The sequence below is a fragment of the Brachybacterium subflavum genome, assembly GCF_009299795.1.
Lineage (GTDB): Bacteria > Actinomycetota > Actinomycetes > Actinomycetales > Dermabacteraceae > Brachybacterium > Brachybacterium subflavum.
The window spans coordinates 1-115,343 of the sequence record NZ_VIGP01000005.1 but is presented as its reverse complement, the minus strand read 5'-3'; the positions used below and the strand labels follow the sequence as shown (position 1 = coordinate 115,343).

At 72.6% G+C, this 115,343-nt stretch carries 91 protein-coding genes, 1 tRNA gene and 1 pseudogene; 48 read left to right on the top strand and 45 right to left on the bottom strand.

The window, feature by feature from the left end:
- Positions 1-108: 108 nt before the first annotated feature.
- Positions 109-1,458 (top strand): multidrug effflux MFS transporter, encoded by a 1,350-nt coding sequence (locus tag FHG10_RS12850; protein WP_227488239.1) that lies wholly within the window; start codon positions 109-111, stop codon positions 1,456-1,458.
- A gap of 300 nt (positions 1,459-1,758) precedes the next feature.
- A complete protein-coding gene (locus FHG10_RS12845) occupies positions 1,759-2,364 on the top strand; it encodes a manganese efflux pump MntP (RefSeq protein WP_152353746.1) in 606 nt (201 codons plus the stop codon).
- Here the strand turns inward: FHG10_RS12845 and FHG10_RS12840 are convergent, their stop codons facing one another.
- A complete protein-coding gene (locus FHG10_RS12840; RefSeq protein ID WP_152353745.1) occupies positions 2,365-3,147 on the bottom strand; it encodes an ABC transporter ATP-binding protein in 783 nt (260 codons plus the stop codon).
- A 228-nt stretch (positions 3,148-3,375) separates the two neighbouring features.
- Between FHG10_RS12840 and FHG10_RS12835 the strand changes: the two genes are divergently transcribed.
- The 6 genes from FHG10_RS12835 (at position 3,376) to FHG10_RS12810 (ending at position 10,209) form a co-directional block, all read left to right on the top strand.
- Entirely contained in the window at positions 3,376-4,392 is a 1,017-nt protein-coding gene (locus FHG10_RS12835) for an Ldh family oxidoreductase (RefSeq protein ID WP_152353744.1), read from the top strand.
- Positions 4,392-5,462, top strand: coding sequence for a proline racemase family protein (locus tag FHG10_RS12830; RefSeq protein ID WP_152353743.1), 1,071 nt, complete (start codon positions 4,392-4,394; stop codon positions 5,460-5,462). The genes FHG10_RS12835 and FHG10_RS12830 overlap by 1 nt, the downstream gene beginning before the upstream one ends.
- 49 nt (positions 5,463-5,511) lie before the next feature.
- Positions 5,512-6,096, top strand: a complete 585-nt coding sequence (locus tag FHG10_RS12825; RefSeq protein WP_193636304.1) for an AAA family ATPase — start codon at positions 5,512-5,514, stop codon at positions 6,094-6,096.
- A gap of 94 nt (positions 6,097-6,190) precedes the next feature.
- A complete protein-coding gene (locus tag FHG10_RS12820) occupies positions 6,191-7,660 on the top strand; it encodes an amidohydrolase family protein (RefSeq protein WP_152353741.1) in 1,470 nt (489 codons plus the stop codon).
- 192 nt (positions 7,661-7,852) lie between these two features.
- The gene (locus tag FHG10_RS12815) at positions 7,853-8,881 is read left to right on the top strand and encodes a phosphodiester glycosidase family protein (protein ID WP_152353740.1); all 1,029 of its coding nucleotides are present in this window, start codon (positions 7,853-7,855) and stop codon (positions 8,879-8,881) included.
- 197 nt (positions 8,882-9,078) lie between these two features.
- Complete coding sequence (locus FHG10_RS12810; protein WP_152353739.1) at positions 9,079-10,209, top strand: bifunctional glycosyltransferase family 2/GtrA family protein; 1,131 nt, start codon at positions 9,079-9,081, stop codon at positions 10,207-10,209.
- 430 nt (positions 10,210-10,639) lie between these two features.
- Here the strand turns inward: FHG10_RS12810 and FHG10_RS12805 are convergent, their stop codons facing one another.
- The 5 genes and pseudogenes from FHG10_RS12805 to FHG10_RS12785 all read right to left on the bottom strand — a co-directional run bounded on the left by FHG10_RS12805 (position 10,640) and on the right by FHG10_RS12785 (position 15,322).
- Entirely contained in the window at positions 10,640-10,882 is a 243-nt protein-coding gene (locus FHG10_RS12805; protein WP_152353738.1) for a hypothetical protein, read from the bottom strand.
- Between the two features lie 176 nt (positions 10,883-11,058).
- Positions 11,059-11,802, bottom strand: coding sequence for a response regulator (locus tag FHG10_RS12800; RefSeq protein ID WP_152353737.1), 744 nt, complete (start codon positions 11,800-11,802; stop codon positions 11,059-11,061).
- The gene (locus tag FHG10_RS12795) at positions 11,799-13,202 is read right to left on the bottom strand and encodes a sensor histidine kinase (protein WP_227488271.1); all 1,404 of its coding nucleotides are present in this window, start codon (positions 13,200-13,202) and stop codon (positions 11,799-11,801) included. The genes FHG10_RS12800 and FHG10_RS12795 overlap by 4 nt, the downstream gene beginning before the upstream one ends.
- A 129-nt stretch (positions 13,203-13,331) precedes the next feature.
- Positions 13,332-13,904: a universal stress protein gene (locus FHG10_RS12790; RefSeq protein WP_152353735.1), complete on the bottom strand. Its 573-nt coding sequence runs from the start codon at positions 13,902-13,904 to the stop codon at positions 13,332-13,334.
- Positions 13,901-15,322 (bottom strand): annotated as a pseudogene (locus tag FHG10_RS12785) (MFS transporter). The gene FHG10_RS12790 and the pseudogene FHG10_RS12785 overlap by 4 nt, the downstream one beginning before the upstream one ends.
- Before the next feature lie 277 nt (positions 15,323-15,599).
- On the opposite strand from FHG10_RS12785, the gene FHG10_RS12780 reads away from it, so the two are divergent.
- Positions 15,600-16,526 (top strand): class II glutamine amidotransferase, encoded by a 927-nt coding sequence (locus FHG10_RS12780; protein WP_152353734.1) that lies wholly within the window; start codon positions 15,600-15,602, stop codon positions 16,524-16,526.
- Positions 16,527-16,542: 16 nt separating this feature from the next.
- A complete protein-coding gene (locus FHG10_RS12775) occupies positions 16,543-17,547 on the top strand; it encodes a CPBP family glutamic-type intramembrane protease (protein WP_152353733.1) in 1,005 nt (334 codons plus the stop codon).
- A 124-nt stretch (positions 17,548-17,671) separates the two neighbouring features.
- Here the strand turns inward: FHG10_RS12775 and FHG10_RS12770 are convergent, their stop codons facing one another.
- Positions 17,672-20,353, bottom strand: coding sequence for a helix-turn-helix transcriptional regulator (locus FHG10_RS12770; RefSeq protein WP_152353732.1), 2,682 nt, complete (start codon positions 20,351-20,353; stop codon positions 17,672-17,674).
- A gap of 609 nt (positions 20,354-20,962) precedes the next feature.
- Between FHG10_RS12770 and FHG10_RS12765 the strand changes: the two genes are divergently transcribed.
- The 6 genes from FHG10_RS12765 (at position 20,963) to manA (ending at position 29,358) form a co-directional block, all read left to right on the top strand.
- Positions 20,963-22,537, top strand: coding sequence for a sugar transferase (locus tag FHG10_RS12765; RefSeq protein WP_227488238.1), 1,575 nt, complete (start codon positions 20,963-20,965; stop codon positions 22,535-22,537).
- Positions 22,538-22,608: 71 nt separating this feature from the next.
- Positions 22,609-23,544: a serine hydrolase domain-containing protein gene (locus FHG10_RS12760; RefSeq protein ID WP_152353731.1), complete on the top strand. Its 936-nt coding sequence runs from the start codon at positions 22,609-22,611 to the stop codon at positions 23,542-23,544.
- A 183-nt stretch (positions 23,545-23,727) separates the two neighbouring features.
- On the top strand, positions 23,728-25,464 hold the full coding sequence (locus FHG10_RS12755) for a pyruvate dehydrogenase (RefSeq protein WP_152353730.1): 1,737 nt from the start codon (positions 23,728-23,730) through the stop codon (positions 25,462-25,464).
- A gap of 472 nt (positions 25,465-25,936) precedes the next feature.
- A complete protein-coding gene (locus FHG10_RS18460; protein ID WP_152353729.1) occupies positions 25,937-26,731 on the top strand; it encodes a transglycosylase family protein in 795 nt (264 codons plus the stop codon).
- 217 nt (positions 26,732-26,948) lie between these two features.
- Positions 26,949-28,121: a hypothetical protein gene (locus FHG10_RS12740; RefSeq protein ID WP_152353728.1), complete on the top strand. Its 1,173-nt coding sequence runs from the start codon at positions 26,949-26,951 to the stop codon at positions 28,119-28,121.
- Between the two features lie 37 nt (positions 28,122-28,158).
- Positions 28,159-29,358, top strand: a complete 1,200-nt coding sequence (gene manA / locus FHG10_RS12735; protein ID WP_319803210.1) for a mannose-6-phosphate isomerase, class I — start codon at positions 28,159-28,161, stop codon at positions 29,356-29,358.
- 34 nt (positions 29,359-29,392) lie between these two features.
- Here the strand turns inward: manA and FHG10_RS12730 are convergent, their stop codons facing one another.
- Complete coding sequence (locus FHG10_RS12730) at positions 29,393-30,466, bottom strand: MauE/DoxX family redox-associated membrane protein (RefSeq protein ID WP_152353727.1); 1,074 nt, start codon at positions 30,464-30,466, stop codon at positions 29,393-29,395.
- 101 nt (positions 30,467-30,567) lie between these two features.
- Here FHG10_RS12730 and FHG10_RS12725 point away from each other — a divergent pair, with 101 nt between their 5' ends.
- Complete coding sequence (locus FHG10_RS12725) at positions 30,568-32,019, top strand: MFS transporter (protein WP_227488237.1); 1,452 nt, start codon at positions 30,568-30,570, stop codon at positions 32,017-32,019.
- 442 nt (positions 32,020-32,461) lie between these two features.
- Here FHG10_RS12725 and FHG10_RS12720 read toward each other — a convergent pair whose 3' ends face one another.
- From FHG10_RS12720 to FHG10_RS12675, 10 genes are all read right to left on the bottom strand, one after another.
- Complete coding sequence (locus tag FHG10_RS12720) at positions 32,462-33,859, bottom strand: GAF domain-containing protein (RefSeq protein WP_193636303.1); 1,398 nt, start codon at positions 33,857-33,859, stop codon at positions 32,462-32,464.
- 195 nt (positions 33,860-34,054) lie between these two features.
- Positions 34,055-35,032, bottom strand: coding sequence for a glycosyltransferase family 2 protein (locus FHG10_RS12715; RefSeq protein WP_152353724.1), 978 nt, complete (start codon positions 35,030-35,032; stop codon positions 34,055-34,057).
- Positions 35,029-36,465, bottom strand: coding sequence for a lipopolysaccharide biosynthesis protein (locus FHG10_RS12710; RefSeq protein WP_152353723.1), 1,437 nt, complete (start codon positions 36,463-36,465; stop codon positions 35,029-35,031). Before FHG10_RS12710 ends, FHG10_RS12715 begins: the two co-directional genes overlap by 4 nt.
- Positions 36,462-37,166: a PIG-L deacetylase family protein gene (locus tag FHG10_RS12705; RefSeq protein ID WP_152353722.1), complete on the bottom strand. Its 705-nt coding sequence runs from the start codon at positions 37,164-37,166 to the stop codon at positions 36,462-36,464. Before FHG10_RS12705 ends, FHG10_RS12710 begins: the two co-directional genes overlap by 4 nt.
- Positions 37,163-38,347 (bottom strand): aminotransferase class I/II-fold pyridoxal phosphate-dependent enzyme, encoded by a 1,185-nt coding sequence (locus FHG10_RS12700; RefSeq protein ID WP_152353721.1) that lies wholly within the window; start codon positions 38,345-38,347, stop codon positions 37,163-37,165. The genes FHG10_RS12705 and FHG10_RS12700 overlap by 4 nt, the downstream gene beginning before the upstream one ends.
- Entirely contained in the window at positions 38,344-40,215 is a 1,872-nt protein-coding gene (locus FHG10_RS12695; RefSeq protein ID WP_152353720.1) for a polysaccharide biosynthesis protein, read from the bottom strand. Before FHG10_RS12695 ends, FHG10_RS12700 begins: the two co-directional genes overlap by 4 nt.
- Positions 40,212-41,402, bottom strand: coding sequence for a Wzz/FepE/Etk N-terminal domain-containing protein (locus FHG10_RS12690; protein WP_152353719.1), 1,191 nt, complete (start codon positions 41,400-41,402; stop codon positions 40,212-40,214). Before FHG10_RS12690 ends, FHG10_RS12695 begins: the two co-directional genes overlap by 4 nt.
- Positions 41,399-42,520 carry a glycosyltransferase gene (locus tag FHG10_RS12685; RefSeq protein WP_152353718.1) on the bottom strand — a complete coding sequence of 374 codons (1,122 nt, stop codon included), beginning with the start codon at positions 42,518-42,520 and terminating at the stop codon, positions 41,399-41,401. Before FHG10_RS12685 ends, FHG10_RS12690 begins: the two co-directional genes overlap by 4 nt.
- Positions 42,517-43,788 carry a hypothetical protein gene (locus FHG10_RS12680; protein WP_152353717.1) on the bottom strand — a complete coding sequence of 424 codons (1,272 nt, stop codon included), beginning with the start codon at positions 43,786-43,788 and terminating at the stop codon, positions 42,517-42,519. Before FHG10_RS12680 ends, FHG10_RS12685 begins: the two co-directional genes overlap by 4 nt.
- Complete coding sequence (locus tag FHG10_RS12675) at positions 43,785-45,044, bottom strand: glycosyltransferase family 4 protein (protein ID WP_152353716.1); 1,260 nt, start codon at positions 45,042-45,044, stop codon at positions 43,785-43,787. The genes FHG10_RS12680 and FHG10_RS12675 overlap by 4 nt, the downstream gene beginning before the upstream one ends.
- Before the next feature lie 283 nt (positions 45,045-45,327).
- Here FHG10_RS12675 and FHG10_RS12670 point away from each other — a divergent pair, with 283 nt between their 5' ends.
- The 4 genes from FHG10_RS12670 (at position 45,328) to metE (ending at position 51,152) form a co-directional block, all read left to right on the top strand.
- Positions 45,328-46,629 carry a protoporphyrinogen/coproporphyrinogen oxidase gene (locus FHG10_RS12670; RefSeq protein ID WP_152353715.1) on the top strand — a complete coding sequence of 434 codons (1,302 nt, stop codon included), beginning with the start codon at positions 45,328-45,330 and terminating at the stop codon, positions 46,627-46,629.
- Entirely contained in the window at positions 46,608-47,696 is a 1,089-nt protein-coding gene (locus FHG10_RS12665; protein ID WP_152353714.1) for a glycoside hydrolase 5 family protein, read from the top strand. The genes FHG10_RS12670 and FHG10_RS12665 overlap by 22 nt, the downstream gene beginning before the upstream one ends.
- A gap of 97 nt (positions 47,697-47,793) precedes the next feature.
- Positions 47,794-48,735: a methylenetetrahydrofolate reductase gene (locus FHG10_RS12660; protein WP_152353713.1), complete on the top strand. Its 942-nt coding sequence runs from the start codon at positions 47,794-47,796 to the stop codon at positions 48,733-48,735.
- Positions 48,732-51,152: a 5-methyltetrahydropteroyltriglutamate--homocysteine S-methyltransferase gene (gene metE, locus FHG10_RS12655; RefSeq protein WP_152353712.1), complete on the top strand. Its 2,421-nt coding sequence runs from the start codon at positions 48,732-48,734 to the stop codon at positions 51,150-51,152. The genes FHG10_RS12660 and metE overlap by 4 nt, the downstream gene beginning before the upstream one ends.
- A 177-nt stretch (positions 51,153-51,329) precedes the next feature.
- Here metE and FHG10_RS12650 read toward each other — a convergent pair whose 3' ends face one another.
- A complete protein-coding gene (locus FHG10_RS12650) occupies positions 51,330-52,718 on the bottom strand; it encodes an MATE family efflux transporter (protein ID WP_319803209.1) in 1,389 nt (462 codons plus the stop codon).
- A 210-nt stretch (positions 52,719-52,928) separates the two neighbouring features.
- On the opposite strand from FHG10_RS12650, the gene FHG10_RS12640 reads away from it, so the two are divergent.
- The gene (locus FHG10_RS12640) at positions 52,929-56,783 is read left to right on the top strand and encodes an efflux RND transporter permease subunit (protein ID WP_152353710.1); all 3,855 of its coding nucleotides are present in this window, start codon (positions 52,929-52,931) and stop codon (positions 56,781-56,783) included.
- A gap of 298 nt (positions 56,784-57,081) precedes the next feature.
- Here FHG10_RS12640 and FHG10_RS12635 read toward each other — a convergent pair whose 3' ends face one another.
- The 3 genes from FHG10_RS12635 to FHG10_RS12625 form a co-directional block, all read right to left on the bottom strand.
- Positions 57,082-58,002 carry an endonuclease domain-containing protein gene (locus tag FHG10_RS12635; RefSeq protein WP_193636302.1) on the bottom strand — a complete coding sequence of 307 codons (921 nt, stop codon included), beginning with the start codon at positions 58,000-58,002 and terminating at the stop codon, positions 57,082-57,084.
- 382 nt (positions 58,003-58,384) lie between these two features.
- Positions 58,385-59,173, bottom strand: coding sequence for a ferritin-like domain-containing protein (locus FHG10_RS12630; protein ID WP_152353709.1), 789 nt, complete (start codon positions 59,171-59,173; stop codon positions 58,385-58,387).
- The gene (locus FHG10_RS12625) at positions 59,157-60,350 is read right to left on the bottom strand and encodes a hypothetical protein (protein WP_152353708.1); all 1,194 of its coding nucleotides are present in this window, start codon (positions 60,348-60,350) and stop codon (positions 59,157-59,159) included. Before FHG10_RS12625 ends, FHG10_RS12630 begins: the two co-directional genes overlap by 17 nt.
- 425 nt (positions 60,351-60,775) lie before the next feature.
- On the opposite strand from FHG10_RS12625, the gene FHG10_RS12620 reads away from it, so the two are divergent.
- Complete coding sequence (locus FHG10_RS12620) at positions 60,776-62,878, top strand: hypothetical protein (RefSeq protein ID WP_152353707.1); 2,103 nt, start codon at positions 60,776-60,778, stop codon at positions 62,876-62,878.
- Positions 62,879-62,924: 46 nt separating this feature from the next.
- On the top strand, positions 62,925-63,431 hold the full coding sequence (locus FHG10_RS12615; protein WP_152353706.1) for a mycothiol transferase: 507 nt from the start codon (positions 62,925-62,927) through the stop codon (positions 63,429-63,431).
- Positions 63,432-63,509: 78 nt separating this feature from the next.
- On the opposite strand, the gene FHG10_RS12610 is transcribed toward FHG10_RS12615, so the two are convergent.
- The 3 genes from FHG10_RS12610 to FHG10_RS12600 form a co-directional block, all read right to left on the bottom strand.
- Complete coding sequence (locus FHG10_RS12610; protein WP_227488236.1) at positions 63,510-65,015, bottom strand: peptide MFS transporter; 1,506 nt, start codon at positions 65,013-65,015, stop codon at positions 63,510-63,512.
- A gap of 59 nt (positions 65,016-65,074) precedes the next feature.
- Positions 65,075-65,986, bottom strand: a complete 912-nt coding sequence (locus tag FHG10_RS12605; protein WP_152353704.1) for an SDR family oxidoreductase — start codon at positions 65,984-65,986, stop codon at positions 65,075-65,077.
- Positions 65,987-66,196: 210 nt separating this feature from the next.
- Positions 66,197-66,649: a DoxX family protein gene (locus tag FHG10_RS12600; protein ID WP_152353703.1), complete on the bottom strand. Its 453-nt coding sequence runs from the start codon at positions 66,647-66,649 to the stop codon at positions 66,197-66,199.
- Between the two features lie 196 nt (positions 66,650-66,845).
- Between FHG10_RS12600 and dnaB the strand changes: the two genes are divergently transcribed.
- Positions 66,846-68,225 (top strand): replicative DNA helicase, encoded by a 1,380-nt coding sequence (dnaB, locus tag FHG10_RS12595; protein ID WP_152353702.1) that lies wholly within the window; start codon positions 66,846-66,848, stop codon positions 68,223-68,225.
- Positions 68,226-68,503: 278 nt separating this feature from the next.
- On the top strand, positions 68,504-69,712 hold the full coding sequence (locus tag FHG10_RS12590; protein ID WP_319803208.1) for an ATP-binding protein: 1,209 nt from the start codon (positions 68,504-68,506) through the stop codon (positions 69,710-69,712).
- Between the two features lie 29 nt (positions 69,713-69,741).
- On the opposite strand, the gene FHG10_RS12585 is transcribed toward FHG10_RS12590, so the two are convergent.
- Together FHG10_RS12585 and FHG10_RS12580 are read right to left on the bottom strand one after the other, a co-directional pair.
- Positions 69,742-70,359 carry a GNAT family N-acetyltransferase gene (locus tag FHG10_RS12585; protein WP_152353700.1) on the bottom strand — a complete coding sequence of 206 codons (618 nt, stop codon included), beginning with the start codon at positions 70,357-70,359 and terminating at the stop codon, positions 69,742-69,744.
- Complete coding sequence (locus FHG10_RS12580) at positions 70,356-71,360, bottom strand: hypothetical protein (protein WP_152353699.1); 1,005 nt, start codon at positions 71,358-71,360, stop codon at positions 70,356-70,358. Before FHG10_RS12580 ends, FHG10_RS12585 begins: the two co-directional genes overlap by 4 nt.
- A 57-nt stretch (positions 71,361-71,417) precedes the next feature.
- On the opposite strand from FHG10_RS12580, the gene FHG10_RS12575 reads away from it, so the two are divergent.
- The 3 genes from FHG10_RS12575 to yczE all read left to right on the top strand — a co-directional run bounded on the left by FHG10_RS12575 (position 71,418) and on the right by yczE (position 74,641).
- The gene (locus FHG10_RS12575) at positions 71,418-72,833 is read left to right on the top strand and encodes an MFS transporter (RefSeq protein ID WP_227488235.1); all 1,416 of its coding nucleotides are present in this window, start codon (positions 71,418-71,420) and stop codon (positions 72,831-72,833) included.
- A 108-nt stretch (positions 72,834-72,941) separates the two neighbouring features.
- Positions 72,942-73,919: an alpha/beta hydrolase gene (locus tag FHG10_RS12570; protein ID WP_227488234.1), complete on the top strand. Its 978-nt coding sequence runs from the start codon at positions 72,942-72,944 to the stop codon at positions 73,917-73,919.
- A 59-nt stretch (positions 73,920-73,978) separates the two neighbouring features.
- The gene (gene yczE / locus FHG10_RS12565; protein ID WP_152353697.1) at positions 73,979-74,641 is read left to right on the top strand and encodes a membrane protein YczE; all 663 of its coding nucleotides are present in this window, start codon (positions 73,979-73,981) and stop codon (positions 74,639-74,641) included.
- On the opposite strand, the gene FHG10_RS12560 is transcribed toward yczE, so the two are convergent.
- Together FHG10_RS12560 and FHG10_RS12555 are read right to left on the bottom strand one after the other, a co-directional pair.
- Positions 74,619-75,155 carry a GNAT family N-acetyltransferase gene (locus FHG10_RS12560; protein WP_152353696.1) on the bottom strand — a complete coding sequence of 179 codons (537 nt, stop codon included), beginning with the start codon at positions 75,153-75,155 and terminating at the stop codon, positions 74,619-74,621. The genes yczE and FHG10_RS12560 overlap by 23 nt on opposite strands.
- Entirely contained in the window at positions 75,152-75,454 is a 303-nt protein-coding gene (locus FHG10_RS12555; protein ID WP_152353695.1) for a hypothetical protein, read from the bottom strand. Before FHG10_RS12555 ends, FHG10_RS12560 begins: the two co-directional genes overlap by 4 nt.
- Before the next feature lie 200 nt (positions 75,455-75,654).
- Here FHG10_RS12555 and FHG10_RS12550 point away from each other — a divergent pair, with 200 nt between their 5' ends.
- A complete protein-coding gene (locus tag FHG10_RS12550; RefSeq protein WP_152353694.1) occupies positions 75,655-76,881 on the top strand; it encodes a serine/threonine-protein kinase in 1,227 nt (408 codons plus the stop codon).
- 15 nt (positions 76,882-76,896) lie between these two features.
- Here FHG10_RS12550 and FHG10_RS12545 read toward each other — a convergent pair whose 3' ends face one another.
- The 5 genes from FHG10_RS12545 to FHG10_RS12525 form a co-directional block, all read right to left on the bottom strand.
- Positions 76,897-78,531 (bottom strand): serine hydrolase domain-containing protein, encoded by a 1,635-nt coding sequence (locus FHG10_RS12545; protein ID WP_152353693.1) that lies wholly within the window; start codon positions 78,529-78,531, stop codon positions 76,897-76,899.
- A 266-nt stretch (positions 78,532-78,797) separates the two neighbouring features.
- Entirely contained in the window at positions 78,798-79,685 is an 888-nt protein-coding gene (locus FHG10_RS12540; protein WP_152353692.1) for an SWIM zinc finger family protein, read from the bottom strand.
- A complete protein-coding gene (locus FHG10_RS12535; RefSeq protein ID WP_152353691.1) occupies positions 79,682-82,981 on the bottom strand; it encodes a DEAD/DEAH box helicase in 3,300 nt (1,099 codons plus the stop codon). Before FHG10_RS12535 ends, FHG10_RS12540 begins: the two co-directional genes overlap by 4 nt.
- A gap of 88 nt (positions 82,982-83,069) precedes the next feature.
- Complete coding sequence (locus FHG10_RS12530; protein ID WP_152353690.1) at positions 83,070-84,824, bottom strand: chromosome partitioning protein; 1,755 nt, start codon at positions 84,822-84,824, stop codon at positions 83,070-83,072.
- 518 nt (positions 84,825-85,342) lie between these two features.
- The gene (locus FHG10_RS12525) at positions 85,343-86,239 is read right to left on the bottom strand and encodes a winged helix-turn-helix domain-containing protein (protein WP_227488233.1); all 897 of its coding nucleotides are present in this window, start codon (positions 86,237-86,239) and stop codon (positions 85,343-85,345) included.
- Between the two features lie 202 nt (positions 86,240-86,441).
- On the opposite strand from FHG10_RS12525, the gene FHG10_RS18030 reads away from it, so the two are divergent.
- Positions 86,442-86,588 carry a hypothetical protein gene (locus tag FHG10_RS18030; RefSeq protein ID WP_193636301.1) on the top strand — a complete coding sequence of 49 codons (147 nt, stop codon included), beginning with the start codon at positions 86,442-86,444 and terminating at the stop codon, positions 86,586-86,588.
- A 36-nt stretch (positions 86,589-86,624) separates the two neighbouring features.
- Here FHG10_RS18030 and upp read toward each other — a convergent pair whose 3' ends face one another.
- On the bottom strand, positions 86,625-87,263 hold the full coding sequence (gene upp / locus FHG10_RS12520; RefSeq protein WP_152353689.1) for a uracil phosphoribosyltransferase: 639 nt from the start codon (positions 87,261-87,263) through the stop codon (positions 86,625-86,627).
- Positions 87,264-87,394: 131 nt separating this feature from the next.
- Between upp and FHG10_RS12515 the strand changes: the two genes are divergently transcribed.
- The 5 genes from FHG10_RS12515 to FHG10_RS12495 all read left to right on the top strand — a co-directional run bounded on the left by FHG10_RS12515 (position 87,395) and on the right by FHG10_RS12495 (position 91,212).
- Positions 87,395-87,940, top strand: a complete 546-nt coding sequence (locus tag FHG10_RS12515) for a dihydrofolate reductase family protein (RefSeq protein WP_152353688.1) — start codon at positions 87,395-87,397, stop codon at positions 87,938-87,940.
- Positions 87,941-88,004: 64 nt separating this feature from the next.
- A complete protein-coding gene (locus FHG10_RS12510) occupies positions 88,005-88,448 on the top strand; it encodes a nucleoside deaminase (protein WP_152353984.1) in 444 nt (147 codons plus the stop codon).
- Between the two features lie 119 nt (positions 88,449-88,567).
- The gene (locus FHG10_RS12505; RefSeq protein WP_152353687.1) at positions 88,568-89,596 is read left to right on the top strand and encodes a methionine ABC transporter ATP-binding protein; all 1,029 of its coding nucleotides are present in this window, start codon (positions 88,568-88,570) and stop codon (positions 89,594-89,596) included.
- Entirely contained in the window at positions 89,593-90,288 is a 696-nt protein-coding gene (locus FHG10_RS12500; RefSeq protein WP_152353686.1) for a methionine ABC transporter permease, read from the top strand. The genes FHG10_RS12505 and FHG10_RS12500 overlap by 4 nt, the downstream gene beginning before the upstream one ends.
- A gap of 72 nt (positions 90,289-90,360) precedes the next feature.
- On the top strand, positions 90,361-91,212 hold the full coding sequence (locus tag FHG10_RS12495) for a MetQ/NlpA family ABC transporter substrate-binding protein (RefSeq protein WP_152353685.1): 852 nt from the start codon (positions 90,361-90,363) through the stop codon (positions 91,210-91,212).
- Between the two features lie 206 nt (positions 91,213-91,418).
- Here the strand turns inward: FHG10_RS12495 and FHG10_RS12490 are convergent, their stop codons facing one another.
- Positions 91,419-93,674, bottom strand: coding sequence for a S9 family peptidase (locus FHG10_RS12490; RefSeq protein ID WP_152353684.1), 2,256 nt, complete (start codon positions 93,672-93,674; stop codon positions 91,419-91,421).
- Between the two features lie 95 nt (positions 93,675-93,769).
- Here FHG10_RS12490 and FHG10_RS12485 point away from each other — a divergent pair.
- Positions 93,770-93,855: transfer RNA gene (locus FHG10_RS12485), tRNA-Ser, on the top strand.
- Positions 93,856-94,175: 320 nt separating this feature from the next.
- Here the strand turns inward: FHG10_RS12485 and FHG10_RS12480 are convergent.
- Positions 94,176-94,724, bottom strand: coding sequence for an NYN domain-containing protein (locus FHG10_RS12480; protein ID WP_152353683.1), 549 nt, complete (start codon positions 94,722-94,724; stop codon positions 94,176-94,178).
- A 172-nt stretch (positions 94,725-94,896) separates the two neighbouring features.
- Here FHG10_RS12480 and ptsP point away from each other — a divergent pair, with 172 nt between their 5' ends.
- Positions 94,897-96,615, top strand: a complete 1,719-nt coding sequence (gene ptsP, locus FHG10_RS12475) for a phosphoenolpyruvate--protein phosphotransferase (protein WP_152353682.1) — start codon at positions 94,897-94,899, stop codon at positions 96,613-96,615.
- A gap of 156 nt (positions 96,616-96,771) precedes the next feature.
- On the opposite strand, the gene FHG10_RS12470 is transcribed toward ptsP, so the two are convergent.
- From FHG10_RS12470 to FHG10_RS12455, 4 genes are all read right to left on the bottom strand, one after another.
- Positions 96,772-97,044 carry an HPr family phosphocarrier protein gene (locus FHG10_RS12470; protein WP_152353681.1) on the bottom strand — a complete coding sequence of 91 codons (273 nt, stop codon included), beginning with the start codon at positions 97,042-97,044 and terminating at the stop codon, positions 96,772-96,774.
- A 170-nt stretch (positions 97,045-97,214) separates the two neighbouring features.
- Entirely contained in the window at positions 97,215-98,366 is a 1,152-nt protein-coding gene (locus tag FHG10_RS12465) for a mannitol-1-phosphate 5-dehydrogenase (RefSeq protein ID WP_152353680.1), read from the bottom strand.
- 6 nt (positions 98,367-98,372) lie between these two features.
- Positions 98,373-100,589 (bottom strand): PTS sugar transporter subunit IIA, encoded by a 2,217-nt coding sequence (locus tag FHG10_RS12460; RefSeq protein WP_152353679.1) that lies wholly within the window; start codon positions 100,587-100,589, stop codon positions 98,373-98,375.
- A gap of 123 nt (positions 100,590-100,712) precedes the next feature.
- Positions 100,713-101,240 (bottom strand): GtrA family protein, encoded by a 528-nt coding sequence (locus FHG10_RS12455; protein ID WP_152353678.1) that lies wholly within the window; start codon positions 101,238-101,240, stop codon positions 100,713-100,715.
- 99 nt (positions 101,241-101,339) lie between these two features.
- On the opposite strand from FHG10_RS12455, the gene FHG10_RS12450 reads away from it, so the two are divergent.
- Entirely contained in the window at positions 101,340-102,143 is an 804-nt protein-coding gene (locus tag FHG10_RS12450) for a hydroxymethylpyrimidine/phosphomethylpyrimidine kinase (protein ID WP_152353677.1), read from the top strand.
- 28 nt (positions 102,144-102,171) lie between these two features.
- On the opposite strand, the gene FHG10_RS12445 is transcribed toward FHG10_RS12450, so the two are convergent.
- Positions 102,172-103,185, bottom strand: coding sequence for a D-cysteine desulfhydrase family protein (locus tag FHG10_RS12445; RefSeq protein WP_152353676.1), 1,014 nt, complete (start codon positions 103,183-103,185; stop codon positions 102,172-102,174).
- Between the two features lie 2 nt (positions 103,186-103,187).
- Positions 103,188-104,540, bottom strand: coding sequence for a dicarboxylate/amino acid:cation symporter (locus FHG10_RS12440; protein ID WP_227488232.1), 1,353 nt, complete (start codon positions 104,538-104,540; stop codon positions 103,188-103,190).
- Between the two features lie 190 nt (positions 104,541-104,730).
- On the opposite strand from FHG10_RS12440, the gene FHG10_RS12435 reads away from it, so the two are divergent.
- The 9 genes from FHG10_RS12435 to FHG10_RS12395 all read left to right on the top strand — a co-directional run bounded on the left by FHG10_RS12435 (position 104,731) and on the right by FHG10_RS12395 (position 112,260).
- A complete protein-coding gene (locus tag FHG10_RS12435; protein ID WP_319803207.1) occupies positions 104,731-105,501 on the top strand; it encodes an amino acid ABC transporter ATP-binding protein in 771 nt (256 codons plus the stop codon).
- 55 nt (positions 105,502-105,556) lie between these two features.
- A complete protein-coding gene (locus FHG10_RS12430; protein ID WP_152353675.1) occupies positions 105,557-106,528 on the top strand; it encodes a glutamate ABC transporter substrate-binding protein in 972 nt (323 codons plus the stop codon).
- A gap of 49 nt (positions 106,529-106,577) precedes the next feature.
- Complete coding sequence (locus FHG10_RS12425) at positions 106,578-107,270, top strand: amino acid ABC transporter permease (protein ID WP_152353674.1); 693 nt, start codon at positions 106,578-106,580, stop codon at positions 107,268-107,270.
- Positions 107,267-108,109, top strand: a complete 843-nt coding sequence (locus FHG10_RS12420) for an amino acid ABC transporter permease (RefSeq protein WP_152353673.1) — start codon at positions 107,267-107,269, stop codon at positions 108,107-108,109. The genes FHG10_RS12425 and FHG10_RS12420 overlap by 4 nt, the downstream gene beginning before the upstream one ends.
- 94 nt (positions 108,110-108,203) lie before the next feature.
- Positions 108,204-109,028 carry an ABC transporter ATP-binding protein gene (locus FHG10_RS12415; protein ID WP_152353672.1) on the top strand — a complete coding sequence of 275 codons (825 nt, stop codon included), beginning with the start codon at positions 108,204-108,206 and terminating at the stop codon, positions 109,026-109,028.
- Positions 109,025-109,675, top strand: coding sequence for an ABC transporter permease (locus tag FHG10_RS12410; RefSeq protein ID WP_152353671.1), 651 nt, complete (start codon positions 109,025-109,027; stop codon positions 109,673-109,675). Before FHG10_RS12415 ends, FHG10_RS12410 begins: the two co-directional genes overlap by 4 nt.
- Positions 109,672-110,337, top strand: coding sequence for an ABC transporter permease (locus FHG10_RS12405; protein WP_152353670.1), 666 nt, complete (start codon positions 109,672-109,674; stop codon positions 110,335-110,337). Before FHG10_RS12410 ends, FHG10_RS12405 begins: the two co-directional genes overlap by 4 nt.
- Before the next feature lie 55 nt (positions 110,338-110,392).
- Entirely contained in the window at positions 110,393-111,379 is a 987-nt protein-coding gene (locus FHG10_RS12400) for an ABC transporter substrate-binding protein (RefSeq protein ID WP_152353669.1), read from the top strand.
- Positions 111,376-112,260, top strand: a complete 885-nt coding sequence (locus FHG10_RS12395; protein ID WP_152353668.1) for an NAD(P)H-binding protein — start codon at positions 111,376-111,378, stop codon at positions 112,258-112,260. The genes FHG10_RS12400 and FHG10_RS12395 overlap by 4 nt, the downstream gene beginning before the upstream one ends.
- Positions 112,261-112,271: 11 nt before the next feature.
- Here the strand turns inward: FHG10_RS12395 and FHG10_RS12390 are convergent, their stop codons facing one another.
- Complete coding sequence (locus FHG10_RS12390; RefSeq protein ID WP_152353667.1) at positions 112,272-113,213, bottom strand: SMP-30/gluconolactonase/LRE family protein; 942 nt, start codon at positions 113,211-113,213, stop codon at positions 112,272-112,274.
- Positions 113,214-113,264: 51 nt separating this feature from the next.
- On the bottom strand, positions 113,265-114,617 hold the full coding sequence (locus tag FHG10_RS12385) for an MFS transporter (RefSeq protein ID WP_152353666.1): 1,353 nt from the start codon (positions 114,615-114,617) through the stop codon (positions 113,265-113,267).
- Between the last annotated feature and the right edge of the window lie 726 nt (positions 114,618-115,343).

Here is a 115,343-nt window from a genome sequence, read left to right as displayed (position 1 = left end):
AATGAATGCATAACAATATTCCTGCGGTGCGTCGGAACGTCCGACGGGCCCACGACGGGCCGGCGATGAGCCGGACGGCCCGTGCGCCGCGAAGGAGGACCGGACCACGTGACGAGCGAAGCGACCCTCGACCCGCCCGCACAGGAGACGCAGAAGGCAGCGAGCACGACGCAGGCCGCGCCCGCGATGACCACTCCCGCGATGACCACGCCCGCGGGCGCGGACTCCCCGCATCCCGCGCGCGCCCGCCCGATCGGCGGCGCGATGCTCGTGACCCTGGCGATCCTCGCGGCCGTGGCGCCCTTCGGGACCGACCTCTACCTCTCCGCGTTCCCCGCCATGACCTCGGACCTCGCGACCACCGCGACCGGCGTGCAGCTCTCGCTGACCGCGTTCCTCGTCGGCGCCGGTCTCGGACAGGTCGTCTTCGGCCCCTGGTCGGACCGTGCCGGGCGCATGCCCCCTCTGCTCATCGGGCTGGTGCTCTTCCTCGGTGCGAGCATCGCCGCGGTCCTCGCCGTGAGCGTGCAGATGCTCGTGGTCGCCCGGCTCCTGCAGGGCCTCGGCGGCGCCGCCGGCATGGTGATCGGCCGCGCCATGATCCTCGACCGCGAGCGCGGCCCCGCCGCCGCCCGCGCCCTGAACGTCATGATGATGATCGGCGGTGTCGCGCCCGTCATCGCCCCGCTCGGCGGCAGCCTGCTCGCCGAGTCGATCGGCTGGCGCGGCCTGCTGGGCATCGTCGCGGCGCTCGGGCTCATCGCCCTGGTCGCGACGCTTCTCTGGGTGCGCGAGACCCTTCCGGCCGAGGTCCGCGCCGAGCACCGACGGGACGCGGACAGCCCGACGGACGGCACGATGGACAGCTCGGCGGACGGGCGCAGCGGCTGGTCGGCGATGCTGACCCGCGGCTACCTCGGGCACGTCGCGGCGTTCGGCTTCGGGATGGCGATCATGATGGCCTACATCTCCGCCTCGCCCTTCGTCTACCAGGACATGATCGGGCTGGGCACCGTGCAGTACGGGCTCGCCTTCGCCCTCAACGCGATCGGCATCATGGCCTCCTCGGCGCTCTCCGCCCGTCTCGCCTCCCGCGTCGGCGTGCGCACCCTGACCGGCGCGGGGCTGGCGATCAGCACCTGCGCGGTGCTGGTGATCCTCGCGCTCACGCTGGCCGGGGCGCCGCCGGCGTGGCTGATGGTGCCGCTGTTCGCGGCGATCGCCCCGCTCGGCCTGGTCTTCGGCAACGCGACCGCGCTCGCGCTCTCGGCGGTCCCGCAGCGGTCGACCGGCTCCGCCTCGGCGCTGCTGGGCATGCTCCAGTTCGTGCTCGCCGGCATCGTCGCGGGACTCGTCGGCCTCGCCGGCGAGGACACCACGCTCCCGCTCGCCCTCACCATGCTCGCCTCCGCGCTCATCGCGCTCAGCGGCTTCGCCGTCGCGGGCGCTCGCCGCTGATCAGCGCGGCCGACCGCTGTGGAGCCTCCCACGGGCGCTTCGTCGGTGTGCCGCGTCTCCCGTAGGCTGACCCCAGAAGGGGAGTAGTTCCCAGCGCGCGTGCGCCGCAGGCCCGTCGGCCCGACCGCCGGCCCCATGGCGCAGCGCCGAGGCGATGTCGACATTCTGGTGCCCCGGCACCCGGCCCGCCGCCCGGCTCCGCGACCGCAGCAGCGGGAGGGCCCGGGTGAACGAGACCTTCGGCATCAGACCATGCCGGAGGACTCCATCCGCCGGCCCGACTCGTGAGGTCCCGACCCCATGACCCTGGCCACCACCGCCACCCTTCTGATCCTGGCCCTGGGCGTCTCCGCCGATGCCTTCGCGGTCGCCCTCGGGCGCGGCCTGCAGATCCGCGGGAAGCTCCTGTTCAACGCGCTCGTCCTCGCCGCCGCGTTCGGCATCGCGCAGGCCGTGATGCCCCTGCTGGGCTGGCTGCTCGGCGCCGCCTTCGGCTCCTACGTCGACAAGGTCGACCACTGGATCGCCTTCGGGCTGCTCGCGATCGTGGGCGGCAAGATGATCTGGGAGGCCTTCCGGCCCGACGGCCCGGCCGAGGAGCTCCCCGAGGACCCCGACCACCCCGACCATCGCGTCATCCCGCGCGAGGTGGCCGTGCTCGCGGTCGCGACCAGCATCGACGCCTTCGCCGTCGGCATCTCGATCGCCTTCTCGAAGCTCTCGATCTGGGCTGCCGTGCCCGTGATCGGCGTGGTGACCTTCGTGCTGTCCTTCGTCGCCGTGTTCCTGGGCCAGAGGATCGGCGCGCGCTTCCGCACGCCCGCCGAGGTCATCGGCGGCGTCATCCTCATCCTCATCGGCCTGCAGATCCTGCTCGAGCACCTCGGGGTGCTCCAGGGCGTCTGATCAGCGGAAGCGCTGCACCGCGAGCGGCGCGCTCGCCGCGAGGTCCCGGATGGCCGAGTGCTCGGTGCTCGCGAGGACCTCGTGCATCGTGCCGCGGGCGAGGATGCGCCCCTGGCCGAGGAAGGCGACGTCTTCGCACAGGCGCTGGAGCAGTTCGAGGTCGTGGGAGGCGATGAGCATGCCCACGCCCAGCTCGTCGGCGCGGGCGCGCAGGCCCGCCGCGATCTCCCCGCGCATGCCCGGGTCCACCGCGGTCAGCGGCTCGTCGAGCACGAGGATGCCGGGGCGGGTGGCGAGCGCCGTCGCGAGCGCGACCCTCTGCAGCTCCCCGCCGGAGAGCGAGCGCAGCGTGCGGCCCTCGAAGTGCGGCTCGAGTCCCACGGTCGCGAGCATCTCCGGCACCGAGACCGCATGGGTGCGGCCGCCCTTGCGCGCCTCCCGGGCGGCGTTCTGCAGGGCCCCGGTGACGCTCGCGCGGGGATCGGTGACGGTCAGCGCGTACTGGGAGACGAAGCGGACGTCGGCCGTGAAGGCCTTGCGATGCGCGCCGCGCAGCTTCGCCGCGTTCCGACCCTCGTACATGACGTGACCGGAGGTCGGCTTCAGGACCCCGCGCAGCACGTCGATGAGCGTCGTCTTCCCCGCGCCCGACGGCCCGAGCAGCCCCGTGGGCGCCTGGCCCGAGCGGATCTCCAGATCGATGCCGTCCAGGACCCTCTGGCCCGGGTAGCCGGCGTGGACGTCGGAGGCGGTGAGCGCGGTGGACGAGGCGGAAGAGGCCATGATCGCTTTCTGTCGGGTCGGGTCGGGTCGGGTCGGGTCGGGTCGGGTCGGGTCGGCTCGGGTCGGGGTGCGGGTGTGATCCCTGCGAGCGGGGCACCGGCCCCTCGGCACTGTAGCGACGGAGCCTGGGGCGGGGTCGGGAGCGCCGCCCGTCGGTCCGTCGCCCACCCCCACCCGCCCGTCGGACGCCCGCGATCCGGGCGCGCCGCTCCGATAGCGTGGACGACCATGACCTCGAGCTCCGCTTCCTCCGGCCCTGCCGCGCCCGCCCCGACCCGTCGCCTCACCCTGGACGAGCTGTCGGATCTCTGCCGTGGGTCGGTGCGCGCGGCCGGCGGCTCCGACGAGGTCGCCGACGCGCTCGCCGCGGCCGTCGTCTCCGCCGAGCGGCGCGGCAAGTCCGCGATCGGCGCGACCCACCTGCCGGACTACCTCGACGGCCTGCGCACCGGGAGGATCGCGCCCGATGCTCGCCCGCGCGTGACCACGGACCGCCGCGCCGTGATCGCGGTCGACGCCGACGGCGGCACCGCCCAGCTCGCCTTCGACGTCGCCGAGGACGACCTCGTCGCCGCCGCCCGCGACTGCGGGGTCGCGGTGCTCTCCGTGCGCGACGCCTTCACCGCCGGGGAGCTCGGCGACTATGCGAGCCGCCTCGCCGGGCACGGGCTGATCGCCGTGACCGGCGCGAACTCGCCCGCGCTGATGGCCGTGCACGGCGCGAGCGAGGAGGTCACCGGCACGAACCCGATCGCCTTCGCCCTCCCGCACCCCGACGGGCCGCGCATGTTCGACCAGGCCACGAGCGAGACCGCCTGGGTGAAGATCCGCGACGCCGCCGACGACGGATCCGCGATCCCCGAGGGCTGGGCGCTCGATCCGGACGGCGAGCCCACGACCGACGCCCGCGCGGCGCTCGCCGGGGCTCTGCTGCCCTTCGGCGGCGTCAAAGGCGGGAACATCGCGCTCATGGTCGAGATGCTCGCGGCCATGTCCGGCGGCTCGTTCTCCCTGGACGCCGCACCCTTCGACTCCGGGGAGACCTCCCCGAGCCTGGGCATGTTCGCGATCGCCATCGACCCGTCTGCCTTCGCGCGCGACTACCCGCAGCGGGCCGAGGAGCACCTGCGCCGACTGCACGAGGAGCACGGCGTGGACTTCGGACGTCGCAAGGACGAGGTCACCGAGGTCGAGCTGCCCCGTGCGCTGATCGACGAGCTCACCGGGACGACGGAGGAGCGCTGATGCGCGCCCGCCGCCTGCTGCCCGTGGTCGACACCCACGTCGCCGGGCTCCCGGTGCGCGTGGTCACCGGGGGAGTGGCCCCGCTGCCCGGGAGGACGATGGAGGAGCGCCGCGCCCACTTGGCCGCCGAGCGCGACGACCTGCGCACCCTGCTCATGTGCGAGCCGCGCGGCAACGGCTGGATGTCGGGCGCGATCCTGCAGCCGCCCACGCGCGAGGACGCCGACTGGGGCGTGCTGTTCATCGAGGTCACCGGCGCGCTGCCGATGTGCGGCGCGGGCACCATCGGCGTCGCGACCGCGCTCGTGGAGACCGGCATGGTCGAGGTCGCCGAGCCCGTCACCCGGATCCGCCTGGACGCCCCGATCGGCCTCATCACGGCCGACGTCGAGGTGCGGGACGGCCGGGCCCGCTCGGTGACCATCGCCAACGTCGCCTCCTTCGCCCATGCCCTCGACCAGCGCATCGACATTCCCGGGTACGGGGAGGTCACGGTCGACATCGGCTTCGGCGGGAACTTCTACGCCGTCCTCGGCGCCGACGCGCTCGGGCTGCGCGTCGCCCGCGAGGCGTCGGACGATCTGATCCGCGCGGGCAGCGCCGTCATGGACGCGGTGAACGCGCAGATCCTGCCCCGCCATCCGGGGACCGGCTACGAGGGCTGCGAGCACACGATCCTCCTGGACCCCGCCTCGGATGCGCGCCGCGCCCGCCACGCGCTCGTGAACCACCCCGGCTGGATGGACCGCTCACCCGGAGGCACCGGCACCAGCGCGCTCATGGCGATCCACCATGCGCGCGGGGAGCTGGGCCTCGAGGAGGACTTCGAGAGCACCTCGCTCCTGGGCACGTCCTTCACCGGCCGCCTGGTCGGGACCACCCGCATCGACGGGATCTCCGGTTCCGACGGGGCCGCCCGCGCCGACGGATCCGCCCGTGCCGATGGAGCCGGACGCGCCGACGGGGCCGAGGCGGTGCTGCCCACGATCACCGGCAGCGCCTGGCTCACCGCGCTCTCGCAGATCGTCCTGGACGCGAGCGACCCGTTCCCCTCCGGCTTCACCCTCTGAGGGACCGACGGGCCATGGCCGGCGAGCCGCCCCACTACGCTCGATGACCATGAGCACCGACCACCCCGTCCACCTCGACCGCCAAGGTCACCCCGAGACCTCCCGCCTCTTCTTCCTCGTCGGCCCGCCCGCTGTCGGGAAGCTGAGCATCGCGCGCGAGCTCGCGCGCCGCTCCGGCGCGATCGTCGTGGACAACCACCTGGTCAACAACGCCGTGTTCGTGCCCATGGGTCTGGCCCGCGGCGGCCGCGACCTCGCCGACACCGACGCGCTGCGGGCACGGGTGCTCGACGTGGTGCTCGAGGCGACGCTCGCGGCGCCGGCCGAGCTCTCCCACGTGTTCACCAACTGGCTTCCCGACGAGCCGGACAACGCCGCCCACGTGCAGCGTCTGCGGGACCTCGCCGCCCAGCGCGGCGCGCGGTTCGTGCCCGTCTGGCTCACCGCGTCGGCCGACGAGCTCGCCGCCCGCGTGGACTCGCCCGAGCGGGCGGAGCGCACCAAGCTCACCGACCCCGGCATCCTGCGCGACGTGCTCGCGATCCCTCAGCTGCCCGCCCCGTCGGACGCGATCGAGGCGGACACCTCGCGGATGAGCATCGCGGAGGCGGCCGAGCGCATCCTCGAGGCATAGGGCGGCGGACTCTGGCCTGGCCTCGTGGCGCGGCCCCGGGGCACGGTCTCGGGGCGCGGCCCCGGAGCACAGCCGCCGGGCATAGCCTCGGGGCATGACCACCGCGAGCTACGTCCCCGCGCCCACCGCCACCGGCTCCGTCGTCCTGGCTGACGTCGCCGTCGTCGACCCCGCGAGCGGTGCGGTCACCGCCCATCAGGACGTGCGCCTGGAGGGGGAGAGGATCGCCGCGGTCGGCGCGCACGACGAGCAGCGGGCGCACGGCGACCAGCAGCACGGCGCGCACGTCGTGGACGGCGCGGGCCTCTTCGTCGTCCCCGCCTTCGTCGATGCGCACGCGCACCCGCTGAACAACCCCGAGGACGTCGACGCGACCTATGCGCTCATGCTGGCCGCGGGCGTCGCCGGCTACCGGCAGATGTCCGGCAGCGACGAGCTGCTGGCCCGCCGCGCCGCGGGCACGCTGCGCTCACCCGAGGGGGCGCCGCGCCTGCTCGCCCTGCCCGGCGACCTGCTCACCCCGATCACCGCGCCCGACGCGAAGGGGGCCGCAGCCTCCGTGCGCCACCAGGCCGAGCGCGGCGCCGACTTCGTCAAGGCCGGCTTCACCAATCGCAGCACGCTGCTCGCCGCGATCGCCGAGGGCGAGAGGGTCGGCCTGGACGTGGTGGGCCATGTGCCCGATGACATCGACGCCCGCGAGGCCTCCGAGGCCGGCATGCACTGCATGGAGCACCTGGGCACCGGCGTCTCGCTGTACGCGGCGTCCTCGCGGCGCGAGCAGCAGGCGCGCAAGGACGCCGGCGGCGTCCCGAGCCTCCCGCGCATCCCCGGGCTCGCCCCGATCGCGAACCGGATCTTCCAGCCCTTCCTCATGAAGCTCGTGGTCAACCCCGCGGCCCGCACCAGCGCCAAGACCGCCGAGAACTACCGGCTCGTGGACCGCAGCTTCGACGCCCAGCGCGCCGAGTCCCTCGCGCAGCTGCTCGCGGCGAACGACACCTGGCAGTGCCCGACGCTGATCCGCGTGCACACCCAGCAGTTCCCCGGCACGCCCCGGCACCGCGAGGACCCCCGCAGGCGGTTCATCGCGCCGGACGTGCTCGAGCTCTGGGAGTCCGTCACCGACACCTTCGAGGACCTCCCCGCCCCCACGCGGGAGGCGCTCGCCGAGCACTGGGACGCGCAGCTGCGGATGACGCGCGTGCTCGCCGACGCCGACGTCCCGATGCTCACCGGCACCGACTCCAACGGCGCCAGCTGGGTGATCCCGGGCCTGGGCCTCCATGACGAGTTCGCCCTGCTCGCCGAGGCCGGCGTGAGCCCCGCGAAGATCCTGCGCGCGGCCACGAGCGACGCCGCCCGCTTCTTCGGCCGCGAGGACCGGGCCGGTGCCGTGCGTGCCGGCTTCGAGGCGGACCTGGTGCTGCTGGGCGGGGACCCGACGGCCGACGCCGCTGCGCTCGCCGACGTGCGCGGCGTCGTCCGCGACGGCGCCTACCGCGACCGCGCCGCGCTCGACGAGACCCTGGAGCGCCTCGCCGCCCACCCCTCCGCGCGCTGAGGTCGATCTGACGTTCGGGTGGGAATTCGCGCCCGATTCCCACCCGAACGTCAGATCGACCGGCGGGCGGGGCGCGATGGGTGCGCGGAGCGTGGTGCACGCGGGGCGATGCGTCGACTCCCGCGGGGCGCACAGGACCCCCACAGCCGGGGCGACGTCCCGGGCACAGCCCACGCGCTGACTCTGTGGCGCATGAGCACACCGCACGCACCCACTCGAGATCCCGGGCCGAACCCGCCGGGCCAGAATCCGCCCGAGCAGCCCCCGTCGGGCCGGCGCAGCCACCGCGGACGCAGCGTCATCCGCCGCCGTGTCCTGCTGGGCTCGGGCGTCGCCCTGCTCGCCGGGACCGGCGGCTCCGCGGCCTGGGCCTACGATCGCTTCCTGCGGGAGAAGGTCGAGGTCTCCGACGTCTCCGCCGCCGAGTCCGAGGCCGGCACCGCGCAGACCGCGGCGCTCGCGACCGACGGCGAGTACTCGAGCACCGGGTTCACCTCCTCGACCACGACGATCACCCTCACCGAGACCCAGACGGGCAGCGGCTCCGAGGCCCTGGCCTGGTACGCCGCGGAAATCGAGGTCGACGACGCGACGGTCGTGCGCTCGGCCTTCGCGCAGGACGAGTTCGGCCAGAACATCACCGAGAAGCCCAGCGAGATCGCCTCGGACAACTCGGCGGTGCTCGCGATCAACGGCGACTACTACGGCTTCCGCGACACCGGCATCGTCATCCGCAACGGCGTCACCTACCGCGACGAACCCGCCCGCGACGGTCTCGTGTTCTATGCCGACGGACGCATCGAGATCTACGACGAGACCACCACCAGCGCCGACGAGCTGCTGGACGACGGCGCCTGGAACACCCTGAGCTTCGGCCCCGCCGTGCTCGAGGACGGGAAGGTCCCCGACGGCGTCGAGGACGTCGAGATCGACACCAACATCGGCAACCACTCGATCCAGGGCGACCAGCCGCGCACCGCGATCGGCGTGATCGGCGAGAACCACCTGGTCTTCCTCGTCGTCGACGGAAGGTCCGAGGGGCACTCCCGCGGCGTCGGCCTCACCGAGCTCGGCGAGATCCTCGCAGACCTCGGCTGCACGAGCGGCTACAACCTCGACGGCGGCGGCTCCTCGGTGATGATCTTCGACGGCGAGATCCTCAACGAGCCCTCCAACGGCGGCGAGCGCGCCACCTCCGACATCCTCTACGTGGCCGGGTGATCGCGATGGTGACGATCCGCCCGCACCTGCGGCCCAGCACGGCCGCCGCCCGTCCGGCGCCCGCCGGAAGCTCCGCGACCGAGGCGCCCGCAACGACCGGTCCCGGTCGTGCCAGGGCCTCCGCGGCGTCCGCCCCGCCCACCCCTGCCTCCGACTCGCCCACTCCCACGTCCGGTTCGCCCGCTCCGGGCCGCGCCGTGGTCCTGATCCCGGCGCTCGCGCCCGCGCGTCCGCTCGTGGACCTGGTGTCGGCACTGGCCGCCGACGGCATCGACGTGCTCGTGGTCGACGACGGCTCCGGCCCCGACTACGAGGTCGTCTTCGACCGCTGTGAGCTCGAGGGCGCCGAGGTCCTCCGCCTGCCGGAGAACCGCGGCAAGGGCGGCGCCCTGCGCGCCGGCATCGCCCACGTGCGCGGGACTCGACCCGGCAGCGGCGTGGTCACGGCCGACGCCGACGGCCAGCACACCCTCGTCGACATCCGCCGCGTGCGCGACGTCCTCGACGGGATCGAGCCGTCGGCCGACGGAGGCAGTGCGCTCGCCTGCGCGGATCCCGGCCGGTCGGCTCCGGGGGATCAGGCCAATTCGTCGGCCTCGGCCCCTCCGCCCCGGCCCCGCTCGGACCTCGTGCTCGGCGTGCGCGGATTCGACCGCTCCGAGGTGCCGCTGCGCTCGCGACTGGGCAACGTGGTGAGCTCGTGGGTGCTGCGACTGGCGTCCGGCGAGCGCCTCGGGGACACCCAGACCGGTCTGCGCGGCCTGCCCGCCTCCCGCCTGGCCTGGGCGGAGGCGATCCCCGGCGACCGCTACGAGTACGAGTACTCGATGCTCGTTCGCGCCGGGCGCGAGGGCATCGGACTGCATCAGGTGCCCATCGAGACCGTCTACCTGGACGACAACGAGGCCAGCCACTTCCGTCCCGTGCGCGACTCCCTGCGGGTGCTCGGCCCGGTGCTCGCCTTCATGGGATCGGGTCTGCTCGCCTTCGCCCTGGACACCGTCCTGTTCCTGGCGTTCTCCGCTCTCGGCGCGCCGGTCTGGCTCGCCCTCGCGACCGCCCGCGTGCTCAGCGCGAGCGGGAACTTCGCGCTGAATCGGCGCGTGGTGTTCGACGGCGGGACCGACGTACCGCTGGGCAGGGCGCTCGCCCGTTACGCGGTGCTCGCCGCCCTCGTGCTCGGGGCCGGGGTGCTGCTCGTGGACGCCCTGGTCGGGCTCGGGGCATCGCTGCTGGTCGCGAAGGTGACGACGGATCTGGCGCTGTTCGTGCTCAGCTTCCTCGTCCAGCGCCTGGTGGTGTTCCCGAGGAGGTGCGGCGAGAGCTGATCCGGGGCCGGGGCCGGGGCCGGGGCCGAGGCCAGAGCCGGGGCCGTGGGCGAAGCCGGTGCCGGGGCCGTGGGCGTGGCTGGATCTGAGGTTCAGAGTGAGGCTGCGGGGCGGGGTGCCGTCACCGATCGGCGTATACGCGACATCCATGCGAAATATTGCACGGATGTCGCGTGGAGGCCGGTGCGTGACATGCCGCCACCGATGGTGCGTGACGGACCGCCACCGATGGTGTGTGACGGACCAACATCGATGGTGTGTGACGGACCGCCACCGATGGTGTGTGACGGACCAACATCGATGGTGTGTGACGGACCGCCACCGATGGTGTGTGACGGACCAACATCGATGGTGTGTGACGGACCGCCACCGATGGTGTGTGACGGACCAACACCGATGGTGCGTGACGTGCCGACGCCGATGGCGCGTCTCACCGCCGCGGGCGCCGGGCGCGCACCGCCTCGACGACGCGCAGCACGAGCAGCACCACCACGAGCGCGAGAAGCAGCCAGTACTTCGTGGCGACGGCGGCGACACCGGCGATCACGAGCGCCGCCACGTAGACGATGTCGAGCACGCGGCCCGAGACGCCGAGGAAACGCGAGCCCCAGCGCCCGCGCAGCAGGCGCAGGGCGAGCAGGCCCAGGATCAGGGCGATGGCCAGGTACTTCACGTCTGCGGCTCCCGGTGTCGGTTCGCGGCGAGCCTACCGGTGCCGGGGCCGGTCCGGGGCCAGCGGGGGTGATGATGCCGCCGCCCGCCGCCCGCCGCCCGCCGCCCGCCGCTCGACGGCCGATGCCCGATGCCCGACGCTCGACGGCCGACGGCCGGGGAGAGAGCCGGCTCCGCTCAGGCCTGGCCGTGGATCTCGAGGACGCGGATCGCGAGCTGCACGCGGTTGGTGACGAGCAGCTTCTCGAACAGGTGCCCGATGTGCGTCTTGATGGTGGGCAGCGAGAGGAACAGGGCGTCGGCGATCTCCGAGTTGGTCAGCCCCTGCGCCACCAGACCGGCGACCTCCCACTCGCGCTCGGTGAGGCCTTGGGGCGGGCCCGCCACCGCGCCGGCGCCTGCGCCGTCGGCGGTGGCCGTCGGTCCGCCGTGCGCGGGGTCGGTCGTCGCAACGTCCCCGGACGGGGCGGTCGCCGCCTCGTCGTGCGCGGAGGCGAGGCGGACCAGACGTCGGAGCACAGCGGGGGAGAAGCGGGCGTCGCCGCGCGCGGCCTCGTGGATGGACTGGACGACCTGCTCGGGCGGAGAGTCCTTGAGCAGGAACGACATGGCGCCGGCGCGCAGCGCATCGAGGAGGAAGGTGTCGGTGTCGAAGGCCGTGAGGACCACGACGCCGGCCCTCACGTCGCGCTCGCGGAGCGCGCGGGTCGCCTCGATCCCGTCCATGCGCGGCATCCGGATGTCCATCAGCACCACGTCCGGGTCGAGCTCGGCGCAGCGCTCGAGGGCCTCTGCTCCGTCGGAGGCCTCGCCGACGACGGAGATGCCGTCGGCCCCGTCGATCATGAGGCGCAGCCCGGCGCGCATGAGCTGCTCGTCGTCCACGAGCAGCACGCGGGTCTGCGGGGCATCAGGCGTCATCGCGTCCTCCATGGCAGGCGCACCTCCACCTCGAAAGTCTGAGCGTTCTGCGGACTGGCCAGCGGATCGTCCGGCCGGCCGATGTGCGTGCCGTCCTGCGGGCGGACGTGCGTGCCGTCCCGCCGGCGGACGTGCGTGTCGTCCCGTGGATCGTCGTGCTCGCCGTCCTGCGCGCCGTCCCGCACATCGGCGCGGAACGTGCCTCCGAGCAGCCGCACCCGCTCGCGCACGCCGGTCAGGCCCAGTCCGGTGCCGAGCTCGCTGTCCGCGGCGTCCGACGCCGGCACGGGGTTGCTCGCCGACATCCGGAGATCATCTTGGTCCCGGACGATCTGCAGGTCGAGCCGTGCACCGGGCGCGTGCTTGCGGGCATTGGTCAGCAGCTCGCGGGTGATCCTCACGAGCGTCACCACGGTCGCGGAGCCGGCGGACTCGAGATCCCCGGCACCGATGCCCTCCCAGTGCAGGCGGACGTCCTGTCCCTCGGCGCGGGCCGCCTCGACCAGGTCGTCGATGCTCCCGGGTGTGGGCAGCGGTTCGGCCGGATCCTCGCGCAGGGCGCTGAGCACGTCGCGCAGCTCGGTGTTCGCCGCACGGGCGTCGCCGCGGATCGTGTCCGCGACCTCGCGCATCTTCTCGGGCGGCATATCCCGGCGATAGGCGAGCGCGCCGGCGTGCATCGCGATCAGGGAGAGATGGTGGGAGAGGCTGTCGTGCATGTCCCGGGCGATCGCGGCGCGCTGCTCGGACTCCGCCTGGGCGACCAGGGCGCGGTGCTCGCGCTCGAGGGCCTCGTGCTCGCGTTCGACGGCGGCGCGCTCCCGCTGGGCGGTCGCGGCCTGGCTGCGCAGGGACGAGATCAGGGCGAGGCGGGTGCCGCGCACCCGGCCCCACAGCAGCGAGGCGGCGGCGAAGACGACGCTCAGCAGCACCTCGATGAGCAGGGTGGGCGACCAGTCGCCGTCCGCCCAGCGGTTCAGGACGCCCGAGGCGAGCGCGGCGACGGCGCATACGCCCAGGCCGCTCGCATCCACGCGCCAGTCCCTGCGCGCGCCCAGCCGCGCGAGCGCGACCGCGGAGGCGGGCAGGGACGAGCCGCTGAGGGCGCCGGGGACCACCAGCAGCAGGTTCCACAGGCCGGCCCGGCGCATGGGCCCGGCGGCGAGGTTCGCGAGCAGGCCGATGCCGATGTCGATGGTGAGCAGCAGGCTGAACCGGGGCGGGAGGACGTCCCCGTACTCGTCCCAGTAGGCGATGGTGAGGAGGAGGAGCACGATCGCCCCGACCACGAGGCACACGAGCGAGACCAGCAGCATCCGGCCGAGCTCCGCGAGGCGCCGCACCCAGGGGCGGGGAGAGCTCGCCTCGCAGGGGGCGGGTGCAGGAGGGGACGGGGACATCACCGCCCCATCGTAGGAATCGGCCACGAACGGGCGGATCGGCCGAAGGGACGAGGGGCCGACGGATGAGGGGCCGACGGGTGAGAGGCCGACGGGTGAGAGGCGGACGGCGGAGGACGGCGCGGACGCTCAGCCGCCCTGCCGCGCCGCGTCCCGTGCGAGCGGTCCCGGCATGATCACCACCGGGCACAGCGCCCGGTGCACGAGCTGCGCGGCGAAGGTGGGGTCGCTGCGCACCTCGCGTCGGCGCGGCGCGTCGATGACCAGCATGCTCGCGCCTGCGCTCGCGTCCAGGAGCACGCGGCGCCGCGAGCCGCGCACGGCCCGCAGCTCGACCTCGTCGGCCGACGCTCCGAGCGCCCGGCGCACGTCTCCCTCCAGGGTCTCCAGGGCTGCGCTGCGCAGCGGGTCCTCACTGTCGGCGACCCGCGAGGGCGTGGGGCGCACGGTCCCGGCGGCCGTCGTCGGCACGCGATATGCGCGCAGGGCCAGCAGCGGCAGGGACTGCAGGCGGGCCTGCTCGAGCGCCCAGCGCAGAGCGGCGGGCGATCCGGACGTGGCGCTCACGCCCACGAGGATCGGGCCGCGGCCCTCGCCGCCGTCGGCCGTCGGGGCAGCTGCGCCGCCGTCGGCCGTCTGGACCCCTGCGCCGCCGGCCTCCTCCGCCGCGCCGCCCATCGTCTCCGTTGCCTTCGTGCTCATGCCGTCGCCTCCTGCTCGCCGTGGTCCTCGGACTCCGCATTGCGCTTGCTGAGCGGATCTGCGACGTCCTCGAGGCCCTTGCGCTCGGCGTCGACGCCGAGGACCAGAGCCACGATGCCGCCGATCAGCATGATCAGGCTGCCGCCGATGTAGCCGATGACGAGCGGCCCGCGCGAGGAGCCGTCGCCGATCAGCGCCCCGTAGATGAGCGGGGCGATCGCGCCCGCGATCTGGGCGATGGAGAAGAAGTAGCTGATCGCCTGACCGCGCACCTCGAGCGGGAACACCTCGGAGACCGTCAGGTAGGCGGAGGAGGCGCCGGCGCTCGCGAAGAAGAACGCGACGCACCAGAACACGGTGTGCGTCGTGGCCGTCAGCAGGTCGGCCGAGAACGCGATCGCCGAGGCCGTGAGGATCACCGCGGCGAGTCCGTAGGTCCCGAAGATCATGCGGCGTCGGCCGATCGTGTCGAACAGCGGCCCCAGCAGCAGCGGCCCCAGCAGGTTCCCGATGGCGAACGGGATCATGTAGAGCCCCGCCGCGTCCTTCGCGACACCGTAGAACTGCTCGAGGACGATCGCGTAGGTGAAGAAGATGGCGTTGTACAGGAACGACTGGGTGACCATGAGGGTCACGCCCAGCACGGTGCGGCCCGGTTAGACCTTGAAGAAGACGTGCGCGACCTCCCGGAAGGGCAGGCGCTCCTCGGGCTTCACGGTGATCGCGCGGGACTCGTCGACCTCGCCGAGCTCGTGCCCGCTGTCGTGGACCCGCTCCTCGATGCCGCCGATGATCTGCTCGGCCTCCTCGCCGCGGCCGTGGGTGAGCATCCAGCGGGGCGACTCGGGGATCGCCCGGCGCATGAGGATCAGGATGAGTCCGAGCACGGGGCCGATGAAGAAGCCGATCCTCCAGCCCCAGTGCTCGTTCACGAGCTCGGGGTCGAGCAGGAAGATCGTCGAGGCGGCCCCCAGGGCGACGCCCGCCCAGTAGGTGCCGTTCACGGCGAGGTCCACGCGTCCGCGGTACTTCGCGGGGATCAGCTCGTCGATCGCGGAGTTGATCGCCGAGTACTCGCCGCCGATGCCGGCGCCGGCGATGAACCGGCACAGGTAGAAGAACCACATGGAGAACGACAGGCCCGCGAGCGCGGAGCCCGCGAGGTAGACCGCGAGGGTGAGGGCGAACAGCTTCTTGCGTCCGATGCGGTCGGTGAGCCGACCGAACACGAGCGAGCCGAGCACCTGGCCGAACAGGTAGAAGGTCGCCGAGGCGGTGATCTGCTCGTTGCTCATGCCCAGGTCGGCGGCGAAGCCGTTGGCCGCGACGATCTGCACCTCGATGCCGTCGAGGATCCATGCTGCGCCCAGCCCCACGATCACCAGGGTGTGGAAGCGGGCCCAGGGCAGGCGGTCCATGCGGGCCGGGATCAGGCTGCGCACCGCCTGGAACGACGGTCGGCCCCGTGCGGCACCGGCTCCCGGCGCTGCGCCGTGCGGCGCAGGCTGTGCTGTCTCGGACATGCGTCCCCCTGTTCACGTGCGATCGGCGACGACGGTCGGCGGGCGCCCGGATGCGAGCGTCGCGTCGGCCGGAGCGGCCGTGGACGTGACGCAGGCTACTCCCGCGGCGCCCGGGTCCGCGGATCACACTGCCCGGACGGCCCGCGCGCCACCGCCTTACAGTGGGAGGACCATGTGCCGCCTCTTCGCTCTCCACGCCGACCGCCCCGTCACCGCGCGCTTCTGGCTGCTCGACGCGCCGTACAGCCTCGCGCACCAGTCCCAGTTCAACGCCGACGGCACCGGGATCGGATGGTTCGACGACGAGGGCGCGCCGCACGTGCAGAAGCGTCCGGTGGCCGCGCACTCCTCGAGCCGCTACGCCCGGATCGCCTCGGACCTGCGCTCCCGCGCGATGATCGCGCACGTGCGCAACTCCTCCGGGACGGCGAACGAGCTGGTGAACACGCACCCGTTCCTCATGGAGGGCATCATCGTGGCCCACAACGGGGTGCTGCGCGTGACGGACGAGCTGCGCGGGCGCGTGCGGGAGCTCGGCGCCGGTCACCTCGTCGAGGGCGCGACCGACAGCGAGTGGCTCGCCGCCCTCATCGCCGGTGAGACCTCGGCGGCCCACGGGGACCTGCACGCGGGGTTGATCGCCGCGATCGCCTGGGTGCTCGAGCACGTGTCCGTCTACTCGCTGAACCTCGTCGCCGCACGGGACGAGCACCTGTACGCGCTGCGACTGCCCGAGACGAACGAGCTGTGGGTGCGCGACCGGCCTGCCGGCGGCAGGAACGACGACGCCCTCCATCAGGCCTCCGACACCCTTCGCGCGACCAGCGCCGACCTGCGCGACGTGCGCTCGGTGGTGATCGCGAGCGAGCCCATGGACGACTCCGACCAGTGGCGCCTGCTGGCCGACGGCGAGCTGCTGCACGTCCGCCCCACCGGCGAGGTCACCTCCGAGATGCCCTTCCCGCAGCCGGCCCATCGCCTGGGCATCGAGGATCTCGGCCTCAGCGAGGCCGCCTCCCAGGCCCACGCGGCCGAGGCGCAGGAGCGCGCCGAGCGCCGTGCCAAGTCCGCCGCCCCCGGGTCGCGACGTGCCGCCTGAGGGGCGCTGCCGGGCAGTGCCGGACGCGCCCGCGCCGTCGGCCGCCCTGTCGCCCGAACCGGCGGCCGCACCGTCGCCCGAACCGGCGGCCGTCCCGTCGACCGGCCTGCCCTTTCACCGCCTCGCGCACCTGCGGCCCGAATGGGCGCGCTGGTTCCGCCCGCTGCTGACCGCGCTGGCCGCGGGCGTCGCGCAGATCGTCTTCGCCTACCTCGTGCTGGTGGGCACGGTGACCGTGCTCGCGATCCTCCCGGGCGTCGATCCGATGGAGATCGGCCGCAGCCAGGGCGATCCGGCCAGCCCGCTGAGCGTCTTCGTCGCCCTCGCGCTCGGTGCCTTCGCGGTGCCCGCGGCGCTGCTGGGCGTGCGCCTCGGCGGCTGGCGACCGGTGCGCACGCTGTGGTCGGTCGCGGGTCGCTTCCGCCGCGACGTGCTGGCCTGGGGCGCGGTGCGCATGCTCCCGGTGCTCGCCCTCGCGGCCGTCGCGGGCATGCTCGTGGGCACCGGGCCCGCGCAGCTGGGGCCGCGGGGGAGCGGCGGGGCGATCGTCGGCGTGCTCGTGCTGACCATGCTGCTCGCGCCCCTGCGCGCCGTGGGCGAGGAGCTCGTGTTCCGCGGGATCGGCCAGCAGGCCGTCGGCACCTGGCTGCGCAGCCCCTTCTGGGCGATCGTGCTGCCCGTGCCGCTCTCGCTGATCGGCCGCGGCTTCGGGGCCGACGCGGGCGCTCTCGCCGGTGCCGCCCTCATCTCGCTGTGCAGCGGGATCCTGGCCTGGAAGAGCGGGGGCCTCGAGCTGCCGATCCTCCTGCAGCTGGGCACCTTCGGGCTCAGCGGCCTGCTCTCGCCCTTCGGAGCTCCCGTGTTCCCCGGTCAGGGCGCCTCGATCGCCCCGTGGGGGATCGCCGTGCTCCTGCTGACCGTGCTGCTGTGCGACGCGATCGACCGGCGCCAGGGCCTGCGCATGGGCGAGGGCCTCGCCCGCTCGGCCCACGCCCCGTCCCCGCAGCGCGTGCGGGTCTGAGCTCCGCGGCTCCGCGGCTCCGCGGCTCGGCGCCCCGGCGCTTCGAAGATGTGACCATGGCGAGCCGAGAACCGGGCGATTTGGCTCGTCACGGTCATATCTCGCGCCCCGGCCGGGTCTGCTCTCACGCGCTGCTGCTGGCGGCCCGCGCGCCCTCGCCCTGCAGGATCTGCACGAGCTGGGCGCGGGAGCGGATGCCGAGGGTGCGGTAGATGCGGGTCAGGCGCAGCTCGACCGTGCGCACCGAGACGAACAGCTCGGAGGCGATCGCCTTGTTGCGCATGCCCCGACCGACGAGCTCGGCGACGGCCCTCTCCTTCTCCCCGAGGGGTGAGAGGGGATCGGCCCTCCCCGTCGGGCGCTCGAGAGGCGTCGGGACCAGCCGAGCGGTGCTCTGGCCGGTCTGATCGATGGCCATCAGGCCCGCGTCGCGCGCGGACCGGGAATCCGTGCTGCGCCCGAGCTCCTCGAGGCGCTGCGAGTAGGCGAGCAGAAACTGGCCTCGCTGCAGCTCGTGCCCGGTGTGGAGACCGGTCTCGATGAGGTCCTGGATCTCCCCGCCGGGGACCTCGCCGATGCTGAGCAGGGCCCTGGAGTTGGCGATCGCCAATCGCGCCCAGGGCGACGGCGATTCGTGGGAGAGCTGCGTCAGCTCAACGAGGACCCCCTCCGCCTCCTCGCGGCGGCCGAGCTCCACGAGGGTCTGGATGTAGTGCTCGTGGAACCGCAGCAGATGCGGGGCGCGGAAGCGCGCCGACTGCGCGTGAGCCCGCGCGTAGTGCTGCGCGGCGGACTCGAGCCGGCCCCGCATGCGGGCGGCGCGGGCCAGCAGCACGCTGACCTCCGATTCCAGGCGCGGGTTCACCCCGGGGGCGAGCCTGCGCTGGAGCCCGGAGAGGATCGCATCGGCCGTCTCGACGTCCCCGCTGCTGAGCAGCAGTGCCGCCCGTGCACGCAGCACGAGCGGCTGCATGGTGCGTGCGCTCGTGCTGATCGGGGCGAGACCCCGGAACGCGTCGCGCGCACGGGCGGAGAGCCCCGCCCGCAGCTCGATCTCGGTGAGATCGAGGGAGCGGCTCAGCGGTCGGGGCGCCGGTGAGGAGTTCCCGGCGCGTCCTGAGGGGTCCACGACATCGCGTGCCTCGGCGTAGGACTCGGCGATCGACAGGGCCTGCGCGAGGACGGTGCGGACCATGCTCTCGTCGCCGCGGCGCTCGAGCCGCGCGATCAGGTCCCGATCGGGGGCGCCCGATCGCTCGTCCCCGCCGTGGAGCACCTGCTGGTAGAGATCGGCCAGGGAGACGGCTGCCCTGAGCAGCGGCGTCGGGGTCCCGGAGGTCTCCTGCGCGAGGCCGGCGAGCTCCTGCGCGGCGCGCACCTCCCACCGCTGCAGGAGGAGGAGCGCGCCCAGCGCCAGGAGGTCCACGCGCTCGGATGCGGTGCCCGCCTGCTCGTCGGAGATGCTGCTGCGCAGCAGCCGGCTGGGCAGTGCGTCGCCGTGCGCGTGCGCGAAGAGCAGGGCGGCTCGGATCAGGGGCGCGGGCGTCCCGGTCCCCTCGAAGCGCTCGCGGGCGAAGCTGAGATACCGCTCGGCGAGCTCGATCTCGCCCTGGGCCAGCAGCGACTCGGCGACCTCGCACAGGCGCCGGGCCACCTCGACGTCCTCGCCCGCGCTGAGCGAGATCGCGCGCTCGATGAGGTGCAGCGCGGGACGCAGATCGCCCGCGTCCACGAGGTCCCGCGCCCCCTCGAGCATCACGGTGGGCTGCGTGGCCGCCGGGTCGACGAAGCTCAGGTGCCACTGCGTCCAGTCGGGCGCGTCCTCGAGCGCGGTCGCCGCGAGCTCCTCGTGCAGCCTCTGGCGGTCGTGGGCCGTGCGCCCCCAGTAGACCGAGGAGCGCAGGGACAGCGAGCGCAGACGCACGAGACCGCCGGTGCGACCGACCAGTCCCGAGCCGAGGAGCTCATCGAGGGCCACCGCCGACGCCGCGGGGTCGCCGAGCCGCAGGAGGACTCGTTCCGGGGTCGCGGGGGCGCTCGAGAGCATCTGGACCAGGAGCGTCTGCTCGGCGTCGAGACCGGCGAGGACCTCTCGGTGGGAGGACTCGAGCCGCGGGTCGGCGGGCAGCGGCACCTGCAGGGGGGAGGCGCCGTCCAGGACCTCGGGGAGTGCGGCGTCGATCAGCCCTTCGAGTGCGAGGGGGCTGCCGCCCGCGGCGGTGGCGAGCAGCAGCAGGACCGCGGGATCGGTCCCCGCGGGGGCGAACTCCTCGGCGAGGCGCCGCAGGGGCTCGAGGGCGAGCTCGGGGAGCTCCACATCGCGGCGGCGGTCGGCGGCCCGGTCCTGGACAGGGGTGCGCAGTGCGAGCACGCAGCGCATGCCGCGCGGGGCGCAGCGCAGGGTGACGACCTCGAGCACGGTGCGACTGGGGGCATCGAGGAGCTCGGCGTCGTCGACGAGCACGAGGAAGTCGGTCGTCGTGCGCCGCTCGACCTCCGCGGCGACGGCGCGCGCGAGCGCGGGAAGGTCCTCGGTCCCGTGCACGTCCAGGAGGGGGAGGGTGTCTGTGTCGAGCAGGCCGTCGAGCGCGGCGAGCACCGCGGAGAGACCGCCGAGCGGCCACTCGGCGGGCGCGGCGCCTGCACGCACGATGGCGGAGGGCAGGGCGAGGGCCTCTCGCACCGCACCGAGCAGGAAGGACTTGCCGCTGCCGATGGGGCCGGTGACGGCGAGCATCCTCCCTGCGGGATCCGCGAGGTCGCGATCGACCTGCGCGAGCGCTTCCGGGCGCGCGATGAATGCCATCTCTCCCCTTCCCGAGTCGTTCCCCTCGGACTCCTGTCCCGGCGCCGACGGACCGGACGGCGCGGTCCGGCGCCCACGCGGGAGTGATCTCCGTGGCCCGACGGTGCATCCGCAATGTCCGATCCTTCGTGGCGGGGGCGCGCCGCAGATCTCGCGGCACCCCCCCGGGGTCGCATCGGACGCCCATATCGAGCTGCACGATCATGGCACGATCCGTCCCGAAGTGTCCGACTTGCGAGGATTATACGGGATGTGCCTCACATCCCGATTCGTGACGCTGGCGGGAGCAGGGGGAGGCCCGGCCGGCAGCGCCTGCTGCGTAATGCCCCACGTACGTCGTGCGGAGAGCGGTGCGGAGCCCCCGGAACCCGCACCGATCCGCAACGGAAGCGCATGGCGCGGCCGCTCTGGGGTGGTGACCCGCAAGTAGGCCGCACCCCCCTTCGCTCCGGATCTGCGTTTCCCTAGGCTGTCCGAAGTGTCCGCATTTGTTCCGGATGGCCGGAACGCGCAGAACGTCGGTGATCGGGGGCGGGGTGCCCCGCCGGCGTCGCGGCCAGGACGTGGGGTCCGGCCGGATCTGCGAGTCAACACCAGGGGGAGCATCAGATGAGTACACAGGTCGCGGAGGTCCGAGGGGGCCGCGCGCAAACAGCCGCGCAGGCCGCGGAGTCGGAGGCGCGCCCGGTCGATGCCGAGGCGCACAGCTCGTCGCTCCTCCTCCTGCCCGACACCGCGTTGACGGAGCCCGGCACGGAGATCGCCGCCGCCGTGCCGGAGGCGATCGCCGCCGGCACGGCGGCACGCAGCGCCGACAGCCTCGTGGTGCCGCTGCGGCCCGAGCTCGCTCCCGCCGTCACGCAGGGGGACCGCGCACCGGCGCGGCTGGGTGCCCACGGTCGCCGGGTCGCCCTCACCGCCGTCCTCTCCGCCGCCGTCGCGGTGATCGCGGTGGGCGCGATCGCGCTGCTGACCGCGGCTCCCCTCGCCGGCGCGGGAGCGCTCGCGGTGCTCGCTCTCGCGTGGGCCGTGATGCTGGACGCGCAGTCCTCCCGGCCGCTCGACAGCGCCAGGACCCTCGCCTCGCGACCGCTGATGCTCGTCGGCGGCGGAGCGCTCCTGCTCGCTCTCGCGCGTCCGTTCCTCGGGGAAGCCGTGCCCTCGGCCGCGGCGCTCGTGGCGCTCCCCCTCGCGCTCGGCGCGGGCGGCGCGGTCATCGTGGCGCTGGGCCGGATGCTGCACCCGGTGCGCTCCGTGCTGGTCTCGGCCGAGCCGGTCGACCCGATGGCCTCCGGCCTCCTCGAGGAGGAGACGCCGGTGATCGTGCGCGACGGCGATGCGTCGCTCGACGATCAGGTCCGGGAGGTCCTCGAGCGCGTCGAGGAGACCGGCAGCGAGGTGGTCGAGGTCCGCGGTGCGGCCCCCGCCGAGCTCCTCACGCACCTGAGCTGGGAGCTGCGCAGGCGGGGCATCCCGCTCAAGCTCTCGTTCATGGCGCCCGGTGCCCGACGCTCCCGCGTGCGGGTGGTCTCCGGCGCGCGCGGCGCCGCCGTGGTGATCCGGCCCCCGCGCCAGCCCGTGCCGGTGCGAGTGGCCAAGCGGGGCTTCGACATCCTCGGATCCGCGCTGCTGCTGGTCGCGCTCTCCCCGCTGCTGATCGTGGTGGCCCTCGCCGTGAGGCTGGACGACCACGGCCCGGTCTTCTACCGGCAGGAGCGCGTGGGCAAGGACGGCACGCCGTTCCACATGTTCAAGTTCCGCAGCATGGCGGTGGACGCCGACGCGCGCCTGGCCGAGCTGCTGCGTGCGCAGCAGACCGACGACAAGCCCCTGTTCAAGATCCAGAACGATCCCCGCCTGACCCGGATCGGCGGCTTCCTGCGCCGCTACTCGATCGACGAGATCCCGCAGCTGCTGAACGTCCTCGGAGGCTCCATGAGCCTCGTCGGCCCGCGGCCCCAGCGCGACGCCGAGGTGGCCCTCTACACGGGGTCTGCCTTCCACCGCCTGGGCGTCGTGCCCGGGATGACCGGCCTCTGGCAGGTCTCCGGCCGTTCGGCCCTCAGCTGGGAGCAGGCGCAGGCGCTCGACGTCCGCTACGCCCACAACTGGTCGCTCGGCATGGACCTGTGGATCATGCTGCGCACCGTCAAGGCGGTCGTCGGCAAGGACGGTGCGTACTGAGCCTCCGTCCGCGAGCAGCGGCCCGCCGCGAAGACGCCCGGAGCCGCCGTCGTCGGACTAGGGTCGGGCGCATGCCGATCGCTGCGTCCTGCGCGCCCGTCACCGACCCGCTGATCCTGCTGCCCCTGCGTCAGCGCATCCTCGAGAAGCGGCTCGGGGTGCGCGCGATCCATCTGCACCGGGAGGGGCACGATGACCTCGAGGTGCGGTTCGTCGAGGACACCTCGGAGAACGTCTGGTCGGTGTCCAAGACGGTCACGGCCCTGGGTGTCGGCATCGCGCAGAAGGAGGGGCTGCTCGACCTCGAGGACCGCCTCATTGACCACCTGCCCCGACCCGCGGGCGGCTACGGGCGCGGCATGGAGCTGGTGCGCCTGCGCCACCTCATCACCATGACCTCGGGGAACCCGGTCACCGTGTTCCTGGACTCCGAGCGCGAGGACCCGCACCTCACGGACCTGCTGCTGCGCACGGCCCTGGTGCGCGCCCCGGGGGAGAGGTTCGAGTACTCCAACGGCTCGATCTTCCTGCTGGGTCGCACGATCGCCGAGCGCTCGCAGCTGAGCCTGCGCGACTACCTGCTGCCGCGGCTTTTCGAGCCGCTGGGCATCGTGAATCCCCAGTGGCACTCCGACCGCGAGGGCCGCACCTGGGGCGCCACCGGTCTGCACCTGCGCACGCGCGAGGTGGCCCGGATCGGCCGGCTCCTCCTGCAGCGCGGCGCCTGGGAGGACGAGCAGCTGGTCCCCGCGGAGTGGATCGACGCCATGCACGCCGAGTCGTCCTGGGTGCCCACGGGAGAGCCGGAGCCCGAGAACGTCCGCTACGGCTACGGCGTCTGGCAGTGCTCCGTGCCGGGGGCGTGGCGGGCAGACGGCGCCTACGGCCAGTTCTCGATCGTGCTGCCCGAGCAGCGCGCGGTCGTCACCCTGACCTCCCATCACGAGGGCGGGCCGACGCAGGAGATCCTGCGCGCTGTGTGGCAGGAGCTGCTGCCGCTGCTCTGAGCGAGCGCGGCGACGCCTCGGGCCGCCGATGGTCGCGCCGTCCCTCGCGGCGGGCGTGATCAGGGCCGCTCTGTCTCCTCGCCCACGCCATCGATCACGGCCGAGCGACCCGTGACTAGGCTGGACCTCGTCGTGCGGCCCGCAGGGCGGGTCGCGGATCCGCCGAGTCGTCAGGAGCACGCCATGGCAGTCACCCTCGCCCAGCACCTCGTCACCCAGCTGCGGGACTTCGGTGTCGAGCGCATCTACGGGGTCGTCGGGGACTCCCTGAACCCGATCGTCGACGCCGTGCGCACCACCAAGGGCATCGACTGGGTGCACGTGCGCAACGAGGAGGCGGCCGCCTTCGCCGCCGGCGCCGAGGCGCGCGTGAGCGGGAAGCTCGCCGTCTGCGCCGGGTCCTGCGGCCCGGGAAACACCCACCTCATCCAGGGGCTGTACGACGCCCACCGCGACGGCGCCCCCGTGCTCGCGATCGCCTCGCACATCCCCAGCGGGAAGATCGGCACGGGGTTCTTCCAGGAGACCCACCCCGAGCGTCTCTTCCAGGAGTGCTCGCACTTCTGCGAGATGGTGAACTCCGGCCAGCACGGCGCGGACATGCTGCACATCGCAGCGCAGACGGCGCTCGCCAAGAAGGGCGTCTCCGTGCTCGTGATCCCCGGCGACGTCGCCGACGAGGAGATCGAGACCAGTGCCACCAAGGACCTCGCCACCCGCTTCGGCCGCGTCCAGCCCGATCCGGAGACGGTCGAGGAACTCGCCTCCCTCGTGAACCGCGCGAACTCCGTGACCCTGTTCGCCGGGGCCGGTGTGCGCGGCGCCCGCGAGCAGGTGCTCGCGCTCGCCGAGGCAGTGAAGGCCCCCGTCGGCCATGCCTTCGGCGGCAAGGAGTGGATCCAGTACGACAACCCGTACGACGTCGGCATGAGCGGCCTGCTCGGCTACGGCGCCTGCTACGAGGCGATGCACGAGGCGGACCTCGTGATCCTGCTGGGCACCGACTTCCCGTACAGCGAGTTCCTCCCGCAGAAGGACGTGACCGTCGTCCAGATCGATGCCGACGGGTCCCGGCTGGGCCGGCGCGTCCCGCTGGAGCTCGCCGTGAACGGCGACGTCGCCCTGACCATCGACGCGCTGCTGCCGCTGGTGCAGCCCAAGCGCTCCAGGAAGTTCCTCGACTCGCTGCTGCGCAAGCACGAGAAGGCGCTCAAGGGCGTCGTCTCGGCGTACACCCGCAACGTCGAGAAGATGAAGCCGATCCACCCCGAGTTCGTCGCCGCCACCCTCGACGACCTCGCCGACGACGACGCGATCTTCACCGTCGACACCGGCATGTGCAACGTGTGGGGCGCCCGCTACATCACCCCCAACGGCAAGCGCCGCGTGTTCGGCTCGTGGCACCACGGCACCATGGCCAACGCGCTCCCGCAGGCCATCGGCGCCTCCGCCGGCAACCCCGGTCGCCAGGTCATCTCCATGTCCGGCGACGGCGGGCTCGGGATGCTCATGGGCGAGCTGCTCACCGTGAAGCTCCACCAGCTCGACACGAAGATCGTCGTGTTCAACAACTCGAGCCTGGGCATGGTCAAGCTCGAGATGCTCGTCGAGGGCCTGCCCGACTACGAGACCGACCACGAGCACGTCGACTTCGCGGCGATCGCCGCCGGTGCCGGCATCCACTCGGTGAAGATCACCGACCCGAAGAAGCTCAAGAAGGAGCTGGCGGCGGCCCTCAAGCACAAGGGCCCCGTGCTGATCGACGTGGTCACCGATCCCGCAGCGCTCTCGATGCCGCCCAAGGTCACCTCCCAGCAGATCCGCGGCTTCGCGATGGCCTCGACGAAGGTCGTGCTCGGCGGCGGCGTCGGGAAGATGCTGGACATGGCGGCCACGAACGTGCGGAACATTCCGCGCTGACGGCGCGGGGCGCTCCGAGGCGGACCGTCCCCCATCGCTGGCCGGCGAGGATCGTGACCAGGTTCTATGACAGATAACGGCGGCGGGTTCTAGGCCATTTCTGTCATAGAACCTGGTCACGTCCGCGCCAGGCGGCGTCAGTGCCGTCGCGACCCGCCACGCCCGCCGCCCCCGCCGCGCCCGCCGCGCCCGGCACGCCCCGGGGCGCCCGCCGCCCCCGGGGTGCGCGGGGGCGGCGCGGGCTCGAGAGGGGATCGCCATGCGTGCTGTCGACCCGACATGCCGTGCCTGGCAGGTAAAAGTTCGGCAAAACGAGCGGCCGGATGTGGTCACGAGGACTACTCGCGGTGACGGGGCCGGTGCACGGTAAGGGGTATCCCGCGACGGGACCGCTGGTCACGCGTTCGAGTGCCGGTGCTGCCCCTCGTCTTCCCCGCCCTTCCCCCGCTTCCCGCACCCCCAGGAGAATGTCATGTCCGAGGCCCGCCGCACCCCCACCCATCGCGCCGAGGGCGCAGCCGTCTACTTCCGCGGGACGCGCGTCGCCCCGAAGCTCGCCGCCGCGACCGGCGGCGCCGTGATCGCCGCCGGGCTCGGCATGGCCGGCGCGGGCGTCGCCGAGGCCAGCACGCCCGCCGTCTGGGACGACGTCGCCCAGTGCGAGTCCAGCGGCAACTGGTCGATCAACAACGGCAACGGCTACTACGGCGGCCTGCAGTTCTCGCGCTCCACCTGGAACGCGTTCGGTGGCGGCAGCTACGCCGCGACCGCGGACAAGGCCACCAAGGCCGAGCAGATCGCCGTCGCCCAGCGCACGCTGCAGGCGCAGGGCCCCGGCGCGTGGCCCGTCTGCGGCGCCCGCGCGGGGCTGACCAAGGCGAACGGCGGCGCGTCCTCGAGCGCGACCCCCTCCGGCAGCTCGAGCGGATCGAGCAGCTCGGGCTCGTCGAAGTCCTCGGGCTCCGGCTCCTCGAAGCCCAGCTCGGTCGGCTCATCCTCGAGCGGCAAGCTCGTGGTCGACGGCAAGTTCGGCCCGAAGACCACTGCGAGCCTGCAGGCGTGGGTGGGCGTGAAGGCCGACGGATCCCTGTCCACGAGCGACATCAAGGCCCTCCAGAAGAAGGTCGGCGCGGTGCAGGACGGCAAGATCGGCTCGGAGACCACCGGCAAGCTGCGCGCCGCGATCGGCCAGAGCTACAACGGCGTGTGGGACTTCCGCACCTCCTACTCGACCGTGAAGGCGCTCCAGGTCCACCTGAACGGGTGAGCGGATGCGCCGCGGACCGGGAATGACCCGGCCGCGGCGGGCATCCCGACCGGCGCCCCGGCGGTCGTTCTCTGCGGTCGAACCCCGCGGATTCCTCCTCCCACCTGCCGCCCGGTCGTCGCGTCGCGACGGCCGGGCGGATGTGCGTGTGCGACAGTGTGGACGTGCGGCCGGGGAGCACCGGCCCGTCGTCCCCATGTCGGATCGCGGAGGAATGATGGCCGGTCTCGTCCACCCCGAGAGCATCGAACTGTGGCGGGACTGGGCCCGCTCCCGCGGAGGCATGGCGCGGCGCCGCAGGTCCGTGGCCGACGCGGTCCGCACGCTGCGCGGCACGCGCGGTCGCGACGACCCCTGGGAGGAGCCCCGGTGGGTGCTGCACTCGCGCGAGGGCGAGACGTCGGCGCGCGTGGCCATCGGTCTCGAGGACGCCTCCCCGCGCAGCCGCGCCGCCCTGCTCGCCTTCCTTCCGTACCTGCGCGTGGGCGTCGACGTGATCGCGCCGCGCGGCCTGATCGCCCCCGAGCTCGATGGGCCCGCCTGGCGCCGGCGCGCCTTCGAATCCGCGCGCGACGCCGTCCCCTCCGATGCCGCCGCGGTGATGACCGCCGGCCAGGGCGGGCCGACGGGCGCAGCCCTGCACTCGGTCGCCGAGCGCCGCGGCCTGCAGTCCTTCGTGGTCCAGACCGACGTGCTCACCCCCTACGCAGCGCCCCTGCCGGCGGAGGCGACTCTGCTGGCCTGGACGGCCGACGACGCCGACTTCTGGCGCTCGGGGCGCGAGGACCTCACCCTGCTGCCGGTCGGCTCCCAGCGGCTCTGGCAGCTGGGGCACCACAGCGGGGAGGGCGATGTCACGGAGGCCTCCGCCGAGCAGGACGCGGCGAGGACGGTCGACGAGACCGCGTCCGAGCCGGCCGACGAGGCCGCGGAGCGCACCGGCCCGTCGGCCGTGCCCTCGCCGGTCGTGCTCGGCCAGCTCGCGCGCATCGAGCTGCCGAGCCGACTCGCCGCCCGCGCCGCCTCCACGTTCTGCCGCGACGGTGCCGCCCGCTACCTGCCCGAGGCGGGGGAGACCGGGAGGCTCGCCCGCACCCAGCACCGGCTCTGGGAGCGGCGTGGCATCGAGGTGCTGGATGCGGGCACGGACCCGCTGACGCTCCGCGCACCCGTGGTCTCGATCCTGGCCTCGGAGATCCTCGAGGTCGCCGCTCGCGGGGGAGAGGCGTGGGTGCATGCGCCGGGCGCGCCCGGCTGGGTGCACGAGTTCTGGCACCGCTACGGGATGCGCCGGCACGGCACGCCCACCCCGGCGCCCGTGCTGCCCGAGGAGGAGCCCGCGGCGCGCATCGCCCGCGAGGTCGAGAACCGCGTCGAGGGTGACGATTGATGTCCGAAGCGCGACGCCCAAATGTGTCTAGCGCTGCATGATGCGTCGGATCGAAGGCCGTGTCCGGCACTACGCGTGGGGATCTCGAACACGATTGCCCCGTTTCCTTGGGCTGCAGCCGGACGGCAGGAACTGGGCTGAGGCGTGGTTCGGCGGCCATCCTTTGGCTCCCTCTCTCCTCGAGGACGGCACGACGTTGTCGGATCTCGTCGCCTCCGAGCCGCAGACCCAGCTGGGTGTTGGCGTCGCTCGCAGCTTCGGCAGTGAGCTCCCGTTCCTCCTCAAAGCGATAGCTCCGGAGAAACCTCTCTCGCTGCAGGTGCATCCGGGTCGAGACCGCGCGGAAGAGTCCTTCGCTGCGGAGACCGCTGCGGGCCTTCCGCTGGACTCTGTTCGGCGCAGTTATCGGGACCCGAAGCACAAGCCAGAATTGCTGGTCGCACTCGAGCCGTTCACGGCGCTCTGCGGCTTTCGGGCGCCCCGACGGGCCATTGAGATCCTCGAGGGGCTGGACACGGATCTCTCCGAACGCTTGCACCGTCTCCTGCTGGAGAGTCCGAACGCGCGGGGCATGCACGCTGCCCTGCGGTCCCTTCTCTCCCGCGCGCTCCGCCCTGAGCCGGGACTCGTACGGCAGGTTGTCGAAGCCTGTCGCGAGCGCGAGCGCACGGGGGCCTCTCCTTCACCGCGCATGGACCGCATCGTGACCGAGCTTGCGGACCACCATCCGGGAGACCCCGGCGTGGTCGCGGCGCTTCTGCTCAACCCTGTCGCTCTGCAGCCGGGAGAAGCTCTGTTCATCCCTACGGGCACCCTGCACGCCTATATCAGTGGGTTCGGTATTGAAGTCACAGCGGCCAGTGACAATGTGCTCCGTGCGGGTCTCACCGAGAAGCCTCTGGACGTGGACGAACTCCTTCAATGCGTGAACGTCGCAGCTGCCCCTCCTCTGCGGATCGCACCTGAGCGCCGCAACGAGGTCACCCAGTCGTATTACGCGCCCGTCGACGACTTCGAAGTCTCCTACACGACCCTCGTTCAGTGCTCCCCGCGTGACTCATGGCCTCTGATCGGCCGTGGTCCGCGGATCGTGCTGGGACTCGAAGGACTCCTGGTCCTCGAGAGCTCGGACGATGCCATCGAGCTGCGCGCAGGACAGGCTGTGTTCATCCCCGCTTCCGATGGAACCATCAGCGTTCGAGGCATCGGACGCATCGTGCAGGCGTGCGTTCCCTGAGAATGCGCTTCGCGGACTTCACTCCGGGGCGGTTCTACGCGGGCGGTGTAGCAATCTCCCCGTTCGCCCTGGCCCGCTCGATCTGCGCGATGATCTCCTCGACCAGCGCGGTGACGTCCTCCGCACCGATGACGGGACCTCCCGCCAGCAGGCCGTCGGCCCCCAGCAGCACGGCGGCGGGGGAGGAGGTCGCCCCCAGGGAGGCGGCAAGGTTGCCCTCGATGTCCCGGGCGAGGCTGTCACCTGCTCGCTCGCGCACGGACGGCGGGAGCTCCTCGGGATCCGCGCGCACGAGCGTGCGCACGCTGAGCGTCTGCTCGAGCGCCGCACGCCAGCCCCCGACGGCGTTCAACACCCTCTCGCACGGGCCGCAGCCGGGACGCACCCAGATCAGCAGCGCCGCGCGCTCGGCAGTCAGGGCCGCGAGGGTGATTGGCTGGTCGCCACTGCCACGGAGCATGCCGAACGGGATCGGCGTGCGCATGTAGTCGAGAGCCTCGTCGTCCTCGGCGCTCGCCCGCTCGTCCACTGAGTCCCGGTCGGCGGGCGTCTCGCCCCTCCATGGTCCCCTGGCGGCGTTCCTGCCGCTGCTTCGTGTGCCGCCGAGGGTGAGCAGGGCCAGGAGGCACGCGACGACCGCGGCCAGGGCGAGCTGCACGAGCAGGCCCGGAGTGCTCGTGACCGCGTGGGCAGGGACGGCTCGCGCCGTACCGATCACGGCGAGCACGCCCAGCGCGACCAGCAGGGAATTGCGCGCGAGGGTGGTGCGCGAGACCGTCGGCGAACCCAGAGATCCGAAGCACGAGCACTTGACCTGCTCCTCGAAGCCGAGGGCCCGGGCGATGATCACCCAGTAAGCGAGGAGAAGTGCTTCCGTGAGCGAGGCGAGCACGAGAGGCACGACGGGCACTGGCAGCCAGACCCCAAGCGCGAGGACGACCTCCACTGCAGGCAGGATCGTCGCCACGGCGCCGTGGACAGTGGCCAGTGGCAGACGCAGGGAGGTCATCGCGTCCAGCGTGCCGCGCCGGTCGCCGAGCTTCGCGCAGCCGCTGATCAGCAGCGTGAGGGAGACCAGCAGCTGGGCGGTGAGCAGCAGGATCGACACCGTCCCAGGCTACTCGGGGCCGCGGGCGTCGCGAGATGCGCCGCACAAGACCCTCTTCGATCCCTGCCCGGTGCCTGGACACCCTCCGTATCCTTGATCGGGTGAGTGCCGCCGAGTCCCGTCCCCGTCCCGCTGCCCCGACCCAGGCGCCCGCGCACCCGCGCCGCGTGCTGTTCGTGCTCCTGCTGCCGCTGTTCATGGCGCTGGTCGCGGTCTCGGTCATCAACGTCGCACTCACCCCCATCGGCCATTCTCTGAAGGCGGACTCCGAGGGACTGCAGTGGGTGCTCTCCGGCTACGCCCTCGCCTTCGCCGTGCTGCTCGTCCCCGCGGGACGCGTGGGCGATGCGACCGGCAGGCGCCGCATCCTGCTGATCGGCGTCGCCCTGTTCACCCTGGGCTCGCTGATGGCCGGGCTCTCGCCGAACGTGGGCGTCCTGAACCTCTCGCGGATCCTGCAGGGCCTCGGCTCCGGGCTGCTGAACCCGCAGTCCATCGGCCTGATCCAGGTGAACTTCCGCGGTCAGGCCCGGGCGAAGGCCTTCGCGCTGTTCGGCACCACGGTGGCCGTCGCGACCGCCATCGGCCCGGTGATCGGCGGCCTGCTCATCCAGGTCCTCGGCGAGGACATGGGCTGGCGCTGGATCTTCTTCTCGAACGTCCCGATCGGGATCCTCGCGATCGTGCTCGGCCTGCTCTGGATCCCCAATGACAAGCTGCGCACCAAGGATTCCAAGCCCGATCTGGATCCTGTCGGCACGCTGCTGCTGGCCCTGGCGATCCTCATGATCATGCTGCCGTTCCTCGAGCGCTCCGTGTCCGCGCTGGTGTGGCTGCTGCTGCCGCTCGGCCTGCTGCTCATCTTCGGCTGGGTGACCTGGGAGAACCGCTACCGTCGCGGCGGACGCCCGCCGATGGTCGACCCCGACATCTTCCGCAGCCCGCCCTTCCGCAACGGCATCATCATCGTCACCGTCTACTTCCTGGGCTCCACGAGCATCTGGATCGTGCTGCCGCTGTTCCTGCAGATGCACCTGGACCGCACGCCCTTCGAGGCGTCGATCATCGGCCTGCCCTCCTCGCTCGCGGCGATGATCTCCTCGCAGCTCGGCGGTCGCTACGTGCTGCGCCTGGGGCGTCGCCTGGTGATCGCGGGCTTCGCCGTGGTCCTCGTCGGCCTCGCCCTGGTCGCGGTGATGGCCGGGATCGTCGAGAGCGGTGCGCTGCCCTTCTGGACGCTCGCCGTCCCGCTCACCCTGGTGGGCATCAGCCAGGGCATGACCATCTCCCCGAACCAGACCCTTACGCTGAACGCGGTGGATCCGCGCTACGGCGGCGTCGCGGGCGGCATCCTGTCGCTGGGCCAGCGGATCGGCGCGGCCGTGGGCACGGCGCTCATCCCCGGGATCCTGTTCTCGCTGACGGAGAACGGCACGCCCTGGGTGGAGGCCTTCATCATCACCCTGACGGTGATCATGCTGATGGCGATGGCTGCGCTCGGTGTCAGCGTCGTCGACCGCAAGCGGGAGAGGCTCGCCGGGACCGACGCGTAGGGCCTACGGGCGCATCCGGCGGGGCCACGGTCGGTGCCTCCGGTGCCCGGGGTGCGTCGGCCCCTCCGACGCCCGGTTCGCGGTCGGCGCCTCCGGCGGACCGAGCACGCTCTGAGCCTCCGTCGTCGGAGCCGGGCACGCGGCGCGCGAGGAAGAGCCCCGGCCGCCCGCCGGCGACACGGTGCGTCGCGGGCGGGCGGTGGGGTTCCGACGACGACCGGGGTCGGGGGTCCGGCACGATGCGGGGGTGTGCCGGGGCGCGAAACGGGGGTGAGCGCCCCCGACCGTCATCGGATGCTTGAACGATAGGCGGCGGGACGTTGCACGAAGGTTGCAAGGAGGTCGCCGAGCGCGTCGCGACGAGCGATCCGCCGTCGTCCGTGCCGGTCATCGGTCGGATCAGCGGTCTGCGCGTCGGCCGCACAGCCCGGTCGCCGGGGAGTCAGAGAGCTCTGGCGTCCGCTCGCTCCTCCGCCTCCAGGGCCTCCGCGCGGGCGGCGGCGGAGGCACGCTCCGGGGCATCGGGCGGCGCCACGGTGAGCACGGCCATCAGCACCTCGAGATCGCTCTCGTTCTCCGGCAGCTGGGCGTAGCGCCACAGCTGCTCATGGTCCCCGCGCTCGAGCATGAGCGCCCGCACCAGGGCCGACGTCCGCTCGCGCAGACGACGGATCTCCGGCGCCTCGCTCGTGGGAAGCAGGCGCCCCTCGTAGTGGGCGAGGACCTCCTCGACGTCCCCGGCGTCGACGGCGGCGCGCGTGCGCAGGAGGTCGCTGTCGAGCTCACCCTGCAGGCGATAGGGACGGGAGCCGAGCGTCAGCGCATCCCCCGCGAAGCCCTCGAGGACGCGGCGCAGGCGCAGCACCTCGGCGCGCACCGTGCCCACCGTGTCGAGCGAGCCGTACAGCGATTCGGCGAGCTCGCCCGCGCCCAGGCCGTCGGGGTGCAGGTGGAGCAGGGTCAGCAGCTCCGCGTGCCGGCCGGAGAGGCACGCGGTCACCCGTCCGCGGCGGATCAGGGAGGTGCGCCGCCCGGTGATCAGCAGCTCGAGCGCACCCGTGCGCGTCGCCGCATCGCTGCGCTGGAAGCGGGGCACGGGGACGGGCTGCGCCGCCTGGTCCTCGCGATGCGGGAGCTCCGTCTGTACAGCGCGGGCGGCGGCCCGCAGCAGGGGCAGCACGAGCGGGCCGACGGCGCGCTCGTCCCCGGTGACGTCGATGACGCCCAGGACCTCGCCGTTCGCGGGGTCCAGCACCGGCACCGCGCTGCAGCTCCAGCCCTGGATCACCTCGACGTAGTGCTCGGCGCCCGTCACCTGGATCGCGCTGCCGCTGGCCAGGGCGAGGGCCGGAGCGTTCGTGCCCATCGCGTCCTCGGACCAGTCGGCGCCCACCACGAAGCCCACGTTCTCGGCCAGGGTGAGCTGGGGCGAGGGGCCATCGAGCCACAGCAGACGCCCCTGCTGGTCCCCGAGTGCCACGAGCAGGCCGGCCTCGACGGCGGGCTCGATCAGCCTCTCCTGGAGCAGGGGAAGGAGAGCGTGGAAGGCGTGCTGGCGACGGGCCTCGGCGAGCTCGGCGCCGGAGACGCCCACGCGCACGGGCGCCTCCACGTCGCGGGGGAGCAGCTCCAGGGAGCGGCGCCAGGACGCGAGCACGGGGTCCCGCACCACGCGGTGATCGTTCTCCGGCGAGGTCGCCGCGGCAAGGTCCTCGTGCGCCCTCAGCGCCTCGTGCTGGTAGTCGGCGCTGGTGGGATCGTGGGGCCCGGGGTGGCCGTCGGCCCCGGTGGGCCCGTCTGCCCCGGTGGGAAGGCGGACCGGGAGGGAGTGCATGTGCATGCGCCACCTCCTGGTGCGGCCACGACCCCCGACTCTCGATGCGCGCCGACGATGCGAGCGTACGCCACGAAACGGGCGTATCGGAGGGGAAGCGAGACAGGATCCCGGTGCTCGGACGGATGAGGTGCTCGGACGGAAGGGGAGGATCATCGGCCGCGGCGCCGCGCCTCGTCGGACGAGCGCGACGCGGTCTCCTCATCGGCGGCGCCGGGCGTCGAAGGCGTGGTACGCGCGCAGATGCAGGGACGGCGCGACCCGGGCGAGCAGCCACGAGGCGGCGGCGGCGCGATGCCCTCGGCGCAGCTGCCGGAGGATCCCCGCGAGGGTGATCCGCCGACGGCACCAGGCCGTCACGCTGCGCCGCAGCGGCGAATCCTCGATCTCATGGACCGCCGTGTGCAGCAGTTGTGTGAGGGTGAGGTCGCGATGGTCCTGCAGCAGGGCGGTGGCCTCCTCCGCATCGAAGGCGCCTTCGATCGACGGGCGCACGGCGTCGTTGAGCCGCACCAGGTCCCACGCCCCGGGTCGGAGGCTCCCGGTCACGGACGCGGCGTGCACGGTGTTGAGGTACAGCTCCTCGTCGACGCAGGCCACGGTCCCGCCCTGGGCGATGCAGCGCACCACGAACACGAAGTCGCTGTAGACCTGGTCGGGCTCGGAGGGGGCGGTCGGCCGGCGCAGCAGCAGATGCTGCGTGCCGCTGAGATCCCCCTGCAGCAGCGCGCGCAGGGCGGTGCGCGAGCTCATCACCGCGGCCGGCGGGCTCCACGGGCCGGTGCCGATCACGCGGCCCTCGGCGACGCGGAACATCGGCGTGAACACGGCGTCGGCCCCCGTGCCCTCCCCGGCCTCGAGCAGTCGCTCGAGGTAGGTCGGTGCGACCGTGTCGTCGGCGTCCACGAAGGTCACCCACTCGCCGCGCGCCCGGGCCACGGCGTCGTCGGTCACCCGCGCGTACCCGCCGTTGCGGGGCATCCGCACCACCTGCGCGCGCGGATCCTCGTCGAGCCCCTCCGGTACCGGTTCGCGCACCGATCCGTCGTCGATGATGAGCAGCTCGAAGTCCTCAAAGGTCTGGGCGAGCACCGAGTCCACGGCGGCGCGCACCGTGCTCGCGGCCTCGTAGCAGGGGACGACGACGGTGACACGCGGCGGCGCGATCGGGTTGCTCATCGGGCGGCGGCCTCACTGTGGGGGGACGATGACGACGCGGAGTCGTCGACGGGCGCGGGGCGTGCCGCACGGCGACGGCGGATCGCATCGGCGATGTAGAGGCCCGCGATGGTGCCCTCCGAGACGATCGCGACGGCGGCGGCGCCCACGGAGCCCCACAGCCAGCCGGCGGGGAACAGCAGCACCACATGGCAGATCGTGCCGATCATCGCGTAGCGCGCGGAGGTGCGGAACCGGTGCTGCGCGGTCGCACGCAGGAAGAACGCCATCCCGATCCCCGAGAAGATCAGCGAGACGCCGATGATCTGGGCGACCGGCGCCGCCCGGTGCATCCCCTCGCCGAGGTACCAGGGGATGAACAGCGGCGCCGCGATCACCAGGATGATCCCGGCGAGGGCGTAGGAGCCGATGATCCCGCCCGTGATCGTGCGCTCGATGATGCGGTTGTCCTCGCCTCCGCGGGTCATCCGGGGGAGCATCGCGTCCACGATGCCGTGCATGATCCCGCGCACCGCGTTGCCGAAGCGCTCGGCGGCCCCGAAGAAGGCGACGTGCACGGGCGTCGAGACGATCCCGAGCACGACGGTGTTCGACCCGCTGATGGAGATGTTCGCGATGTTCGCGACGAACATGGGCCAGGAGTCCGAGATCGCATCGCGGATCTGAGCGGGCGATGTGCGCACCGGCCGCACGTCCTTCCAGACCAGCAGGATCATCAGCCAGGCGATGATCGCGGAGAGCGCGAGCGGGAACTGCTGCCACACCATGGGCAGCAGCATCTCGCCGGGGGTGCGGACCGTGAGCACCAGGAAGATCAGGGAGATCAGGCGCGAGGCGGCCATGAACAGGGCGAAGGAGCGCAGTCGGCCCATGCCCTGCAGCAGCCAGTTGGGGTAGGCGGCGCCGACGCCCACGAGCAGCAGTCCCACCAGGTACAGCAGCCACTGGTCCCGCAACGCGGGGGCGATCAGCACGATCCCCATGAGCACGACGCTCGCGGCGAACCACAGCACGGCGATCGAGCCCATGCTCGCGGCGCTCACGCGCGAGCGCTCGGCCTGGGTGGTCGCCACGGCGATCCGACGCAGGGCGCTGCGGCCGAAGCCGAAGTCGGCGAACTGCACGACGAGCTCCACGAGCGCGAGAGCGAGCATGAAGCGGCCCAGGTCATGGGCGCCGAGGATGCGGGACAGCAGGGGGAGGGAGACGAGCGGATACGCGAACGACGCGAGGTAGCCGAGGCCGATCACCACGGCGTCGGATCCCACCCGCAGTGAGGAGTCGCCCGTGGGTGCGGAGTCGCCCGAGGGCGAGGCGGAGCCGGCCCCCGAGCCGGCGATGCTCGCGGCGTCGTCCCCTGGCGAGCGCGGGGTGCTGTCGTCCTCCGGGACGTCCGCTGGGCGGTCGGTCTCGTCGTCCCCGGGGCGCGTCATGCGGGGTCGCCGATGCCGGTCGTGTCCGCCGGGGTGTTCATGCGGGCGATCTGGAACGCCTCCGCGTACGCCACGGCGGACTGGCTGCCGCGGAACAGGGCGAGAGCCTCCAGCGCCTCCGGGGATCGGGGGCCGGGGAAGGCCTGCAACTGGCTCTCGAAGCAGCGGAAGGCCTCGATCTTGCGGCCGATGGTCCCGGTGATCTCGACCGTCCAGTTGGGCACGAAGGAGGGCTCCGCGCCGGGTGCGTTCCAGAAGGTCTCGGAGACGGTCTCGTACATGGCGACGGTGCGGATCCCCGTGCCCGCGCCCACCGGACGCGTGACCACCATGGCGGCGTCGAAAACGGCCTTGTGGTCCACGTGGCGGTCCGGGAACGGGATCAGCACCAGCTCGGGGCGCACGCGGTCCACGACGGACTGCAGGGCGCCGTTGAGCTCGGCGACCGATCCCCGCGAGACCTCGACGGAGGGCAGGTCCAGGAACACCGACTCGGCGACCCCCAGCAGGGAGTGCGCGCGGCGGGCCTCGGCCTCCACCTGCGGTGCGACGGACGCGTCGTACAGCGGGGGCAGGTCCGAGCAGGCGGCCACGACGGTCACCTCGGTGCCCTCGGCGCAGAGGCGTGCGATCGCGCCGCCGGCGCCGAGGATCTCGTCGTCGGGATGGGGGGCGATGACGAGCGCGCGGGACGTGGTCACTCGGCGGCTCCTCTCGGGTCGGTGGTGGTGGAGGCGACGGCGGTCGCGCCGCGCGCGAGGATGTCCTCGATGCGCGCGCAGACCTGGGCGATCTGGTCAGGGGCGCTGGCCGGGGAGCTCGGAACGCTGAGCCCGGTGCGGTACAGGGACTCCGCGGTGCCGTCGAGCCGCCGCGGGTAGCGATCGGCGTCGCTGAACACGGGCTGGTCGTGCAGGGGAGCGAACACGGGGCGGCTCTCGATGCCCGCGCGGGCGAGCTCCTCGCGCAGGGCGAGCGGATCCGTGCCGGTGACCGCCGGGTCGACGGTCAGCGAGGTCATCCAGCAGTTGTCCCCCTCATCGGCCCCGCCGAGGATCTCCAGGCCCGCCGTCCGCTCGCACAGGGCGCGGTACTGCGCCCGGTGGGAACGGCGGGCGGCGAGGAACTCGTCGAGCCGCTCGACCTGCGCGAGGCCGAGGGCGGCGAGGATGTTCGAGAGCCGGTAGTTGAAGCCGATCTCGCGGTGCTCGTAGTGGGGGACCGGCTCGCGGGCCTGGGTGGCCAGGTGGCGCGCGCGGTCGGCGAGGGCGTCGTCGTCGGTGAGGACGACGCCGCCCGAGGACGCGGTCGCGATCTTGTTGCCGTTGAACGAGAGCGCCGAGACCAGGCCGTGCGAGCCCGCCGGCGCGCCGTCGCGCTCCGCGCCCAGGGACTCCGCGGCGTCCACGACGAGCGGCACGCCGTGGACGTCGGCGAGTCGCTGCAGAGCGGAGTGGTCGGCGACCTTCCCGTAGACGTCCACGGCGAGGACCGCGGCGGGCCGCCGGCCTGTGCGCGAGCCGTCCTCGAGGGCCTGCTCGACCAGGGACGGGGCGATGTTCCCCGTGGCGTCGCAGTCCACGAACACCGGCACGGCACCCGCGTGCACGATCGAGCTCGCCGAGGCGATGAACGACAGCGTGGGGCAGATGACCGTGTCGCCGGGGCGGACGCCCGCGACGATCAGGGCGAGGTGCAGCGCGGCGGTTCCGGAGGAGACGCCCACCGCTCGCCGTCGGCCCGCGCGTCGGGCGACGAGGTCCTCGAAGGCATCGAGCTGGGGCCCCGCGGGGGCGATCCAGCCCGAGTCGATCGCCTCGAGGAGGCGCTCGCGCTCATGGGCGCCGACGACGGGGACGGACAGGGGGATGCGAGCGGTCATCGCGGCGTCACCTCACGGGGAGGGAACGTCACGCCTAGCGAACGGGCGACGTACTCGTCGATGAGCTCCGTCGGAGCGGAGGCCACCGGCAGCCCGTCGGGATCGATGCCGGGGTTGATGACGTGGAAGACCCGGTCGTGCCGATCCACCACCTCGGTCTCGTCGGGGGTGAAGAGCACCTCGTGCAGCTTCTCGCCGGGACGCAGCCCGGTGTACTCGATGGTGCAGCGGGCGCCCATCAGCATCATCATGCGCTGGGCGACGTCGGCGATGCGCACCGGGCGCCCCATGTCGAGCACCAGGGTTTCCCCGGCGCGGCCCACGGACCCGGCGAACAGCACCAGTGCGCAGGCCTCCGGGATCGTCATGAAGTAGCGCGTGACCTCGGGGTGGGTCACGGTGATCGGGCCGCCCTTGCGGATCTGCTCGGCGAAGGCGGGGATCGCGGATCCCCGGGAGCCGATCACGTTGCCGAAGCGCACGGAGACGAACGCCCTGCCGGTGCGGGCCGCCGCGCTCGAGGTGAGCCCCTCGGCGACCCGCTTCGAGGTGCCCAGGGTGCTCGTGGGGTGCGCCGCCTTGTCGGTCGAGACGTTGACGAAGGTCTGGACCTGGTGACGGATCGCGGCGTCGATGACGTTCTGCGTGCCGTGCACATTGGTCTTCCAGCCCTCCTGCGGGTGGCTCTGGAGGAGGGGCAGATGCTTGAGCGCCGCCGCGTGGAAGACGATCTCCGGGCGGTGCTTCGCGAACACCGCGTCGAGGGCCGAGCGGTCGCGGATGTCCGCGAGCACCAGGTCCGGGGTGTCCAGCAGCGCACGCCCGGTGAGGCTCATCTGCAGGTGGTGCAGGGCGGTCTCGTCGCGGTCCAGCATCACCAGCAGGCCCGGTTCGAGGGCGCTGATCTGCCGGCACAGCTCCGAGCCGATGGAGCCGCCGGCACCGGTGACCAGGATCCGGCGTCCGCGCAGCATCTCGCGCGCGGCCGTGAGGTCCGGCGGGGCGACCGGCCGCCCGATGAGATCGGTGACGTCGATGTCGCGCAGCGAGGCGACGTCGGCGGGGTCCTCGAGCATCTCCGAGGCCGAGGGCACCGTGCGCACCCACGCCCGGGAGTCTGCGAGCTGCTCCGCCAGGGAGGCGTAGAGAGTCGGCGCCGAGTGGCCGATGGCGACCACGGCCCCCTCGGCGCCGTGGGACTGGATCAGCTGGGCGGTCTGGGCGACGGTGCCCTTCACCCGCACGCCGCGGAAGCGGAACCGGCGCTTGCGCGGGTCGTCGTCGACGAAGGCGACGGGCAGGTACGCGCCGCGCGGATCGCGCAGCATCTGGTCGACCAGGTTCACGCCGACGAGCCCGGCGCCGACCACGACGACCGGCACGCCCACGCGGGGCCGGCGCTGGTGGTCGAGGTAGAGGCGGGCCAGGTGGCGCGAGGTGGTCGCCAGGACGATGGTCAGCAGCTCGGCGCCGAGCACGGTGAACACGTGCGCGCCGAGAGAGGCCACCACGTTCACCAGCAGCACCACGAGCAGGGTGATCGCGCCGCTGAGGACCTGCAGCCGGAACTCGGAGGTCGAGCCGATCATCAGGCGGCGCAGGTACAGACCTGTGAGGATGCCGACCACGAGCTGCGTGAGGATGCTCGTCGCCGCCAGCACGGTGACGGTGACCGCGGTCAGGCTCGTGGGGGCGATCAGCGACACGAGCAGCCAGGCCGCGACGGCCAGCACCGCGTCCGCGCCGCCCAGGACGATCAGCGCCAGCACCGGGGAGTTGCGCTTGAAGCCCAGGATCGCCTGGCGGACCGGCGGCGGTGAGTCCGGATCCGGAGTGCCCCGGGACGTGAGGTTCGGCTCTGTGCTCATCTCGTGCCTCCGTGCGATGCCTCCGCGGGCATTCGGAGATCGTGCTCCGAGGCTGCGGGGACTGGATTCCTGTCGAACTCCTGGGGGCCGGCCTGCTCGGGGCCCGTCTGCCCGGGATCGGTCTGCCCGGGGTCCGCCGCGTCCTCTGTGCCGACCCGCTGGTCGACGTCGGCGCGGGAGTCCCGGGGGACGATGATGCAGCCAGCCACGGCGACTCCGTGCCCCCGGCTGAAGGTCGCGGCCCGCGAGACGGCTGACCGCGTCGTGCCCTCGTCGATGACGAGCACGGCGACCGCGTTCGCCGGGAGCGAGGACAGGGCGTCGTCGAGCGGCACCCGCCGCAGGTCGGCCTCGCGTCGCGACGCGGCGCGGTGCGTCGCGATCACGTCCTCGATCCTCGAGAGCCGGGCCTCGTCGACCGTGCTCGGATGGACGAGCGCGATGGTCCGATGGGGGAGGCGCTGCAGCAGGCCGCGGATCCCCTCCGCCGATGTGGGCGCGCCGGTGGCGCGGGCGGCTCGCGCGAGCCGCGCCTCGGCCGGCTCGAGGATGCCCAGGAGCGGACCGCCCGCGGCGGCCTCGGCCTGGCGCATGCGCACGGGGAGCCGGGTGCGGCCCTGTCGCACGAGCACGGCGATGAGCACGACCAGCGCCCCGATGATGATCCCGGCGGGGAGCACGATCTTGGGGTCGGGGCTCGACGGCGAGCTCGGAGCGACGGCCTTCTCGATGATCTGGGGTGTGGCGTCGACGGTGCCGCCGTCGCCGTCCTCGACGGCCTCCGTGAGGGTCGTGGCCCCGGCGTCCGCCATGTCGGCGGCCGCCTGCGGCGAATCGCCCTGACCCGTGACGATGATGGTCGGGGAGTCCTCGTCGGCCACGAAGAGGAGCTCGCGGCGCAGCTGCTGGGTGCTCGGCGGGTCGGAGAGCCTGGCGCGGGTCGCCGCGAGGCTGTCGTCGGAGCCCGCGATGGCGATGTAGGTGGGGAGCATCCCCTCGACCGCGGTCTGCTGCGCCTGGAGATCGGCGCCGTCTCCCTCGACCTGGATCAGGACGCGCGAGGTCGACTCGTAGTGCCTGGGGGCGATCCCCAGCACGAGCAGCCCGGCGAGGGCGCCGACGACGGCCCCGATCGCCAGCAGCCACCAGGTCGCGCGCAGCGTCCGCCAGAGGTTCTCGGTGGTCATGAGGCTCCTTCCATCTGCGGGATCCGGATCCCGAGTTCCGTGTAGGCCGTGAAGGACCTGTCTGCGAGTGATGACATGTCGTACCTCTCGGCCATCCGCGCGGTGGCGGCGGCTCCGAGCGCCCGGCGGCGAGCCGGGTCGCGGGCGAGGTCCGCGAGCGAGGCGAGCAGTTCGTCCTCGGTGTCGCCGAGGATCCCGGTGCGTCCGTCGTCGACCACGTCGACGACGCCGGTGACGCGGCTCGCGACCACGGGGATCGCCATCGCCTGGGCCTCCAGGAGCGTCATCGGCATCGCCTCGCCCGCGGTCGTGAAGAGCATGATGTCGGCCCCGGCGAGGGTGCGCAGCATCTCCTCGCGCTCCAGCCATCCGGTGACATCGACGAGCGGGGGAAGGAGTCCGCGGTCGCCGTCCCCGATCCAGCGGAAGCGGGCCGGGACGTCGGATACCTGCGACCAGCGCTCGGCGACGCTGCCGAAGGCGCCCACGAGCTTCTGCTCGGTGATCCGGCCGACGTGCACGATCTCGAGCGGGCGGTCCTGGTCAGTGCCTCGTTCGCCGACGATGGCACGCAGGCGGTCGACGTCCACGGCGTTGGCGAGCACCGCAGTGCGGGCGCGCGGGATCGCGGTGCGCGCGAGCTCCTGCTCGGAGTCGGAGCACAGCGCGAGCGCCGGTGCCATCCGAGCTCCGGCCCGCTCGAGGCGCAGGTAGACCCCGCGCATGCCGGATCCGCTCACGGCGCGCTCGAAGGAGAAGCCATGGGGGCTGTAGACCACGTGGTCGCGGTGACCGGCGAGGAGCCCCACGGCCCGGCCGATCATGCCCGCGCGCGAGGAGTGGACGTGGATGACGTCGGGACGTCGGCGACGGATCACCCCGCCCAACCGTGCCAGCAGCGTGGGCGAGGACAGCCTGGGGTCCCCGGTGAGCCGGGTGACGTCCACATCCTGCCCCGCGAGGCTGCGGATGTGCGCGGGCTCCGGGGACTCCGGTCGCGGCACGTAGGCGAAGGCGACCTCGGTGCCCGGGCGCTTCGCCTGCTCCCGCGCCAGGTCGGTCACCGCGTAGAGCACGCCCGCGAAGGCGGCGTCGGTGACGTGGAGGATCGTGGTCATGAGCGGTTCCTTCGCTGGGACGGGTGCGGGACGGAGGCCCGTTTCGAAGAGGCGATGGCGGCCGCGAGGACGGGAACCGGCCGGAGCGGTGCGCCCGGCGCGACGGATCCGGACTCGCCCCTGTGGGTGTTCCCCGATCGCTGGAGGGGGGCCGCGGCCGGGACCGGGGCCGACGCGGCCGGGCCGGCGTCCGCGGGCGGCCGCGCCGCGGATCGCAGGGAGGAGGGCAGCAGCGCCAGGACCAGCGGGAGCATCGGGGTCAGATGCTTGAGATAGGACCCGAAGTCGGGCTCGAAAAGCGCCTGCACGAGCAGCAGGGCGAGCAGCAGCGCGGCGGCGCGGGTCGCCGTCGCGACCTCTCGGTCAGCGGTCTCCCCGCGCGGCACGGCCAGGCGCCTGCGTGCTACGGGGACGAGGACGATGCCCCAGATCCCCATGATCAGCACGCCGCTCGCCAGGTGGTAGAGGGACCCCGCGGCCATCAGGGGCAGCGGGCAGATCATGACCAGGACCATCAGCAGTGCGGCCAGGATGCCGACGGGCCCGGCGCTGTCGGGCAGCGGGCTCGTGATGAGGGAGGCCACGGCACCGGGGTCGTCCCGGATGGTGTTGACGCTGTCCCGCTGCGACTGCAGCCCGCCGCCCAGGGCGATCCCGAAGGCCGGCTGCAGCGCGACATAGGCGAGCAGCGGGACCAGGAGGAGGACCGGGCGCTGCGTGCGGGGCAGGACGATCCGCCACACCACGTACAGCGCCGCGACGATGAGCCAGTACGGACGCAGGAGCGCGCCGTAGGCGACGCAGGCGAGGACGATCAGGACGTCCCATCGGCGCGTCCGCGGCGAGAGCAGCAGGAGTGCGCAGACCGCGACGGTGACGAGCTCCTTGCTGAACTGCCCCAGGTACACGACGGCGATGAGCAGCGAGCCGCCGATCACGGCGAGGTCGAACAGTCGCGCATCGCGCAGCCGCTCCCATCCCACCGCCGCGAAGACGCACACCACGAAGAGGCCCACGGCCAGCAGGGCGGCGAGGGGAGCGGCATGCTGGAGCCCCAGGGCGCGGTAGATCGCCCCGACCCCGCGGAAGGAGTCCGCCATCAGGTACTCCTTCGCGGGCACCATGGCCACCTGGATGCTGTGGTCGTCGCGCAGGAAGTTCTCCGGCAGGACGAAGCGCGCCACGAGCGACGCCAGCAGGGCGCCCCCGGCGGCCAGGAGCACCAGCACCTGGTTCGCGAGACCGTGCGCCTCCGAGCGCGCGGTCATGATGCGGCCGTCCCGGACAGCTCGCGGCACACCGCGACGAAGTCGTCGACGAACTCGAGGTCCCCGGACTCGAACGCGGCCTGGGAGATCCGTGCGAAGTCCGCGGGGTCCTCGACGACGGCGAGCAGGCGCTCCGCCGTCTGCGCGATGTCCCCGTGGTGGTGGATGGCGTTCACGCCGTCGTGCGTGTCCGCTGCGAGATCGCCGACGGGCGTGAGCACGCAGACCATGCCGGCCGAGAGCGCCTCATGCGCGGACATCGCGAAGCCCTCGGCGTCGGAGAGCTGCACGAACGCATGCGACGCCGCGGCATGGCGGGCGAGCCCCGGCCGGTCCAGAGGGCTCTCGAAGCGCACCTGGCGGGTGAGGCCGAGTCGGGCCGACCGACGGCGGAGCGCATCGAGCTCTCCGGCATCGGGGCCGATGATCGTGAGCTCGGCGCCTCCCCGGCGACGCCGATGCAGCTCCGCGAGCAGGTCGATCGCGCGGTCGAGCCGCTTCTGGCGGGCCATCCGGCCCCAGAAGACCAGCCGCAGCGGCTCGTCCTCCGCGACCGGAGCGGGGGCGTGCTCGAGAGGGAGGGAGGCGGCTGCCGGGCGCAGCATGCGCACGGGGACCGTGCGCCCCGAGCGCGCGAGCTCGGGTTCCACGAGATCCGTGCGGGTGGCCTCCGAGTCGCACAGCACGGCGTCCGCACGCGGCATGCACCAGCGATGCACCAGCCGGTCGAGCCGGTGGGTGAAGCGGGGCAGGTGGACCCAGACGGCCCAGCGGGTGCCGGGGGAGACGCGGCGCAGGAGCGGGCCCAGGGCCACCGTGCGCCAGAGGGAGGTGACCACGACGTCGGGGCGGGTGCGCCGGACCTCCGCGAGCAGCCGCAGGGCGGAGCGCGGGCTGTTCACGCCGCTGCCGGCCACGTCCGCGGAGACCACCTGGATCTCCGCGGGGGACGCGGCGAGGGCCGCGACGCGATAGTCGACGGCGGGGTGCTGGTGCGGCGCCCCGGCCGGGCGAGCGGTAGCCGACTCCGCCTCCGCGCTGTGGGATCCGCTCCTGACGGCATCATCCCTGCCGGCATCGCTCCTGCTGTCATCGCCGCGGCCGGCATCGCTGCGACCGCTGCCCAGGGTGCGCCGGAGGTTCTCCGCGGCGCTCTCGACGCCCCCGAAGGAGGTCTCGTGGATCAGGTGGAGCACTCGCACGGGCACAGCGGTGCCGATGGCGCGCCTCGGCGCGACCGTCATGGCGGCCGGCACGACCGGACTCTCCTCCAGCACGTGATCTCCCCCTCGTGCGACGCGCGCTCTGCCCGTCGTCGACGGGGGCGGTGCGTGCGCTCCCCCCGGAACGCGGATCCGAGCGGGTCGCCGGTTACCGACTAGTCGGACTTAACCCCCGTATGCGACAATTCAAGCATCTCGCCGCGCTGCCAGCAAGGGGCCATGCAGCGCCCCACACGCGGCGGGAGCCTGCCGCGCGGAGACCTGCTGATCGCTCAGGTTGCGTCGCCGTGCGCGTGGGCGGCGAGGAGGGACAGGCATGAGAAGAACCGTGGAGGCGCTGGTGATCGGCGCCGGGCCGACGGGCATCGGCGCCGCCGTGAGGCTGCGCGAGCTCGGCGTCGAGCATCTGGTGGTCGATGCCGGAGCGTCGGCGGGCGGCATGGCGGCCTCCCGCACGGACGCACACGGATTCACGTGGGATCTGGGCGGTCACGTCATCCACAGCCACTTCCCCGACTTCGACGACGCCGTGCGCCGCAGCGGCGCACCCCTGCGGCAGGTCGAGCGCAACGGATGGGTCTGGATGGACGGTGCGGAGCCGGGGACGATGCTCCCCTCGCCCGTGCAGGCGCAGCTCGAGGAGATGCCGGAGGATCTGGACCCCTTCGCGCCCGCGGCGAATCTCGCGGACTACTACCGCAACTGCTTCGGCTCGCGGCTGTTCGACGAATTCTTCGATCCCTACAACCGCAAGATGTGGACGCTGCCCCTCGAGAGGATCGACCACTCGTGGACCTCGCTGCGCTCCGGGGGCAGCGGGCGGAACGTCCCCCGCCCCGGCCTCGCCCGCGACCGCGCGGTGACCCGCGAGACGTTCCCCTACCCCGTGGGCGGGACGGGCGCCCTCTGGGAGGCGATCGTGCGCGAACTCGCGGATCCGGGATCCTTCCGATTCGGAGCGCGCGTGGTCTCGCTCGACATCGCCGCGCGTCGCGCGCTCCTCGAGGACGGCGACGAGATCGACTACCGCATGCTCGTGAGCACCGCGCCGATGACCTGGATGCTGGAGCAGATGGGCCGCCCGGGCGATGCGGAGGGCCTGCACGCGACGACCGAGGTCGCGGTCGGGCTCGGCTTCGATGGGGCGCCGCCCGCCGCGCTCGACGGCGTGACCTGGGTGTACTCGCCCGACCCGAAGGTGCCGTGGTTCCGCGGGACGGTGCTCTCGACCTACGACCCCTCGGCCGCGGGAAGCGGCCGGTGGTCGATGCTGCTCGAGGTCTCGGACCAGAACGGCGAGCCGATCGACGTGGAGAGCGCCGTGCGCGCCTGCGTGCGCTCGCTCGAGGTGCTCGGTGCGGAGCCGAGCAGCCTCGTCTCGACCTGGACCGAGCACCTGCCGATGGGCTACCCCGTGCCCACTCTGGGGCGGGACGACGTGCTGCGCCCGGTGGACTCCGCGCTGCTCGAGCACGCGGTGCACAGCCGCGGTCGCTTCGGTGGATGGCGCTACGAGTCGTGCAACCAGGACTACTCGTACATGCAGGGTCGTCAGGCCGTCGACGCCGAGCTCAGCGGCGCCGCGGAGGACATCCTGTGGCAGCCCGAGAAGTACTGATCTCGCGGCGCACTGCCTGGAGGGCCGCTCTCGCGGGCGGCGCCGCGCTCGGTGCCGCGACGACCGTCGCGGGGTGCGGGGAGAGTCCCGAGGACCGGGGCCTCGCCGACGGGGCCGGTCTGTGGGAACCGGGATCCCGCAGCGGACCCACGGCTTTCGGCATGACGCTCGCCGGGCCCGACGACGACGGTGCGACCCGCTTCGAGGAGGACCTGGCGACCCTGGTGGACCTCGGCATGGACTGGGCGCGCTTCGCCGTCGTCGCTTCCTCGGTCGTGGAGACCTGGGGCGACGCGGGCGATGGGCTCCGCCTCGACGGCACGCAGATCGACCGTCTCGCCCGGGGAGCCGCCCGGGCCCGCGGGCTGGGGCTCAAGGTCTGTATGATCGTGGCGGACGTCTACGACGTGCCGTCGGCCCGCGAAGCCGACTTCCTCGAGGCGATGCGCGCGTACTGGGCGGCGGTGGCCCGGCCCCTGGCCGCCCATGTCGACATGTGGCAGATCCTCAACGAGCCGGACGGCGCCGACTTCCGGACGCTGGAGGCCGTGTCCGGCGCGGCGCGACCCGAGTACCTGCGCAGACTCGGGCGCGCGCTCGGCGCCGCCCACGAGATCCTCGAGGGGATCGATCCCGGCGTCACGATGACCACGAATCTCTCGGGCTACCCGCTCGACGACGCCGTGGAGCGCGACTGGCGGGGGACGCTGGACGTCATCGCCGAGCACCTGGATGTGATCACGATCGACACCTATCCCGGGCTGTCCGACGAGCAGACCCGACTGATCCCGGAGAGGGCCTCCCGCCTGCGCACGGCGTACGGCCGCGAGGTCGTGGTCGGCGAGATCGGGCTGCAGACCTGCTCGGAGTGCTCGAGCGTCGAGGAGCAGGCGCAGGCGTACCGCCTCTACCTCGACGCGCTCGAGGACTCGGCCATCCCCGTCGCCTTCTTCTACCAGCTGCGCGACGACGGGCAGGACACCGGGGAGGGGACCTTCGGAGTCCAGGATGCGCAGGGCGACCCCAAGCCCTCCTTCGACGTGCTCAGGGAGGCACTGGGGCGATGACCCCCAGACGCCGCTGACCAGCCACTTCATATGACAGGGTTCACACACGGTCACCATCCTTCAGCCGGCACCGCCCCCTCCCGTAGCTTCCCTGGGCATGACAGCGCCCACGACCCTGCCCGAGCTCGAGCGCACGGTGGCAGCCCGCCGTCGGCCCGCGCTCAGCTACGAGCTGTTCCCGGCGCGCACCGACACCACCTTCGAGCGCCTGCGCGACACCATCGCCCAGCTCGAGACCACCGCGCCCGACCACGTCTCCGTCACCAGCCGCACCGGCCAGCGCAACCTCGCACGGGTCCTCGAGCTCACCGACCATGTGCTGCGCGAGACGGACCTGCGGCCGCTCGTGCACGTGACCTCGATCGGCTCGAGCCGTGCGGAGCTGCGTACCGTGATCGAGGCGCTCCTGGACCGCGGGGTGCGCGGCATCCTCGCCCTGCGCGGCGACCAGGAGGAGGGGCACGACCTCGAGGACGACGAGATCCCCTTCGCCCGCCCGCTCGTGGACCTCATCCGCGAGGTCGAGCGCGAGCGCACGGCGGCTCTGGCGGGCGGCCGGGTGAGTGTGGGCGTGGCCGCCTACCCCCACCGCCACCCCGAGTCCCCGACCTCCCAGCACGACCTCGAGGTGCTGCTCGCCAAGGAGCGCGCGGGCGCCGACTTCGCGATCACGCAGGTCTTCTTCGACCCCGCCGAGTACTGCGCGCTGATCGCCAGGGCCCGCGATGCGGGCCTGAGGATGCCCGTCATCCCCGGCTTCGTGCCCGCCACGAACCCGCGCCGCCTCGAGCGCCTCGCCGAGCTCTCCGGCGTCCCGCTCCCGCGCGAGCTCATGCACGCCCTGGAGACCGCGCGCGACGAGGCCGAGCAGCGCCGCATCGGCGTGCGCTGGACCGTCGACCTGATCTCCCGCGTCCTGGACGCCGGCGCCCCCGGACTGCACCTGTTCACCTTCAACCGCCACGCCGACTCCCTCGACGTGCTCGAGACCCTCGACCTGGACCGCTGGTCCGACCCGATCTCAGGAGATGCCCGATGACGACCGCTCCCCGCACCGCGGACACCGCCCGCGCCCCGCAGGACCACCGGGACCCGGGGGCCCACCGGGCCACGCTCCCCTCCGCGACGCCCGTCGGCTATCCGCGCATCGGCCCGGACCGCGAGCTCAAGAAGGCCGAGGAGGCCTACTGGGCCGGCCGCATCGACCGCGCCGCCTTCGAGGAGCGCGTGCGCTCCCTGCGCGGGGCGACGCGCGCCCGCCTCGCCGAGCTCGGCCTCACCGGCCCGGCCGCGATCCCCGAGACGTTCTCCCTCTACGACCAGGTGCTCGACGCCGCGCTCGCCGTCGGCATCGTCCCCGACCGCTTCGCGGGCGTGCTCGGGGCCGACGGGTCCGTGGACCTCGACGGGTACTTCGCCCTGGCCCGCGGCACCGCGGAGCAGCCGCCGCTGGAGATGACCAAGTGGTTCGACACGAACTACCACTACCTGGTCCCCGAGATCGGCCCCGACACCGACCTCCACGTCGCCTCCACGCAGGTCATCGACCTGTTCCGGGAGAGCCTCGAGGACGGAGCGGGACAGGGAGGGGGCACCCGGCCCGTGCTCGTCGGCCCCCTGACCCTGCTCCTGCTGGCCAAGGCGCAGGACGGCGCTCCCGAGGGCTTCGACCCGCTGGACCGCCTCGACGACCTCGTCGCCGTCTACGCCGAGCTCCTGGACCGCCTCCACGAGGCGGGCGCGGCCTGGATCCAGCTCGACGAGCCCGCCCTCGCCGCGGACCAGCGCGTGGACGCCGCCGCTCTCTCCGCTCTGCTCGAGCGCGCCGAGAGGCGCCTGACCGCGGCCGAGGCGCGCCCGCAGATCCTCGTCACCACGCCCTACGGCGGCATCGGCGGCCTGCTGCCCGCCCTGCTCGCGACCGGCGTCGAGGCCGTCCACCTCGACCTCACGCGCGGAGAGATCCCGAGCGCCGCGCAGCTCGCAGGCGCCGGCGGCGCGCAGATCGTCGCGGGCCTCGTCGAGGGCCGCTCCGTGTGGCGCACCGAGCTGCCCACGGCCGCCGCCCGGCTCGAGCTGCTGCGCGAGCGCGTGGCCGAGGCCGGCGGGGACCCGAGCGCCGTCGTCGTCTCCACCTCGGTCTCCCTCCAGCACGTCCCGCACACCCTCGATCTCGAACCCGATCTGCCCGCCGATCTGCGCTCGACCCTCGCCTTCGCCGACGAGAAGATCACGGAGATCGTCGCCCTCGCCTCGCAGGAGCACCCGGTCGCGCCCGGCTCCGCCGCCGGACCGCGCTCGGTGGTCCGCGATTTCGCGGGCGTGCGCCGCGACGAGGTGCGCCGCCGCACGGCCGGCCTCACCGCGGCCGACCTCGAGCGCTCGGCCTTCGAGGTGCGCGGCGCCGCCCAGCAGTCGCGGCTCGGCCTGCCCGTGCTGCCCACGACCACCATCGGGTCCTTCCCGCAGGTCGCGGGCGTGCGCAGGGCCCGCGCGGACCACCGCGCCGGGCGCATCGACGACGCCGCCTACGAGCAGGTGATGCGCGAGGAGATCCGTCGCGTCATCGAGCTCCAGGAGGAGCTTGGCCTGGACGTCCTGGTCCACGGCGAGCCCGAGCGCAACGACATGGTCCAGTACTTCGCCGAGCACCTCGACGGCTTCGCGACCACCGCGAACGGCTGGGTCCAGTCCTACGGATCCCGGTGCACGCGCCCCTCGATCCTTTTCGGGGACGTCTCGCGGGCCGAGCAGATCACCGTGGGCTGGTCGACCTTCGCCCAGTCGCTCACGCCGAAGCCGGTCAAGGGCATGCTCACCGGCCCGGTGACGATCCTGGCCTGGTCCTTCGTGCGCGACGACCAGAGCCTCGGCGAGACCGCCGACCAGGTCGCCCTCGGCCTGCGCGACGAGATCGCGGACCTCGAGGCGGCCGGCATCGGCATCGTCCAGGTCGACGAGCCCGCGCTGCGCGAGCTGCTGCCGCTGCGGGCCGCCGACCAGGAGGACTACCTGCGCTGGTCCGTGGACTCGTTCCGGCTCGCCACCTCCGGCGCGGCCGACGCCACGCAGATCCACACGCACCTGTGCTACTCGGAGTTCAACGAGGTCGTGGACGCGATCGACGCCCTCGGGGCCGACGTCACGAGCATCGAGGCCGCCCGCTCGCGCGGCGAGATCCTCGAGGCCCTGGACCCCGAGCGCTTCTCCCGCGGCATCGGCCCGGGCGTCTGGGACATCCACTCCCCGCGCGTGCCCGCGACCGAGGAGATCCGCTCGCAGCTCGCCGCGGCCCTCGACCGCGTGGGGGAGGGGCGGCTGTGGGCGAACCCCGACTGCGGCCTCAAGACCCGCGGCTACGAGGAGACCACCCTCAGCCTGCGGAACCTCGTCGAGGCCGCGCGCGCCGTTCGCGAGCAGGCCGCACGGGAGGGGGCAGGTCTGCCCGTCGGCTGACAGGGCGACGATGACCAGGATCTATGACAGGAACGGCCATTCCTGTCATAGATCCTGGTCACGAGCTGCGGCTCCACTGCGCCCGTGGTGTGCGCCGTGCGATGTCGGGGCGGGGCGGGGCGGGGCGCCGCGTGCTGCGGCTTCGGGCCGACGTGCCCTGCGCGGCGGCATCCCGCCCTACGCCCCCGTGCGCATCCAGGCGTCCCCGCGCACGCGCACTCCGAGGGCGACGGCGCGGGCGACCATGAACAGCAGGTTCGTGGCGACCCAGAGGGCGGCCAGGCCCAGCGGTCCCGCCGGCGCCCAGAGCCAGACGACGATCGCCCCCGGCATCACGGCGAGCATCGTGAGCATGCCGGCCCGGGCCAGGTAGGGGGCATCGCCCGCGCCCATGAGCACGCCGTCGAGCACGAACACGAAGCCGGCGACGGGCTGGGCGACGACCAGCACCCACATCGCCGCGCGCAGGTTCTCCTGCACCGCCGGGTCCGGGCTGAACCACGAGGGCACCACGTAGCTCGCCGCGAGGAGCACCACCCCCACTGCGGCCCCGCCGCCCACGCCCCAGCGGGTGAGACGGCTGGTCACGGCGTGGACGGTGGTGGTGTCCGCGGCGCCCAGATGTCTGCCGGTCAGCGCCTGGCCCGCGATCGCCAGGGCGTCGAGCGCGAGCGAGAGCAGCATGAACACGGTGCTCGCGAGCTGATGGGCGGCCAGCTGCACGGCGCCCAGGCGCGCCGCGACGAGCACGGTGACGAGGGTGACGATGCGCAGGCTGAGGGTGCGCACGAACATCGGCAAGGACTCGCGGCCGGTCGCCGCGACCGAGCCCAGGTGCGGCCGCAGCGCCACGCCCTCGCGGCGCGCATGGCGCACGACCACCCCCAGCAGCACGCCGGCCATCAGCCATTGGCTGATCACGGTGCCGGTGGCGCTGCCGGCGATCCCCATGTCCAGGCCGAAGATAAGCAGGGCGTTCAGGGGGATGTTCAGCAGCGCTCCGCCCACGGCCACGATGAGCGGCAGCCGCGCGTCCTGCAGTCCGCGGATCAGGCCCGTGGTCGCCTGCACCGAGAGCATCGCGGGGAGGCCGAGCGCGGAGATCCGCAGGTAGACGGCGGCCTCGGAGGTGACGTCGGCCCCCGCCCCGAAGAGCGGGAGCAGCACGCCGCCCGCCGCGACGAGCACCAGCAGGCAGCCTGCGCCGATCATGAGGGCGAGCCAGGCGGCGTCGACCCCGCGGGCGATCGCCTCGCGCATGCGACCGGCGCCGACGGCCCGCGCGACCGACGCGGTCGTCGAATAGGCGAGGAACACCGAGAGGCCGACGACGGTGGTCAGCACCGTCGAGGCGAGCCCGAGCCCGGCCAGCGAGGTCGTCGAGACGCGTGCGATGAACGCGGAGTCCGCGATCACGAACAGCGGCTCGGCGACCAGCGCGCCGAGCGAGGGCAGGGCGAGGCGCAGGATCTCGCGGTCCACGGAGCGGCGGGCCGCGGCGGGGGAGGGGCCGGGAGAGGAATCGGGGGTCTGCGCGGAGGAGGGGTCGGGGGTCGGGCGGGGCACGGATCCATCCTGTCAGGGGCGCGGCGGCCGGTGGGCGACCGGGCGCCGGGGGCGGACGGCGGCCGGCGGACGGATCACACCCCATGCTCCGACCTTCGGCTGATGCTCGCCATGTCCGACCTGTGGTCGAATGCCCGAGGATGGCCGTCCTGTGTCGGCCGCGTCCGACCGCCCCGCTCGATCGTCCCGGCCCTCCGGCCCAGGAGACTCATGAACCGTCTGGCCAAGCTCAGCCTGAACAATCGTCCGTTCATCGCTCTGGTCTGCATCGCCGTCTCGATCATCGGGATCTTCGCGATGACGACCATGCGCCAGGAGCTGATCCCCTCCGTCTCGCTCCCGCAGATCCAAGTGATGACCACCTCGCCGGGAGCCTCCTCGGAGCAGGTGCAGAAGCAGATCAGCAAACCCGTCGAGCAGGCGGTCACGGGCATCGAGGACGTCGAGAAGACCTCGTCGTCCTCGCAGGCGGGCGTCTCGGTGGTGACCGTCGAGCTCACCTACGGCACCGACACCGCGCGCGCGACCAACCAGGTCGACGCCGCCGTCGGCCGCATCGACGACCAGCTCCCCGAGGGCGCGGACCCGCAGGTCATCTCCGGCGGCACGAGCGACCTGCCGGCCGTGGTGCTGTCGGTCTCCTCCGATCTGGATCCGTCCGAGCTCGCCGATCGCCTCGACACGAGCGTCACCCCGGAGCTCGAGCGCGTGGACGGGGTCTCCTCCGTCGCGGTGATCGGCGCGCCCGAGAAGATCGTGCGCATCACGCCCGACGAGGACGAGATGGAGAAGGCCGGGCTCACCGACGACGACATCTCCACGGCGCTCGACGCCAACGGCCTGTCCCTGCCCGGCGGCAGCGTGACCGACGAGAAGCAGAGCATCGACGTCGTCATCGGCCAGGAGATGAACAGCATCGACGACCTCAAGGGCATGGTCGTCATGCCCGGCTCGCAGGGCGCGTCCTCCGGCTCGTCCGGCGCCTCCGACGCCTCCGGGGAATCGGCCGACGGGTCGAGCGGCGGCGCGGCCGGCGGCGACGCCGCGGGCCAGCAGGGTCAGGCGGGCCAGCAGGGTCAGGCGGGCGCCGACCAGGGCGCCGCGACGGACCAGGGCCAGGCGGGTCAGCAGGGCCAGTCGGGCCAGCAGGGCCAGGCCGGGCAGCAGGGCCAGGCCGGCCAGTCCGGGCAGCAGGAGATCACCACCCTGGGCGACGTCGCGAAGGTCGAGGAGACCACCGAGGACCCGACCTCGATCTCGCGCACCAACGGCCGCGAGTCGCTCGTGATGATGGTGACCGCGACCTCCGACGGCAACGTCGTGGACATCTCCAAGGACGTCTCCTCGAAGCTCGACAGCACTCTCACCGAGGTCGGCGGCGACGCGAAGAGCGACGTCGTCTTCGACCAGGCGCCGTTCATCCGCGAGTCGATCGTCTCGCTGGCGGAGGAGGGCCTGCTGGGCCTGGTCATGGCCGTAGGCGTGATCCTGCTGTTCCTGCGCCGCCTGCGGCCCACGCTGGTCACCGCGATCTCGATCCCGACCTCGCTGCTGATCGCGTTCATCGGCATGCTCGTCACGGGCTACACGCTGAACATGCTGACCCTGGCGGCGCTCACGATCTCCATCGGCCGCGTGGTCGACGACTCGATCGTGGTCATCGAGAACATCACCCGGCACCTCGCATACGGCAAGACCCGCAGACGGGCCATCCTGGACGCCGTCAAGGAGGTCGCGGGCGCCATCACCGCCTCGACTCTCGCGACGGTGGTCGTGTTCCTGCCGATCGCGATCGTCGCCGGCATGGCCGGGGAGCTGTTCCGGCCCTTCGCGCTCACCGTCGCGATCGCGATGCTGAGCTCGCTGCTGGTCGCGCTCACCATCGTCCCTGTGCTCGCGTACTGGTTCCTGCGTCCGCCCAAGAAGCAGCCGGTGCCGGACGATCCGGACGACGAGGCGCAGGTCGCGAAGGTCCGCGAGGCGGCCGAGGCGCGCGAGGAGCGCACCTGGCTGCACCGCCTCTACGCGCCGCTGCTGCGCCTCACCCTGAACTCGCTGCCGCGGCGCCTGATCACGGTCGCCGTCGCGATCCTCGTGCTCGTGGGCACCGTGTTCCTCACGCCGCTGCTGAAGATCAACTTCCTGGGCGACACCGGGCAGAACATCGCCTCGATCACCCAGACCCTGCCCGCCGGCACCAGCCTCGAGGACTCCTCGAAGAAGGCGAAGGACTCCGAGAAGGCCCTCATGGACCTCGACGGCGTCGAGACCGTCCAGACCACGATCGGCTCCGGCGGCGACGGCGGCTTCAGCGCCGGCGGTGGCGGCGGGGAGAACGAGATCAGCTTCTCGATCACCACCGACGCCGACTCCGACCAGCAGGCGCTGCAGACGAAGATGGTCCGCACCCTGCAGGACCTCCCGGATCCCGGGGACGTCGAGGCGGCCGACATGACGTCGGCGACCGGCTCGAGCACCGTGGACATCCAGATCACGGGGCCGACGGCGAAGGACCGCCAGGAGGCGAACGACGCCATCCTGGACGAGCTCGACCCGGCGCCCAGCGGCGTCAAGGAGGTCACGAGCGATCTCGAGGGCGACCAGCCCACCGCCGTGGTGACCGTGGACCGCAAGGAGGCCGCCGAGAAGGGCCTCACCGAGCAGGCCGTCGTCGGCCTGGTCGCCCAGAAGATGAACCCCGGCTCCGTCGGCACCATCACCCTGGACGACGAGGACCTCGACATCTACGTCGAGCAGAAGGACGACGTCACCACCCTGAAGAAGCTCAAGGACCTCGACCTCGCCGAGGGACTGCCGCTCACCGACGTCGCGAAGGTCAGCGAGGAGGAGTCCCGGCCGTCGATCGCGACGCAGGACAACGTCGAGACCGTCACCGTCTCCCTCGCCCCCACCTCGAGCGACAACGTCGGCGCGGTCTCCCAGGCGGCGCAGAAGGCGATCGACGATGCGGACCTGCCCAGCGGCGTGAAGGCGTCGCTCGGCGGCTCCGCCTCGGACATCGACGAGACGTTCGGCCAGCTGGGCATCGCGATGCTCGCGGCGATCCTGCTGGTGTACGTGCTGCTGGTGTGGATCTTCAAGTCCCTCGTCCAGCCGCTCGTGCTGCTCGTGTCGATCCCGTTCGCGGCGACCGGCGCGCTGGGCCTGCTGGTCCTCACCGGCGTCCCGCTGGGGCTGCCCTCGATGATCGGCCTGCTGATGCTGGTCGGCATCGTGGTCACCAACGCGATCGTCCTCATCGATCTCGTCAACCAGTACCGGCGCGGGGGCATGGCGTTGGACGACGCGATCCACGTGGGCGCCGCCAAGCGTCTGCGCCCGATCCTCATGACCGCGGCGGCGACGATCTTCGCGCTGCTGCCGATGGCCTTCGGCATCACCGGCAAGGGCGGCTTCATCTCGCAGCCGCTCGCGGTGGTCGTGATCGGCGGCCTGGTCACCTCGACACTGCTCACCCTGGTGATCGTGCCGGTGCTCTACCGGCTCACCGAGGGTCCGGGCGAGCGTCGTCGTCTGCGTCGCGAGGCCGCCGAGCGCGACCGCCGCGAGGCCGCGGAGCGGGAGGCCCAGGCCGCGCGCGAGGCGCAGTCGAGGGAGCTCGGCGAGCGGGCGGCGGCCGCAGCGGCCGCCTCTCCGGCGGCTCCGGCGACGACGGGGGCCGGCGCGGGCGCCGCTGCTCCGGTGTCCCCGGCGTCGCCCGTCGAGGCGCCTGACGACGGTGCCTCGCCGACGACGGCGTCCGTGACGCCAGCGTCCGCTGGCGCTGCGACCACCGCTGATGCGCAGAATGGTGCCACTGCGGCGGGTGCCTCGGCCCCGGCCGACGCGCTGTCCGAAGCCGACCCGTCGGCCAACTCGCACCGGGCGTCCGGCCCAGCGCACACCGCCCCCGCGGGGGAGACCGGTGCGCATGCCGCGGGCCGCAGCGGTGAAGGCGAGAGTCGTACGGGCTCCGGACAGAGCGGCGCTCGACGTGTCGGCGCGCGCCGTGAAGCCGGCCGCGGAGGCCCGCTGCGCCGGATCCGGAACCGCTTCCGGCGCTGACGGGCGCGGATCTGCGGCACGCTGCAGTGGATCCGCTGCCGAACGCTACTGCACCCCGTGTGCAGTCACGGGGCGGCCTCTGTGCGACATCCGCGCGCTATGTCGCATGGATGTCGCGCATGGGCCGTCCCATGACGGCAACCGACGGTGGCCGGGCCGACCGGTGGTCGACCCCGAACGGTGGTCGACCCCGACCGGTGGTCGACCCCGACCGGTGGTCGACCCCGACCGGTGGCCGAGCCGACCGGTGGCCGTTTCCCATCCAGCCCTCCGACAGGTGTCAGCAACGCCGAACCCGTCACGCCGGAAGCGCCCTATGGTGCAGTCGGCGCTGCAGGATGGTCGCGAGAACGGCCGAGGTCCTGTCCCACTCGAGGAACACCTGCTCCCAGGTCAGCCGCGTGACCTTGTAGCCGACAGCAGTGAGGGCCAGATCGCGCCGACGGTCCTCGCGGTACTGCTCGGGGTCGTCGTGGAACCGTTTGCTGTCGCACTCGATCACCCAGTTCGTGCCGATGAGGATGTCGACGCGGATCCCCGGAAGCACCTGCACCTGCGTGCGGACGCGAGTGCCGCGCCGCTCGAACCACCAGCGGACAGCCGTCTCGGTGCCGGACTGCGCGTCCGATCGGACCCGCGCCAGGGTGGTGCGCGACCTGCCGGGCAGGGTCGCCAGCAGGGTGTCCAACTGCCGCGGGGTCAGCACGCGCTTGTTGAGCGCGGACTCGATGAGGATGGCGGTGTCGAGTGCCGGGAGGCACCGGGCCGCGTGCTCGAGCACGAGCCCGATGTCGGGCACCGGATCGTCGTCGGGCCACGTCCGTATGCGGGGGCGGTGGTAGACCAGCGGCTCCAGCGCACGCCGGGGCTCGCCCGGGCCGGGGGCGGCCGGACGGATGAGCGCACCGGTCCGCGGATCGATCCGTCGTCGGATCTGTGTCAGGCGCGGCGGCGGTATCGGTGCGGATGTGGCCCTGGGGCAGAAGGCATGGACACCGCGGCCGATGGGGACCCAGAGTCCGAGGAGGGCTGCCGCATCCAGGCAGGTGGGGCGGACTCCGATCTCGAGCAGCGCGACGAGATCGTCCGGCGCTTCGGGAGTCACGTACCACTGGCCCACCGAGCGCATGGCGCCCCCGCGCAGCAGACGACGGCGGGCGGAGAGGTCGGGTTCGATGCTCGGGAGCTGGGTCTTGAGGATGACTCCGGGGATCTTCATGGGCCGATGCCAGCAGAAGCGTCGTGGCCGAGGGAGCGGGAGCAGGCGAGAGTGGACGGAGGCGCGTTGTGGAGGACCGGCGGATCCGGACTCTTGGCCGAGGCCTGCTCCGAGCACCGGCTGGTCCCCGTGTCCTCCCCGCCCACTGCTGTCGTCCGACGGCTCATGCGCGACATCCGTGCGAAATACGGCATACGCGTCGCGCATAGGCCGTCCCATGACGGAGCTCGCGCTCTGCGGCCGTGCCGCCCGGGCCCTGGGGCCATGACCCAGCCGCAGCGTCAAGTCGGCGCGACCCGGTCACCAGCCCTCGCCCGATCGTCGCCGCCCGCAGCCCCGGCACGGCCCTCATCCGCCCGCTGGTCGCCGCCGGCCCAGCCCCTCAGATCGCGATGCCCATCCGTCCGAAGGCGTTGCGGAAGATGGTGAGGTCGTCCAGGCCCGGCAGCTTCTGGATCTTCTTGTCGAGGGCGTCGAGCTCCTCGCCGCGGCCGCCGAAGAGATGGCCCATGACGTGCACGACCTCGTCGTCGCTCATGACGCCGGAGCCGACGGGCCGCCACGCCTTCGAGAGCGCGAGGCGGGTGGCCAGACGTGCCTTCTTGGAGGCCTCGAGGCGCTCGCGGCCCTGCGTCGTGTAGAAGGCGACGTGCCGGGTCTCCTGCTGGGCGATGCGCTTGAGCAGGGGGCTGAGGGCCGGGTGGTCGGTCATCGCGGAGAGCCGACGATAGGCGGCGACGGCCGAGAGCTCGTTCGCGGCGCCCCAGGTCATGTGCACCGCGACGAAGTCGGTGCCCGCGAGGTTGGAGAGCGCGGACTGCTTGAGGGGGCTGAGCGCCTGGGTCCAGCCCAGCTTGACGCGCTTGGACTTCAGCTCGTCGTAGTCGACGACGATGCCGTGGCGCTGGAGGACGGCGGCGAGGGCCTCGCCGTGCCAGAACTCCTCGCGGTTCCACACGGTCATGAAGCCGCCGGTGGCGTGCTCGCGCCGCGAGGGCGTGACCAGCATGTCCCGCAGGTAGCAGGAGGTGTGGTACTCGACGTCGCACATGTAGCGCAGGGAGCGCAGGGTGGGCTCGTCCAGCGGCTGGGTCTCGAAGGTGTCGAAGTCGAGGTCGTCCCAGCCCACGGGCTCCGAGGTCTCCGCGAACTTCTCAAGGTCGAATGCCATCGGCTCCTCTGTCCGCTCGTCCGACGCCCTGCTGCACGATCCCGGCGCCCTTCTGGGCCACGGTCCCGCCCGCATGGGCGACGGCCCCGCCCGCATGGGCGACGGCGCCGCCCGCGTGTGCCACGACGCCGCCCGCGTGCGCGACGACGCCTCCGGCACGCCCGACCCCGCGACGGATCGCGCGCGCCGGGCCGAGCAGACCATGCAGGTCGGGCCCGGGGAGCAGGCGCGTGATCTCGAAGCGGGCCGAGCGCAGGGCGGCGCGGTCGGAGGCGCGCCGGAAGATGCTGGGAAGCGCCGTCTCCTCGTCCGGCAGATGCTGACCGGCCGGGCGCATCGGGTCGCCGCCGACGGCGAGGACCGCGCGTGCGGCGATCGCCTCGCCGCGCGAGCGCGTGATCCGGGCGATCGCCTCGAGGCGGAAGAACTCCATGGTGCGGGTGCGCCGGGCGAGCAGCTCGCCGAGCACGCGGCCCGCCTCGGGAACCTGCGCGGCGCGGGGGAGGAGGGCGTCGACGGCCGCCCGCAGTCCGCCCTCCTGGATCGCCATGCGCGCCATGTGGCCGGCGGTGACCTTCTCGCCGGCCAGCCAGGTCCAGCCCGGGCCGACGATCGGCAGCGCCCGCTCGACGTACGCGTGGCGCAGTGCGGCGGCGGCATGCGGGAGATGCGGGTGCGGGAGACGCGGATGCGGGAGGTGGGGCCGCTCGACGTCGTGCCCGCCGCCGGGCAGGGCCTCGACGATCTCCTGGAGGGCGTGGGCCCACCAGTGGCGCTCCCACAGCCAGCTGCCGAGGAACGCGGTGATGCGGGCCTCGTTCGCCGTCCACGAGCTGTACATCGTGCGGGTCTCGGTGAGGGCGGTCGACTCCAGGGAGTGGAGGAACGCCAGGTCGCGCCGCAGATCCTCGAGGTCGTGGGCCTCGATGCCGTGCGGACCCGCGGTGAGGTCCCGGGCGGCGCGCGTGATCTCCTCGGCGTCGACGTCGATCTTCCCGGGCACCTCGATCGTGTAGGCGCTGACGTCGAAGGACGTGCGCATGACGGGGGCGACGGAGCCGTCGGAGAAGACGCGCGTGCCCTCGCGCGGCGCGTCGTCGTGAGAGGCGACGGGGCGCGGCGTCGGGCGTGGAGTGCGGCTCCGAGGGGCGGAGCCGCGCCGTGCGGGAGCGCTCACGGGTGCTGGAACCTCCTGGCGCGCGAGGGGATGGGCCGCGGAAGCATCGGTTGTCGCCGGAACCTCCGGGACGCCGTCGCTGCGGGCTGCGACGGTCGGACCCGGGCTCCGCGAGGGAGCGGATGCCCGTCCATCCTAGTGACGCCCGGGTGCTCGTGGGAATCCGGGGCGCCGCTGTGAGCGGGTCCACGTCGGGGCGGACGCCGCGCCGAGCGGTCCGTCGCGGCCTCGAGCGGCCGTCGTGATGCGCGGGCCGCCCCGGCTCCGTGGGACCCGCCCGTGACGAGGGGCGACGTGCCATATCCCGCACCGTCAGAAACGGGCGAAACAGGCGGAGGCAGGAGGTGACGCACATCCCGCCCATGCGTTCCGCCGGTTCCCTTCCCGACAGGGCCCTCGGACTCGCTCCTTGGTAAGTTGCCCCCATGACCGCTCCCCGCTCCGCGTCCTCCGGGACCGGGACGGCGCACCCTAGCGACGGCGCGGGCGGGCACGTCCCCGATCTCGCGTCGGTGCCGGTGCAGGTGCCCTCGCTGGCCCGTCTGCGCGAGGCGCTGCGGGGTCCCGAGACGCCGCTGCCGCCGCCCCGCGGGGTGCGCGAGGCGGCCGTGCGGGTGCGCGATCTCGTCCATGCCGAGCGCTTCGCCGAAGCCCTGTACGTCGCCGAGCGGTTCCGCAGCGTCCCCGCTCCGCCGTCCGAGCGGCTGGAGCTGCTGAGGGCCCAGCTCACCGCCGCCCTCGGCGCGCACGACGAACGAGGCGCGCACGACGAGCGAGGCGCGCACGACGAGCTCGCTGTCCACGACGACCGCGCCGGGCAGGAGCCCACGAGCCCGCGAGACCTGGTCGCGCTGCAGGAGCTCGTGCGCGACATGGTCCGGACCATCGAGGCCGCCGGCGCCCCCGAGCAGGCGGCCGCGACCCTCGAGGTGCTCGGCGCGCACCTGCGTCGCCTGTTCGCCGCGCCGTCGGATCCCTCGGCCTCCGCCACCGTCGCATCGGCCGCCGCCTCCGCTGTCCCGCTCGCGAGCGGGGGCGCCCACGGTCGGCACCGCCGTCGCCGCGATGGCGACGCCGTCCCGCCCGGTCTGCTCGCGGTCGTCGGCTGCCTCGAGCTGCCGAGGCCCGGCGCCGTCGACGTCGAGCAGAGCGCCCTGCGCGAGGCTCTCGTCGCCCTGCCGGAGCTGCAGGTGGCGCTCGTGGACGACCCGGGGCCGCTGCTCGCCGTGCGCTACGCGCAGGACCTCGAGGCGACCGGCCGGCTGCCGGAGGCGACGCGCCTCGCGCTCGACGTCCTCGACGAGGTCTCCCGGCTCGAGGCCCGCGAGGGAGGCTTCGCCGATGCCGCGCGCGTGGTGGTCTCCGCGCACGCCGTGCTCGCCCGGACGCTGCTCGAGGAGAACCCCCTGGCGGCCGTCGGCCACGCGCTCGCCGCTCTCGAGGGTCTGCGCGAGGTGGAGGACCCGCCCCTGCGCGTCGGCCTCATCACCGAGCTGCTGCGCGCGCTGGTGCGCTGCGACCTGCAGGATCAGGCGACGTTCACCGCCGGGCGCCTGGCCTCCCTCACCCGGACCCTCCCGCACGACGCGCAGCGGATCGAGCCGCTGCTCGCGGTCGGTGCGCAGCGCGTCGCCGCCCGCCGCTACGACGGGGCCATGGTCGCCCTCAGCGAGGTGCAGTCCCTGAGCGCGCAGTTGCGCGATCGCCGCTCGCGCCTCGAGGCGACCCGCCTCCTCGCCCGGCTGCACCACGAGCAGGGGCAGGGCCTCGAGGCGCTCGACCAGCTCCGTCTCGCGGCGGCGGATGCCCGCTGGGTCGCCGACGATCTCTTCACCCCGCTCGCCGAGCGGCCCCGTTTCATCCGCGCCGAGCTCGACGCGGAGGCCCTGGTGCTGCGCCACGCCCTGGATCTGGGCAGGCTGGCGGAGGCCGCCGCGGCGTCCCGCGAGGTCGTCCGCCGCGTCCGCTCCGAGCGCGGCACGGGCAGCCTTCCCGACGCGCTGCTCTGGGACCACGAGGCCGACGCCCGCGTCGGCGCGATGATCGCCGAGGGCCTGCGCGCCGCCGCCGAGCTCAGGGCCGACGGCGCCGCGGGTGCCGGGGACGCCGGGCCGCCCGGCGGGGACGGCGGGCCGCCCGGCGGGGACGGCGGAACGCGCGTTGCCGGCGGGGCCGGGCGGATCCGCAGGGCCCACCGGACCGGTGGCGCCGACGGGATGCCCGCGAAGGCCCGCACCCCGTACGAGGAGGCACGGCGCGAGGCGATGGCGACCCTGGAGCGGGTGCCGGACGGTCATGAGGCGCGGGCCTCCTACTGGGGCGCCTACCTCGAGGACCGCCACGCCGCGATGCTCGCCGCCCGCGGTGAGCGCGCACGGGCGCTGAAGGCCGCACGCCGGGCCGAGCGCGCCTGGCGCCAGCTGGGCCGTGAGGACGAGGCGGTGCGGATCGCGGAGGAGGTCGCCCACCGGTCGTCGGGCGGAGCGCCCCGCCACGCGGGTCCCTCGCTCCCCACAGACCCTCACTGATCGGCCGACGGAACTGCCGTCGGACCCGGGGCGTAGCGTGAGGGACATGAACGCCATCGACATCCTCATCGACGCCGCGTCGCGCCCGGCGGACGCGGTCGACGCCCTGCGGCCCACCCTCACTCCCGAGCTGCTCGTCCAGCACCCGGGCGGCCATCCGAACTCCATCGCCTGGCTGCTGTGGCACACGGGGCGCGAGATCGACGTGCAGCTCGCGGATCTCTCCGGCGAGCAGGAGGTCTGGCACAGCGGAGGCTTCCGCGAGCGCTTCGACCTCGGCGAGCTGGGCGATGCCGTCGGCTACGGGCAGAGCGCCGACCAGGCCCACTCCGTCGTCGTCACCGACGGCGCCCTGCTCGTCGAGTACGTGCGCGCCGCGACCGACGCGCTCATCGCCTACCTGCGCACCCTCTCCGAGGACGAGCTCGGCGCCGTCATCGACGAGGCCTGGGACCCGCCGGTCACGCGCGGCGCGCGGCTGGTGAGCGTCATCGACGACGCCGCCCAGCACGTGGGCCAGGCCGCCTACGCGGCGGGCATCCCCCGCACCTGACCCGTCGGGGGTCGGTCGACCCCATCGGGGGCCGGTCGACCCGCGGGCGCCTCAGGTGCCCGCGGGCCGGTGGTCGGCTCAGTGCACCCCGGCCATGCCGCGGGTGACGGGCTTGGCGATCGCGAGCATGATCAGGCCGACAGCGATGGTGACCAGGCCCGTGATCCCGAAGTAGGCGACCTCGTGGTCCACCGAGTACAGCGTGGACAGCGAGCCGGACAGGGCGGTGCCGAGCGCGACGGCCAGGTTGTACAGCGCCATCATCATCACCGGGAACGCGGCGGGCGCGAGCCGGGTCGCGAGCGAGAGGCCGACGGGCGAGATCGAGAGCTCGCCGAACGTCGCGACCAGCAGGATCAGCGCGACCCACAGCACCGGCACGCCCGCGACCGGCGCCATCGGCACGAACAGCAGGAAGGCGATGCCCACCAGCAGGATGCCGATCGCGAACTTCACCGGTGTCCCGGGCTGGCGACGGCCGAGCTTCGTCCACAGCGCGGCGAAGACGGGCGCGAGCAGCAGGATGAACAGCGGGTTGAAGGACTGCGGCCAGGAGATCGGCATCTCCCAGCCGAAGATGCTGCGGTTCAGCCGCTCGTCGGCGTAGACGACGAGCACCGTGAACTGCTGCTGGAAGAGCGCGAAGAACGCGGCGGTGCCGATGAACATCGGGATGAAGGCGAGGACGCGGGAGCGCTCGGTCGCGGTGATCTTGGAGCTGGTCAGCATGATCGCGAAGATGATGATCGCGGCGACCACGGAGATCCCCACCACGATGTTCGCGAGGTTGTCGGGGTTGATCACGCCGGCGAGCACGAGGATCACGACGAGCAGCACGGCGACCACGGCGATGACGCCCCACAGGGCGAACCGGGAGCGGGGCAGCGGGTCGGGCACGCGGTTCGCGTTCGCGGGCAGGGAGTCGCGGGTGAGGACGTACCAGACCAGGCCGACGGCCATGCCCACCGCGGCGGCGCCGAAGCCCAGGTGGAAGCCCCAGTTCTGCTGGAGGAAGCCGGTCACGAGCGGGCCGAGCAGGCCTCCGATGTTCACGCCCATGTAGTAGAGCGAGAAGCCGGCGTCGCGCTTGGGGTCGTCGACCGCGTAGAGCGACCCGACGAGCGTCGCGGCGGTGGCCTTGAGCCCGCCGGAGCCGATCGCGACGCACAGGAGGCCCGTGACCAGGCCCGGTACTCCCGGCAGCAGCGCCAGGGAGATGTGGCCGAGCATGATCAGGACGGCGCTCGCGAACAGGGTGCGCTGCGGGCCGATGAGCCGGTCGGAGACGAGGGCGCCGACGATGCAGAACACGTACACGGCGCCGCCGTAGGCGCCGACGATCGAGGTGGCGACGCCCTGGTCGATCCCGAGACCGCCCTGGGTCATCGCGAAGTACATGTAGATCGCGAGGATCCCCTGCATGCCGTAGAAGCTGAAGCGCTCCCACATCTCGAGGCTGAACAGGTTCATCAGCGGCCAGGGCTGTCCGAAGAACGTGCGGCCCCCGTGGTGCGGGGCGGCGGGATCGCCGGATGCTGCGGAGGGGACCGCCTCGGTGCGGTCCGGGGGCTGGGTGGCATTCACGGGCCGCCATCGTGCCGCCGTCGCGCGGCGGGCACAAACCCGTGCGCGCTCGTCGTGACCTAGGAGACGCCGCGGCCCGTCCTCGTCCATTCGCTCAGAGCGGGGCCGATCAGACGGGCCGACGGGCCCGGCAGGAGGGTGTCCGTGCTGATCAGGCCGCCGAAGTAGGGGGCACGGGGTGACTCGCGGAGGGTCGGCGAGTCGGCCCCGAGGGCGCTGCGCACGAATGCGGTGAGGGACATCCGGTGGGGCCCGGCGATCTCGAGGTCGCCGCCGAGGGTCGCGGTGGCTCCGTCGGTCCGGACGGCCGTGAGGATTCCGGCGACGAGTCGGGCGAGGTGCGCGGCGACCGCGTCGCCGGCGATCGGCTGGACCTGGATCGCCGGGAGCAGGATCGCGGGGCTCGTTCCGTCCGGTCCCTCCGTGGGCTCCGTGCGCTCCGAGGCCTCGGCGATGCCGCGTGCGAACTCGAAGAACTGGGTGGCGTGCAGGATCGTCCAGGGGATCCCGCCGTCCCGGACGATCTGCTCCATGCCGGCCTTGGCCCGGTAGAAGGGCACGTCGGGCGCGCGGTCGGCCCCGACGATCGAGAGCGAGAGGTGGTGGCGCACTCCCGCGGCGCGCTCGGCGTCCAGCAGGCGGCGGATCCCGGTCGTGAAGAAGGCCTCGAGGACCTCGGGCGCGAAGGATCGCGGCTTCGAGGTGTCGACCACGATGTCCGCGCCGCGCAGGGCCTTCTCGAGGCCCTCGCCGGTCACGGTGTCCACGCCCGTGGAGGGCGAGGCGACGATCACCTCGTGGCCCTCCGCCTCGAGCAGGCGGACGAGCTTTGCGCCGACCGTGCCCGTGCCGCCCACGACGGCCACGCGGGCGGACGCGGAGACGTGAGCGACAGCGGACCCGTGGGCGGTCGTGGTCGCGGCGGTGGGCGCGGGCCCGCCGGGCTGCTCGGATCGTGCGGAACCTGGCATCGGACGGGACCTCCTGGAACGCGACGGGGCACGGGGAGCGCGGATCGCTCCGCACCCATCGTGCCCCGTGGTCGTCACCGATGGGCCGTCGGCCCGGAACCGGTGTGGAACTGGTGTCGAGGCGGTGTCGAGCCCGTGTCGAGCCGGTGCCGATCGGACCGCGCGCCGTGCGGCCCGTCGGTCGTTCAGCCCGTGCGCCGTGCGCGCCTCTCAGGCGCGCGCGGAGCGCCTGCCCGAACGCCGGCCCACGAAGAGGTGGTCCAGGGAGAGGCGGCCGGAGCCGGTCGCGGCGAGCGCCAGCGCGCCGGCGCCGAGGCCGCCCACGAGCTCCCAGCCGCCGCCGTCGACGAAGACGCCCGAGCCCACGTGGACGAGCAGCGCCGCGACGAGCATGTCGATCGCGAGCAGGATCCCGACCCACGGCGTGAGCACGCCGAGGATGAGGGCGATGCCGCCGGCGAGCTCGAGGACCGCCACGAGGGGGGCGGCGAGCTCGGGCATGGGGACGCCCATGCCGGCGAAGTTCTGCGCGGTCGCGTCCAGTCCCCACTCGGAGATCTTCTGGATGCCGTGGGCCGTGAAGACGACGCCCAGGACGATGCGGGCGACGAGCAGGCCGAGGTCGCGGGCGGTCGAGTGGCGCTGTGCGGTCGCGGTGGCCATGAGGGGTCCTTCCGTCGGAGGCGGGGGTCGACCCGGGCCCGCGCCCGCCACGGCGAGCGTCCGGCGTCGGGCGGTGGCCGTCCACGGTAGTGGAAAGATCAAAGACTTGGGAAGGGCGGCGTGCGACTCCGCACGCGAGCCGCGTGGATCCACAGCGCCGTCGGGCGGCGTCGGCCCTCTTCCCTAGACTGTCCCGGTGACCCAGAACGACGCCTTCGAACCCGGCCCCGATCGCGGACTCGAGCGGACCCCGCCGCAGGACCTCGCCGCCGAGCGCGGCGTGCTGGGCGGGATGATGCTGTCCAAGGATGCGATCGCCGATGTCGTCGAGAAGGCCCGCGGCTCGGACTTCTACCGCCCCGCGCACGAGGTCATCTTCGACGCCGTCACCGACCTCTACTCGCGCGGCGAGCCCGCCGACCTGGTCACGGTCTCCGACGAGCTCACCAAGCGCGGCGAGCTGCAGCGCGTGGGCGGCGGCGCCTACCTCGCCGACCTCATCGACATGGTCCCCACCGCCGCGAACGCCGGCTTCTACGCGGACATCGTCGTCGAGCGCGCGACCCTGCGCCGCCTCGTCGAGGCCGGCACCCGCATCGTCCAGCTCGGCTACGCGGCCGACGGCGGCGAGGTCGAGGAGGTCATCAACGAGGCGCAGGCGCAGGTCTACGCGGTCACCGAGCGCGGCCAGAGCGAGGACTTCCTGCCGCTGTCAGAGGTCATCGGCGGCACCATCGACGTCATCGAGGCCACGCAGAACCGCGGCGGCCAGGTCACCGGCATCCCCACGGGCTTCTCCGAGTTCGATGAGATCACGCAGGGCCTGCACCCCGGCCAGATGATCATCTTCGCCGGCCGCCCCGCGATGGGCAAGACGACGCTGGGCATGGACGTGCTGCGCTCGGCGTCGATCCACAACGGCCAGACCAGCGTCATCTTCTCCCTGGAGATGGACAAGACCGAGATCACCATGCGTCTGCTCTCGGCCGAGGCGCAGGTGCCGATGGGCAAGATGCGCGACGGCTCGATGGACGACCGCGACTGGCAGGCGATGGCGCGCGCCATGAGCCGCATCGGCAACGCGCCGCTGTTCATGGACGACTCCGCGAACATGTCGCTCATGGAGATCCGCGCGAAGTGCCGCCGGCTCAAGCAGAAGCACGACCTCAAGCTCGTGGTCATCGACTACCTGCAGCTGATGAGCTCCGGCAAGCGCGTGGAGTCGAGGCAGCAGGAGGTCAGCGAGTTCTCCCGTGCGCTCAAGCTGCTGGCCAAGGAGCTCGAGGTCCCGGTGATCGCGATCTCCCAGCTGAACCGCGGCAGCGAGCAGCGCCAGGACAAGAAGCCGATGATGAGCGACCTGCGCGAGTCCGGCTCGATCGAGCAGGACGCCGACCTCATCGTGCTCATCCACCGCGAGGACTACTACGAGAAGGAGTCCCAGCGCGCCGGCGAGGCCGACCTCATCCTCGCCAAGCACCGCAACGGCGCCGTGGGCACCATCGCCGTGGCCTTCGAGGGCCACTACTCGCGCTTCAAGGACATGCCCGGGGGCGGCGGCTTCACCGGCGGGTGAGCGGCGGGGCGGCGGCACTGAGCGCCGCCGAAGATATGAGGATGGCGGGACGGGGTGCGCGCGTGGGGTGCCCGCAATCTTCGTGGAGCGGGGCTCGCTCCTGTGCGGGTGCCCTGCAGATCCTTCCCATGCTGATGGTAGCGCCGAGTTCCTGCTGAAGGTAGCGTAAGGTTCCTGTTGAAGGTAGCGTACGCGCGGCCTTGTGCGTCAGATCCGCACGTCAGGGGGAAATCGTGGGATACAGACGACGAAGTCTCGACAGCTCGCTCGACGCGCTGATGCCTTCGTTGCCCGCGATCGCGATCGACGGGGCCAAAGGCGTCGGGAAGTCGGCCACCGCCCTGCGGAGGGCATCCCGCACCTACTTGCTGGACGATCCCGCGCAGCGCGAGCTCCTGGCATCCGATCCGTCGCTGCTGAACAGTGACAAGGGCACGGTCCTTCTCGACGAGTGGCAATGGCTGCCGGAGGTGTGGGACGTCGTGCGGCGTCGAGTGGATTCCGGGGCACATCCGGGCCGGTTCCTCCTCACCGGCAGTGCCTCGGAGTCCGCTGCGCAGGGGACGCACAGCGGTGCGGGCCGGATCGTCTCTCTCCGGATGCGGCCCATGGCACTGCACGAGAGAGGTGTCGTCGAACCGACGGTCAGCCTTGCAGCAATGATGGACGGCGAGGGGGACGCCAAGGTCACCGGGGTGACGGACTGGAGGACGTCCGACTACGCGGAGGCCCTCTCGCGCAGCGGCTTCCCGGGAATCATGGGGGCCGAGGCGAGGGCTGGACGCGTCCTGCTGGACAGCTACCTCCTGAGGATCATCGATCGAGACCTTCCCGAGGTCGGACTGAAGGTGCGACGCCCGGAAGTGCTTCGCCGATGGATCGCCGCCTATGCGGCGGTGTCGTCGTCGACCACCGCGTACGCGAAGATCATGGATGCCACGACGGGCGGTGATGGGACGCAACCGGCGAAGACGACGACGATCGCGTACCGAGAGCATCTGACGCAGCTGTGGGTGCTCGACCCCGTACCCGCGTGGGAGCCCATACGGATCTCGCTGGGACGATTGCAGCAGGCTTCCAAGCACCAGCTCGTGGATCCCGCCCTCGCTCTGAGGGCATTGGGAATGAGCGCGAAGTCGCTGTTGGGCCCGCGGGGTGCCCACATGGTGGGGCCGCTGTTAGAATCACTCGCCACGCTCTCCGTCCGCGCGTCAGCCACTGCGGCCGATGCGCACGTGGGCCATCTGCGCACCCGGAACGGCGATCGAGAGGTCGACCTCATCGTCGAAGCGCCCGACGGACGGATCGTGGGCATCGAGGTGAAGCTCGCGAGGTCGGTCGACGACCACGACGTGCGCCACCTCCTGTGGCTGAGGGAGAAGCTCGGGGACGACGTCGCCGACCTCGTCGTCCTCACCACAGGACCTGAGGCCTACCGGCGCGCGGACGGGGTCGCCGTCGTCCCTCTCGCACTGCTCGGCGACTGAGCGTCGACCCTGTCACGTGGACGGGACGCTCACCGCAGGGTCTCGAGCAGCTCCTCGTCGCTGAGCTCCCGGTCGGAGAAGACGAGCCGGATCGCCGAGGGATCGGGGTTCCCCGCATCGGGTCCCCGGTGGCGCTGCATCAGTCCCAGCCGCCGGGCGAGAGCCGCGGAGGCCTCGTTGTGCTCGAGCAGGAAGGCCACCACCGGCACGTCGGCAGTGGCCGCACGAGCAGCTTCGATCGCGGCCTGCGCCGCCTCGCGGGCGAAGCCCTTCCCCTGCGCCTCCGGGCGGAAGCGGTAGCCGAGGTTCCAGAACCGCGCGCCCTGCGCCGCCTCATCGGCCGCCCCGCGCAGCGAGCAGCCGGCGTTGCCCAGCAGCTCGTCCTCTCCGCGGGGGCGCACGATCCAGGTGCCCAGGCCATCGCGCTTCCACTCGTGGATCCAGCGCTCGAGCATCGTGCGCGTGTCCTGCTCGTCCGTGTGCCGCAGCTGCGGGAAGTGCTCCCACACCCGTGGATCCGCGTACAGGGCGTGCAGCTCGGGCAGGTCGGAGAGCCGCGGCACGTGGAGGTCGAGGCGCTCGGTGCTCCGCTCCGGGCCGACAGGTCCGTCGGGTCCGCCCTGATCCGCCCGCTCGTCGGGACTCATGCGAGCCCGTGGCCGGAGTCGGCGCCGGAGCGCTCGTCGTGCAGGGCGAGCAGCCGGCGCTCGGCATCGCTCGTCGGCTCGACGCCGTTCCACCAGACGCGCCGGCACGCAGCGCTGTCCGCGCAGGACGACTCGAACTCCCGCACCCACGACGCGTACTCGTCGGCCGCCCGGCCCTCGGCCGGCCAGCGCACGCCCAGCGCCGCACGGCCCACGCGCCACGGCTTGGGCGCGAGCCGCGCCCGGTAGGAGCCCTGCGCCGCGCACAGCCTGACGTACAGAGGGTCGGAGCCGAGCTCGTCGAGGATGGCGCGGGCCTGCTCGCTCGCGGGCGCCGCGCCCGTCCCGCTGATCAGCACCCGGAAGCCCGCAGCCGTGCGGTGCAGGTGCACGCCCCAGTCGGGGTGGGCCCCGGCGAAGGCCTCGATCCTCTCGCGCACGGCCGTCGCCTCGGGCGTCGCGTCGAGCGCATCGGACACGCCCGCAGCGTCGTCGGGCCCGGTCCCCGTGCGCGCATCGGCCCCGGCGCTCGCGTCGTCGCCCGCGGCGGCGGACGCATGCGCCCGTCGTCCGAACAGGCGCCCCAGCAGAGAGGGGCGCTCCCCGGCCGCGCCCGCAGCCGGGCCCGCACCGCGCGCGGATCCCCGCCGGCCCCGCGCCAGCGCCGAGGCGGGCAGGTCCACGTCGGCGATGAGCACCGCGTCCGTGTTCAGCACGGCAGCGCCGTAGCGGTTGCGGGTGATCACGGCGAGCAGCGCGCCGTCCTCGCCGCGCACCTCCTCGAGGATCTCCTCGCGCACGGGCCGACCGGGGTAGTACTCGGCCGCCCGGGAGTCCTCGATGCCGCGCCCCGCGAGATCCCGGGCCCGTCGCTCGGCGCGCGAGAGCGCGTCCTCGCGGGAGCGGTCCGACCACCCCCACACGTCCACGGGGACCTCGCCGCGGCGACGGATGGGGACGGTGGTGGTGCGCGAGGCCCAGAAGCGGGGGATCGGTTCCATCGGTCCAGCGTATGGGGCGATGCGCGCAGGGGCTGCATGGAGGAGGAGAATCGACCGGTGACCTCCCCGGCCTCCCCGTCCCCCTCTGCTCCCGATCCCGACGCCTCAGGTCCTGTCGTCCCCGGCTCCGCAGAACCGACCGCCGCTCCCGGACGGGCCGCGGGCACGCGCGCGTCCGGCCGCACCGCGGGCGCCGTCGGCCTGGCGCTCGCGCTGGTCTTCGTGGTGACGATCTCGCTGAATCTGCGCCCCGCCGCGTCCGGCCTCGGCCCGCTCATGGAGGACATCACCGGCGCCTACGGTGTGGGCGCCTGGGCCGACGGGCTGCTCACCGCGCTGCCCTGCCTGTGCTTCGGCGCGTTCGGCCTGCTCGCGGTGCCTCTGTCCCGTCGGATCGGCCTCACGGGGACGATCGTGCTCGCCTTCTCGCTGCTCACGATCGGGCTGATCCTGCGGCCGCTCTCCGGCTCGTTCGGGCTGTTCGTGCTGCTCAGCGCGATCGCGCTGATGGGGCCGTCGCTCGTCAACGTGGTCACGCCGGCCTGGGTCAAGCACCACGGCGGGCGCTCGACCGTGCTGCTCATGACCGCCTATTCGATGCTGCTGTCGGTCGGGGCGGCCGTCGGCCCGGCGATCGCCGTCCCGCTCGCCTCCGGGGGCAGCGGCTGGCGCTTCTCCCTGCAGGCCTGGACCGCGCTCGCCGTGCTGCCGGTGCTCGTCGGCCTCGTGGTGCTCGCGAAGGTCGGCAACGACTTCCCGCGCGCGGCCGATGGCGTCCGACCCCCCGAGGATTCCGCGTCCGACCCGGCGGTCCCCGACGCCGCGACGGAGCGCGCGCGTGCCCGGGCCGCCGCCCGCGTGGCGGCGCGCACCGTGCCCCTGCGACGCTCGCCGACGGCGCTCTTCCTCACGCTGATGTTCGGCCTGCAGTCGATGAACGCCTACACGCAGTTCGGGTTCCTCCCGCAGATCCTCACCGACGCGGGACTCTCCGGCGCCGCCGCCGGGGCGACGGTCTCGCAGGTCGCCGCCTGGGGCATGATCGGCGGGCTCGTGATGCCGACGGTGATCGCGCGCTCCCAGCGCCTGGGGGTCTTCGCGCTCGCCTTCGGCGTGCTCACCGCGGCCGGCTACCTCGCCCTGATCATCGCGCCGGCCGCCGCGCCCGTCGCCTGGGCGGCGCTGCTGGGCATCGGCGGGTTCGCCTTCCCGACCGCGATCGCGATGATCCCCGGCCGCACCCGCGACCCCGCGATCACCGCGAGGCTCTCGGGGATGGTCCAGCCGGTGGGGTACCTGCTCGCGGGCATCGGCCCGCTCGTGATGGGCGCGCTGCTGCAGGCGACGGGCTCGATGACGCTCGTGCTGTGGCTGCTGGTGGCGAGCGCCGTCCTGCTGGGAGTGGCCGGCTGGCGGGCCAGCGCCAACAGGCTCGTGGACGACGACCTCGTCGACGCCGTCGAGCGCGCCTGAGATCCGACGCGGGGCCGACGGGTCCGACGGGTCGGGCATCACGCGCCGTCACGCGGCATCACGCGGTGTCCGCACCGCGCGGTCGAGAGCGCATGCGAAGATGCCCTCATGAAGTCCATGCACGTCGAGACCCCCGTCCCGCAGGTCGACGAGGAGGAGGCCTCCGGGGCGCGCGCCCTGCGCGTCGGCGCGTTCATCAGCGCCCAGATGCCCAGCGGCCTCTACGAGCTCAACGTGCGCCGCACCCACCACCCCACCACGCCCGACCGCGAGCTCGTCGACCGCTCGCTGGTCACCCGCTCCCGCCATCACGGCATCCCCGTGACCTGGATCGACCGTGCCGGAGCGAACACCGGGGTGGTCATCCATCTCCACGGCGGCGCGTACGTGAACGGCGAGAGCCCGAACCATTGGGACTGGCTCGCCGACGTGCAGCGTCGCACCGGGTCGGCCGCGGCCATGCTGCACTACCGGATGGCGCCGGAGATGCCCTACCCCGCCGCCTACGACGACGCCGTCGAGGGCGTGCTCGGCATCCTCGAGGACCTCGACGCCGTCACCCCGCGCTGGGTCCTCTCCGGCGACAGCGCCGGCGGCGGGCTCGCGCTCGCCGTGGTCCAGGCCCTCCGCGAGCGCGGCGAGGCCCTGCCCGCGGCGATCCTGCTGACCTCACCGTGGGCGGATCTGACGGGCGAGGACCCGCGCCGCGTGACCCAGGCCGAGAAGGACCCGGCGCTGCGGCCCGACCTGCTCGCGCGCTGCGCGGCGATGTACGCGGACGGCTTCCCGCTCGAGGACCCGCGGCTCAGCCCGCTCGGCGGCGACCTCCACGGCCTGCCGCCCGTGCACCTGACCGTCGGCGACCAGGACCTGCTGCTGGGCGATTCCCAGCGACTGCGTGACCGCCTGGGCGAGGCCGATGTCCAGGTCACCTACCTCGAGCAGCCCGGCGGCTGGCACTGCTACCCGATGGTCTGGCGCGGACCGGCCGCCCAGCGCGCCCGCCGCGCCCAGATCTCCTTCGTGCGCGACGCCCTCGGCTTCGACGCCCCCGTCAACGAGGGGCGCCGCGCCGCCGCCCACTGACGTCCGCGGAGCGTGCGTCATCGCGGTGTCGACGGGCGGAGTCCTGGGATGCTGGACGCATGCCCGCCGCTCTCGAGAACGTCAGCCTGCGCGACCAGCTCCACCTGGACCGCATCGGGCTGCGCCTGCTGTCCCTGTTCCTCGGGCTCACCGGGTACGGCGCCGCGCTCGCGCTGCTCATCCGCTCGGGGCTCGGCGCGGATCCCTGGGACGTGCTGCACGTGGCCATCGCCCAGCGCACCGGGCTCAGCGTGGGCACGGTGATCATCGTGGTGAGCTTCCTGGTGCTGGTCGCCTGGATCCCGCTGCGCCAGCACCCGGGCATCGGGACACTCGCCAACGCGCTGTGGGTCGGCGTGGCCACCGACCTCACGCTGTTCGTCCTCCCGCCGGCGCACGGCCTGCCGCTCGCGATCACGATGATGCTCGGCGGCGTGCTGCTGAACGCCGTGAGCGACGCCGTCTACATCGGCGCCCATCTGGGGCCCGGTCCCCGCGACGGCCTGATGACGGGCCTGCACCACCGCACGGGACGGCCCGTCGGCCCGCTGCGCTTCGGCATCGAGGCGACGGTGCTGGTCACGGGCTGGCTGCTGGGCGGCCCGGTGGGCGTGGGCACCTTCGTGTACGCGATCGCCATCGGCCCGATCGTCGGCTGGGTGCTCCCGCACGTGACGATCCCGGTGCGGCGCCGAGCGGTCAGAGGAGCAGCTGGAGCGTGACCAGGTCCCACCAGCGGTCGAACTTGAAGCCGGCCTCGGGCATGCGGCCCACCTCCCGGAACCCGCAGCGCTCATGCAGGCGGATCGAGCCGACGTTGCCGGCCTCGACGAGCGCCACCAGGGAATGCATGCCGTGCTCGCGGGCATGCGCGACGAGCGCCCCGAGCAGGGCGCGGCCCACTCCGCGCCCCTGCGCCGCGGGGAGCAGGTAGATCGAGTCCTCGCCGGTGAAGCGGTAGCCCGCGTAGTCGCGCAGCGGGGAGAAGCACGCGTATCCGAGCACCTCGTCGTCGGACCCCGCGGCCACGAGCATCGAGCCGCGGTCCAGGTGGGCGTCGAACCAGGCGCGGGAGGACACGGATTCCGGGATCTCGTCGATCCACAGGCCCGAGGAGCTGCGGATGGCCTCGTCGCGGATGCCGAGCACCACGGGGGCGTCGTCGGCGAGAGCCGGGCGGATGCGCGGGGGAGCGGCGGTCGACGCAGCGACGGCCGGCCTCGGATCTGCGCTCATCGGCGCGCGCCCCCTCGAGCGTCGGCTCCGCGACCGGAGTCGGCGTCCATCTCGCGCCGCACGCGCGCGGCCTCCTGCTCGCTGCGCGCGGCGATCCGCGCGAGGGGCGAGGATCCGTCCGCGGCGGCGCCGTCGGACCTGCCGTGCCTGCTGCCGCGGCGAGTCGACGGCTCCTCGCGCTCCAGCACCAGCCAGACGATGCTTCCGAGGGTGAGCAGGACGGTGAGGGCGACCAGCACGACGAACACGAACGGATCGAACTCGGAGGGGTCGCTGAGCCAGTCCACGAGCCAGTCCATGTGCCGTCCCCTCTCGCTGTGCGGTGCCGTGCGGTGACGCGCCGTGTCGTGCGCTGCTGTCCTGCGCGATCGCGCGGCGCTCGAGGACGTCCACAGGCACGCCGGGAGCGCTGACCTCGCGCACGATCCATCGTACTGTGGACCTGCGCTCCCGCCGCGGGCAGGGCCGCGGAGCGGGAGCACGGAGGGAACCGGAGAGCATGGCCGACGTCATCGTGGGGCGCTTCGCGCTCATCGACCTGATCGCCAGGGGCGGATCGGGCGCCGTGTGGCGCTCCTGGGACTCCAAGACCGGCCGCCTGTGCGCGGCGAAGGTGCTGCGTCAGCGGGACTCGGCCGATCTCATGCGCTTCGTGCGCGAGAAGGGCGTGAGCTTCGACCACCCCCACCTGCTCACGCCCTACGGCTGGGGCGCCGAGGACGAGCACGTGGTGATCGCGATGCCGCTGGCCAGCGGCGGGACCCTCGAGTCGATGGTCCGTGCGCGGGGTCCGCTCGGCGAGCCCGCCGTGGTGGTGCTGCTGGACCAGCTGCTCGACGGCCTCGCGCACGTCCACTCCCACGGCTGGATCCACCGCGACGTGAAGCCCGCGAACATCATGCTCGAGTCCACCGGGCCGCGTCTGCCGCACCCGCGCCTGGCGGACTTCGGGATCGCCGTGCACGAGACCGATGTGCGCTTCACGAGCGTGGGCATGATCAACGGGACCCCCGGGTACATGGCCCCCGAACTGTTCTCCATGGCCGAGCCGCACCCCAGCCACGACCTCTACGCGGCCGGGGTCGTCGTGCTGTTCGCGCTCAACGGGCCCTTCCCGCTGCGCGACGGCGCCTTCCGACCCGAGGAGCTCTCCAGGCGCCTGCGCGGTGTCTCCCCGAAGCTCGCCGCCGTGATCCGACGGATGCTCGAACCGCAGCCCGAGCGCCGCTACCAGGACGCCGCGAGCGTGCGCCGGGACCTGCCGCGCGTGCCTCCCGGCCTGCCGCTCGCCTTCGCCGACGGCGCGCCCCTGCACATCCCGGACACCCTGCCGCCGCTCCCGCCCGACGCCCCGGGCGCGAAGCGCCCCGAGGCCCCCGCGCGCAGCGGCCCCTCGATGGAGGAGATCCGCCGGGGCAGCGTCTCGCAGGCCTCCACCCCACCGCCGGGACACGCCCAGTCCTCCGCGCAGGTCGCCCCGCCGCGCGGTCCGCAGGACCACGGCCCCTACCCCTACGGGGACACGTCGCGGAACGCGGCAGGTCAGAGGCTTGCGGGCGGTCGTCCGCAGGGACCGGCTCCCGCGCAGACGTCCGCGCGACCGGCACCGGTCCATGCGCCGAGGCCGAGCGGCCGCGGCGCCACCCTCCTGGGAGCGGGCGTCGGCGCCGTCCTCGCGGTCGTGGTCGGGGTGCCGACGGCCGTGCTCCTGGTGAGCCTCCTCTGACCCTCCCGGACCCGGTCAGCCGGCCGTGACGGGCGCGCCCGCGCTGTCGAGGGCCACCGTGTCGAGGGACTGGATGAGGGCCTCGGCCCGCGGATCCATGAGCAGCGTGATGCGCAGCCTGCGCCGGCCGGCGGAGTCGTCGCCGACCGCGCCGTCCCCGGCGCCGCCCGGCACGGTCCAGCGCACGCTCGCGCGCGAGAGCACCTCGGCGTCCTCGGCACGCAGGGCGTCGAGGGCATCGGCCCCCAGCCCCGCGCTCTGCAGAGCCGTCGCGAGGCGTCGGCGCCGCTCCGCGCGGGAGATGTCGAGGTCCATGTTGTCGGCGAACCAGGTGTCGGCGACGTCGTCGGCGCGCTCGTCGGCCCCGATCCCCGCGCGCAGCCAGTCCAGCGCCGCGGCCGCGGCCTCGAGGGTGCGCGGCGCGGCCGTCGGCAGGCGCGCCGCGAGCAGGTGCGGCGCCTGCGCGTCGATGACCCGCAGGGCGTCCATCGCGATCCGTGTCGCGGGCGCGTACTTGCTGTTGGCGAGGACCACCACGCCCAGGCCGCTGTCGCGGTGCCACACCATGAAGGACCCGTACCCCGGGTAGCCGCCGGAGTGGGAGACGACCTCGCCGAGGTCCGGGTAGCGCTCGACGACGAGGCCATAGCCGTACCCGCGCACGTGCGTGAATCCGGGGGAGACGCCGTCGGGCCCGGCGGGCAGTGCTGGGGTCTCCTGGATGCGGTGCAGCTGCTGCATCTCGCGGCGGGAGGAGGTGCGCAGCAGCGCCTGGTCGCGGTCGGCGGCGTCCGGCGCATCGGCGGCGGCGAGGAAGCGCACCCAGGTCGCCACGTCGGAGACGGTCGAGTACAGGCCCGCCATCGCCCCGTAGACGCCGGGGGAGTCGAACTCGACGGCCTCGAAGCGGGTGCGGTCCTCGCGGTCTGCCAGACGATGACCGGTGGCGATGCGCGCAGTGTCCAGGCCCTCGCGGGAGAAGGCGGTGTCGCTCATGCCCAGAGGCCGCAGGAAGGTCTCGGCGATGTACTGGTCGTACGGGGTGCCGGTGAGCTCGTCGATGAGACGGCCCAGCAGGGCGAAGCCGGTGTTGGAGTACTCGAAGCCGGTGCCCGGGGCGTGCACGTGGCCGAGCCCGCCCGCGAGCATCGCCGCGAACTCCTCGCGGGTCATGGCCTCCTGGCGGTCGCCCCACGGGTTGTCGGTGACCAGACCCGCGGACATGGTCAGCAGGTCCCGCACCGTGATCGCGGGGGAGTCCGGGGTGACGGGGTCCAGGTGCGCGGCCCCGGGCACGTGCCGGGAGATCGGGTCGTCCAGGCGCACGAGGCCCTCGTCGCGCAGACGCAGCACGGCCGCGGTGGTGAAGGACTTGGTCATCGAGGCGATCCTGGAGATCGTCGCGGGGTCCATGGGGGCGGAGTCCGGGGCCCGCTCGCCGTCCGCCAGGCGGCGCTCGCCTGCGGCTCCGGCGGCGAGCACGGGGGTCTCGTGGTCGTGGCCGCCGACGACGGCCCAGACCACCCCGGCGGTGCGATCACCCTCGACGGCGTCGCGTGCGAGGCGGTCGATCTGCGACGTCGCCTCGTCGGGCAGGACGGCGGCGGAGCCGACGGGGGCAGAGGAATGCGAGGTCGTGGCGCGGGGCATGGCTCCCACTCTAGGGGTGCGGACCGCGGCGCGAGGCGCCGCCGATCCGCGTCGTCGGAGCGCCCGACATAGCGAATGCACAGGGAAGCACCAGTGGTTTCCCACGTCGGGGGAGTTCCATGATTCTCGTGACGGACACCCCCCTCGTCCCGATCCGGCACAGCTGTCGTGTCGTGATGGTTCCCTGAGTGCCGGGTCGGCGCGCTACCCCCTCTGCGCGCCGGCCCGGATTCTTCTTCGGGCCCCGAACGCGCGGCGAGCAGGGATCAGTCCTCGTCGGCGGTCTCGTCCGGTGCGGATCCGGCGCCGGCGGCATAGAACGAGGCGAGCATCGCGGACGCCTCCTCTCCCAGCGCATCCTGCAGCAGGGTCGGGTCGGCGATCGCCGGATCGAAACTCGCGGGGCGGGAGGACGTCGTCTCCGCCGTCGCCGTCGCCGTCTCCGCTCCCGCCGTCTCCTCCGTCGCGCCGTCGGCCGATGGCGAACCGGCCGACGGGCTTCCCGCCGACGCATCTTCCGACGCATCTTCCACCGACGGGACCCCCGCGGCGGACGCGTCCTTCGGGGGATCGTCGTCCGATGGGCTCGCGGCCTCGGCGAGGGCCCGTGCGCCCCTGCCCGTCGCGACGGGCTGTGCGATCTCGGAGAGGGTGAGGCCGCGCAGGGTCAGCAGGTGCACGGGGGCCTCGTCGATCGCCTCGACCAGCACGTAGGCGAGCGCGGCGACGTGCACGCACGGGCCCGGCCAGTCCGGGCAGGTGCAGTCGTGGGTGACCTCGGAGGCGCTGCCCGGCAGCAGGGTCGCCATGTGCGCATCGAGCTCCGACTCGATCGCCTGCGGGTAGGTGCCGCTGGTCAGAAGCGCGGGCAGCTCGGGGTGGGTGCGGAGGGTGTCGACGACGATCTGCCGGTCGGCGGCGCCGAACGCGGAGACGTCGAGCTCGGGCTCGTAGATCGTCCCGTCGTCGTCGAGAACGCCCGCGCGGGCCCGGCGCGGGGCGACGTCGAGCCATTGCACGCGGTCCGCGCGCGCGAGGCGCCGGCCGGCGGATCTGCGGCCGCTGCTGATCACGCTCTCGAGGGACTCGCGCAGGGCGGCGCCCTGCCAGCTGGCGCCGATCTGCCCGCGGCGCGAGCGCATGCGGATGCTCATCGTCCGCCTCCCTCCGCCCGAGCGTCCGGTGCCCGCTCGTCCGGCGCGTCCCCGTCGGACAGCGCGAGCATGCCCCACAGCTGCGCCGCGTCCATGTTCACCAGCGCGTTCTCGACGGGCGTGATGGTGAGGTCCGCGAGCTCCTGCTTCTCGGCGAGCACGTTGTCGATGCGCTCCTCGACGGTGCCCGCGGCCACGAGCTTGCGCACCTGCACGTCCTTGGTCTGGCCGATGCGGAAGGCGCGGTCGGTGGCCTGGTTCTCCACGGCGGGGTTCCACCAGCGGTCCAGGTGGACGACGTGGTTGGCGGCGGTGAGGGTGAGTCCCGTGCCGCCCGCGCGCAGGCTCAGCAGCATCGCCCCGGGTTCGCCGGGCGTGGACTGGAAATGTGCGACCATGTCGTCCCGGTCGGCCTTCTTCACCCCGCCGTGCAGGAAGGGGACCTCGCGGCCGAACCGCTCGCGCCAGTAGGGGATCAGCATGTGCCCGAAGGTCGTGAACTGGGTGAACAGCAGCACCTTCTCGCCGTCGGCGAAGGCGGATCCGAGCAGGTCGTCGACGTACTCGAGCTTGCCGGAGCGGTGCTGCCCGTCGCGAAGGATCGCGGAGCCGTCGCCGAGGTAGTGGGCGGGGTGGTTGCAGACCTGCTTGAGCTTGGTGAGCGTGGAGACGACGAGCGTGCGGCGCTGGTTCTGGTCGGCGCCGTCGATCTGGGCCATGAGCTCGCCGACGAGCGCCTCGTACAGGCCCGCCTGCTCGGGGGTGAGGTTCACGGTGCGCACCATGTCGATCTTCGCGGGCAGGTCGGAGATGATGCTCGGATCCGTCTTCACGCGTCGCAGCACGAACGGGGTGGTCAGGGCACGCAGGCGCTCGAGCGCCGAGTCGTCGCCGTCCTTCTCGATCGGGCCCGCGAGATGCTCCTGGAACGAGGAGGCGCTGCCCAGCAGACCGGGATTCACGGTCTCCATGAGGGCATGGAGGTCGCTCAGCCGGTTCTCGACCGGCGTGCCAGTGAGCGCCAGACGGTGCGGGGCCCGCAGTGCCCGCGCCGCCTTCGCCACGGCCGTGCCGGCGTTCTTCACGTGCTGGGCCTCATCCAGCACGAGGCGGTGCCAGCGCACCTGGGAGAGCACCTCGAGGTCCCGGTCCAGCAGGGAGTAGGTGGTGATCACGAGGTCGACGTCTGCCGCGCCCTCGGCGAAGGAGGCGTCGCGGATGCGATCGCCGCCGTGGTGGACGTGCACCGCGAGGTCCGGGGCGAAGCGCGCGGCCTCGCGCTGCCAGGAGCCGACGACGGACATCGGGCAGACCAGCAGCGTGGGGCCGGGCGCGGGGCCCGCGCCCGCGCTGCGCGAGCGAGCCCCGGGGCGCGGACGCACCCGCGCGGGCCGCACCTCGGGGGCGACCGCGGCGGGGTCCGCCTCCCGCTCGCGGCAGAGCAGCGCGAGGACCTGCATCGTCTTGCCGAGCCCCATGTCATCGGCCAGGATCCCGCCGAGTCCCAGCTCGTGCAGCGCCCACATCCAGTTCAGCCCCTCGAGCTGGTAGCCGCGCAGCGAGGCGTCCAGACGCTCGGGCTGCGGAAGAGGGAGCGGCCCGGGTCCGCCGGGCACGAGGTTGCGCAGACCGTTGGAGCGTCCGCGCGCCGGCGCGCCGGCCTGAGGCGGCACGGGCGCGGCATCCTCCGCCTGCAGGCGGACCTGCAGGCCCTCGGCCTGGGCGCTGCCCAGCAGCGTGAACATCTCGCCCCAGTGCATGCTGCCGGCGCTCGCCGCGATCGGCTCGGGACGCCCGGCATCGCGAGGTGCGTCGGGCCGACGGGACGGCGCCCGACGCGCGCCGTCGACGGCACCCCCGCCTCCGAGCCCGCCCTCACCATCGCCCTGCCCGCGCCTCTTCGCCGTGAACGCGTCGAGGAACCGCTCGGCGGCGCGCAGCGTCGTGGAGTCCAGGCGCACCCACTGGCCGCGCAGCTGCACGAGCTCGGCCTGGGCGGCGCGGATCTCCGCGATCTCGTCCTCGGTGAGTTCCACGTCCCCGACGGAGATCTTCCAGTCGAACCGAGCCATGGCCTGCATGCCCACGCCGCTGCCCGTCTTCTCCTGCTCGGCCTCCTCCTCGCCGACCACGGCCTGCAGGCGGGTCTTCTGCTTCGTCCACTCGCGCGGGAGCATCACGGTGACGCCCGCGGCCTCGAGTGCGCCGGTGTCATGGGCGAGGAAGGCGGAGGCCTGGGCGGTGGTGAGCAGCCAGTCCACGCCGGTGTCGTCGACGGCGGCCCCGCGCACCGTCGGTGCGAGGCGCATGACCTCGGCCGACGCCTCCGCGGCCCCTTCGACGCCCACGTCGCCCACGGCGCGCAGGTCCGCGACGGGCCGCACCGTCCCGTCGGCGTCGCGCAGGCAGGTCTGCAGGGGCCACGCGGTGCCCAGCGGCGGCTCGTGCAGGCGCACCACGAGCTCCGAGCCGGTCGAGGAGAGGTGCACGCGGGCGCGGCCGGAGTCGACGAACGCGTCGAGCGCCGCCTGCATGCGCCGCTGGGTCGGGACGTCGGCCCGCACGGGGGCATCGGCGGAGGGTGCGGACAGCGAGGAGATGAGCGCCGTCGGATCCTTCGCGGCGGCGCCCTCCGGCGTCTCCGTCTCCGCGCGGCGACGGGAGGCGACGTGCCGGGCGAAGGCCTCGCGCGCGCGGGCATCGACGAGGGAGTGCAGCAGCGGCTGGGCATCGTCCTCGAGGGCGGACCAGCGCGCCCAGGGGCGGCCGAAGCGCTCGAGGACCCGCACCCGCAGGTGGCGGGCGGCGACGAGGCGTTCGGCGTGCCGGTCCAGCACCACGGCCGTGAGCAGGTCCGGCATGGCGATGACCTGGTCGGACAGCCGCAGGGAGGTGCCGGCCTCCACTAGCGGCCCGATCACGGCGGCCACCTCGCTCACGGTGTCAGAGGCCCCTGTGGGCTCCGTCGGCCCTGCGGGTTCCGTGCCCGCGCCCGTGCGCGCGGCCACGAGGCCGCCGATCGCGCCGACCACGTCCAGCAGCGCCTGCCCGTCGAGCGGCAGGGCGGGGACGCGGTGCTCGCTCGTGCGGCCGCGCACGCGCACGCGATGGCGCAGCGTGCCCTCGTGCCGACCGAGCGCTCGGGACAGGGCGTCGGCGAGGCCGTTCGGCGCCTCGGCGAGCAGACCGGAGAGGTCCGCAGCAGGGCGGGAGCCGCCGCCCTCCGCCTGCACCCGCACCCACAGCGCGGGGCCCAGATCGTCGTCGACGACCAGGTGCAAGCGGTTCAGCGGCATGAGGGCGAACCTACGCGCATCCTCAGACGTCCGGGGCGCACGGTGGACGGGAGCCCGGTGGGGAGGAGCGAGCGGGTCGGCCCCGTCCTCACAGGCCGTCGACGATCTCGGCGGTCGCCCGCAGCCACGCGGCCCGCGTCTCCGGGTGGATCCGGGAGAAGTCCAGCGGCGATCCGTCCACGAACTGCTCCTCGAAGGGGACCTCGACGATCGCGCGGGTGTGCGCCCCGAAGTGCTTGTGCAGCTGGCTGCGCAGCGAGGGGTCCATCTTCTTCTTGTCCGAGGAGTGCGACAGGATCGTCACCGCGTGGTCGACCTGCTGGGCGAGGCCCGTCGCGCGCAGCTCGTCGATCATCCAGGCGGCGGCGTTGAAGGTGTCCTCGCGCAGGGTCGAGATGATCACCAGCTGATCGGCCGACTGCACGCCGGCCAGCCAGTTCGAGGCGCGCACGTTGTTGCCGGTGTCGATGACCTTGAGGCGGTAGAACCGCGAGAGGGTCTCGTCGAGCTCGCGGAACGCGGCGTCGTCGATGAGGGCCGCCGAGCCCGGGTCCTCGTCGGAGGCGAGGATGTCGAAGCGGGTGGCCTCCTGCCGGCGCACGTAGCGGTCGAGGTCGGAGACGGTGGCCTGCTCGGTGCGCAGCTGGTCGAGGTCGCGCAGCAGGTCGATGGCGGTGCGGTGGTGCTCGGCAGGCGCGCCGCGCCAGCCCAGGGTCCCCCGCGTCTCGTTGTTGTCCCAGGCCAGCACGCCGCCGCCGCGGGCCATGCCCAGCGTCGCGGCGATCATGAGCGAGGCGGTGGTCTTGTGGGCACCGCCCTTGAGGTTCACCACCGCGATGTTCTTCGGGCCGTCGAGGGTGCGGGAGATGCGCTGCAGCTGGGCGCGCTCCTCGCGCTCGGCGCGGCCGGGGCGCGGGGAGATCCGCCCGCCGGTCAGGCGCGTGAGGGTGCCCTGCCAGCCGCGGGTCGCCGGGGCGGGCGACGGCTGAAAGCCGGCGGACTGGAGGTCCTGGAGGGTGGGCCGACGGGGCTCGCCCGAAGGCGGCGCATCCGCCACCTGCGGCGCGTCCGCCACCTGCGGCGCCATCGCGGCGGCGCGGCGGCCATGGCCGGGGCGCGCCGAACGGCCCGCCTGGTCACCGGGCTCGGCGGGCGAAGCCGCCGGAGAGGCGGGGGCCGGCGCGGGCGATGCGGCGGAGGTGCTCGGCGCGATCGCCGCCGTGGAGCCGACGCCCGACGCGCTCGCCGCACCGGTCTGCGCTCCGGATGCGGCGGCGCGCCCGTCCTGGGACCCCTGGGAGCCGTTGGGCCCCTGGGAGCCGTGGGATCCCTGCTCGTCCCGTGGACCCTGCTCGTCCTGCGCCTCGTGGGCCTCCTCGCCGAGCAGCGACGGCGGGATCCAGGAGGGACTGTCCGCCGTGCCGCCCTCGGGGACTGCGGGGTGCACGGCGGTCGCCGCGACGTCCCCGTCGGGATCGAACGAGCCCTGTCCGAACGAGGCCACGTCGAACGAGCTCGCCGAGTACGAGTGAGCGGGGGAGGAGGACGCGGAGGGGGAGCCCGCCCCGTGGTCGGCGCGGCCTGCGGACGGGCCGAAGAGCGGCCGGTCGTCGGCCTCGCGGGTGCTGATGCGACCCGAGGGCTCCACGCGCAGATGAAGCGTGGCGTCGGGCTCGGCGATCACGACGTCGAGGTCGCGGCCGGCGCGACGGGCGGCGTCGATGAACACGCTCTTGACGTTCGCCCGCACCTCGGAGATGTGCTCGCCGTGGATCCCGATCTCCTCATCGGCCAGGTGGACGGTCGCGGACCGGTCGGAGTCGATGCGCGCCTGCGCGATCATGGATGGGCTCTCCCTCACTGCGGTGGTGGACACACCCGCGGTGCGTGCGGGGCCGTGCTCCACTCTACGAGACGCCCATCGCCTGACCGGTGCACACGTGCCGGAGACAACGGCGACCCCGACTTGGTCATGGCCGCGCAAAGGCCTGCAAAGCATTGCATGTTCGCGTTTACATTCTCGCTCGACGAGCCGTAGCATCGTCCCGGACGTCGCCTCCTCGATCCCCCTCGCGGGAGGCGACGATCGGGTCCTCCGACGTTCCCCCCGATATCGGTGGACCCGTGTTGCCTGGTCGTCCGCACCCACCACCATTGAGGGACGGCTGGCATCGCGAACGGCCCGTGAGCCCCGACAGTGCGTCGATGTGAGCTCCGGGCCGTTCGCTCTTCTCGGATCCGCGCCGACGACGTGCATCCCGCGCGGAATGCGCATCCCGCGCAGAATGCACCGACCCGGACGAGCGGCTGCCCGTCCGGGTCGGTGGTCCTCGGGGTGGGGGTTCGGTGGGAGCGGCGCGGTCAGTCGAGGATCGCGACGTCGCTGCCGGTGTCCAGGCGGTAGCCCGCACCGCGCACGGTGGAGATCAGGCGGCGGTAGCGGCCGAGCTTCGCGCGCACGCGGCGCACGTGCACGTCGACGGTGCGCTCACCGGTCTCGGCCGAGGCGTCGGCCCACACGGACTCCATGAGCTCGTCGCGGCCGATGATCCGGCGGGCGCCGCGCGCCAGGTGCGCGAGCAGCTCGAACTCCTTGTAGGTGAGGTCCACGTCCTCGCCGTCGATGCGCACGCGGCGGCCGAAGAGGTCGATCACCAGCGAGCAGTCCGTGCTCGCGGCGGGAGCGGCGTTCGGGCTCACGGCGGTGGCGCGCAGCAGGCGCTGGCGGGCCGCCTCGGCATCCCGGCGGGCCGGGGAGTTCGGCGAGACGACGCCGGTGCGGCGCGTGCGCTCGGGCTGCGCGGCCTCGCCGTCCTGGGTGCGCGGCGGGAGCGCCCGCAGGGTGGGTGCGGTGCTCGTCGTGCTCGTCTCCGCGGCCTCGCCGGTGGGGGAGAAGGGGCGCGGGGAGCGCACGCCCACGCTCGCCGAGGCGCGGCGACCGGCCGTGAGGCGACGGGCGTTGGCGCGCAGCGCGTCGGCGATCTGGGCTGCCTCGACGTCGGGCGTGCCGGCCGGCAGCGTGACCGTGAGGGTCAGCGTGACCTGGTCGGACTCCGGCGCGGCGGCCAGCGCCGACGATCCGGCGGACTGCCCTGCGGCACCGGGGGCCCGGAAGGCGGGACGGCCGGCGTGCTGGGGACGCAGGGCGCGGGGGCCGCGATCGTGCGCGGGGCGCTCGACGCGGGCGACCGGGCTCTGGCCGGCGACACTCTGCGGGGTGCGGGTCTGGGTGACAGGACTGTTCAGGGTGATGCTCATGATGCGTTCTCCGGGTTCGTGCACGCCTGGTGCAACGGGTGGGGACCCGGGATCCCAGTTCCGATCGACGCGTCAGGTTCGCGGATCGCTGGGTTGTGCTCCCGGCCGGCACCTGAAGCCCGCGCCTTCCGGCCGGCTCCTGTCAGCCGACCCCGGAGGACTCTCGAGCGCTCAGAGGCTCGGCTGACGGTGCATCATGCACATGCACATCATCATCGAACGCATCATCGAGCGGGCCGCCGTCGTGGCGACCTCTCGGCTCGGAGCGTTCGTGAACATAGCGGCCATCATGCCCGAGGCCGGCGCCCGCTCTCAAGCAGGTGTTCGCATCCTGGGACGCGCGAGGTGAGACCCGGCGAGAGCTGTCGTCCGTCGACGGGTCCGCTCAGTCGACGACGCCGAAGAGGCGGTCGCCCGCGTCGCCGAGGCCGGGGACGATGTAGCCCTTCTCGTTGAGCTTCTCGTCGATGGCGGCGGTGACCACGGTGAGGTCGATGGCCGGGTCGATCTGCTCGTCGAGGGTCTTCAGCCCCTCGGGGGCGCACAGCAGGGTCACGCAGGTGATGTCCTTCGCGCCGCGCTCGTGCAGGTAGTTCACGGAGGCGATGAGCGTGTGGCCGGTGGCGAGCATCGGGTCCAGCACGAAGCACTGGCGGTCGGTGAGGTCGTCCGGCAGGCGGTTCGCGTAGGTCGTGACCTCGAGGGTCTCGTCGTTGCGGACCATGCCCAGGAAGCCGACCTCGGCCGTCGGCAGCAGGCGGGTCATGCCGTCGAGCATGCCCAGGCCCGCGCGCAGGATCGGGACCACCATCGGCTTGGGATCCGTCAGGCGCGTGCCGGTCATCGTCGTCACCGGGGTCCGGATCTCGACGGGGGCCACCGCCACGTTGCGCGTGGCCTCGTAGGCCAGCAGGGTCACCAGCTCGTCGGCCAGCAGGCGGAACATCGAGGACCGCGTCTCGGCCTTGCGGAGCGCCGTCAGCTTGTGGGCGACGAGGGGATGGTCGAGTTCGAGCACGCGCATGGCGCCGAATCTACCCGACGCCCCCGCACGCGGGCCCCGGTTCGCGGGGGAGGGGCGAATACTGGGATCAATACCTCGGAGCCGCACGCGACGATCGGCGCGGGTGCACCGCCCCGGACGCAGGAGGACCCATGACCCGCTTCCGCTATTTCACCGCGACGAGCCTCGACGGCTACCTCGCCGACGAGCACGAGAGCCTGGACTGGCTGCTCTCCCAGCCCACCGACCCCGCGCAGAGCATCCTCCCCTACGACGACTTCACCGCGCAGGTCGGGGCGGTGGTCTCCGGGCGCTCGACGTACGACTGGGTGGTGGGGAACCTCGAGACCGTCGCGGATGCCTGGGTCTACGACCAGCCCACCTTCGTCTTCTCCCACCGGGAGCTGCCCGAGGACTTCGCGGGCATCACCCGCGTCTCCGGGCCTCCCGCCGAGCACCGCGAGCGCCTCGAGGAGGCCGCCGGCGACAAGGACGTGTGGATCGTGGGCGGCGGAGACCTCGCGTTCTCCTTCGCCGAGGCCGGGATGCTCGACGAGGTCTTCGTATCCGTCGCCCCGGTGACGCTCGGCGGCGGGAAGCCCCTGATGGGCGGCCGGCTCGACCTGGAGCTTCGTGAGTTCGGAAGGAACGGCGGCCTGCTCGAGGCGCGCTTCGCGGTCACCGGTGCGCGCAGCTGAACGCGCGGCCGGGGAGAATGGGGGTGTGGACGACGACACCCCGCTCCTCTCCGATGACGTCCTCATGGGCATCGCCCTCGACGAGGCGCGCGCCGCCGCGGACCGCGAGCCGGCCGACGTCCCCATCGGCGCCGTCGTCCTGGATCCCGAGGGATGCGTGATCGCGCGGGCCGGGAACCGACGTGAGGCCGACGAGGACCCCACCGCCCACGCCGAGATCCTCGCCCTGCGCGAGGCCGCCCGCGCGACGGGCCGCTGGAACCTCACCGGCTGCACCCTCGCCGTCACGCTCGAACCCTGCACCATGTGCGCCGGCGCGATCGTGCTCGCACGCATCGCCCGCGTCGTCGTCGGCGCCCCGGACCCGAAGGCGGGCGCGGCAGGCTCCCTCTACGACCTCGTGCGCGAGCCCCGGCTGAACCATCGCGTCGAGCTCACCACGAGCGTGCGGGAGCAGGAGTGCGGGGACCTGCTGCGCGCGTTCTTCCGCGCCCGCCGGAACCGCTGAGGCCCGCACCACACGATCCCGTCAGCGGCGGTGATCCCGACCACGCAGCCCCCGGTCAGATGACGATTCGTGAACGAGAGGGTCGGCAGATGCGCTAGGGGGATGCTCTACTTCTGCTTGTGATCACTCTCGAAGGCCTCACCAAGGTCTTCCCCGCGCCGGGCGGGGGAGACCCCGTCACCGCGCTCGACGGCATCGACCTGACGGTCGACGCCGGCCAGATCCATGGGATCGTCGGCCGCTCCGGCGCCGGGAAGTCCACGCTCATCCGCTGCCTCACCGGGCTCGAGAAGCCCACGAGCGGCAGCGTGCGCATCGACGGCACGGACATCGCCGCGCTCGACGGGCCCGCCCTGCGTGCCGCCCGCCGCGAGATCGGCATGGTGTTCCAGCACGCGAACCTGCTGGACTCCCGCACCGCGGCCCGCAACATCGCCCACCCCCTCGAGATCGCGGGAGTCCCGCGCGAGCAGCGCACTCAGCGCGTCGCCGAGCTCGTGGAGCTCGTGGGCCTCGCCGGGCGCGAGCACAACCATCCCGCGCAGCTCTCGGGCGGACAGATCCAGCGCGTGGGCATCGCGCGCGGCCTCGCCGCCGAGCCCAAGGTGCTGCTGTGCGACGAGCCCACCAGCGCGCTCGACCCGACGACGACCCGGCAGATCCTCGCGCTCATCCGCAGCCTGCGCGACCGCCTGGGCATCACCGTCCTCATGATCACCCACGAGATGAGCGTGGTCCGCGAGATCTGCGACTCCGTGACCCTCCTCGAGGACGGCAGGGTGCGACAGAGCGGCGCGCTCGCCGACGTCGCCTCCGACCCGCACGGTCCCCTCTCCAGCGAGCTGATCCCGCTGCCGCCGGCCCCGACGGGCATCAGCGCGCGCGTGGTCGACTGCGACTACGGCGCCGATCCGCAGAACGAGAAGGCCGTGGCCAGCAGCGAGGAGCTCGTGCGCATCGCCGCCGAGCACGGCGCCCGTGCGCAGATCGTCGCCGGCACCATCGAGACCATCGCCGGGCGCCAGGTGGGACGCGTGCAGCTCGCCCTGCGCAACGAGGACGACACACCGATCACCCAGAAGGGCCTCGAGGCGTTCCTGCGGGAGCTCGAGAGCCGCGGCGTCGTCGCGAAGGAGGCCTCGGCATGAGCGAGTGGCTGAGCAATCCCGTCTTCACGACCTGGGACTCCAACACGAGCCTGTGGTCGAACACCCTGATCACCCTCTACATGACGATCGGCACGATGCTCTTCGCGGCGATCATCGGCACCCCGCTCGGAGTGCTGCTGTTCGAGACCGACCGCGCCGCCGGCGGCGCCGCCCGCTGGGTGAACCGGATCGTCGGCTTCATCGTGAACGTGGGCCGGTCCTTCCCGTTCATCATCCTGATCATCGCCCTGATCCCCGTCACCAGGATCGTCGTGGGCCGCGTGACCGGCCCGAACGCGGCCATGTTCGCGCTCGTGGTCTCCGCGATCCCGTTCCTCGCGCGCCTGGTCGAGATCAACCTGCGCGAGATCCCCGCCGGCAAGATCGAGGCCGTGCAGATGATGGGCGCGAGCCGCTGGCAGGTCATCCGCCAGGTGCTCTTCCCCGAGGCGCTGCCCGGGATCATCGGCTCGCTGACCACCACCACGATCGCCGTCATCGGCTACACGGCCATGGCCGGCGCCGTGGGCGGCAAGGGCCTGGGCGACCTCGCCAACCGCATGGGCTACCAGTCCTACGACAACGTCGTGATGGTCGCGACCGTCGTCGTCCTCATCGTCATCGTGATCCTCGTGCAGTCGATCGGTTCCGTGCTCTCGCGCGTCGTCGACCACCGCGCCCGCAACGCCTGAGATGCCCCCGTCGCCGATACCCCGTACGCGCATCGCCCCGTCGGCCCCGCCCCCACCCCTGAGGAGACTCACATGTCGCACCTGACCCGCCGCACCCTGTTCGCCTCCGGCGCCGGCCTCGCCGCGCTCTCGATCACCGGCTGCGGCCTGGTGGGCGGGAGCTCCGACGGCCCGGAGGAGAAGGACGGGGTGACGACCATCAAGATCGGCGCCTCGCCCAAGCCCCACCAGGAGATCCTGGAATTCGTCAGCAAGAACCTCGCCGAGGACGCGAACCTGAACCTCGACATCACGCCCTACACGGACTACCAGATCCCGAACCAGGCGCTGAACGACGGCGACATCGACGCGAACTACTACCAGAACCAGCCGTTCCTCGATTCGCAGAAGAAGGAGAAGGGGTACGACTTCTTCGCCTTCAAGGGCGTGCACATCGAGCCGCTGGGTCTGTACTCCGAGCAGATCACGAAGCTCGACGAGCTGAAGGACGGCGACGAGATCGCGATCGCCAACGACCCCACGAACCGCGGTCGCGGGCTGGGTCTGCTCGCCGAGGCGGGACTGATCACCCTCAAGGACGGCGTCAAGGTCACCGACGCGACGACCAAGGACGTCGACGAGAACCCGCAGAAGCTGAAGTTCACCGAGATCGAGGCGGCGCAGATCCCGCGCACGCTCGGCGACTTCGCGGCGGGCGTCGTCAACGGCAACTACGCGATCGAGGCGGGACTCAAGCCCTCGGAGGACTCGATCGTGCTCGAGAAGAGCGATGCGGAGAACCCCTACGCGAACTTCGTGGTGGTGCGCACCGAGGAGAAGGACAACGCGGCGCTGAAGAAGCTCGACGAGCTCCTGCACTCCGACGACGTCAAGAAGTTCATCACCACCACGTACACCGACGGGTCGGTCATCCCGGCCTTCTGAACCGGCGCAGGGCGCCGCCGCCGCGGTGTGGGGCGCTGCTCCGCGGAGTCGGGCACTGCCCACGCGATGACGGCCAGGTTCTATGACAGAAAGTCCGCTTTCTGTCATAGAACCTGGCCATCGTCCGTGCGGGACGGCGGGACGGCAGCCCGACGGGACCGCGGGACGGCCGCCTGACGGGCGAGTTCCGGCGGCCGGGCGACCCGTCAGATCCGAGCGGTCGCGCCGATCTGGTCGAGCAGCCAGGCGAGCTCGTCGGCCCGCTGCTCCCACTTCGCGTAGCGGCCCGAGCGCCCGCCGTGCCCGGCGACCATCTCGCAGCGGAACACGATCGGCCGCTCGGCCTGGTCGCCGGTGACGGTCTCGCGCAGACGCGCGACCCACTTCGCGGGCTCGACGAAGAACACTCGGGTGTCGTTCAGCGAGGTCGAGGCGAAGATCGCCGGGTACCGGGCCGCCCGCACGTTCTCGTACGGGGTGTACGACTTCATGTACTCGTAGACCTCGGGGTCGTGCAGCGGGTCGCCCCACTCCTCCCACTCGCCCACGGTGAGCGGCAGCGAGGGGTCGAGGATCGTGGTGAGCGCGTCCACGAAGGGCACGCCCGCGATGATCGCCCGGAAGCGCTCGGGGGCGAGGTTCGCGATCGCGCCCATGAGCAGGCCGCCCGCGCTGCGGCCCTCCGCGGAGAGACGGTCCGGCGCGACCCAGCCCGCGTCGACGAGGTGCGCGGCGCAGTCCACGAAGTCGGTGAAGGTGTTGCGCTTCTCGAGCAGCTTGCCGTGCTCGTACCAGGGCCTGCCCATCTCGCCGCCGCCGCGCACATGGGCCACGGCAATCACGACCCCGCGGTCCAGGAGGGACAGGCGCGTGGGCACGAACGACGGGTCCATGGACGCCTCGTAGGAGCCGTAGCCGTAGAGATAGCCGGGGTTCGTGCCGTCCGCCGTGATCCCGCGGCGCACGGCGAGGGAGATCGGGATCGCGGTGCCGTCGGCCGCTCGGGCCCACAGCCGCCGCTCGACGTACAGCTCCGGGTCGAAGCCCGGCACCGGGGTGCGGCGGAGCACCTCGTGCTCGCGGGTCGCCACGTCGACCTGGGCGATCGTCGCGGGGGTGAGCAGGCTGGTGAGCTGGTAGCGCAGCACGGTCTCGTCGAACGTGGGGTTGGCCTGCAGGAACACCGTGTCGAGCTCGCCGCCGTGGGAGACGTCCCAGGCGTCCTCGACGGCCCAGGCACGTGCGGCCGCGTCCGCACCGAGCGCCGCCCCGTCCTCGGCTGCCGCCGAGCTCTCGCGGCGCGGGATCACGCGCACGGACGCGAGGCCGCCGCTGCGCAGCTCGAGCGCCGCGAAGGTCGCGAAGGCGTCGGCCGTCTCGAGGCGCTCGCCGTCTGCCGCCTCGAGGATCGTGGTCCAGGAGCCCGGATCCTCGAGCGGCGCGGTGGCGAGGGCGAAGCCCGGGACGCCGTCGTTGTGGACGATCAGCAGATGGTCGCCCGCGTGCTCGATCGAGTACTCGACGCCGGACCGACGGCCGCCCGCGGGGCGGGGATCCGACGTCGGGTCGGCGAGATCCAGCAGCCAGCCCTCGCTCGTGGTGGTCGAGGCGGACTCGATGAGCAGCGTGGAGCCGTCGCGCGAGGGCTCGAAGCCGATCATGAAGCGCTCGTCGTCCTCTTCGAGGACGAGCTGGTCCTCCTCGGCGCTCGTGCCCAGGCGGTGCCGCCAGATCTGGTGCTGGCGCCAGGCGTCGTCCACGCGCGCGTAGAACAGCCACTGCTCGTCGGTCGAGAACGCGAGCCCGTAGCCGGCACCGCGCACCGCCTCGTCGACGACCGCGCTCGCGCCGTCGGCCCGCAGGTCCGTGACGACGATGTCGAAGCGCTCGTCGCCGCGCACGTCCGTGCTGTACGCGAGCAGATGCTGGCTGGGGGAGGGGCGCATGCCGCCGAGGGAGAAGAACTCCTGGCCCTGGGCGAGGGCCTGCGCGTCCAGCACGACCTGCTCGCCGGGGAGCATCTCCCCGGGGTCGACGGCGGGCACGCCGCCCGCGCCGCGCGGCAGGTCGGGACCCTCGGCCACGCGGGTGTGCCGCGGGTAGTCCTGGCCCTCGGTGGTGCGGGTGAGGTACCACCAGTCGCCGCGGCGCACGGGCACGGAGAGGTCCGTCTCCTGGGTGTGGCCGACGAACTCGCCGACGAGCTCCTCGCGCAGCCCCGCGAGGTGGGCGGTGCGGGCGTCCGCATAGGCGTTCTCGGCCTCGAGGTGCGCGATGACCTCGGGGTCCTCCTTGTCGCGCAGCCACTCGTAGGGATCGATCACGGTGTCGCCGTGGTGGGTGCGGTCCGTGGGCCGACGGTCCGGGCGAGGCGGCCGCGGCCCCTGCGCCGGCTCGGCGTCGGACGGGGCGGCGGGCTGCGTATCGGGCCGGGACTCGGGACGGGAGGCGTCGGTGCTCATCACCCGATCGAGGGTAGTGCCTGCCTCGGTGAACTGGGTCGCACCCGCGCCCGGACGGTTTGCCCGCCGTTCACGCTCTGCGTAGACTCGCGGGCGGTAGCGTGTCCGAGCGGCCGAAGGTGCATCACTCGAAATGATGTGTGGTTAATAGCCACCGCGGGTTCAAATCCCGCCGCTACCGCCCCTGACCCAGGGATTCACCCGGGTCGTGAAGGCCCCCGTCGGGATCCGGCGGGGGCCTTCTTCATGGATGGGGCCGAGGGGCGGACGGTCGGGGCGGCGCGGCCGACGCACGGCGCCCGGCCCTGCAGTGCTCAGTCCCGCGGCGCGCGCTCACGTCTGCGCGATCTTCCTCGCGCGAAGACGAAGTCCCCGAGGAAGGACACCAGAACCTCGATCACGATCCCCATGCGGTCAGCGTACTGGTGCCGCCTCTGCGCAGATCTCGTGGCAGTCCTCTCCATGGCGGCGCGCCGGCGCGCCGGGCGGGACGTGCCCGGCTCAGATGAACTCGTACGGGTCGAACTCGTCGATCTCGATGACGCGCACGCGCGGCAGCGGGCTCGTGAAGGTGCCGGCGTCGAACTCGAGGTCCAGGATCTCCACGCGCGGCACCTGCCGCAGGTCGGAGGCCATGAACTCCCGGAAGCCGACGATCGCGAGGCGCCGCTCCTCGTCCTCCGAGAGCGCGCGCATCTGGTCCACGAAGTCGCGGTCGTGGCTGACCAGGGCCACGTCGGACGCACGGTCCTTGAGCGCGGTGAGCGTGCGCTGGATGGCGATGTCCACGACTTTGCCGTCGCCGCGCAGCGGGATCGGTGTGTAGCCCATGGCGAGCAGCGCCTGCACGAAGCTCGCGGGCAGGTCGCTCGCGACGGCCAGGAAGAACAGGCCGTGGGTGGGCTCGGACCAGTGCTCCTGGATGAAGCTCAGCAGCGTGTTCCAGCGCGGCCTCTCCTCCGGGTGCGGGCGGCGCCCGAGGACCGAGAGGCCCAGCGTGGCGTCGATGTTCTCGCCGTCGACGAGGAGATAGGAGCTGCGTTCATCCATGGTGGCGAGCCTATCGGTCGTGGCGGCGGTCGCGGTGCCGACCGGGCCGTCGGAGGGCGCGGGGACGATACGACTCTCGCCCCGGGCGAGGCACGTAGCATGTGGTGATCACGCGCGGCGCCGCCGCGCGCCCGAGCCCTCCCCCACGGGCCCATCACAGAGGGAGTCCGAGATGTCCCAGTACACAGGTGTGGCGGTCAGCCCCGGCCGCGTCGTCGGCACGGTCCGGACGATGGCGCCGCCGGTCGCGGAGCCGCCCGTCGGCGAGAAGATCCCCGAGGGCGCGGATCCGCAGGCCGAGGCCGCACGCATCGCCGAGGCCGCCGCGAGCGTGCAGAAGGCGCTGACGCATCGCGCCGAGCATGCCCAGGGCGATGGGAAGGCCGTTCTCGAGGCGACCGCGCAGATGGCGGCGGATCCCTCCCTCACCCAGACCGCGCAGGGCTTCGTGCTGGCCGGCGGCGCCTCCGCCGCGCGCGCCGTATGGGAGGCCGGCGACCAGGTCGCCTCGATGCTCGAGGGCCTGGGCGGATACATGGCCGAGCGCGCGGCCGACGTGAAGGACGTGCGCGGCCGCATCGTCGCCGAGCTGCGCGGCGAGCAGGCGCCCGGCATCCCCGATGTCGAGGAGCCCTTCGTGCTCACGGCGACCGATCTCGCCCCCGCGGACACCGCGACGCTCGACCCGGCGCTGGTGATGGCGCTGGTGACCTCCGACGGCGGCCCCCAGTCGCACACCGCGATCCTCGCCCGCCAGCTGGGCCTGCCCGCGATCGTCGCCGCCAAGGGCGTGCTCGACATCGCCGACGGCACCGAGGTGTTCGTCGACGCCGGCTTCGGCACCATCACGGACGACGTCACCGATGAGCACCGCCGCTTCGCGGAGGCCTGGACCGAGCTGCAGAAGAACCCGCTGACCTACGAGGGCGGCGGCGTCGAGCTCACCGACGGCACCCGCATGCAGCTGCTGGCCAACATCGGCGGCGCGAAGGACGCGAAGGCGGCAGCCGCCGCGCACGCCGACGGAGTGGGCCTGTTCCGCACCGAGTTCCTGTTCCTGGACCGCGAGGACGAGCCGACCGTCGAGGAGCAGACGAAGGCCTATCTGGAGGCCTTCGCGTCGTTCCCCGGCCAGAAGGTCGTGGTGCGCACGATCGACGCGGGCGCCGACAAGCCCCTGCCCTTCCTCACGGACACGGACGAGCCGAACCCCGCGCTCGGCGTGCGGGCCTATCGCACCTCGTGGGAGAAGCGCTCGGTGCTGACCAACCAGCTCGACGCGATCTCCGGCGCCGCGAAGCAGAGCGACGCGAAGGTGTGGGTGATGGCTCCGATGATCTCGACCACCGAGGACACCGAGGACTTCGTGGGCCTGTGCCGCGAGCGCGACCTCGCCCCGGCCGGGATCATGGTCGAGACGCCCTCGGCGGCGGTCACCGCGGACCGGCAGCTGGCCGCGTGCGACTTCGCCTCGATCGGCACCAACGACCTCACCCAGTACACGATGGCCGCCGACCGCATGCTCGGCACCCTCGCGCACCTGAACACCCCGTGGCAGCCGGCGGTCCTCACCCTCGTGAAGGCCACCTGCGACGGCGCCCGCGCGGCGGGCGGCGACCCCGAGGCCTTCGGCGAGAGCGCCCAGAAGCCGGTGGGCGTGTGCGGCGAGGCCGCGGGCGACCCGGGTCTCGCGGTCGTGCTCGTGGGCCTGGGCGTCAACAGCCTCTCGATGACCCCGCGCTCCCTGCCCGCGGTCGCGAAGGTGCTCTCCACGGTCTCCCTCGAGCAGGCGCAGCAGCTCGCTGCCGCCGCCGTCTCCGCACGCACCGCGGATGACGCCCGGGACGCCGTCCGCGCCGGCCTCCCGATCCTGGGAGAGCTCGGCCTCTGACGCGCGCCCGTCGCTCCCAGCACGCCTGCGGCCGCGCGCCCGCGAGGGCGAAGATATGAGGGCCACGAACCAGGATCGGTGAGATCTGGTTCGTGGCCCTCATATCTCGTGGCCCTCACATCTTGTGGGTCCACGGTCCGAGCTGCCCGCCGCGGGTCACTCCTCGGCGTCGAGGTCCTTCTCGAGGAGCGCGGCCAGCGCCGCGACGGACTCGTCGGCTCCGTCGCCCTCGGCGCGCAGGGTCACCTCGTCGCCGTGGCCGGCGCCGAGGGTCATGAGCATGAGGATGCTCGAGGCCTGCACGGCGTTGCCGCCGGCCTTCTCGATGGTGACGGTCGCGGGCTGCTCGCCGGCGGCCTTCGAGAAGATGGCCGCCGGGCGCGCGTGGAGCCCGGAGGCGCTGGCGATGGTGACGGTGCGCTCTGCCATGGTTCAGCCTTTCGATGGACCGCCGCACGGTGCGGCGGCGAGGGACGCGGACGGTCAACCCGCGCGCGTGTTCGGGTACTCAGGGACGATATCGGACACCGATGGGGGCTGTCCTGGAGCCGGACGCCCACCGGTGTGCCCGCCGGATACCCCGGGGTTCGCCCGCCCGGTCAGAGGGCTGACTGCCTCTCGGTGATCCTCTCCCTGACCTGCGGGTACAGCGGATGGTCGGGCTCGAGCCCGGTGATCTCGGAGGTGGCGCCGTCGGAGTCCTGGGTACGCAGGATCTCCTGCAGCCGGTCCGCCTCCTCGTCGCCCTCCGGTATGAAGGCGAGGGCGGCGGCGAAGGAGTCCAGGAGACCCTGGGAGGCCATGTCGCGCTCGGCGAGCTCGGCGGCGGGGCCGATGATCCGGTCGTGCCGGGAGAGCTTGCGCAGGGGCGCGCGGCCCACGCGCTCGACGGGGTCGGGCAGGGCGCGGTTGTGGAAGCGGCCGAGCACCTTGGTGGCGTAGTCCTGCTGGGTCTGCGCGTCGAAGCCGTGCTTGGCGATGAGCAGCTCGGAGGTCTCGGCGAGCACCTCGCGCACCTTGGCCTCGACGGCCGGGTCCTCGATGGCGTCGGCGATGGTCGCGTGCCCGGCCCTCCAGCCGTGCCAGGCGGTGGTGACGTGGCCGGTGTTCACCGTGAACAGCTTCCGCTCGATGTAGGGGCCGAGGTCGTCCACCCAGGTCACGCCAGGGATGTCAGGCACGTTCCCGTCGAAGGGCGTGCGGTCCACGGCCCACTCGTGGAAGTCCTCGACGGTGACGTCGAGGCCCGCTGCGGGATCCTGGACGGGCACGATCCGGTCCACGGCGGTGTTCGCGAACAGCGCCCCGGCGTCGAGATCCTCGCCCTCGTAGCTCTTCCGGATCTCCTCCTCGAGAGTGTCCGTCGCGTTGATCGCGTTCTCGCAGGCCATCACGGCGACGCGGGGTGCGCCGGCCGGGCGCGCGGCGATCCCGGCCGCGATCGCCGGCGCCACGAACCGCAGGACGTGCACCCCCACGGCCGTGGTGACCACGTCGGCGGAGGCGATCTCACCGGTGAGGGTCTCGAGGTCCTTCCCCGAGTTGATGGCGCGGAAGCCGTCGACGACCGTCTCCGTCGGGTGCTGGCCGACGGTCCGCACGGTGTAGGAGTCCGCGGCGTCGAGGGAATCGATGAGCGCGTCGGCGACGTCCGCGAAGACCACCTCGTACCCGGCCTCGTGGAGCAGCAGCCCCACGAAACCGCGGCCGATGTTGCCGGCGCCGAAATGCACTGCCTTCTTGCTGGCCATACCGGATCAGTCCTTGTCCTCGGAGAAGATGTCCAGGATCTCCTGCGCGGTGGTCGCCTTCTCGAGGCGCTCCACCTGCGCGGGGTCGGAGAACGTCATGGCGACGTTCTGCAGCAGGGCGAGGTGCTCGTTGCCCACGCCCGCGATTCCCACGACGTAGTTCACGGGGTTGCCGTTCCAGTCGATCCCGTTCGGGTAGCGCACGAACGACATGGCCGAGCGGGAGATCGACTCCTTCGCCTCGTTCGTGCCGTGGGGGATCGCCAGCCCGTTGCCCATGAACGTCGAGACGGTCGCCTCGCGATCGTGCATCGCCCTCACGTACTCGGTATCGACCGCGCCCGCGCGGACCAGCAGGCCGCCGGCCTCGTCGATCGCGGCGTCGGCCGCACCGGCGCTTCCGTCGAGCACGATCGAGGAGGCCGAGAGGATCTCGGGCTCGGAGGCGACCGACGAGTCGCCGGTCGACGGAGCCTTCGAGGCAGCATCCGTCGGCTCGGCGCGGTGCGTGTTGGCGGAGCCCGCGGCGGCGCTCGCCCCGGCTCCGGCGACCGCCCCTGCCCCCTCCGCCGCACCCGCGCTGCCGGCTCCGGAGTCCTGGGCGGAGGCGCCATCGGACCCGGCCTGGTCAGCGGCCGACGCGTCGGTTGACGCCGCATCGGGGGTGTTGCGCTGCTCGACGAGCTCGACGACCTCGTCGTAGCGCGGCGAGTTCATGAACTGGTCGACGCTCACGTGGATCGCCGAGCCGGTGCGCTGGCGGGCGCGGTCCGTGAGCTCCTTCTGCGTGACGACCACGTCCCACTCGTCGTTCAGGCTCGAGATCGCCTTGTTGGTGACCTCGACGTCGTCGAAGCCGGCGGCGCGGACCTTCTTGCGCAGCACCGTCGCGCCCATCGCCGAGGAGCCCATGCCCGCGTCGCAGGCGAAGACGATCCGCTGGATCGGGCCGGTGTGCGACGAATCATCGGCAGCCGCCGCTGCGCCTGCCGCGCCGCCCTCCGCCGCGCCGCCGGTCAGGGCGCCCGCGACCGAGGACTTCTTGCCCTTCATCTGCTCCATCTTCGCTGTGGCCGAGGCGATGTCGCCGTCGTCCTGCTTGCCGATCTTCAGGAAGAGCATGGAGAGCACGAAGCTCACCGCTGCGGCGCCCAGCACCGCGAGGGCGATGCCCAGATAGGAGTCGCGCGCGGCCACGCCGAAGATCGCGAAGATCGACCCCGGCGACGCGGGCGCGATGAGACCGGTGCCGAAGGCCACGTTGATCGCGACGCCGGTCATGCCGCCGCCGATGGCAGCGAGGATCAGGATCGGCTTCATGAGCACGTACGGGAAGTAGATCTCGTGGATGCCGCCGAAGAACTGGATGAGGGCGGCGCCCGGGGCCGAAGCGCGCGCGGCGCCTCGGCCGAAGAAGGTGTAGGCGAGCAGGATGCCGACGCCCGGGCCGGGGTTCGCCTCGAGGAGGAACAGGACCGACTTGCCGCTCTGCGATGCCTGCGAGAGCCCCAGCGGGGTCAGCACGCCGTGGTTGATCGCGTTGTTGAGGAAGAAGACCTTCGCAGGCTCGATGAGGATCGACACGAGCGGGAGGAGATGCGCGTGCACCAGGGCCTCGACGCCGCTGGAGAGGAGGCTCATCAGGCCGTTGACGAGCGGTGCCAGTCCGAAGAAGCCGATCACCAGCATGATGAAGCCGAAGATGCCGGCCGAGAACATGTTCACGAGCATCTCGAAGCCGGCGGGGATGTGGTCCTGCCACAGCCGGTCGAGCTTCTTCATGAGCCATGCGGCGAGCGGCGCCATGATCATCGCGCCGATGAACATGTGGACCTGGCCCAGCTCGGTGTAGTCGGCGGCGTCCTTGCCGGCGGCCACCCACTGCTTGAGCATCTCGGCGTTGTCCTGGGCGATCAGCCAGTCGGAGCCGGCGATCACGCCCATGGTCGCGATGACACCCACGACTGCGCCGCGTGCCTCGTAGACCATCCGCCCGCCGGTGTTCGCGATGAGCAGCGGCAGCAGATAGTGGATCATCGGCGTCGTTGCGCTCTCGAGAGCGGCGTTCGGGGTCCAGCCGTCAGCGATGAAGAACGCGGTGAGGATGCCCCAGGCGATGAGCGCCGGGATGTTCGGCATCACCATGTTCGACAACGAGGTGCCGACCTTCTGCAGGACCACGCGCGGGTTGAACCCGCTCTTGGCCTCGGTTGTTGTAGTCATGACTGTCCTCATCGACGCCCCGGGGCGGGAAAGGTCGCAACCCGGGTGGGCGGAGCGGCGTGCCGGTGGAACGCCGAGGCCGACGCGGAGGATGTCCGCCGGTCTGCCTGGATTCTAGGACGGTCAGCGGTCCTGCAGGGAGCCGCTGCGCTCCTCCGGGGCGACACCGGCGTCCTCGCGCGCCGTCCCGTGGCCGTGCGGGAACACGAATCGCCCGTAGGTGAGATATCGGAAGGTGGTCGAGACCACCTGTCCGATGAGGGTCCCGGAGACGTTGTCCGCGAGCGCGGAGTCGAGCCCCAGCACATACCGCGAGAAGCCCAGGCAGGCAAGCTGCAGGGCGGAGGCGAGCACGTTCAGGCCCACGAACATGAGGATCGAGCGGGCGGTGCGCGGGCTCGGCCGGTCGCGATAGGTCCACAGCCGGTTGCCCAGGTAGGTGAGGGACGAGGCCGCCACGATCGTGAGCACCTTCGCGCTGATCGGGTGCGCGTGCAGCAGCCCGTGCCCCCAGCCGCTTGCGGGGGACCAGAAGACGAGCAGGTTGTAGAGGGCGGCGTCGATGAGGAAGACGAGGCCGCCCACGGTGAGGAACTTCAGGCTCGGACCCAGATGCCGGGCCCAGAGCCCGTCCGATGCTGATCCGGGCACCCCTGCACACTATCGGCCGGGTCGTAGAGTGGGCGATCGCCCGTTCCCCGTCGGCCGCGCCACACCCGCGCCGCCGACCCCAGCATCCGGAGGCTCACCATGGTCCACGTCGCCCTCGCCATCGCCGGCTCCGAGGCCACCGGAGGCGCGGGCGCGCAGACCGACATCAAGACCTTCCACCAGCTCGGAGTCTTCGGCAGCGTGGCCCTGACCTGCATCGTCAGCTTCGATCCGCAGGACGGCTGGGCGCACCGCTTTGTGCCGATCGCGCCGCGGACGATCGCCGACCAGATCGAGTCGAGCACCGCCGTGCACGAGGTCGACGCGGTGAAGCTCGGCATGCTCGGCACCCCGGAGACGATCGACGTGGTCGCGGGCGCGCTCGCCGAGCACGACTTCCCCCACGTGGTGCTCGACCCGGTGATGATCTGCAAGGAGGGCGAGGGCGACACCCCGGCCCGCGCCACGGACGACGCGCTGATGGAGAGGATCCTCCCGCGCGCCACCTTCGTCACCCCGAACCTGGGGGAGACCCGGATCCTCGCGGGCACCGGGCCCGTCGAGACCCTCGAGGACCTGACCGCCGCGGCCCGCGCGATCCACGAGCGCTGGGGCGTCACCGTGCTCGCCAAGGGCGGCGTCGAGCTCCGGGGCGAGGACGCCGTGGACGTCTTCGTCGACGACGAGCGCGAGGTCGTGCTGCGCAGCCCCAAGATCGGCGAGCACCGCGTCTCCGGCGCGGGCTGCACGCTCGCCGCGGCCGTCACCGCGGAGCTCGCCAAGGGCTCCGACGCACTCGATGCAGCGCGCACCGCGAAGCGCGTCGTCACCAGCGCGATCGAGCACCGCCAGCACGGCCGCGCCCCGTTCGACGCCGTCTACCAGGGCTTCTACCGCCCCTGATGGGCCGAAGGGCGATGGGCCGACGGGCTCAGGCGAAGGCCGCGGTGCGGGCGAACAGGCCCGGCACGCCCCCGGAGTGCATGAGCACGACGCTCCGGTCGGGACCGAGCTCGCCGCTGCGGATCCGCGCGACCAGCCCCGCCGCGGCCTTGCCCGTGTAGACGGGGTCGAGCACGAGCCCCTCGGTGCGCGCGAACAGCCGCAGCGCCTCGACCATGCCGGGCGTGGGCAGCGCATACCCCGGGCCGACGAAGTCGCCGAGACCGACGATCTTCTTGCGCGGCACCTCGGGCAGGCCCAGCAGCTGCGTGACCTCTCTCGTGAGCGCCATGATCTTCGGCTCCTGCTCCTCGCGCGGGCGGCTGACGTTGATGCCGACCACGTCGATCCCGCTGCCCGCGGCGTGCAGCCCGGCGACCAGCCCCGCCTGCATCCCGGCGGAGCCGCTCGGCGTCACGATCGTCTCGACCTCCAGTCCCTTCTCCTGGATCTGGTGCAGCAGCTCGTCGGCCGCATCGACGTAGCCGAGCGCGCCCAGCGCGTTCGAGCCGCCGATCGGGATCACGTACGGGCGGGCGCCGCTCGCCTCGAGCTCCCGGGCGATCTCCTCCATGCGGGCGCCCAGGTCGGCGCCGTGCGGGTGGACCTCGACGCGCTCCGCGCCGAGGAGGTCGAACAGGAAGTGGTTGCCCGTGTCCTCCGGCGGGTTCCCGCCGGGCGCGGCCTCGCCGCCCGGCCCCAGGTCCTCCTCGAGCACGAGATGGCAGGCGAGGCCCTCGACGCGGGAGGCGGCCAGGGTGAGCCGGCAGTGGTTGGACTGCACCCCGCCGGCCGTGACCAGGGTGTCGGCACCGCGGGCCAGCGCGTCGGCGACGAGGAACTCGAGCTTGCGGGTCTTGTTCCCGCCCAGGGTCAGGCCCAGCAGGTCGTCGCGCTTGACCCAGATCTGCGGTCCGCCGAGCTCGGCGCTCAGGCGCTCGAGGTGCTGCAGCGGGGTGGGGCCGTCGGTGTACCGGCGGCGGGGGAGGGAGGCGAGGTCCATGGTCATTCCGTTCGTGCGTCGGCGAGGTCTGCTGCGGCGGATTCGGCCGCGTCGGGATCGGGGCCCGCCTGCTCGTCGGGCTGGTCCATCCAGTCCTTCCCGTCGAGGACGCGCGCGACGAGCATGCTGCTCGCCTGGTCGCCCACGGCGTTCACGGTGGTCGCCGGCGGGTCGATGACGGTGCCGATGATCTGGATGATCGGCAGCGCGGAGGCGGGGAAGCCGTAGAGCGTGATGATCATCAGCTCGCCGATGAACCCGCCCGAGGGGATCCCGGCCATCACCATGCCCGAGAGCAGGGCGACGGCGATCGCGATGAGGATGTTCGAGGGCGTGAGGAAGTCCCGCTGGAAGACCGCGAACAGGAAGGCGATCTTGAGGATGGCGCTCAGCGAGGAGCCCTCCATGTGGATCGTCGCCCCGATCGGGACGATCGTCTCGCGCACGTCCCGCGGCACGCCGATCCTCTCGCCGGCCCTCAGGTTCGCGGGGATCGCCGCGACCGACGAGGAGGTGCCGAGCGACACCGCTGCGGGCTCCAGGATGTGCGTCCAGAACCGCGTCACGCCGCGCCTGCCGCCGGCGAGGAAGGAGTAGAGGGTGAAGGCGAGCAGGAAGTAGAGGATCGCGACCGGGTAGTAGACGAGGAAGGCGCGCAGGTAGTCGCCCACGAGCTGCGCGCCCAGCTCACCGATGAGCGCCGCGAAGTACGCGCCCAGGCCGATGGGGGCGTAGTACATGATGATCGAGGTGAACTTCAGGAACACCTCGGACCCGGAGCTGAGGAACCGTGCGAACGGCGCGCCCTTCTCGCCGATGCCCGACGTCGCGATCCCCACCAGCACCGCGAAGACGATGAGCGCGAGCATGTGCTCGGACGAGAGGATCTTCGAGAAGTCGTCGACCACGAAGGTCTGCACGAGCTGATCGCCGATCGAGCCGACGTCCTCGGTCTTCTCGGGCTGCGTGAGCTCGACCTGCACGCCCTCGGTGGGCCGGAACACCGCGAGCGCCGCGATCATGAGCAGCGAGGCGACGATCCCGGTCGCGGCGAAGATCGCGAGCATCGCGCCGAGGATCTTCCCGAGGCGCTTGACCGAGGACATGCCCGCCACCGCGGAGGCGATCGAGAAGAACACGAGCGGCACCACGAGCGTGAACATCATGTTCACGAACAGCGTGCCGAAGGGCTTCAGCACGCTCGCGCGCTCGCCGAGGACGAGGCCGACGACCGCGCCGATGACGACCCCGGCGAGGATGGCCAGGGGGAAGCGGTAGCTGCGCAGCAGGCGCCGGGCCCGCGAGGGCGGGGCCGACGACGGGGACACGGCGGTGCGGGGATCGGGGGAGGGCACGCTCTCGGCCTTTCGGATGCGGTGCGCGCGGAGGCGCTGTGTGGCGGTCCGTGGCACCCTACGCGGTGGCCCGCGCGGACCCGTGCATGCGCCGGTGACCAGCGCCGCGAGCGGTCACGAGAGCGCATCGATCCCACCGTGCGGGCCGGATCGCGTGGACAGAATGCCCGGATCAGGGAATGCTTCCCGCATGAGCGAACACAGCCCGGGCAGCCCGTCGGGCGCCGAGCCCGTGATCTCGGTGCGCGGCGTCGACAAGCACTTCGGCGACTTCCAGGCCCTCAAGGACATCGACCTCGACATCCACCGCGGCGAGGTCGTCGCGCTCATCGGCGCCTCCGGCTCCGGCAAGTCCACGCTGTGCCGCTGCATCAACCGTCTGGAGACCATCAGCGCCGGTGAGATCCGCATCGACGGCGAGCCCCTCCCGGAGGAGGGGCGGGACCTGGCGCGCCTGCGCAGCGACGTCGGCATGGTCTTCCAGTCCTTCAACCTCTTCCCCCACCTGCGCGCCGTCGACAACGTGACCCTCGGCCCGACGAAGGTCCGCGGAGTCTCGAAGTCCGAGGCCACGAAGGAGGCGATGGACCTGCTGGCCCGCGTGGGCCTCACCGGCAAGGAGCACAGCCTGCCCGCGGCGCTCTCCGGCGGCCAGCAGCAGCGCGTCGCGATCGCCCGCGCGCTCGCCATGAAGCCCAAGGCCATGCTGTTCGACGAGCCCACGTCGGCCCTGGACCCCGAGGTCATCAACGAGGTCCTCGACGTGATGACCGAGCTCGCCGAGGCCGGCATGACGATGCTCGTGGTCACCCACGAGATGGGCTTCGCCCGCCGGGTCTGCGATCGCGTCGTCTTCATGGACGCCGGCGAGATCGTCGAGCAGGGCGAGCCCGAGCAGTTCTTCACCGCCCCCGAGTCCCAGCGCGCCAAGGACTTCCTCTCGAAGATCCTGCCGCACTGAACCCGCGCGACCGATCCCTCCATCCCCGATCCCGTTCCCGACGAAGGAGAACCCGATGACCTCCACCAGCATCCGCCCCGGCCGCCGCGCCGTGGTCGCCGCCGCGGCCGCCCTCCCGATCGGCGCCGCGCTCGCCGCCTGCTCCTCCGACTCCGACGACGCCCCGTCGCTCGGCGGCGGCAGCGACGACGGCGGCGCGTCCTCCGCCTACGACGGCGTCATCGCCGGCGGCCCCGTCGCCGAGGACGCCGACGTGCAGAAGAGCGCCTGGGCGAAGAAGATCAAGGACGCCGGCAAGCTCACCCGCGGCGGCACCACCGCCAACCAGGTGTTCTCCCTCATCGACCCCTCGACGAACAAGGTCACGGGCTTCGATGCGGGCATCACCCAGCTGCTCGCGCGCTACATCCTGGGCGACGGCGGCGAGGAGAAGGTCGACTATGTGGACACCACCGTCGACACCCGCGAGAAGCTCGTCCAGAACAGCTCCGTGGACTGCGTGATCGCGACCTACTCGATCACCCCCGAGCGCATGGACCTCATCGACTTCGGCGGCCCCTACTACCTCTCGGGCACCGCCATCCAGGTGCGCACCGAGGACAAGGACTCGATCACCGGGCCCGACGACCTCACCGGCAAGAAGCTCGTCACCCAGTCGAACTCGACCGGCATCCAGGCCATCGAGGAGCACGTGAAGGATCCGGGGAAGACGGAGACCCTCGCGGACAACGAGTCCTGCGTCGCCGCCCTCAAGCAGAAGCGCGTCGACGCCTACGTGCTCGACCAGGGCGTGCTGCTGGGGAACTCGAAGGCGGACCCGTCGGTCACCGTCGTCGGCGAGCCCTTCACCGAGGACCCCTACGGCATCGGTCTGAACAAGGACGCGGGCGGCCTCGACTTCGTCAACGGCTTCCTCAAGGCGATCGAGGACGACGGCACCTGGAAGAAGCTCTACGAGGCCACCATCGGCCAGGTCATCGAGGACGAGACGCCCGAGCCCCCGACCATCGGCGACCTGCCCTCCTGATCCGCGGGGAGCCGACCACGGTCCGACGGAGGAGCGACGGAGGGACGCCATGCAGATCATCCTCGACAACATCCCGCTGCTGCTGCAGGGGATCGGCACCACGATCGCGCTCACGGTGCTCGGATACGCCTTCGCGCTGATCCTGGGCACCGCGCTCGCGGTGTGCAGGGTCAGCCCGATCCCGCCGCTGCGCTGGGCCGCCACCGTGTACGTGGAGATCTTCCGCAACATCCCGCTGCTGAGCCTGCTGATCCTGCTGGCCTTCGGCCTGCCGGATGCCGGCGTGCTGCTGCCCTACTTCTGGTGCGGGGTCGCGGGGCTGACGCTCTCCGGCGCGGCCTTCGTGTGCGAGAACATCCGCTCGGGCATCAACACCGTCCCGATCGGCCACGCCGAGGCCGCCCGCTCGATCGGGCTGGGCTTCTTCGGGGTGCTGCGCTACGTGGTGCTCCCGCAGGCCTTCCGCACGATGGTGCAGCCGCTCGTGAACGTGTTCATCGCGACCGTCATCGGATCCTCGCTGTGCGCGGCGATCTCCGTCGTCGAGATCACCTACGTCACCCAGCAGCTGAACATCGCCTCCGCGCAGGCAGTGCTGCTGTTCCTGGTCGCGGGCGCCCTGTACCTCGCGCTCTCGCTGGGCGTGGCCTACCTCGGACGACGCGTCGAGAGGGCGGTCGCCCCGGGCGGCTCGCGCCCGATGCGCACCGCCGACAGGCTCCAGGGGGCGGCGCAGGCATGAGCACCACGAGCACCTCCGCCACCCAGGTCCTCTTCGACGCCCCCGGCCCACGGGGCCGTCGGCGGATCCTGCTGATCTCGATCGTCTCCTCCCTCGGGATCCTCGCGCTGATCGCCCTGGGCCTGTGGCAGTTCCAGCGCAACGGCCAGCTCGCGGCCGACAAATGGCTGCCCTACCTGCGCCGCGACTACATCGCGTTCCTCGGCAAGGGCCTGATGGGAACCCTCGAGGCGACGGCCGTCGCCGCCGTCATCGCCTTCCCCTTCGGGCTCGTCCTGGCCCTGGGGCGGATCTCGCGGGCGCGGGCCCTCAGTGCGATCTCCGCGGTGTGGATCGAGTTCTTCCGCGGCATCCCGATGCTGCTGGTCGTCTACGCGTTCCTGCTGGCGCTGCCCGCCTACGGCGTGAACCTGCCGCGCTTCTGGATGCTCGTGGTGCCGATGATCCTGGTGAGCTCCGCGAGCACCGCGGAGGTGTTCCGCGCGGGCATCGGGGCGGTGGACCGCGGCCAGGACGAGGCGTCGTCCGCGATCGGGCTCTCCCGCGGTCAGACCATGCGCTACGTGATCCTGCCGCAGGCCGTGCGCCTCGTGCTGCCGAGCCTGATCCTCGCCCTGGTGAGCCTGCTCAAGGACTCGACCCTCGGCTTCGTGGTGAGCTACAACGAGCTGCAGTTCCAGGGCAAGACGATGGTCTCCATCACCCGCTTCCTGGTGCAGACCTACGTGGTCGTCTCGGTGATCTACATCGTGCTCAACTTCCTGCTCACCAAGGCCGCCGGCCTCCTCGAGCGGCGCATGCGGCGCCGCGCGGCCGAGGGGACCGGACGATCGCGCTGACCGTGTCCCGTTCGCACCGGCCACTGCGGTGGCGTAGTGTCGGGCGCGCACGTCTCGAACATCTGTACGACGACCCCCGCGCTGGGAGGCGGCCGTGATCCGATTCGACCACGTCGGGAAGACCTATCCCGGCGGCACGACCGCCGTGGGGGACTTCTCCCTCACCATCGACTCCCATGCGAGCGTGGTGCTCGTGGGCACCAGCGGCTCCGGCAAGACGACGCTCATGCGGATGGTGAACCGCATGGTCGACCCGACCTCGGGCCGCGTCCTCATCGACGATGAGGACGTCGCCGGCATGGACCCCGTGAAGCTGCGCCGCAGCATCGGATACGTCATGCAGGCCTCCGGGCTGCTCCCGCACCGCACGGTCGCCGAGAACGTCGCGACCGTCCCCCTCCTCGAGGGCGTCTCCCGGCGACGGTCCCGTTCCCGGGCGCTGGCCCTCCTGGAGATGGTGGGCCTCGACCATCGCCTCGGCGACCGCTATCCCTCGCAGCTCTCGGGCGGGCAGCAGCAGCGCGTGGGCGTCGCCCGGGCTCTCGCCTCGGACCCGAACATCCTGCTCATGGACGAGCCCTTCGGCGCCGTCGACCCCATCGTCCGCGCCGAGCTGCAGAAGGAGCTGCTGCGCCTGCAGAGCGAGCTCGGCAAGACCATCCTCTTCGTCACCCACGACATCGACGAGGCCTTCCTCATCGGCGAGCAGGTGGTGATCCTGCGCCCCGGCGGCGAGATCGCCCAGCAGGGCACCCCGGCGGAGATCCTCGCCGATCCGGCCGACGAGTTCGTCGAGTCGTTCGTGGGAAGCGGCGCCGGCAAGCGCGCTCTGCACGTGGACGAGGTCAGCGGCCAGCAGGTCGTCCTCGACGCGGGCGACCGGCCCGTCGGCGTCCTGCGCGAGGGATCCGGCTCGTGAGCTGGGTGCTCGCGAACCTCCCGCTGCTGGCCGAGCGCCTGCTCGCCCACGTGGGGCAGGCGATCCCGCCGATCGTGCTGGCCTTCGTGCTCGCGATCCCGATCGCGAAGCTCGCGAACTCCCGCGGGTGGCTGCGCGGCGGCCTCACGGCCGGTGCGGGCCTGCTCTACGCAGTGCCGTCGCTGCCGCTGTTCATCGTGCTGCCGATCGTCCTGGGCACCGGCATCCGTTCCACGGTCAACATCATCGTCGCCCTCACCATCTACGGCCTCGCGCTCATGGTGCCCAGCGCCTCGGAGGCCCTGCGCGCGGTCAGCCGCGACACGCTGCAGTCGGCGACCGCGCAGGGCTACGCGCCGTTCGCGCGGTTCCTCCGGGTCGAGCTGCCGCTCGCGGGTCCGGCCCTGGTCGCGGGGCTGCGCGTGGTCGCGGTGAGCACGGTCTCCCTGGTCACCGTGGGCGGCGTGCTCGGCGTGCCCAGCCTGGGGATGCTCTTCATCGACGGGTTCCAGCGCAGCATCACCGCGGAGATCCTCGCCGGCATCGTGCTCACCGCGGCCCTCGCGATCGCCCTGGACCTGCTGATCATGCTCGGGGGCCGGCTCGCACTGCCCTGGTCCCGCGTGCGCGGGGAGGGGGTCCGATGAGCCAGCTCCTCGAGTCCTTCTCCTGGCTCGCAGACCCCACCCGCTGGTCAGGGGCCGACGGCATCCCCACCCGCCTGCTCGAGCACCTCTGGTACACGGCGCTCGGCGTGGTGGTCGCCGCCGTCATCGCGGTGCCGATCGGTCTGATGGTGGGCCACACGGGCCGCGGCCGCGGGATCGTCGTCGCGCTCAGCGGCGCCGCGCGCGCCCTGCCCACGCTGGGCCTCATCACCCTGTTCGGGCTGTGGCTCGGTATCGGGCTGAGGGCCCCGATCCTCGCGTTCGTGGTCCTCGCGATCCCGTCCCTGCTCGCGGGCGCCTACTCCGCGGTCGAATCCGTCGACCCGCGCACCGTCGATGCCGCTCGCGCCCAGGGCATGACCGAATGGCAGATCCTCTCCCGCGTCGAGGTGCCGCTCGGGCTGCCGCTGCTGATCTCCGGCTTCCGCCTCGCGATCGTGCAGGTCGTGGCTACCGTCATGCTCGCCTCGTACATCGGCAACGGCGGCCTCGGCCGCTTCATCTTCCTGGGTCTCCAGCTGCAGGACTATCCGCAGATGCTCGCGGGGTCCATCCTGGTGGTCGCCCTCGCGCTCGTCCTCGACGTGGCGCTGCGCCTCCTCGAACGCCTCCTCGCGCCGCGCGGAGCCGCCCGGGACTGAGACCCCGCCCCGAGAACGCCACCCCGACCTCCGTCCCATCCATCGAGGAGTCTCCATGACCCATCGCCGCCACCTCCCCGCCCGCAGCCCGATCACCACGACCGGCCCCGTCGTCGGCCGCCGCAGCCTCGCCGCCCTCGCGGGCACGGGGATCGTCGCCCTCGGCGCCGCCGCCTGCTCGAACGACGACCCGCTGAAGAGCGACTCGGGCTCGGGCTCCGGCGGGTCCGACGGCGGCGGCAGCGGCGAGATCGTCGTCGGCTCCCAGCAGTACTACTCGAACGAGATCATCGCCGAGCTCTTCGCCCAGGCCCTCGAGGGCTCGGGGGCGACCGTGAAGCGGCAGTTCCAGATCGGCCAGCGGGAGGTCTACGTGCCCGAGCTGCAGAAGGGCACGATCGACGTGATCCCCGAGTACCTCGGGAACCTGCTGCAGTACCTCGACGAGTCCGCCGCGAAGGGCACGGCCGACGACCTCGCGAAGGGTCTCGAGAAGGCGCTCGACGACGGCCTGCGCGCCCTGCCCTACGCCGGGGCCACGGACCAGGACTCCTACACGGTCACCAAGGACTTCGCCTCGCAGAACTCGCTCCAGGAGATCGGCGACCTCGCCGGGATCGGCGACCTGAAGATCGCCGCGAACCCCGAGTTCGAGGAGCGCCCCTACGGCCCCAAGGGCGCCAAGAGCGACTACGGCGTGGACATCACCGTGGTGCCCGTCTCCGACTCCGGCGGCCCGCTCACCCTGAAGTCCCTCATGGACGGCAAGGTGCAGGTCGCCGACCTCTACACGTCCGATCCCGCGATCGTGAAGAACGACCTGGTCCCGCTCGAGGACCCGAAGGTCATGGTGCTGCCCGAGAACGTCGTCCCGATCGTCTCGTCCAAGGTGGGCGACGACGGCGCCGCCGCCATCAAGAAGGTCACCGACGCGCTCAGCACCGACGAGCTGATCGCGCTGAACACGCGCAGCGTCGACGAGAAGGCCGATTCCGCGACCATCGCGAAGGCCTGGCTGAAGGACAAGGGCATCGCGAAGTGAGCGGATCCGGCGCCGGTGCCCGCAGGATCGGCATCACCGGGGCGAGCGGGCACATCGGGGGTCGCGTCGCGGAGCTCCTGGTCGACCGCCCCGGCGCCGATCAGCTGCGGCTGATCGTCCGGGACCCCGCGCGGGCCCCGCGCCCGGCGGGAGGTGAGGGCGCCGAGATCGCGGTCGCGCAGTTCGGCGACGGCGACGCCTGCCGGGCCGCCTTCGCGGGCCTCGACGCCCTGCTGCTGGTCTCCGCCGGGGAGGCCGACGACCGCGTCGCCCAGCACCGGACCGCCGTCGCCGCGGCGGCCGACGCGGGCGTGCGCCACCTCGTCTACACCTCGTTCACGGGCGCCTCGGCCGACGCCGAGTTCACGCTCGCGCGGGATCACGGCGCCACCGAGGACGCGATCCGCGAGGCGGCCGCGCGCACGGGCATGACCTGGACCTTCCTGCGCGACGACTTCTACCTCGACGTGCTGCTGCCCTGGGCGGGGGAGGACCGCACGCTGCGCGGGCCCGCGGGCGAGGGCCGCTGCGCCTTCGTCGCCCGCGAGGACGTCGCGCAGGTCGCCTCCCGCGTGCTCCTCGACCCCCGCGCATGGGCGGACACCGCCCTGGAGGTCACCGGAGCCGAGGCCCTCACCCTCGCCGAGGCGGCCGAGCGCCTCTCCGCCGCGACCGGCGAGGCCTTCGCCTATGTCGACGAGACCATGGACGAGGCGCGCAGGTCCCGTGCCCCCTACGGCGCCCCGGACTGGCAGGTCGACGCGTGGATCAGCACGTACACGGCGATCGCCTCGGGCGAACTCGCCGCGGTCAGCGAGGACGTGCGGCAGGTGCTCGGCCGTGACCCGCTGCGCCTGGAGGACGTCGTCGCCCACGGGTGAGGACCGCGTGATCAGCGGGCCCCGCGCGCATGCGCGTCCCGTGCCCGCGTACGGATCCGGTAGAGGCTCGTCGAGCCGCAGATGTACAGGGTCCGCCCGTCGGCCCCTCCGAAGCAGCAGTTCGCGACCTTCTCCGGGACGGGGATCTTTCCCAGGCGCGAGCCGTCGGGCGCGAAGACCTGGATGCCCGTCGCGGAGGAGGACCACACGTTGCCGTCCTCGTCCACACGGAAGCCGTCGGGCAGCCCGGGGCCGACCTCGACGAACGTGCGCCCGTTCTTCGCGTGCCGCCCGCCCAGCAGGTCGTAGGCGTGGATCGCGTGCCCGCCGGGCCGCTCGGGGTCCGGGTGGTCGCGGTCGGGCGGATCGATCGAGGAGTCCGAGACGTACAGGACCGACTCGTCGGGCGAGAAGGCGATCCCGTTGGGTGCCTCGACGTCGATGACGACGGGCGTGAGCGTGCCGTCGGCCGGATCGAAGCGGAAGACGTACCTGTCCCCGTACTCCTCCTCGCCCGCATGCCCCTCGACGGGCCGCTTGATCCCGTAGGACGGATCGGTGAACCAGATCGTGCCGTCGGACTTCACGACCACGTCGTTCGGGGAGTTGAGCCGGGCTCGCCCGAAGCGATCGACGAGGACGTCGGGGGCGTAGGGGGTGGACGGATCGTCGGAGGATCCCGTGCGGTCGATCTGCACCGCGCGGCGGCCGTGCGAGCACTCGATGATCGCGCCGTCGAGCGCGACGGTCCGGCCGTTGGTGAACTCGGCCGCGCCCGTGACCTGGCGTGTCACGCCGGCGTCCTCGTCGAACTCGAGGACCTGGTTGCCGGGGATGTCGCTGAAGCGCAGCACGCCGCGCGCGGCGATCCAGGCGGGGCCCTCGGTCCAGGTGAAGCCGTCGGCGACCTTCTCGAGGCGCGCGTCGGGGTCGAAGAGATCTGAGGCGGTCATGAGGTGCTCTCCTCCAGGGGGTCGGGGGCGTGGTTCACGCGGCGCGGCGGCTCATGCGGCGCGCGGTGCATCGGGGAGGTCGCGGCGTGCGACGCGGACGGTCTCGGTGATCCGCGCGAGCGGGATGAACCCGAGCAGGCAGATCGCCGCGAGGATGACGTAGTGCCAGGTGAAGCCGAGGTGCGTGATGACCACGCCGGACACCGCCGAGGCGAAGATCCCGGAGACTCCCAGGGCCACGCCGATCATGATCCCCAGCGCCGTGCCGGCGGCCCGCGGCACCGAGTCGACCAGCAGCGCGTAGACCACGGGGAACGGCGCGTTCCGGAACAGGCCCCACGCCAGCAGGATGATCCACGCCGTGATCACGTCGTGGATGAGGATCATCGCGAGGAGCGTGCCCGTCCACCCCAGGATCAGGAAGGCGATCGAGAACTTCCTGCCCAGACGGTCCGAGAGCGTCCCCCACACGACCTGGCCGATCCAGCCCGTCAGGCCCGAGGCGCCGGAGACCAGGATCGCCTGCGAGGTGTCCATCCCGATCCCCTTGAACTGCGTGGTCAGGAACGTGACGACCCCGGCCTCGCCCCACAGGAACAGGAAGCACAGCACCACGGCCCAGCGCACGTTCGCATGGCGAAGCGCCTCGCGCACAGGGCCCCAGAGGCCGGCCGCGCTGCGGTCGGTGAGCTGGGGCAGCGGGGGAGTCTGCCCCCTCTCCTCGATCTTCCGATAGAGGGTGGCCTGGTTCCGCCGCCTGCCCAGGAACGCCTGGCCGATGATGATCGGGATGCCGAGCAGCGGGATCACCAGGAACGCCGTCGCCCAGTTCCCCGAGCCGAGCACGATCGCGATGAGCGCACCGGCGAGGAACTGCCCGATGGGGAAGCCGGTGTGGTGGACGCCGACGGCGAATCCGCGGTGCTCCTTGGGCCACCACTCCGCGACGATCGCGACGTTCACGGGCTCCGACCCGCCGCGGCTGATGCCCATCGGGATGCGCAGCAGCAGGAACGCCAGGAAGCTCCCGGCGAGGCCGAAGGTGAGGGCGCCGCCGATGATCGCGAGCAGCATCGCGATGTTCCACGTCCACGTGCGCCGGTAGCCGGAGCCGATCCGGTCGGAGAGGTAGCCGAACACGATGCCGCCGGCGACGAGCCCCGCGAAGTACACCGAGTTGATGAGTCCCGCCTGCTCCGGCGAGAGCCCGAACTCCTGCGAGACCTCCGGCAGCACCGCGGGGAGGATCTGATGATCGACCGAGGTCATGAGGATGGCGACCGTGGTGAGCAGCAGCATCCACCACGAGATCGCGGGTGCGCGCGGCACCAGGCGGTGGGTGCCGGGGTTGATCCCGGCGGAGTCCGCATCGGCGGGTTGGGTCGGACCGTGAGAGGCAGTCATGAGCGCTCCTTCGCACCTCAGGGCCGCGTCGTCGCGGCGTCCCTGCCATGGTTCGATCGCTAGTGTGATGTGGATCCTATAGGGAGTCAAGGGGTGTCTCGTAGGGCCGACGGAGGGTGTGGTGGCGTGCGGCCGGGAGGTGCTGGGTAGTGCGCGGCGGGCCGGTCGTGCCCGGCGAGGACGTTCGAAGCGGACGTGAGTCCATCACGAGGGAAGGTGCGGCGAGCGAGGCGAGAGGCGGACGGAGCTATAGGATCGGCGGCTTTCGTGAGGGGTGTGGGTGTGTGGCGTGGCGTGGGGCCGGGGTGAGCACCGCCGTAGGGGTGGGTGGGGGTCTCGCCGATGCATCGGGTGACGGGTGTATCGGTTCCTCCACAAGGGTGGTTTATCCACGAGATTATCCACTTTCCGGTGGCCCGGAGCGATGGGATGGAGAATCTTCCCAGATGTATCCACATTCTTCGCTCGGGCCTGGTGTTCTGGGGTGCCGCGGGATAGAATCGGACATATCGATCGGGTGGTCGGGATTGTGGCTTCCGTGGTGAGGCTGACGGATTCTGGCCGCGGTCCCGACATTTGTTTTCCTGTGCTTTCTGTGGTCGCGGGGATCTGGATTCTCTGAAAGGGGGTGTGTGGTGTGAGTGCGGTGGAGCAGCCGGAGTCGCAGGGGTCTTTGGACCTGCCTGGTGACGTGTCGTCGGGGTCGGCGTTCGCGGTGCTGGATGA

What these genes read in the sequence shown, in the direction of transcription:
- FHG10_RS12845 (WP_152353746.1), top strand. Translation starts at nt 1,759, where the DNA reads ATGACCCTGGCCACCACCGCCACCCTTCTGATCCTGGCCCTGGGCGTC.
- FHG10_RS12840 (WP_152353745.1), bottom strand. Translation starts at nt 3,147, where the DNA reads ATGGCCTCTTCCGCCTCGTCCACCGCGCTCACCGCCTCCGACGTCCAC.
- FHG10_RS12835 (WP_152353744.1), top strand. Translation starts at nt 3,376, where the DNA reads ATGACCTCGAGCTCCGCTTCCTCCGGCCCTGCCGCGCCCGCCCCGACC.
- FHG10_RS12830 (WP_152353743.1), top strand. Translation starts at nt 4,392, where the DNA reads ATGCGCGCCCGCCGCCTGCTGCCCGTGGTCGACACCCACGTCGCCGGG.
- FHG10_RS12825 (WP_193636304.1), top strand. Translation starts at nt 5,512, where the DNA reads ATGAGCACCGACCACCCCGTCCACCTCGACCGCCAAGGTCACCCCGAG.
- FHG10_RS12820 (WP_152353741.1), top strand. Translation starts at nt 6,191, where the DNA reads ATGACCACCGCGAGCTACGTCCCCGCGCCCACCGCCACCGGCTCCGTC.
- FHG10_RS12815 (WP_152353740.1), top strand. Translation starts at nt 7,853, where the DNA reads ATGAGCACACCGCACGCACCCACTCGAGATCCCGGGCCGAACCCGCCG.
- FHG10_RS12800 (WP_152353737.1), bottom strand. Translation starts at nt 11,802, where the DNA reads ATGACGCCTGATGCCCCGCAGACCCGCGTGCTGCTCGTGGACGACGAG.
- FHG10_RS12795 (WP_227488271.1), bottom strand. Translation starts at nt 13,202, where the DNA reads ATGTCCCCGTCCCCTCCTGCACCCGCCCCCTGCGAGGCGAGCTCTCCC.
- FHG10_RS12790 (WP_152353735.1), bottom strand. Translation starts at nt 13,904, where the DNA reads ATGAGCACGAAGGCAACGGAGACGATGGGCGGCGCGGCGGAGGAGGCC.
- FHG10_RS12780 (WP_152353734.1), top strand. Translation starts at nt 15,600, where the DNA reads ATGTGCCGCCTCTTCGCTCTCCACGCCGACCGCCCCGTCACCGCGCGC.
- FHG10_RS12770 (WP_152353732.1), bottom strand. Translation starts at nt 20,353, where the DNA reads ATGGCATTCATCGCGCGCCCGGAAGCGCTCGCGCAGGTCGATCGCGAC.
- FHG10_RS12765 (WP_227488238.1), top strand. Translation starts at nt 20,963, where the DNA reads ATGAGTACACAGGTCGCGGAGGTCCGAGGGGGCCGCGCGCAAACAGCC.
- FHG10_RS12760 (WP_152353731.1), top strand. Translation starts at nt 22,609, where the DNA reads ATGCCGATCGCTGCGTCCTGCGCGCCCGTCACCGACCCGCTGATCCTG.
- FHG10_RS12755 (WP_152353730.1), top strand. Translation starts at nt 23,728, where the DNA reads ATGGCAGTCACCCTCGCCCAGCACCTCGTCACCCAGCTGCGGGACTTC.
- FHG10_RS18460 (WP_152353729.1), top strand. Translation starts at nt 25,937, where the DNA reads ATGTCCGAGGCCCGCCGCACCCCCACCCATCGCGCCGAGGGCGCAGCC.
- FHG10_RS12740 (WP_152353728.1), top strand. Translation starts at nt 26,949, where the DNA reads ATGGCCGGTCTCGTCCACCCCGAGAGCATCGAACTGTGGCGGGACTGG.
- manA (WP_319803210.1), top strand. Translation starts at nt 28,159, where the DNA reads ATGATGCGTCGGATCGAAGGCCGTGTCCGGCACTACGCGTGGGGATCT.
- FHG10_RS12720 (WP_193636303.1), bottom strand. Translation starts at nt 33,859, where the DNA reads ATGCACATGCACTCCCTCCCGGTCCGCCTTCCCACCGGGGCAGACGGG.
- FHG10_RS12715 (WP_152353724.1), bottom strand. Translation starts at nt 35,032, where the DNA reads ATGAGCAACCCGATCGCGCCGCCGCGTGTCACCGTCGTCGTCCCCTGC.
- FHG10_RS12710 (WP_152353723.1), bottom strand. Translation starts at nt 36,465, where the DNA reads ATGACGCGCCCCGGGGACGACGAGACCGACCGCCCAGCGGACGTCCCG.
- FHG10_RS12700 (WP_152353721.1), bottom strand. Translation starts at nt 38,347, where the DNA reads ATGACCGCTCGCATCCCCCTGTCCGTCCCCGTCGTCGGCGCCCATGAG.
- FHG10_RS12695 (WP_152353720.1), bottom strand. Translation starts at nt 40,215, where the DNA reads ATGAGCACAGAGCCGAACCTCACGTCCCGGGGCACTCCGGATCCGGAC.
- FHG10_RS12690 (WP_152353719.1), bottom strand. Translation starts at nt 41,402, where the DNA reads ATGACCACCGAGAACCTCTGGCGGACGCTGCGCGCGACCTGGTGGCTG.
- FHG10_RS12685 (WP_152353718.1), bottom strand. Translation starts at nt 42,520, where the DNA reads ATGACCACGATCCTCCACGTCACCGACGCCGCCTTCGCGGGCGTGCTC.
- FHG10_RS12680 (WP_152353717.1), bottom strand. Translation starts at nt 43,788, where the DNA reads ATGACCGCGCGCTCGGAGGCGCACGGTCTCGCGAACCAGGTGCTGGTG.
- FHG10_RS12670 (WP_152353715.1), top strand. Translation starts at nt 45,328, where the DNA reads ATGAGAAGAACCGTGGAGGCGCTGGTGATCGGCGCCGGGCCGACGGGC.
- FHG10_RS12660 (WP_152353713.1), top strand. Translation starts at nt 47,794, where the DNA reads ATGACAGCGCCCACGACCCTGCCCGAGCTCGAGCGCACGGTGGCAGCC.
- metE (WP_152353712.1), top strand. Translation starts at nt 48,732, where the DNA reads ATGACGACCGCTCCCCGCACCGCGGACACCGCCCGCGCCCCGCAGGAC.
- FHG10_RS12640 (WP_152353710.1), top strand. Translation starts at nt 52,929, where the DNA reads ATGAACCGTCTGGCCAAGCTCAGCCTGAACAATCGTCCGTTCATCGCT.
- FHG10_RS12635 (WP_193636302.1), bottom strand. Translation starts at nt 58,002, where the DNA reads ATGAAGATCCCCGGAGTCATCCTCAAGACCCAGCTCCCGAGCATCGAA.
- FHG10_RS12630 (WP_152353709.1), bottom strand. Translation starts at nt 59,173, where the DNA reads ATGGCATTCGACCTTGAGAAGTTCGCGGAGACCTCGGAGCCCGTGGGC.
- FHG10_RS12620 (WP_152353707.1), top strand. Translation starts at nt 60,776, where the DNA reads ATGACCGCTCCCCGCTCCGCGTCCTCCGGGACCGGGACGGCGCACCCT.
- FHG10_RS12615 (WP_152353706.1), top strand. Translation starts at nt 62,925, where the DNA reads ATGAACGCCATCGACATCCTCATCGACGCCGCGTCGCGCCCGGCGGAC.
- FHG10_RS12605 (WP_152353704.1), bottom strand. Translation starts at nt 65,986, where the DNA reads ATGCCAGGTTCCGCACGATCCGAGCAGCCCGGCGGGCCCGCGCCCACC.
- FHG10_RS12600 (WP_152353703.1), bottom strand. Translation starts at nt 66,649, where the DNA reads ATGGCCACCGCGACCGCACAGCGCCACTCGACCGCCCGCGACCTCGGC.
- FHG10_RS12590 (WP_319803208.1), top strand. Translation starts at nt 68,504, where the DNA reads ATGCCTTCGTTGCCCGCGATCGCGATCGACGGGGCCAAAGGCGTCGGG.
- FHG10_RS12585 (WP_152353700.1), bottom strand. Translation starts at nt 70,359, where the DNA reads ATGAGTCCCGACGAGCGGGCGGATCAGGGCGGACCCGACGGACCTGTC.
- FHG10_RS12580 (WP_152353699.1), bottom strand. Translation starts at nt 71,360, where the DNA reads ATGGAACCGATCCCCCGCTTCTGGGCCTCGCGCACCACCACCGTCCCC.
- FHG10_RS12570 (WP_227488234.1), top strand. Translation starts at nt 72,942, where the DNA reads ATGAAGTCCATGCACGTCGAGACCCCCGTCCCGCAGGTCGACGAGGAG.
- yczE (WP_152353697.1), top strand. Translation starts at nt 73,979, where the DNA reads ATGCCCGCCGCTCTCGAGAACGTCAGCCTGCGCGACCAGCTCCACCTG.
- FHG10_RS12560 (WP_152353696.1), bottom strand. Translation starts at nt 75,155, where the DNA reads ATGAGCGCAGATCCGAGGCCGGCCGTCGCTGCGTCGACCGCCGCTCCC.
- FHG10_RS12555 (WP_152353695.1), bottom strand. Translation starts at nt 75,454, where the DNA reads ATGGACTGGCTCGTGGACTGGCTCAGCGACCCCTCCGAGTTCGATCCG.
- FHG10_RS12550 (WP_152353694.1), top strand. Translation starts at nt 75,655, where the DNA reads ATGGCCGACGTCATCGTGGGGCGCTTCGCGCTCATCGACCTGATCGCC.
- FHG10_RS12545 (WP_152353693.1), bottom strand. Translation starts at nt 78,531, where the DNA reads ATGCCCCGCGCCACGACCTCGCATTCCTCTGCCCCCGTCGGCTCCGCC.
- FHG10_RS12540 (WP_152353692.1), bottom strand. Translation starts at nt 79,685, where the DNA reads ATGAGCATCCGCATGCGCTCGCGCCGCGGGCAGATCGGCGCCAGCTGG.
- FHG10_RS12535 (WP_152353691.1), bottom strand. Translation starts at nt 82,981, where the DNA reads ATGCCGCTGAACCGCTTGCACCTGGTCGTCGACGACGATCTGGGCCCC.
- FHG10_RS12530 (WP_152353690.1), bottom strand. Translation starts at nt 84,824, where the DNA reads ATGATCGCGCAGGCGCGCATCGACTCCGACCGGTCCGCGACCGTCCAC.
- FHG10_RS12525 (WP_227488233.1), bottom strand. Translation starts at nt 86,239, where the DNA reads ATGAGCATCACCCTGAACAGTCCTGTCACCCAGACCCGCACCCCGCAG.
- FHG10_RS18030 (WP_193636301.1), top strand. Translation starts at nt 86,442, where the DNA reads ATGCACATCATCATCGAACGCATCATCGAGCGGGCCGCCGTCGTGGCG.
- upp (WP_152353689.1), bottom strand. Translation starts at nt 87,263, where the DNA reads ATGCGCGTGCTCGAACTCGACCATCCCCTCGTCGCCCACAAGCTGACG.
- FHG10_RS12515 (WP_152353688.1), top strand. Translation starts at nt 87,395, where the DNA reads ATGACCCGCTTCCGCTATTTCACCGCGACGAGCCTCGACGGCTACCTC.
- FHG10_RS12510 (WP_152353984.1), top strand. Translation starts at nt 88,005, where the DNA reads ATGGGCATCGCCCTCGACGAGGCGCGCGCCGCCGCGGACCGCGAGCCG.
- FHG10_RS12500 (WP_152353686.1), top strand. Translation starts at nt 89,593, where the DNA reads ATGAGCGAGTGGCTGAGCAATCCCGTCTTCACGACCTGGGACTCCAAC.
- FHG10_RS12495 (WP_152353685.1), top strand. Translation starts at nt 90,361, where the DNA reads ATGTCGCACCTGACCCGCCGCACCCTGTTCGCCTCCGGCGCCGGCCTC.
- FHG10_RS12490 (WP_152353684.1), bottom strand. Translation starts at nt 93,674, where the DNA reads ATGAGCACCGACGCCTCCCGTCCCGAGTCCCGGCCCGATACGCAGCCC.
- FHG10_RS12480 (WP_152353683.1), bottom strand. Translation starts at nt 94,724, where the DNA reads ATGGATGAACGCAGCTCCTATCTCCTCGTCGACGGCGAGAACATCGAC.
- ptsP (WP_152353682.1), top strand. Translation starts at nt 94,897, where the DNA reads ATGTCCCAGTACACAGGTGTGGCGGTCAGCCCCGGCCGCGTCGTCGGC.
- FHG10_RS12470 (WP_152353681.1), bottom strand. Translation starts at nt 97,044, where the DNA reads ATGGCAGAGCGCACCGTCACCATCGCCAGCGCCTCCGGGCTCCACGCG.
- FHG10_RS12465 (WP_152353680.1), bottom strand. Translation starts at nt 98,366, where the DNA reads ATGGCCAGCAAGAAGGCAGTGCATTTCGGCGCCGGCAACATCGGCCGC.
- FHG10_RS12460 (WP_152353679.1), bottom strand. Translation starts at nt 100,589, where the DNA reads ATGACTACAACAACCGAGGCCAAGAGCGGGTTCAACCCGCGCGTGGTC.
- FHG10_RS12450 (WP_152353677.1), top strand. Translation starts at nt 101,340, where the DNA reads ATGGTCCACGTCGCCCTCGCCATCGCCGGCTCCGAGGCCACCGGAGGC.
- FHG10_RS12445 (WP_152353676.1), bottom strand. Translation starts at nt 103,185, where the DNA reads ATGGACCTCGCCTCCCTCCCCCGCCGCCGGTACACCGACGGCCCCACC.
- FHG10_RS12435 (WP_319803207.1), top strand. Translation starts at nt 104,731, where the DNA reads ATGAGCGAACACAGCCCGGGCAGCCCGTCGGGCGCCGAGCCCGTGATC.
- FHG10_RS12430 (WP_152353675.1), top strand. Translation starts at nt 105,557, where the DNA reads ATGACCTCCACCAGCATCCGCCCCGGCCGCCGCGCCGTGGTCGCCGCC.
- FHG10_RS12425 (WP_152353674.1), top strand. Translation starts at nt 106,578, where the DNA reads ATGCAGATCATCCTCGACAACATCCCGCTGCTGCTGCAGGGGATCGGC.
- FHG10_RS12420 (WP_152353673.1), top strand. Translation starts at nt 107,267, where the DNA reads ATGAGCACCACGAGCACCTCCGCCACCCAGGTCCTCTTCGACGCCCCC.
- FHG10_RS12405 (WP_152353670.1), top strand. Translation starts at nt 109,672, where the DNA reads ATGAGCCAGCTCCTCGAGTCCTTCTCCTGGCTCGCAGACCCCACCCGC.
- FHG10_RS12400 (WP_152353669.1), top strand. Translation starts at nt 110,393, where the DNA reads ATGACCCATCGCCGCCACCTCCCCGCCCGCAGCCCGATCACCACGACC.
- FHG10_RS12390 (WP_152353667.1), bottom strand. Translation starts at nt 113,213, where the DNA reads ATGACCGCCTCAGATCTCTTCGACCCCGACGCGCGCCTCGAGAAGGTC.
- FHG10_RS12385 (WP_152353666.1), bottom strand. Translation starts at nt 114,617, where the DNA reads ATGACTGCCTCTCACGGTCCGACCCAACCCGCCGATGCGGACTCCGCC.